This is a genomic window from Bacteroides intestinalis DSM 17393, assembly GCF_000172175.1.
Lineage (GTDB): Bacteria > Bacteroidota > Bacteroidia > Bacteroidales > Bacteroidaceae > Bacteroides > Bacteroides intestinalis.
Genome location: NZ_ABJL02000008.1, coordinates 979,010 through 1,094,352, shown reverse-complemented (window position 1 = coordinate 1,094,352; position 115,343 = coordinate 979,010). Strand labels below are relative to the sequence as shown.

At 42.5% G+C, this 115,343-nt stretch carries 93 protein-coding genes, 2 pseudogenes and 1 riboswitch (1 of these 96 cut by a window edge); of the genes and pseudogenes, 65 read left to right on the top strand and 30 right to left on the bottom strand.

All coding sequences use genetic code 11. The features are described 5' to 3' along the window. Positions 1–60 precede the first annotated feature (60 nt). The 4 genes from BACINT_RS13855 (at position 61) to metH (ending at position 4,765) form a co-directional block, all read left to right on the top strand. Complete coding sequence (locus BACINT_RS13855; protein ID WP_157448658.1) at positions 61–876, top strand: hypothetical protein; 816 nt, start codon at positions 61–63, stop codon at positions 874–876. Positions 877–912: 36 nt separating this feature from the next. Beyond that, a complete protein-coding gene (locus BACINT_RS13850; protein WP_007664144.1) occupies positions 913–1,458 on the top strand; it encodes a Yip1 family protein in 546 nt (181 codons plus the stop codon). A gap of 11 nt (positions 1,459–1,469) precedes the next feature. Then, entirely contained in the window at positions 1,470–1,922 is a 453-nt protein-coding gene (gene smpB, locus BACINT_RS13845) for an SsrA-binding protein (protein WP_007664142.1), read from the top strand. Between the two features lie 92 nt (positions 1,923–2,014). Beyond that, positions 2,015–4,765: a methionine synthase gene (metH, locus tag BACINT_RS13840; protein WP_007664140.1), complete on the top strand. Its 2,751-nt coding sequence runs from the start codon at positions 2,015–2,017 to the stop codon at positions 4,763–4,765. 77 nt (positions 4,766–4,842) lie between these two features. On the opposite strand, the gene BACINT_RS13835 is transcribed toward metH, so the two are convergent. Beyond that, entirely contained in the window at positions 4,843–6,150 is a 1,308-nt protein-coding gene (locus BACINT_RS13835) for an MltF family protein (RefSeq protein WP_007664138.1), read from the bottom strand. 116 nt (positions 6,151–6,266) lie between these two features. Beyond that, positions 6,267–6,872 carry a uridine kinase gene (gene udk, locus BACINT_RS13830; RefSeq protein ID WP_007664137.1) on the bottom strand — a complete coding sequence of 202 codons (606 nt, stop codon included), beginning with the start codon at positions 6,870–6,872 and terminating at the stop codon, positions 6,267–6,269. A 100-nt stretch (positions 6,873–6,972) separates the two neighbouring features. On the opposite strand from udk, the gene BACINT_RS13825 reads away from it, so the two are divergent. From BACINT_RS13825 to BACINT_RS13810, 4 genes are all read left to right on the top strand, one after another. Further along, positions 6,973–7,281 (top strand): Dabb family protein, encoded by a 309-nt coding sequence (locus tag BACINT_RS13825; protein WP_007664136.1) that lies wholly within the window; start codon positions 6,973–6,975, stop codon positions 7,279–7,281. Positions 7,282–7,320: 39 nt separating this feature from the next. After that, a complete protein-coding gene (locus BACINT_RS13820; protein ID WP_007664134.1) occupies positions 7,321–9,378 on the top strand; it encodes a protein-disulfide reductase DsbD family protein in 2,058 nt (685 codons plus the stop codon). 58 nt (positions 9,379–9,436) lie between these two features. Continuing rightward, a complete protein-coding gene (locus tag BACINT_RS13815; RefSeq protein ID WP_007664132.1) occupies positions 9,437–10,096 on the top strand; it encodes a chloramphenicol acetyltransferase in 660 nt (219 codons plus the stop codon). A gap of 142 nt (positions 10,097–10,238) precedes the next feature. Next, positions 10,239–10,898, top strand: a complete 660-nt coding sequence (locus BACINT_RS13810) for a DUF2490 domain-containing protein (RefSeq protein ID WP_007664125.1) — start codon at positions 10,239–10,241, stop codon at positions 10,896–10,898. Between the two features lie 75 nt (positions 10,899–10,973). On the opposite strand, the pseudogene BACINT_RS23730 reads toward BACINT_RS13810, so the two are convergent. Continuing rightward, positions 10,974–11,215, bottom strand: a pseudogene (locus BACINT_RS23730) (DUF418 domain-containing protein); the annotation flags it as partial. Between the two features lie 235 nt (positions 11,216–11,450). Between BACINT_RS23730 and BACINT_RS13805 the strand changes: the two are divergent. The 3 genes from BACINT_RS13805 (at position 11,451) to BACINT_RS13795 (ending at position 14,959) form a co-directional block, all read left to right on the top strand. Further along, entirely contained in the window at positions 11,451–12,071 is a 621-nt protein-coding gene (locus BACINT_RS13805; protein WP_007664121.1) for an RNA polymerase sigma factor, read from the top strand. Positions 12,072–12,082: 11 nt separating this feature from the next. Then, the gene (locus BACINT_RS13800; RefSeq protein ID WP_370807833.1) at positions 12,083–13,099 is read left to right on the top strand and encodes a FecR family protein; all 1,017 of its coding nucleotides are present in this window, start codon (positions 12,083–12,085) and stop codon (positions 13,097–13,099) included. 198 nt (positions 13,100–13,297) lie between these two features. Then, positions 13,298–14,959, top strand: coding sequence for an IS1182 family transposase (locus tag BACINT_RS13795; RefSeq protein ID WP_007664117.1), 1,662 nt, complete (start codon positions 13,298–13,300; stop codon positions 14,957–14,959). A 65-nt stretch (positions 14,960–15,024) separates the two neighbouring features. On the opposite strand, the gene BACINT_RS13790 is transcribed toward BACINT_RS13795, so the two are convergent. Then, positions 15,025–15,330 carry a helix-turn-helix domain-containing protein gene (locus BACINT_RS13790; RefSeq protein ID WP_007664115.1) on the bottom strand — a complete coding sequence of 102 codons (306 nt, stop codon included), beginning with the start codon at positions 15,328–15,330 and terminating at the stop codon, positions 15,025–15,027. Beyond that, the gene (locus BACINT_RS13785; protein WP_007664113.1) at positions 15,308–15,562 is read right to left on the bottom strand and encodes a type II toxin-antitoxin system RelE/ParE family toxin; all 255 of its coding nucleotides are present in this window, start codon (positions 15,560–15,562) and stop codon (positions 15,308–15,310) included. The genes BACINT_RS13790 and BACINT_RS13785 overlap by 23 nt, the downstream gene beginning before the upstream one ends. 439 nt (positions 15,563–16,001) lie before the next feature. On the opposite strand from BACINT_RS13785, the gene BACINT_RS13780 reads away from it, so the two are divergent. From BACINT_RS13780 to BACINT_RS13750, 8 genes and pseudogenes are all read left to right on the top strand, one after another. Further along, entirely contained in the window at positions 16,002–18,983 is a 2,982-nt protein-coding gene (locus tag BACINT_RS13780) for a TonB-dependent receptor (RefSeq protein WP_007664110.1), read from the top strand. Positions 18,984–19,172: 189 nt separating this feature from the next. After that, a complete protein-coding gene (locus tag BACINT_RS13775) occupies positions 19,173–20,522 on the top strand; it encodes a LamG-like jellyroll fold domain-containing protein (RefSeq protein WP_044155049.1) in 1,350 nt (449 codons plus the stop codon). A gap of 11 nt (positions 20,523–20,533) precedes the next feature. Further along, the gene (locus tag BACINT_RS13770) at positions 20,534–21,718 is read left to right on the top strand and encodes a hypothetical protein (protein WP_007664101.1); all 1,185 of its coding nucleotides are present in this window, start codon (positions 20,534–20,536) and stop codon (positions 21,716–21,718) included. 58 nt (positions 21,719–21,776) lie between these two features. Next, the gene (locus BACINT_RS13765) at positions 21,777–24,266 is read left to right on the top strand and encodes a sialate O-acetylesterase (RefSeq protein ID WP_007664099.1); all 2,490 of its coding nucleotides are present in this window, start codon (positions 21,777–21,779) and stop codon (positions 24,264–24,266) included. A 5-nt stretch (positions 24,267–24,271) separates the two neighbouring features. Next, on the top strand, positions 24,272–24,403 hold the full coding sequence (locus BACINT_RS24720) for a hypothetical protein (RefSeq protein WP_259297078.1): 132 nt from the start codon (positions 24,272–24,274) through the stop codon (positions 24,401–24,403). Further along, the gene (locus BACINT_RS13760) at positions 24,351–24,641 is read left to right on the top strand and encodes a hypothetical protein (RefSeq protein ID WP_007664095.1); all 291 of its coding nucleotides are present in this window, start codon (positions 24,351–24,353) and stop codon (positions 24,639–24,641) included. Before BACINT_RS24720 ends, BACINT_RS13760 begins: the two co-directional genes overlap by 53 nt. A 190-nt stretch (positions 24,642–24,831) precedes the next feature. After that, positions 24,832–29,496 carry a protein NO VEIN domain-containing protein gene (locus BACINT_RS13755; RefSeq protein ID WP_007664085.1) on the top strand — a complete coding sequence of 1,555 codons (4,665 nt, stop codon included), beginning with the start codon at positions 24,832–24,834 and terminating at the stop codon, positions 29,494–29,496. A gap of 30 nt (positions 29,497–29,526) precedes the next feature. Further along, positions 29,527–29,682, top strand: a pseudogene (locus BACINT_RS13750) (Fic family protein); the annotation flags it as partial. Between the two features lie 378 nt (positions 29,683–30,060). On the opposite strand, the gene BACINT_RS13745 reads toward BACINT_RS13750, so the two are convergent. From BACINT_RS13745 to BACINT_RS13730, 4 genes are all read right to left on the bottom strand, one after another. Continuing rightward, positions 30,061–30,447: a helix-turn-helix domain-containing protein gene (locus BACINT_RS13745; RefSeq protein WP_007664081.1), complete on the bottom strand. Its 387-nt coding sequence runs from the start codon at positions 30,445–30,447 to the stop codon at positions 30,061–30,063. 11 nt (positions 30,448–30,458) lie between these two features. Next, the gene (locus tag BACINT_RS13740) at positions 30,459–30,761 is read right to left on the bottom strand and encodes a type II toxin-antitoxin system HigB family toxin (RefSeq protein WP_007664079.1); all 303 of its coding nucleotides are present in this window, start codon (positions 30,759–30,761) and stop codon (positions 30,459–30,461) included. 131 nt (positions 30,762–30,892) lie between these two features. Beyond that, positions 30,893–33,004 carry a BT4734/BF3469 family protein gene (locus BACINT_RS13735; protein ID WP_007664077.1) on the bottom strand — a complete coding sequence of 704 codons (2,112 nt, stop codon included), beginning with the start codon at positions 33,002–33,004 and terminating at the stop codon, positions 30,893–30,895. A gap of 81 nt (positions 33,005–33,085) precedes the next feature. Then, positions 33,086–33,316, bottom strand: coding sequence for a DUF4248 domain-containing protein (locus BACINT_RS13730; protein WP_021968156.1), 231 nt, complete (start codon positions 33,314–33,316; stop codon positions 33,086–33,088). A 185-nt stretch (positions 33,317–33,501) separates the two neighbouring features. Here BACINT_RS13730 and BACINT_RS13725 point away from each other — a divergent pair, with 185 nt between their 5' ends. The 12 genes from BACINT_RS13725 (at position 33,502) to BACINT_RS13675 (ending at position 46,304) form a co-directional block, all read left to right on the top strand. After that, positions 33,502–33,987 (top strand): HU family DNA-binding protein, encoded by a 486-nt coding sequence (locus BACINT_RS13725; RefSeq protein ID WP_007664074.1) that lies wholly within the window; start codon positions 33,502–33,504, stop codon positions 33,985–33,987. A gap of 64 nt (positions 33,988–34,051) precedes the next feature. Then, positions 34,052–34,147 carry a smalltalk protein gene (locus BACINT_RS24210; protein WP_021968155.1) on the top strand — a complete coding sequence of 32 codons (96 nt, stop codon included), beginning with the start codon at positions 34,052–34,054 and terminating at the stop codon, positions 34,145–34,147. A 15-nt stretch (positions 34,148–34,162) separates the two neighbouring features. Next, a complete protein-coding gene (locus tag BACINT_RS13720) occupies positions 34,163–34,603 on the top strand; it encodes an N-acetylmuramoyl-L-alanine amidase (protein ID WP_021968154.1) in 441 nt (146 codons plus the stop codon). Between the two features lie 111 nt (positions 34,604–34,714). After that, a complete protein-coding gene (locus BACINT_RS13715) occupies positions 34,715–36,283 on the top strand; it encodes a hypothetical protein (protein WP_007664071.1) in 1,569 nt (522 codons plus the stop codon). 72 nt (positions 36,284–36,355) lie between these two features. Next, the gene (locus tag BACINT_RS13710) at positions 36,356–36,847 is read left to right on the top strand and encodes a PaaI family thioesterase (RefSeq protein ID WP_007214527.1); all 492 of its coding nucleotides are present in this window, start codon (positions 36,356–36,358) and stop codon (positions 36,845–36,847) included. A 376-nt stretch (positions 36,848–37,223) separates the two neighbouring features. Next, a complete protein-coding gene (gene hisG, locus BACINT_RS13705) occupies positions 37,224–38,078 on the top strand; it encodes an ATP phosphoribosyltransferase (protein WP_007664068.1) in 855 nt (284 codons plus the stop codon). 145 nt (positions 38,079–38,223) lie between these two features. Beyond that, a complete protein-coding gene (hisD, locus tag BACINT_RS13700; RefSeq protein ID WP_007664066.1) occupies positions 38,224–39,504 on the top strand; it encodes a histidinol dehydrogenase in 1,281 nt (426 codons plus the stop codon). A gap of 94 nt (positions 39,505–39,598) precedes the next feature. Further along, entirely contained in the window at positions 39,599–40,636 is a 1,038-nt protein-coding gene (gene hisC, locus BACINT_RS13695) for a histidinol-phosphate transaminase (RefSeq protein ID WP_007664064.1), read from the top strand. Further along, complete coding sequence (gene hisB / locus BACINT_RS13690; protein ID WP_007664062.1) at positions 40,629–41,780, top strand: bifunctional histidinol-phosphatase/imidazoleglycerol-phosphate dehydratase HisB; 1,152 nt, start codon at positions 40,629–40,631, stop codon at positions 41,778–41,780. The genes hisC and hisB overlap by 8 nt, the downstream gene beginning before the upstream one ends. A gap of 190 nt (positions 41,781–41,970) precedes the next feature. Next, the gene (locus tag BACINT_RS13685) at positions 41,971–43,464 is read left to right on the top strand and encodes a TolC family protein (RefSeq protein WP_007664060.1); all 1,494 of its coding nucleotides are present in this window, start codon (positions 41,971–41,973) and stop codon (positions 43,462–43,464) included. 134 nt (positions 43,465–43,598) lie between these two features. Next, positions 43,599–44,960 (top strand): sigma-54-dependent transcriptional regulator, encoded by a 1,362-nt coding sequence (locus BACINT_RS13680; RefSeq protein WP_007664058.1) that lies wholly within the window; start codon positions 43,599–43,601, stop codon positions 44,958–44,960. A 30-nt stretch (positions 44,961–44,990) separates the two neighbouring features. Further along, positions 44,991–46,304 carry a sensor histidine kinase gene (locus tag BACINT_RS13675; RefSeq protein ID WP_007664057.1) on the top strand — a complete coding sequence of 438 codons (1,314 nt, stop codon included), beginning with the start codon at positions 44,991–44,993 and terminating at the stop codon, positions 46,302–46,304. Here the strand turns inward: BACINT_RS13675 and aspD are convergent. Both aspD and aspT read right to left on the bottom strand, forming a co-directional pair. Continuing rightward, a complete protein-coding gene (aspD, locus tag BACINT_RS13670) occupies positions 46,291–47,913 on the bottom strand; it encodes an aspartate 4-decarboxylase (protein ID WP_007664056.1) in 1,623 nt (540 codons plus the stop codon). The genes BACINT_RS13675 and aspD overlap by 14 nt on opposite strands. A gap of 280 nt (positions 47,914–48,193) precedes the next feature. Beyond that, positions 48,194–49,888, bottom strand: a complete 1,695-nt coding sequence (gene aspT / locus BACINT_RS13665) for an aspartate-alanine antiporter (protein WP_007664055.1) — start codon at positions 49,886–49,888, stop codon at positions 48,194–48,196. A 278-nt stretch (positions 49,889–50,166) separates the two neighbouring features. Between aspT and BACINT_RS13660 the strand changes: the two genes are divergently transcribed. The 7 genes from BACINT_RS13660 to BACINT_RS13630 all read left to right on the top strand — a co-directional run bounded on the left by BACINT_RS13660 (position 50,167) and on the right by BACINT_RS13630 (position 57,957). Beyond that, the gene (locus BACINT_RS13660; RefSeq protein ID WP_044155046.1) at positions 50,167–52,713 is read left to right on the top strand and encodes a DUF5686 and carboxypeptidase-like regulatory domain-containing protein; all 2,547 of its coding nucleotides are present in this window, start codon (positions 50,167–50,169) and stop codon (positions 52,711–52,713) included. 107 nt (positions 52,714–52,820) lie between these two features. Continuing rightward, positions 52,821–54,110 carry an inositol-3-phosphate synthase gene (locus BACINT_RS13655; RefSeq protein ID WP_044155258.1) on the top strand — a complete coding sequence of 430 codons (1,290 nt, stop codon included), beginning with the start codon at positions 52,821–52,823 and terminating at the stop codon, positions 54,108–54,110. 107 nt (positions 54,111–54,217) lie between these two features. Continuing rightward, positions 54,218–54,691, top strand: a complete 474-nt coding sequence (locus BACINT_RS13650) for a phosphatidylglycerophosphatase A family protein (RefSeq protein WP_044155257.1) — start codon at positions 54,218–54,220, stop codon at positions 54,689–54,691. Then, positions 54,676–55,191: a GtrA family protein gene (locus tag BACINT_RS13645; RefSeq protein ID WP_007214503.1), complete on the top strand. Its 516-nt coding sequence runs from the start codon at positions 54,676–54,678 to the stop codon at positions 55,189–55,191. Before BACINT_RS13650 ends, BACINT_RS13645 begins: the two co-directional genes overlap by 16 nt. Positions 55,192–55,193: 2 nt before the next feature. Continuing rightward, positions 55,194–55,847, top strand: coding sequence for a CDP-alcohol phosphatidyltransferase family protein (locus BACINT_RS13640; RefSeq protein WP_044155256.1), 654 nt, complete (start codon positions 55,194–55,196; stop codon positions 55,845–55,847). Next, complete coding sequence (locus tag BACINT_RS13635; protein ID WP_007664048.1) at positions 55,844–56,776, top strand: phosphatase PAP2 family protein; 933 nt, start codon at positions 55,844–55,846, stop codon at positions 56,774–56,776. Before BACINT_RS13640 ends, BACINT_RS13635 begins: the two co-directional genes overlap by 4 nt. Further along, positions 56,776–57,957, top strand: coding sequence for an iron-containing alcohol dehydrogenase (locus tag BACINT_RS13630; protein ID WP_007664046.1), 1,182 nt, complete (start codon positions 56,776–56,778; stop codon positions 57,955–57,957). The genes BACINT_RS13635 and BACINT_RS13630 overlap by 1 nt, the downstream gene beginning before the upstream one ends. Before the next feature lie 120 nt (positions 57,958–58,077). Here BACINT_RS13630 and BACINT_RS13625 read toward each other — a convergent pair whose 3' ends face one another. Beyond that, positions 58,078–59,652 carry an Rne/Rng family ribonuclease gene (locus BACINT_RS13625; RefSeq protein WP_007214496.1) on the bottom strand — a complete coding sequence of 525 codons (1,575 nt, stop codon included), beginning with the start codon at positions 59,650–59,652 and terminating at the stop codon, positions 58,078–58,080. A 273-nt stretch (positions 59,653–59,925) separates the two neighbouring features. Next, positions 59,926–60,201: an HU family DNA-binding protein gene (locus BACINT_RS13620; RefSeq protein ID WP_007214495.1), complete on the bottom strand. Its 276-nt coding sequence runs from the start codon at positions 60,199–60,201 to the stop codon at positions 59,926–59,928. A 272-nt stretch (positions 60,202–60,473) separates the two neighbouring features. Between BACINT_RS13620 and mutY the strand changes: the two genes are divergently transcribed. The 6 genes from mutY (at position 60,474) to BACINT_RS13590 (ending at position 66,474) form a co-directional block, all read left to right on the top strand. Further along, the gene (gene mutY, locus BACINT_RS13615; protein ID WP_007664044.1) at positions 60,474–61,514 is read left to right on the top strand and encodes an A/G-specific adenine glycosylase; all 1,041 of its coding nucleotides are present in this window, start codon (positions 60,474–60,476) and stop codon (positions 61,512–61,514) included. A 78-nt stretch (positions 61,515–61,592) separates the two neighbouring features. Next, positions 61,593–62,051 (top strand): single-stranded DNA-binding protein, encoded by a 459-nt coding sequence (locus tag BACINT_RS13610; protein WP_007664042.1) that lies wholly within the window; start codon positions 61,593–61,595, stop codon positions 62,049–62,051. A gap of 23 nt (positions 62,052–62,074) precedes the next feature. Next, positions 62,075–63,421, top strand: coding sequence for a gliding motility-associated protein GldE (locus BACINT_RS13605; protein WP_044155045.1), 1,347 nt, complete (start codon positions 62,075–62,077; stop codon positions 63,419–63,421). A gap of 13 nt (positions 63,422–63,434) precedes the next feature. Then, positions 63,435–64,067 (top strand): 4'-phosphopantetheinyl transferase family protein, encoded by a 633-nt coding sequence (locus BACINT_RS13600; protein WP_007664036.1) that lies wholly within the window; start codon positions 63,435–63,437, stop codon positions 64,065–64,067. Between the two features lie 18 nt (positions 64,068–64,085). Then, on the top strand, positions 64,086–64,979 hold the full coding sequence (locus BACINT_RS13595; protein WP_007664033.1) for a M23 family metallopeptidase: 894 nt from the start codon (positions 64,086–64,088) through the stop codon (positions 64,977–64,979). 121 nt (positions 64,980–65,100) lie between these two features. Further along, positions 65,101–66,474 (top strand): tryptophanase, encoded by a 1,374-nt coding sequence (locus BACINT_RS13590; protein WP_007664030.1) that lies wholly within the window; start codon positions 65,101–65,103, stop codon positions 66,472–66,474. Positions 66,475–66,543: 69 nt separating this feature from the next. Here the strand turns inward: BACINT_RS13590 and BACINT_RS13585 are convergent, their stop codons facing one another. The 4 genes from BACINT_RS13585 to BACINT_RS13570 all read right to left on the bottom strand — a co-directional run bounded on the left by BACINT_RS13585 (position 66,544) and on the right by BACINT_RS13570 (position 69,997). Continuing rightward, positions 66,544–66,774, bottom strand: a complete 231-nt coding sequence (locus BACINT_RS13585; protein ID WP_007214486.1) for a (4Fe-4S)-binding protein — start codon at positions 66,772–66,774, stop codon at positions 66,544–66,546. A gap of 9 nt (positions 66,775–66,783) precedes the next feature. Further along, positions 66,784–67,086, bottom strand: a complete 303-nt coding sequence (locus tag BACINT_RS13580; RefSeq protein ID WP_007664027.1) for a GNAT family N-acetyltransferase — start codon at positions 67,084–67,086, stop codon at positions 66,784–66,786. Between the two features lie 229 nt (positions 67,087–67,315). Beyond that, a riboswitch (cobalamin riboswitch) is annotated at positions 67,316–67,520 on the bottom strand. A gap of 28 nt (positions 67,521–67,548) precedes the next feature. Continuing rightward, complete coding sequence (locus BACINT_RS13575) at positions 67,549–69,333, bottom strand: sensor histidine kinase (protein ID WP_044155044.1); 1,785 nt, start codon at positions 69,331–69,333, stop codon at positions 67,549–67,551. Continuing rightward, a complete protein-coding gene (locus BACINT_RS13570) occupies positions 69,308–69,997 on the bottom strand; it encodes a response regulator transcription factor (protein WP_007664025.1) in 690 nt (229 codons plus the stop codon). Before BACINT_RS13570 ends, BACINT_RS13575 begins: the two co-directional genes overlap by 26 nt. 269 nt (positions 69,998–70,266) lie before the next feature. On the opposite strand from BACINT_RS13570, the gene BACINT_RS13565 reads away from it, so the two are divergent. The 4 genes from BACINT_RS13565 to BACINT_RS13550 all read left to right on the top strand — a co-directional run bounded on the left by BACINT_RS13565 (position 70,267) and on the right by BACINT_RS13550 (position 75,343). After that, a complete protein-coding gene (locus tag BACINT_RS13565) occupies positions 70,267–71,469 on the top strand; it encodes a hypothetical protein (protein ID WP_007664024.1) in 1,203 nt (400 codons plus the stop codon). A 324-nt stretch (positions 71,470–71,793) separates the two neighbouring features. Further along, entirely contained in the window at positions 71,794–72,600 is an 807-nt protein-coding gene (locus BACINT_RS13560; RefSeq protein WP_007664022.1) for a DUF3805 domain-containing protein, read from the top strand. A gap of 23 nt (positions 72,601–72,623) precedes the next feature. Beyond that, a complete protein-coding gene (locus BACINT_RS13555; RefSeq protein ID WP_007664021.1) occupies positions 72,624–74,501 on the top strand; it encodes an ABC-F family ATP-binding cassette domain-containing protein in 1,878 nt (625 codons plus the stop codon). Beyond that, a complete protein-coding gene (locus BACINT_RS13550; protein WP_007664020.1) occupies positions 74,498–75,343 on the top strand; it encodes a histidinol-phosphatase in 846 nt (281 codons plus the stop codon). The genes BACINT_RS13555 and BACINT_RS13550 overlap by 4 nt, the downstream gene beginning before the upstream one ends. A 15-nt stretch (positions 75,344–75,358) precedes the next feature. Here BACINT_RS13550 and BACINT_RS13545 read toward each other — a convergent pair whose 3' ends face one another. From BACINT_RS13545 to BACINT_RS13525, 5 genes are all read right to left on the bottom strand, one after another. Further along, positions 75,359–75,835 carry a thioredoxin family protein gene (locus BACINT_RS13545; RefSeq protein WP_007664019.1) on the bottom strand — a complete coding sequence of 159 codons (477 nt, stop codon included), beginning with the start codon at positions 75,833–75,835 and terminating at the stop codon, positions 75,359–75,361. Positions 75,836–75,848: 13 nt separating this feature from the next. Next, positions 75,849–76,145: a thioredoxin gene (gene trxA / locus BACINT_RS13540; RefSeq protein WP_007664018.1), complete on the bottom strand. Its 297-nt coding sequence runs from the start codon at positions 76,143–76,145 to the stop codon at positions 75,849–75,851. Between the two features lie 272 nt (positions 76,146–76,417). Further along, positions 76,418–78,580 carry a S46 family peptidase gene (locus tag BACINT_RS13535; protein ID WP_007664017.1) on the bottom strand — a complete coding sequence of 721 codons (2,163 nt, stop codon included), beginning with the start codon at positions 78,578–78,580 and terminating at the stop codon, positions 76,418–76,420. 25 nt (positions 78,581–78,605) lie between these two features. Next, positions 78,606–80,765: a S46 family peptidase gene (locus BACINT_RS13530; protein ID WP_007664015.1), complete on the bottom strand. Its 2,160-nt coding sequence runs from the start codon at positions 80,763–80,765 to the stop codon at positions 78,606–78,608. 13 nt (positions 80,766–80,778) lie between these two features. Continuing rightward, positions 80,779–82,005: an anaerobic sulfatase-maturation protein gene (locus tag BACINT_RS13525; RefSeq protein ID WP_007664013.1), complete on the bottom strand. Its 1,227-nt coding sequence runs from the start codon at positions 82,003–82,005 to the stop codon at positions 80,779–80,781. 212 nt (positions 82,006–82,217) lie between these two features. Here BACINT_RS13525 and BACINT_RS13520 point away from each other — a divergent pair, with 212 nt between their 5' ends. Then, complete coding sequence (locus tag BACINT_RS13520) at positions 82,218–82,952, top strand: DUF4369 domain-containing protein (RefSeq protein WP_007664011.1); 735 nt, start codon at positions 82,218–82,220, stop codon at positions 82,950–82,952. On the opposite strand, the gene BACINT_RS13515 is transcribed toward BACINT_RS13520, so the two are convergent. Then, complete coding sequence (locus tag BACINT_RS13515; RefSeq protein ID WP_007664008.1) at positions 82,946–83,698, bottom strand: lysophospholipid acyltransferase family protein; 753 nt, start codon at positions 83,696–83,698, stop codon at positions 82,946–82,948. The two genes, BACINT_RS13520 and BACINT_RS13515, sit on opposite strands and share 7 nt — an antisense overlap. A 797-nt stretch (positions 83,699–84,495) precedes the next feature. On the opposite strand from BACINT_RS13515, the gene BACINT_RS13505 reads away from it, so the two are divergent. The 11 genes from BACINT_RS13505 to BACINT_RS13455 all read left to right on the top strand — a co-directional run bounded on the left by BACINT_RS13505 (position 84,496) and on the right by BACINT_RS13455 (position 95,969). After that, entirely contained in the window at positions 84,496–85,635 is a 1,140-nt protein-coding gene (locus tag BACINT_RS13505; RefSeq protein ID WP_044155255.1) for a hypothetical protein, read from the top strand. Positions 85,636–85,787: 152 nt separating this feature from the next. After that, complete coding sequence (locus BACINT_RS13500) at positions 85,788–86,027, top strand: NVEALA domain-containing protein (protein WP_007664002.1); 240 nt, start codon at positions 85,788–85,790, stop codon at positions 86,025–86,027. Beyond that, entirely contained in the window at positions 86,002–87,072 is a 1,071-nt protein-coding gene (locus BACINT_RS13495; protein WP_007664000.1) for a BF3164 family lipoprotein, read from the top strand. Before BACINT_RS13500 ends, BACINT_RS13495 begins: the two co-directional genes overlap by 26 nt. A gap of 704 nt (positions 87,073–87,776) precedes the next feature. Beyond that, positions 87,777–88,937 carry a DUF4221 family protein gene (locus BACINT_RS13490; RefSeq protein ID WP_007663998.1) on the top strand — a complete coding sequence of 387 codons (1,161 nt, stop codon included), beginning with the start codon at positions 87,777–87,779 and terminating at the stop codon, positions 88,935–88,937. After that, positions 88,927–89,373 (top strand): hypothetical protein, encoded by a 447-nt coding sequence (locus BACINT_RS13485; protein WP_007663996.1) that lies wholly within the window; start codon positions 88,927–88,929, stop codon positions 89,371–89,373. Before BACINT_RS13490 ends, BACINT_RS13485 begins: the two co-directional genes overlap by 11 nt. Before the next feature lie 78 nt (positions 89,374–89,451). Beyond that, positions 89,452–90,489: a phospholipase D-like domain-containing protein gene (locus tag BACINT_RS13480; RefSeq protein WP_044155043.1), complete on the top strand. Its 1,038-nt coding sequence runs from the start codon at positions 89,452–89,454 to the stop codon at positions 90,487–90,489. A gap of 82 nt (positions 90,490–90,571) precedes the next feature. Then, a complete protein-coding gene (locus tag BACINT_RS13475) occupies positions 90,572–90,913 on the top strand; it encodes a DUF1573 domain-containing protein (RefSeq protein WP_118422818.1) in 342 nt (113 codons plus the stop codon). 37 nt (positions 90,914–90,950) lie between these two features. Beyond that, entirely contained in the window at positions 90,951–91,859 is a 909-nt protein-coding gene (gene lepB, locus BACINT_RS13470; RefSeq protein WP_007663990.1) for a signal peptidase I, read from the top strand. After that, on the top strand, positions 91,856–93,538 hold the full coding sequence (locus BACINT_RS13465; RefSeq protein WP_007663988.1) for an O-antigen ligase family protein: 1,683 nt from the start codon (positions 91,856–91,858) through the stop codon (positions 93,536–93,538). Before lepB ends, BACINT_RS13465 begins: the two co-directional genes overlap by 4 nt. A gap of 8 nt (positions 93,539–93,546) precedes the next feature. Beyond that, the gene (locus BACINT_RS13460) at positions 93,547–93,984 is read left to right on the top strand and encodes a helix-turn-helix transcriptional regulator (RefSeq protein WP_021967994.1); all 438 of its coding nucleotides are present in this window, start codon (positions 93,547–93,549) and stop codon (positions 93,982–93,984) included. A gap of 104 nt (positions 93,985–94,088) precedes the next feature. Then, complete coding sequence (locus tag BACINT_RS13455; RefSeq protein WP_007663985.1) at positions 94,089–95,969, top strand: hypothetical protein; 1,881 nt, start codon at positions 94,089–94,091, stop codon at positions 95,967–95,969. A 15-nt stretch (positions 95,970–95,984) separates the two neighbouring features. Here the strand turns inward: BACINT_RS13455 and BACINT_RS13450 are convergent, their stop codons facing one another. Genes BACINT_RS13450 through BACINT_RS13425 form a run of 6 tightly spaced genes read right to left on the bottom strand, consistent with a single transcriptional unit; the run spans position 95,985 to position 101,289 of the window. After that, positions 95,985–97,148, bottom strand: a complete 1,164-nt coding sequence (locus BACINT_RS13450) for a metallophosphoesterase (RefSeq protein WP_007663984.1) — start codon at positions 97,146–97,148, stop codon at positions 95,985–95,987. Next, positions 97,136–97,762 carry a hypothetical protein gene (locus BACINT_RS13445; protein WP_007663983.1) on the bottom strand — a complete coding sequence of 209 codons (627 nt, stop codon included), beginning with the start codon at positions 97,760–97,762 and terminating at the stop codon, positions 97,136–97,138. The genes BACINT_RS13450 and BACINT_RS13445 overlap by 13 nt, the downstream gene beginning before the upstream one ends. A gap of 1 nt (position 97,763) precedes the next feature. Next, positions 97,764–98,249: an RNA polymerase sigma factor gene (locus BACINT_RS13440; RefSeq protein ID WP_007663982.1), complete on the bottom strand. Its 486-nt coding sequence runs from the start codon at positions 98,247–98,249 to the stop codon at positions 97,764–97,766. Between the two features lie 60 nt (positions 98,250–98,309). Continuing rightward, a complete protein-coding gene (locus BACINT_RS13435) occupies positions 98,310–99,146 on the bottom strand; it encodes a vitamin B12 dependent-methionine synthase activation domain-containing protein (protein WP_007663981.1) in 837 nt (278 codons plus the stop codon). Between the two features lie 15 nt (positions 99,147–99,161). Next, positions 99,162–100,508: a dihydroorotase gene (locus tag BACINT_RS13430; protein ID WP_007663980.1), complete on the bottom strand. Its 1,347-nt coding sequence runs from the start codon at positions 100,506–100,508 to the stop codon at positions 99,162–99,164. 28 nt (positions 100,509–100,536) lie between these two features. Continuing rightward, the gene (locus tag BACINT_RS13425) at positions 100,537–101,289 is read right to left on the bottom strand and encodes a polyprenol monophosphomannose synthase (protein WP_044155254.1); all 753 of its coding nucleotides are present in this window, start codon (positions 101,287–101,289) and stop codon (positions 100,537–100,539) included. 97 nt (positions 101,290–101,386) lie between these two features. On the opposite strand from BACINT_RS13425, the gene mfd reads away from it, so the two are divergent. Continuing rightward, a complete protein-coding gene (mfd, locus tag BACINT_RS13420) occupies positions 101,387–104,779 on the top strand; it encodes a transcription-repair coupling factor (RefSeq protein ID WP_044155253.1) in 3,393 nt (1,130 codons plus the stop codon). A gap of 4 nt (positions 104,780–104,783) precedes the next feature. Here mfd and BACINT_RS13415 read toward each other — a convergent pair whose 3' ends face one another. Continuing rightward, entirely contained in the window at positions 104,784–108,761 is a 3,978-nt protein-coding gene (locus tag BACINT_RS13415) for a hybrid sensor histidine kinase/response regulator transcription factor (RefSeq protein ID WP_007663975.1), read from the bottom strand. 255 nt (positions 108,762–109,016) lie between these two features. On the opposite strand from BACINT_RS13415, the gene BACINT_RS13410 reads away from it, so the two are divergent. The 4 genes in view from BACINT_RS13410 to BACINT_RS13395 are tightly spaced (at most 50 nt apart) and all read left to right on the top strand, a layout consistent with a single transcriptional unit that may run on beyond the window. Beyond that, positions 109,017–110,201 (top strand): DUF2264 domain-containing protein, encoded by a 1,185-nt coding sequence (locus tag BACINT_RS13410; RefSeq protein ID WP_052302196.1) that lies wholly within the window; start codon positions 109,017–109,019, stop codon positions 110,199–110,201. Positions 110,202–110,219: 18 nt separating this feature from the next. Continuing rightward, complete coding sequence (locus tag BACINT_RS13405; RefSeq protein ID WP_007663971.1) at positions 110,220–111,446, top strand: DUF2264 domain-containing protein; 1,227 nt, start codon at positions 110,220–110,222, stop codon at positions 111,444–111,446. Continuing rightward, positions 111,443–113,428, top strand: a complete 1,986-nt coding sequence (locus BACINT_RS13400) for a hypothetical protein (protein ID WP_007663970.1) — start codon at positions 111,443–111,445, stop codon at positions 113,426–113,428. The genes BACINT_RS13405 and BACINT_RS13400 overlap by 4 nt, the downstream gene beginning before the upstream one ends. A gap of 50 nt (positions 113,429–113,478) precedes the next feature. After that, positions 113,479–115,343 carry the 5' portion of a SusC/RagA family TonB-linked outer membrane protein gene (locus BACINT_RS13395; RefSeq protein ID WP_181982165.1) on the top strand. 814 nt of this gene lie beyond the right edge of the window, so 1,865 of the gene's 2,679 nt are visible here — the first part of the coding sequence; it begins with the start codon at positions 113,479–113,481; the stop codon falls past the right edge of the window.

Below are 115,343 nucleotides of genomic sequence, written 5' to 3'. Positions count from 1 at the left end.
CGGTGTTACTCGATTCTTTTATCTAAATTTGCAAACTCTAATATTTATAGAACAATGAAAATGGCTAAGTTTAAAATCTGGATGGTTGCCCTGACCTTAATAATGGGTGTTTCTTTATCTTCTTGCATGAATTCGGATAATGATACTACTAGATCTCGTGGTGCACTTGCAAAAGTATACTCTATGTATGGCATGAATTATTATTTTAAAACAGCAGATGGAATAACTATTACTCCTACTGCCACTTCTGTAGCAGAGTTGGAAGCTAGAGGATTTAAACTTTCTGAAGTAGAGGGTCAAGTAGTGCAAATTGCATATCAATGGGATTCTTCCGTATTAGAGATTCCAGATAATGCAACTAAGATAGAGGGGGTTACGCTTGCGGGTATTATAAGTTTGGACAGTCAAGTCGAAGTTGTTGATGAACCTGGCGCAGCAAATGACTCTATTAGCGATACACCTATTATTTCCTTGAAGAAGGAAGTTTCTAGTACTTTTGCTTATGAACCATATTACTTTGATACGAATACATTAATGCTTCCAATAAATTATTATATACAAACTAAACCTCACTCTTTTACTTTGGTATATTATCCCAACGAAGAAACGACTGATGGTACCATAAAGCTTTATTTGCGTCATAAAAAGAGTGGTGATAATATGACTACTGGCAGTCCGACATCTTTTGACTATGCATATAATGGTTCAACATATTTATATTATCGCTCATTCAATTTGCAGAAAATTGCATATTCTACAAGTGGATCACTTGATAAGGTTATTATTGTGGCAGAAGAAAATGCCAATTCAGTAGAATTGGATGATAATAATACTAAAACCAATGAATATACTGTAGAATACAAAGAAATTAAATAATATAATTTGGATTATAAAGCATTATTCCATATAGCAATGTTACTGATTTCCTCTCCGGCCAAGGCTTGGGAGGAAATTCGTTTGGAAGAGGATAGGCGAAAAGTATTTACTGCTTTTGTCTATCCTATGATTGGTTTATGCGGATTGTCCGTCTTTATCGGATCTTTGCTGGCGAAAGGGTGGGGCGGTCCCGAGAGTTTCCAATATGCCATGACGCAATGTTGCGCGGTGGCGGTATCCCTCTTTGGAGGGTATTTTCTGGCGGCGTATCTCATAAATGGGATGCGCGTGAAAATGTTTATGATGGACAATGACATGCCCTTGACGCAACAGTTTGCGGGCTATGCGCTGGTTGTTCTTTTCTTGCTCCGGATTATTATCGGCATATTGCCGGACTTTAATATCATCGGATTGCTGTTGCAGTTCTATATTGTGTATGTGGTGTGGGAGGGGGCTTCAACGTTGATGGAAGTAGAAGAAAAAGACCGGTTACGGTTTACGATCATTTCTTCCATCCTACTCATTGTCTGTCCTATGCTCATTCAGTTTATATTCAACAAGCTGACGATGGTGCTTAATTAACGTTTGAAATCATGAAACAAGCTCCTGTTAATATAAAAAATAAGCGCGCTACATTCGATTACGAATTGGTAGACACTTATACCGCGGGTATTGTGCTCACGGGTACGGAAATTAAATCGATCCGCATGGGTAAAGCAAGCCTTGTGGATACCTTCTGCTACTTTGCCAATGGCGAGCTGTGGGTGAAGAATATGCATATTTCTGAATATTTCTACGGTTCGTACAATAACCATTCAGCACGCAGGGAGCGTAAACTCTTACTTACCAAAAAAGAACTTGATAAACTGGCGCGTGGAGCGAAAGATCCCGGTTTTACAATGGTTCCTGTTCGTATGTTTATTAATGAAAAAGGACTTGCCAAAGTGGTGGTAGCCCTTGCCAAAGGTAAAAAGCAATACGACAAGCGCGAAGCGTTGAAAGAGAAAGATGACAAACGCGATATGGCGCGGATGTTTAAGAGATGATTGTTTAACGTGGTAATGTGATAACGTGATAATGTGATAGAGTAATATCACTTTACCACTTTATCACATTACCATTCTATCACTAAATACAAATGGTTTCTATTGAAAAGTTGGTGCGTGAGCGCATCCTTATTTTAGACGGTGCTATGGGCACCATGATACAACGGTACAACTTAACAGAGGAAGACTTCAGGGGAGAACGTTTTGCCGGTATCCCCGGGCAGATGAAAGGAAACAATGACCTGCTTTGTCTGACGCGCCCTGATGTGATACAGGATATACACCGTAAATATCTCATGGCAGGTGCCGATATCATTGAAACCAATACGTTTAGCTCTACCAGTGTCAGTATGGCCGATTATCATGTGCAGGAGTATGTACGTGAGATGAATCTGGCTGCCGTTAGACTGGCACGTGAAGTAGCTGATGAATTTTCCACACCTGATAAACCACGTTTTGTAGCCGGTTCCATCGGACCTACCAATAAGACTTGTTCCATGAGTCCCGATGTGAATAATCCGGCTATGCGTGCGCTGACTTACGATGAACTTGCCGATGCCTATCGGGAACAGATGGAAGCCTTGCTGGAAGGTGGAGTAGATGCTCTGCTGATAGAAACCATCTTCGATACATTGAACGCTAAAGCAGCTATCTTTGCCGCCGAAAAGGCGATGGAGGCTACAGGTATTCAAGTTCCTGTTATGCTGTCCGTTACTGTATCTGATACAGGTGGACGCACTCTGTCGGGACAGACTTTGGAGGCTTTTCTTGCCTCCGTTCAGCATGCCAATATCTTTTCGGTAGGTTTGAACTGTTCCTTTGGTGCTCGTCAGTTGAAACCTTTCCTAGAACAGCTTGCTGCCCGTGCTCCTTATTATATCAGTGCATACCCCAACGCGGGATTGCCCAACAGCCTGGGGCAATACGACCAGACGCCTGCCGATATGGCGCATGAAGTGAAAGAATATATCCAAGAAGGGCTGATAAACATCATTGGCGGTTGCTGTGGTACGACCGATGCGTACATTGCCGAATATCCTGCCCTGATAGCCGGTGCTGCTCCCCATGTTCCTGCTCCGAAACCCGAAAGTCTTTGGCTTTCCGGCTTGGAATTGCTGGAGGTGACTCCTGAGAAGAACTTTATCAATGTGGGAGAACGCTGCAATGTGGCCGGTTCCCGCAAGTTCCTGCGTCTGGTTAATGAAAAAAAATACGATGAAGCCCTCAGCATTGCCCGTCAGCAAGTAGAAGACGGGGCGCAGATTATCGACGTAAATATGGACGACGGTCTGCTGGATGCACAGGCTGAAATGACTACTTTCCTCAATCTGATTGCTTCCGAGCCGGAGATTGCCCGTGTTCCTGTGATGATTGACTCTTCCAAATGGGATGTAATTGTTGCCGGATTGAAGTGTTTGCAAGGAAAGTCCATTGTGAATTCAATCTCTCTGAAAGAGGGAGAGGAAAAGTTTCTGGAACATGCCCGTACAATCAGGCAATATGGTGCAGCTACTGTAGTAATGGCTTTTGATGAAAAAGGACAGGCGGATACGTACGAACGTAAGATCGAAGTGTGTGCACGTGCTTATCAGCTTTTGGTTGAGAAAGTGGGATTCAATCCTCATGATATAATTTTTGACCCCAACGTCCTTGCTGTGGCTACGGGTATGGACGAACATAATAATTATGCTGTAGACTTTATCCGGGCTACCGGTTGGATACGTAAGAACTTGCCGGGTGCTCATGTTAGTGGTGGCGTCAGCAATTTGTCATTCTCTTTCCGTGGCAACAATTATATCCGTGAAGCCATGCATGCGGTGTTCCTTTATCATGCCATCCGTGAAGGAATGGACATGGGGATCGTAAATCCGGCTACGGCTGTGCTTTATACTGATATTCCTGCCGATATACTGGAACGCATAGAGGATGTGGTTTTAAACCGTCGTCTCGATGCTGCCGAGCGTCTGATAGAAACTGCTGAACAACTGAAAGCTGCTGCCGAACAACAGAAAGGTAATGCCACTGATAAACAAGTTGCCCCTCTTTCATGGCGTAATGGAACTAGTGTGGAAGAACGCTTGAAACATGCTTTGACGAAAGGAATTGGTGACTATCTGGAGGAAGACTTGGCAGAAGCCCTGAAGCTCTATCCGAAAGCAGTGGATATCATCGAAGGTCCCTTAATGGCAGGTATGAACTATGTAGGTGAGCTCTTTGGTGCCGGAAAAATGTTTTTGCCCCAGGTGGTGAAAACTGCTCGTACCATGAAGAAAGCCGTTGCCATTCTTCAGCCTGTAATTGAAGCGGAAAAACAGGAAGGCTCCGCTTCTGCCGGAAAAGTCCTGCTTGCCACGGTGAAAGGTGATGTGCATGATATAGGTAAGAATATTGTTTCCGTGGTCATGGCCTGCAATGGTTATGAGATCATAGACCTTGGTGTGATGGTACCTGCTGAAACGATTGTTCAGCGTGCCTTGGAAGAAAAGGTGGATATGATTGGACTTAGTGGTCTGATAACTCCATCATTGGAAGAAATGGTACACGTGGCTATGGAATTGGAAAAGGCAGGTGCCGATATTCCTTTATTAATAGGTGGCGCCACTACTTCCCGACTGCATACAGCATTGAAAATAGCTCCCGTCTATCATGCTCCTGTGGTTCATCTGAAAGATGCCTCGCAGAATGCAACGGTAGCCGCCCGCTTGATGAATCCGAAAGCCAAAGAAGAATTAAAAGAAAAATTAAGTTCAGAATATCAGCAGTTGCGTGAAAAGAACGCTGCGCAAGCACCAAAGACAGTTCCGTTGGAGGAAGCGCAGAAGAATAAGCTGAATTTGTTTTAATGAAAAGGAAGATTAAGGTGGTAGAGTGATAAGGTGATAGATCTGCCATCCTATCGCTTTATCACCTTACCACCCTATCACTCTTTTATTTTCTTCTTATATGTCTCATACCTCCCCATAATATCCCTCACAAAGTTATATGTCTCTATTCCACGGAAGTATCCGTTTTTGCAGACAGGGTCGGTGAAGTATTCTTCATTACTTTTTAATAAAATGAAGTTCTCTACATTATCTTTCCAGACATATTTGTTCTTTCCATATTTTTCAGCCAGTGCCATTGCATCCAGCACATGCCCGATACCCGAATTGTAGGAAGCAAGTACAAAGTTGAGCCGTTCCTCTCTCGGTACTGAAGAGAAGCTCTTACTGGTAGCATTGATATATTTTACGGCAGCTTTCACACTCTCTTCCGGGTTCTGTTCTTTTCCTTCAGGGATTCCCATGGCGCGCGCTGTGGCAGGCATCAGTTGCATTAGTCCTTTGGCTCCGGCCCATGAAACGGCTGTTGTATCAAAGTTGGACTCTGTATAGGCCAGAGAGGCAAGCAACCGCCAATCCCAGTCTATTTCTGAAGCATACTTTTTGAACAATTCGTCGAAGTGTGAAATCTTTCCCTCACGAAGAGAAAGGATGGAAGTGTGTGGAGTTGCTTTGCTGATCTCAAAATATCTTTTCATACTGGCAGTGTAGGCGGGAGAAGTCATATTCTCTTCATGCCATTTATTAGCGGCTGCTGCCAGTTCCGGACTATCCTTGCGCACTGCCCAGGAAGCCCTTTGGTCGAAACTGATGGATAATTTAATATTCAGATTGGGGTAATACGTTGTGTTAAGCTTGGCTACGTCATTATCGGCTACCGTATAAGGAATCTTTCCCTGGGATACTTGTGTGATGAGATCTTCTACTGAAATGCTGTCATTAGTCACTTTGTGGATATGGATGCCGCCACCGAGTTCTTTATCCAGATTTACCAAACGGTCGTAATATTTCCCGGGCTTTACATATACATCCTTGCCTATCAGTTCCGTTACATCCGTCAGCGGTTTTGTTTTCCCGCCTGCGCGTTGCACAATAACTTGGTGTGTGATTACTTCTTCACCGCAATAGATCAGACTGTCTTTTAATTCCTTCGTGATGGGGACATTATAGGCAATGATGTCTCCTTCGCCTGCCAGTAACTTGTTTATAAGTCCCTGTACATTCCTTGCCACCACTACGCGCAGTTTTACCCCGAGACTTTTGGCAAACTGTTCACTCAACTCGTACTGGAAGCCCATTTCCTGACCACGATAGTTGAAGTAAGAAGTAGAACTGTATAGCGTCAGTACAACGAGTTCACCGCTATCTTTTATCTGTTGCAAATCGCCCACAGCTTCATCGGGCATGGAACCATGCCGTTTATTTCCGCACCCCGACAGGCAGCACAGACATAGCAAGAATATTAAGATACTTCTATTCATTCAAATATATAAATAACTGAGACGCCTCAGTTGTTCATTTATCAGAGATGCTTCTTTATATACATCGTCAGAATATCGATTGCCACCTGATTGTTTCCCCCTTCGGGTATGATCAGGTCCGCATATCGTTTGCACGGTTCGATGAATTGCAGGTGCATAGGCTTCAAGATACGGGTATAACGTTCCATAACAGCTTCTGCCGTACGTCCGCGCTCCACTACATCCCGTTGTATGACACGAATCAGACGTTCGTCCGGATCAGCATCCACAAAGATCTTAAGGTCCATCATGCTACGCAGTTTCTTGTCGCACAGGGCAAGAATCCCTTCAATAATCACTACTTCCCGCGGTTCGATATGAATCGTTTCGGGCTCTCGTGTACAGGTAAGATACGAGTAGGTAGGTTGTTCAATGCTTTTCCCTTCACGCAGCATGGCTACGTGTTTGGATAAAAGCCCCCAATCGAAGGCATCCGGGTGGTCAAAGTTGATGTTCTGTCGTTCTTCTACAGGTACATGGCTACTATCCTTATAGTAAGAGTCTTGCGGTAACAGTACCACTTCACCTGCCGGCAGGCTTTCAATGATTTTACGTACGACGGTGGTTTTTCCCGAGCCAGTTCCGCCTGCAATTCCTATTATTAACATCCGTTTAAGTGTATATTTAAAACAAAACGAGTATTTTTGCGGTTAATATTAATCGCTTCGGTTGACAAATATATAGATAAATCATTAAAATTGCAAAGTTATGGTCAAACACATTGTATTATTTAAATTAAAAGACGAAGCTCCGGCTGACAAAAAGCTGACAGCAATGAAAGAATTCAAGGCCGCTATCGAGGCTTTGCCTGCTAAAATATCTGTTATACGTAAGATAGAAGTTGGACTCAATATGAATCCTGGCGAAACTTGGAGCATTGCCCTCTACAGCGAATTTGATACGTTGGACGACGTGAAATTTTATGCTACTCATCCCGAACATGTGGCAGCAGGCAAGCTGATTGCTGATGTAAAGGAGAATCGCGCTTGTGTTGACTACGAAACAATTGACAATTGATAGTTGACAATTGACAATTAGTAATTAATCATTGATTATATGAAGAAAATATTATCCATTTGTCTGTTGCTGATTGCTGTCGTGGCACAAGCGCAGATACAGGAGCCCGTCAAGTTTAAGTCGGAACTGAAGACGCTTGCAGCGGGAGAGGCGGAAATTGTATTTACCGCTACTATCGATAAGGGTTGGCATGTATATTCTACCGACCTGGGCGACGGTGGTCCTATCTCGGCTACCTTCAATGTAGAGAAGATATCCGGTGCTACAGTTGTAGGAAAGTTGCAGCCGAAAGGAAAAGAAATAGCTTCTTATGATAAGTTGTTCGAGATGAACGTACGCTATTTTGAGTCTACGGCACAATTTGTTCAGAAACTAAAGCTCACAGGAGGAGATTATAAGATAGAAGGTTTTCTGGAATACGGTGCTTGTAATGATGAAAACTGTTTGCCTCCTACGCAGGTAGAGTTTGATTTCTCAGGTAAGGCAGAAGCCGCTAAAGGTACAGCAGTTGCAACTCCGGCTGAAAAGGTAACAGCTCCGGCAGAGGAAACGAAACCGGAAACTCAGCCTGCTTCACAAACTGAAACACCTGCTGATACAGCTTCTACTGGCATCATAGGTGGTGCAGATGGTCCGACGGATATAAATGTGGCAGGTAATATTGACTTGTGGAAACCTGTCATCAATGATCTGCAATCTTATGGTGAAACCACTTCACAGGACGACATGTCATGGTTCTATATCTTTATCACCGGTTTCCTCGGTGGACTGCTGGCATTGTTTACCCCTTGTGTGTGGCCTATTATCCCTATGACGGTAAGTTTCTTCCTGAAACGTTCCAAAGATAAAAAGAAGGGTATTCGTGATGCCTGGACGTATGGCGCTTCCATCGTGGTGATTTACGTAACTTTAGGTTTGGCCATTACGTTGATCTTCGGTGCCAGTGCATTGAATGCACTTTCCACGAATGCCGTGTTCAATATCCTTTTCTGTCTGATGCTGGTTGTGTTTGCAGCTTCTTTCTTCGGAGCTTTCGAACTGACGCTGCCCTCTAAATGGAGCAACGCAGTAGATAGTAAGGCAGAAGCAACAAGCGGTTTGCTCAGTATCTTCCTGATGGCATTTACGCTTTCACTGGTGTCTTTCTCTTGTACAGGTCCTATTATCGGTTTCTTGCTGGTACAGGTATCTACAACGGGTAGCGTGGTAGCTCCGGCTATCGGTATGCTCGGGTTTGCTATTGCTTTGGCATTGCCGTTCACACTGTTCGCCTTGTTCCCGTCCTGGCTGAAGTCTATGCCGAAATCAGGCGGTTGGATGAATGTCATTAAGGTTACTCTCGGTTTCCTGGAACTGGCTTTCGCTCTGAAGTTCCTCTCTGTAGCCGACTTGGCATACGGCTGGCGCATCCTCGACCGCGAAACGTTCCTGGCATTGTGGATTGTTCTGTTTGCTTTACTGGGCTTCTACCTGTTGGGCAAGATCAAGTTCCCACACGATGATGACGATATGAAAGTGGGAGTGGGCCGCTTCTTTATGGCACTTTTCTCGCTGGCATTTGCCGTATATATGGTTCCCGGTTTGTGGGGTGCTCCGTTGAAGGCAGTCAGTGCTTTTGCACCGCCTATGCAGACTCAGGACTTCAACCTCTATAATAATGAAGTGCATGCCAAGTTCGATGATTATGATCTGGGTATGGAATATGCCCGTCAGCATGGCAAACCTGTAATGCTCGACTTCACCGGTTATGGCTGTGTAAACTGCCGTAAGATGGAGCTTGCCGTATGGACAGACTCTAAGGTAAGTGATATTATCAACAACGACTACGTGCTTATTACACTTTATGTAGATAATAAAACCCTGCTGACCTCACCTGTTAAAGTGACAGAAAACGGACGAGAACGTACATTGCGTACAGTAGGTGATAAGTGGAGTTATCTCCAACGCGTTAAATTCGGTGCCAATGCACAGCCCTTCTATGTGCTGATAGATAATGAAGGTCGCCCTTTGAATAAATCTTATTCGTATGACGAGGACATTCCTAAGTATATCGAGTTCTTGCAAACAGGATTGGAAAACTATAAGAAAGGAAAATAAACGAACGAATGCCCGGCTGATATATGCGACCGGGCATTTTTCATTAATCAATAACTTTATGAGACATATTGTAGACATCGAGACCTGGGAGCGCCGGGACAATTACAATTTCTTCCGGGGCTTTGTAAATTCCTGGTATTCCATTACCACAGAGATTGATTGTACCGAAGCCAGTGCCGCAGCGAGAGCTTCGGGCCATTCCTTTTTTCTCTATTATCTGTATGCCGTAGTGCGTTCGGCGAATGAAGTTCCGGAACTTCGTTATCGTACCGACAAGAACGGACAAGTTATTTTTCATGATGAAGTGGATATCATTTCTCCGATAGCTATTCCTGGAAAGACTTTTTATACGGTTCGGATCCCTTACCACGAAGATTTCAAACGCTTTTATGCTGAAGCGTATGAGTTGATAACCAATATCCCCGAAGATGGCAATCCTTATGGTGCCGAAGAGGAGTTGGCAAAACAGGGAGATTATGATGTAGTGCATTTAAGCGCTGTCCCCAAAATGTATTTTACTGCTACTACTTATACGCTGGCCGAAGTCGGTAATGGTTGCAGTTACCCTTTGATGACTTCCGGTAAAGCGGTAACCCGTGAGGGACGTCTGGTATTTCCTTTATCCATTTATGTAAATCATGCCTTTGTAGATGGTTCGCATCTGGCGTCATTTTTTCAAAAGATAGAAGAACACCTGAAACGAATTTCACGGGAATAATTGTTATTGTCTGTTTGTTATCTGGAACTTTGTAAGTCGAAAATTTGATAATATTACATTCGTATTACAGATTTATTACAGAATCTTTCTTTAGCTTTGTATTTTCTAAGAAAATAAGTTGAAGTAAACCTTTGAGAATGATATGCTAAAGAAATATTCTGTATTGCGGGGATTTGTCGTTTTGTGTGTAGGACTGCTTGTCTTCAGTCTGCCTTCTTTGCAGGCACAGGACAGTGATTTCGTGACTTGGAACAAGATGAAAGCCCGGCACGATATATCCTCCAGAGTGGAACTTTACGGAGATGTCGAGATGCGTACCCGTGACGCATTGGATGAGATAGACCGTTGGGGCTTCGGCGTAGGTACTTCCGTTCTTCTTCTTCCGTTTTTAAAAGCTGAGGGCGGCTACGAATACCACTACCGCAACCGTGGTGAAGACGGCTGGAAATCCCGGCACCGTTATCATGCAGGTGTCTCTTTCACTCTCAAAAAACGACAATGGACGTTCACCCTACGCGAACGTTTTCAGCATACTTTCGACGGACGCGGAGCGGATGAATTCCGTCTCCGCACCCGCCTGAAAGCTGCTTATAAGGTAACTACATGGTCACCGTATATCTCTTTGGAGCAATATCACGGTCTGGGTAAAGATGAATGGTTTCATGCCTCCCGCTTCCGTGCCCGCGGTGGGGTGGAAGCTAAACTGTCGTCCTCCTGGTCGTCAGATGTTTTCTATTGCTATCAGCACGAGAGTGACTTGGACAGGCATATTCTGGGGTGGGAGTTGATTTACCGATTCTGATTGCCTTTGCTGACACTATTTCAGAGCATAGAGAGGAGCAAAAGAGATTGCGGAGATAATCAGTATCTTTATTCAGAAATGGAGATTCTTTTCTGTCGTAACGAAAAGTTGCTTTCTGCCCTAAAGTAACGTTCCCCCAGATGAAATCCCAAAAGTTGCCGGCTTGTGTGTACTCTGCCACTTCCGCATACATTTCGCCTACTTTCAGATCCGGTAACTGATGTGCAGGATTGATCAGATTGGCTATGTAATGATACCATTCAACAGGCTGTAACAATGAAGATAATGGAAGTGATGAGAATAGCTTTATCACTCCAATTCAACGATTCTTTGGCAGAGAGGGTTTCTATGAATCTCTCAAAATATCCACCATATGTTGTAATCCTGCGTTTCATATAGCAAAGATATGAATAGTTGCACAATTGTGCAACTATAACCTCTTCATTTCCATCTCCTCATCCATAAAAACCTCCCATCCATACCCCACCTTTATCAAAAATGAGTATATTTGCCCGCATCATTCTATCGTTTAACCTTAAAAACACAGTTTAAATGCAGCGTAGAGCCCCGCAAACATCTGATATTGACGATGAAACACTTTTTGCTAAAGTGGAGCGGGGAGATGTAGAGGCATTTACTGCGGTTTACAATAAATATCACAAACTGCTTTATGCATTGGCTTATCGCTATTTGATGAGTTCCGCGATGGCAGAAGACGCTGTGCAACACGTATTTACCCGTTTCTGGGAATTCCGTTCGGAGCTTCGGGTAGGCATCAGCCTGAGAAACTACCTGATAACAATGACTAAAAATCATATACTCAATGTGATACGCAATGAGAATACTGCCCTTACCAAGAATTATGAGATAGCCCAAGGCATCCCTACTTACGAAGATACCCTTGTTGACAGTCTGGAAAAGAAAGAACTGATGTCTATCTTTTATAAAGCTGTCGATATGTTGCCACCCCAAAAGCGGGAAATCTGTCTGATGAAAGTGTGTGAAGAACTCTCCAACCAGGAGATAGCCGACCGCCTGAAACTCTCTATCAATACAATCAAAACCCATTATTCCGATGCGCTGAAATTGTTGCGCGTCCATCTGGGAAAATTGCTAATTTTTGTTACGTACCTCACCTTGTTAAGGTATTTAAGTGTCTATTTAACAGTATGAGTACAGAGAATATGAATATACCTACAGAAAAACAGATACAGGAAGTGCTGACAGGTACATCTACTCCTGAAATTGCCCGGATCGTAGCGGCTTGGTTTGCTACCGATGAGGGTGCGGCCTATCTGGCTAAAAGTATGGATCGTGATGCCGTAGAGATCAAACAGGGATTCGAAGAACTCTATGTCGATCACGAAATCCCGTCCGAAGAGATGCTTGCCCATATCCGTCGCAATATCCGGCAGAAGCGCGTCCGCAGGATTGCTTTCCGTGTGGCTGCCGTACTCATTCCGTTTGTGCTGCTGATAGGACTGTTTGTTCAGGTGAATACCCGTGTCGATCTGCTGGGCGATTCTGGTTACGAAGAAATCTATGTACCCAAAGGTGAGCGTCTGCAAATGATGTTTCAGGATGGTACGCGTGCGTATATCAATTCGGATTCGCGTTTGAAGTATCCTAAAAAGTTTGCGCTGTCCAGTCGTGAAGTCTACTTGGAAGGTGAGGCTTATTTTGTAGTATCGAAAAATTCCCGTCGACCTTTCATTGTCAATCTTAACGGACCTGCCGTGCATGTTCTAGGAACTTCGTTCGATGTTCAGGCCTATCCGGAGAATAAGGATATCACGGTCTGTCTGGACGAAGGTCGTGTTAATCTGACACTTGCTTCAGATAAGAAATATCCGTTGAAGCCCGGTGAGAAACTTGTCTATAACAAGGAGAGTGAACATTGCACTATTATCCGGAACATGGATGCGCAGATTTCTTCTTTGTGGAAAAAGAACGTGATCGCTTTTAAAGATGCCCCGTTGTCCGAGGTTATCAAGGTGCTGAATCGCTGGTATGATGTAGGCTTCAAGATAGAAGACGCGGCAGTTGGAGATGTATACTTTACGATTACGTCAGAGAATACGCTTCTCGAAAAAGTTCTTCAGGATTTGGAGAAGATTGCGCCGCTACGGTTTGAATATAAGGAGGCTGAAAAGGAAGTGATAGTCACAAGAAAAAAAGAGGATTCCCGTCTAATGCATTGATTATGCGGATTTGAGTTGTAGGCAATATATAAAAAAGCCTCTAATTACGCTTATGCTAATTTGCGTTTTCAAACAAACGAAAGAGGTTGTGTCAAAACTCTGGCACAACCTTTTTTATGCACAAAGCCCAGACTTTCGCAAGCCCGGGCTTTGCTATTACCCAAAGTTTTTGTATCTTTAGGCATAAAGTATTTCGTTATGGCAAAGTTACATTTTCGTCCTTACATTCCCAACCAAACCGTTCTTTTTCCTCAAAGAATTGATGAAAACATTGCGTCGAACGACCCGGTTCGCATAGTCAACACAGTTGTTGATACTCTCCATCTTGAAGGTTTCAATAAACTTTATAAAGAAACCGGCCGCTGTCCTTATCATCCTAAAATGATGCTTAAGGTAATTATCTACGCCTACATGAATAATATCTATTCGTGCCGTAAAATAGAGAAGCTTCTCTTGCGTGACATTCATTATATCTGGCTTGCCGGTAATGAGCATCCGGATTTTATCACCATCAATCGTTTTCGTAACCGTGTAAAGGAGGAGATAAATAATGTATTCACCCAGTTAGTTCTTGTCCTTGCCGACAAAGGTTTCATCAGTCTTGAGGTGGAGTATATCGACGGCACTAAGATTGAATCCAAAGCCAACAAATATACTTTTGTCTGGCGCAAGAGTGTTGAAAAGCACCGCACGAAGTTGCTGGACAAGATTCGTATCCTTCTGGAACAGGTGGACGAAGCCATTGCACAAGAGAACTCCGTAAAAGACACACCCGCCCAATTCACTCCCGCCATGCTCTCTGACATAGTGGATGAACTTAAAGAAGTCCTAGAACACCAGCCTGCGACAAAGGATAAGGAACAAAAGAAAGCCCTGCGCGAAAAGAAGAAACAGCTCAAGGAACTTGAAGGGTATCGTGACAAGCTGACGGAATACGACAATCATCTTGACACTCTTGGAGAACGTAATTCCTATTCCAAGACTGATCCTGATGCCACATTCATGCGTATGAAAGAAGACGCCATGAAGAACGGGCAGACCAAGCCCGGATATAATTTGCAAATAGGTACTGAAAACCAATTTCTCATAGACTTCCGACAGTTTCCCAACCCTACCGATACACTGACGCTCATTCCTTTCTTCCACTCCTTCCAACATCGCTATAACCGCTTACCCGCTGTCGGGGTGGCAGACTCTGGTTACGGCTCAGAAGAAAATTACCGGTTCATGCAGGAGAACGGGATAGAAGCCTTTGTCAAGTATAACTTCTTCCATAAAGAACAGCGTCCCCGTTATACTCCCAATCCGTTCCATGCGGAAAGTCTCCATTACAATACAGAAGAGGATTATTACGTTTGCCCTATGGGGCAGCGCATGAACCGTATAGGGACCAGACGTGACAAAACAGCAAGCGGATACATCACCGAAAGTGCACGTTATAAAGCACAAAATTGCGAGGGTTGTCCTTTGCGTGGCAGTTGCTTTAAAGCCCAGGGAAATCGTATTATAGAAGTCAATCACCGGTTAAACCAATACAAACGGCAGGCACGGGAAAAATTGCTCTCAGAGGAAGGTATCAAGCATAGAGGCAGGAGGTGTATAGAACCGGAAGCTGTGTTTGGACAAATGAAATACAACATGGCATACCGCCGGTTCAGACATAAAGGAGAAGACAAGGTTACGATGGACTTTGCTTTCTTTGCTATAGCTTTTAATATCAAAAAAATGTGCGCTAAACTACTAAAAACAGGAAAGGGAGGGACTGCACGCATTATATGTATTCTTATCAGAACAATTATGACGCAATATACGAGGAATATAGCCGCGTATTACCAAATTAGTGAAAAAAGAGTCGCATAGAGAAAAAAAACATTTAAATATAAAAAAAGGAGATGTGCCTTAGTTTTGACACATCTCCTTTGTTTTTACGCAGGTCGTAACTCTACGGTTAGTCCCATAGCTGCTGCAATCCGATATAGAGTAGATACTGTTGGAACTGTAAGACCTCTCTCTATTCTTGAGATATAACCTTTGTCAGCCCCTATACGCTTGGCAAGTTCTGCCTGCGTAAGTCTTGCGTTTTTACGGGCATCCAATAGGATCTGGGCATTATACTCTTCCCATGCCTTTTCGCAGCTCTTTTCACGTTCGGGAGTCCCTTCCTTTCCCAATACTTCATCAAGCAATGCACTGACATCGTAAATGTCTTTACTGATTTCTTTTAGTTGCATAATATTCCTCCTTTAACTTTATCGCTTTCTTTATCTCGCTATCAGGCGTTTTCTGTGTCTTCTTTTTGAAGGCATTGAATAAGACAACGATAGTATTTCCATCATAAATGAAAAATACACGAAATTCTGTATTTCCATAATTAGAACGAAACTCATAAACCCCATCTCTAATGAATTTAATATAGTGATGTGGTATCTTATCCTCTGTCACAAGTAGGTCTAACGCACGCAAAATTTTTTCTTTCTCTCATATGTTCTCATGGTTGGGCGTACGTGGTTTTCTATTAAAATATTTTTATTCTATTCTCAAAGACAGCGATTTTTGCCGGTATCGGCAAGAAATAGCCGCCTTTTATCTTTTCTGCTTTCTATGAACGAAGTCTCTTTATCAAATAGAACAGTTTACATTATCCTCAGATTTCTTGCACGAATATAATAAAAGTCGTAGATTTGTACAAATCATCATAGATGATTGGACATTTATGTGCAGATACATAAAATACAAGATGACGAGCTACATTTTGGACCGCTAATGACGATTCTTTGCTTTTAAGGGTCTTTTTCCTCATTTATCGAAAAAAAATCTATTTTCTCTCACCCGCTCCAAAATCTTGTGTGTCTACTTAGTATAAAGCGAATTTTTATACTAATGTTAATCTAAAATTTAAGTTATGAAACACAAGATTTTACTTGTACTTCTTTTAGGCTTTATGACTTGTTTAACGGTCTCTGCTCAGAAAGTGACTTTGCAATTCCGGCAAGTTAAGTTAACAAAAGTCTTTGATGCCATTACGCAGCAAACCGGGCTCACTGTGGCATACAGTCGTCCTACGGTTGATCCGGACAGAATGGTTACCATTGAAGCAAAAGATGAAGATCTGTCCAATGTACTTAGTAAATTGTTCACTGGTACGAATGTGGCTTTTGAAATTGGTGAGAAGAAAATCTATCTGAAAGAGAAGAAGACTTCGGATTCTCTGCAGCAAACGAGGAAAACAAAGAAGATTTCAGGTACTGTTCTTGATGAAAAAGGCGAACCTGTAATTGGTGCCAGTATTTTAGTAGATGAAACGTCTAATGGTACGATAACTAATATAGATGGTGAATATTCTTTGACAGGTGTTCCTGAGAATTCTACTCTGACTATTTCGTATGTTGGTTATAAGACTATTAAACTGAAAGCATCCGATAAAAATCTCTCCAATATAATACTTCAGGAAGATAGTGAGTTGATTGATGAAGTCGTGGTAGTTGGTTATGGTGTGCAAAGAAAAAGGGATGTAACAGGTGCTATGACTTCCGTAGATGCAACAAAAATTGCTTCTGTACCTGTTACTTCTGCTTCTGAAGCTCTGCAAGGGCGTGCTTCCGGTGTGTTGGTTTCTCAAGATAATTGGGCACCAGGTACTTCTCCATCAGTTTTAATTCGCGGTAAGCGTTCAATCAATGCAAGTAATGAACCATTGTATGTGGTTGATGGCGTTCCTATTACAGGTGGTCTTCGTGAAATTAGTCCTTCAGATATTGCATCAATGGAGGTTTTGAAAGATGCTTCTGCTACAGCTATTTATGGTTCCAGAGGTGCTAATGGGGTTGTACTGATTACGACAAAACAAGGAAAGGACGGAAAAACGCAGGTTGACTATTCCGGATACTTTGGTGTTCAGACTATGCAGAATAAACTGGATTTAATGAACGGCGCCCAATATGCCGAATATGTGCGTGAAGCTTATCGTAATACAAATAGTTCGAATAAATATCCTATGGATCACCCCGACAAAGCGGCTGATATGGCAAATCCAATGTTTAAGCAAGATGCTTATGTACTTGAATCATTGATGATGGCTTATGATGAAAATGGAAATTACGATCCGTCAAGAATACGTTCTGATAATTGGTTTGATCATGTAACGCGCGATGGTATTATAACCGATCATCAGATAAGCGTCAACGGCGGAAATGCGAAGACGAACTTTTTGGCATCTGCCACTTATAATAAGAATGAAGGTATAATGAAAGATCAAAGTTACGAACGTTATTCCATACGTTTAAACTTAAATCATGAAATTAATAAATGGTTTAAGTTTGGTCTTCAAACACAATACTCGCACTCTGTAAAGGAACGTGGCAGTGGCATGGAAAGTGATGCCTATATGTACCGTATCAGCCCTTTGGGGGCGTTGCGTAATGAAGATGGCACTCCTACGCAACTGGTTGCTTCTGATGCTCAGATGTGGAATCCTTTAATGAACCTCGAAAAAGGAGCTGTATCCGCACCAGAAAAAGTTAGCCGATATTTGGGAAGTTATTATATTGAAGTGACTTTTCCGGTAGAAGGATTAAAATTTAAGAGTAACTTAGGTCTTGACGCTCGTACCAAACAGGATTATCAGTTTTACTCTTCCAATACCAGTACCCGGCAGTTAGGTACTTCCTATGCTTACAATGGTATGAGTAAATATACGATGATGACACTTGAGAATATGCTATTCTATAACCGTGATTTTGGTAAGGATCATACTGTAGGTGTAACCCTGTTGCAATCTATTCAAGAGGATAAAACAGAATCGAATAAGATAGGTGTACAAGATATAACTTCTGATAAGCTGCTGTATAATGATTTGGCTTCTTCTTCCATTATAGATAATATCGGCAGTAATCTGACAAAATGGACTATGGCATCTTTTATGGGACGTTTGAATTATAGTTATAAAGAAAGATATCTTTTTACAGGTTCCGTACGTTATGATGGCTCTTCCCGTTTGGCAGAAGGTCATAAGTGGGTTGCTTTTCCTTCTGTGGCTTTGGCATGGCGAGTTAGTGAAGAAGCGTTTATGAAGAGGCAGAATGTAATGTCGAACTTAAAATTGAGAGCTGGTTGGGGCAAAACAGGAAATTCGGCTATAGATCCTTATATGACAAGAGGAGGACTTAGTTTGTCTAAATATGTATGGGATAATGGCGCTTCCGAAGTATTAGGATATGCACCTAGTATTATGGCTAATAGTGAATTGACTTGGGAAACAACGAAACAGTGGAATGTCGGCATTGACTTCGGTTTTTTAAATAATAGATTGAGTGGAACTGTTGATTTGTATCTTCAACATACTTCTGATCTATTATTGGAACGTCAGATACCGGTCGTTTCAGGCTTCGGAAGTGTTCTTTCCAATGTAGGAGAAACAAAGAATAAGGGTATTGAAATATCTTTATCTACCTTAAATGTGAATACAAGAGCATTCCAATGGACTACAGATGTAATGTTCTACGCTAATAAAGAATCCATTGAATCTTTGTATAATGGAAAAGTTGATGATGTGGGTAATAAATGGTTCATCGGACATCCTATAAATGTGCATTATGATTATGAAAAAATAGGAATCTGGCAGAATACTTCGGAAGACTTGGCTGAAATGTCTGAGTTCAATAAAAATGGCGCAAGCTTTAAACCGGGAGATATAAAAATATGGGATAACGGTGATAAGAAGATAACAGAAGCTGATCGAAAAATATTGGGCTCTACCAGTCCGAAGTTTATTGCAAGTATGGTCAATAACATAACCTATAAAGGTTTTGATTTTTCTATTTTCTTGTATGCCAGTGCAGGGGCCATGCTCAATAATAATATTGAATACTTAAATAAGCCGAATTGATTCTCCCCGCTTCCATATAATGAATGGCTTTCTTACTCGTTCTCCACTGGCAAAGTTGGTTTTTGGTGATCCAAATCCTTCAACAACATTTACGATGCCAGAGGAAATAGGTATTTATGAGTTTAAGTATTCTGAATTACGTTCGACATTGAATAATGAATTTAGTAAGGATAATTAAAAGAGGTGCTTATGAGAAATATAATATTAATGATGACTTTGTGCTTTTCGTCTTGTTTATGTGCTCAGGAGATTCCATTACCGCAAAAATGTTTTCCTCTGAACGGAACTGATTCAGAAGATATTATGTCTGGTCAGACTGCGGATATTCATGGAGCTGTTCATGCACTTGCCGATAGGTTTGGGACAAATGGAAAAGCCATATCTTTTGATAAAGAAGATAGTTATTTGTCTTTTCCTCTTGTTACGTCTGGTGAACAGGGACAAAGGGAGCTGACTTTGACCTACTGGTTATATGTTAGTCAAGACTCCATTTCTCAGGCTTTTTGGACAAAAGATCAAGATGGAAATTTGTTGTTTGGAATGAAAAGAAAAGGTGTACGGGCTGTGTTGGATATTTATCACACGGATAATCAGAAGAATGTATTACCGGATCAGCAATGGATGTGGGATGATTCGAATTTTAATGAAGGAAAGGGATGGTATTTTGTGGCACTCACTTATTCTGACGATGGCACTCACTTTTATTTAGTTACGCCTAAAGGAAAAATGACGGAATGTTATTCTGCTTTTATACCGGACTGGAATTTGTTTACATCAATGTGTATTGGGGCGGTAGATCATATTCCCAGTACTGGAATAGATGATTTCAAAATTTATGATACTGCATTATCTGGTGAGCAAGTTTCAATATTATATCAATTCGAATCACAGTTCAGTATGGGAAGTGAATCATTGTTTAATGTAGAAACAGGCATTCCTCTTTATTCTTCTACCTGGTATTTTCATTGCGTAGGATTTCAAGGGGCATTACAGCATACTTTGCAAAATCAAAGTGATTTGTCTTTTCTTAGTGCAGATGCCGGATATGCTTTGTCAATGACATCTGATGTGGAATCTGATAATCAGAAGTGGTCTATTTATCCAATGAAAGATACGGCGAAAGGGAGATTGTACACTATTATCAATATTGCGACTGGGATGAGTTTGTCAGATACACGTGAAGGAGTGTTTCAGCAAGTGCCGGATAATGCTGATTCTCAAAGATGGTGTATTGGGCAATGGGAAGGTAAAAAGCAGATAAAAAGTGATATAGGAGAAAGCCACGATATTCCCCTTTTATTTGAAGAAATCTATTTTGATAAAGGTGCAGGAGTCATTCGAGTTCACATTCGTTTTCCTGAAGGGGAAAATGTTAGGATTCGTCTGACCGATTCTCAGGGAATGTTGTTGAAGGAATTACTTTTTAGTAATGTACAACTCTTGGAACGAGATATCCGATTACAAATTAATGGTGTATGTTTGGTTATTGTTGAATCGGATAATTATCGGATAAATAAAAAAGTTTTTGTTAATAGTTAAAGATAGGTGATATGAAAAAAGTTATTTTGATACTTACTGTTTTAATGTGTGGTTTTAATATTCATGCACAGTCTATATATAGAATGTATTCCAACGGATCAGGCGCTGGTGAGTATATTGATAATCTTAGAAATGCGCCATTGGCGCCTGACGATGTGTGGGGGATTCGTTTTAGTGCGGGAAGTATAACCAGAGGATTTATAAATAATTCGGGACAATGGGGACTTTTGAAACCAAGTAGTGCTTATCAAATATCTCCTGCAATGTTTAATAATATTCTAAAAACAATTAGCAATCTTACTATTGGTGTAGAGGGGTGGGTTTGCGCTGAGGGCTTTTCTGTCAGAGCCTTGGATCCTTCAAATAGTAATACTTTGGATTTGCTCACAACTGGTAGCAAATCTACTATTACATCAAATGGCGATAGTGAAGGTTTGCATGTAAGGTCTGCCATCGGACATAAGATTTATTTGTACGATAAGGTTTATTTTGATGATAAATATTGGACAAGTCTGGGGCCTGGTCGTAATAATGACCCAACTATAAATAATGCTAATAATAATAAGATGATGCGTATTGGGAGTAACGGAGGTTTGGGCTTTTGGGGAACTGCAGGTGTTGAAGCAAATGATAATCCACAACTTGCAGTAAAAGCTAATGAGGTGAGTACTACTGTTCCGATGTCTCTACTTTTTGATAATCATGTTAATTTGTTTTTAGGATATGCGGTGAATCATGATGATGGGTGGATAGGCACATACTCGAATCATGGGCTTCATCTTGGAACAAATAATGGTTCTGCATTATTTATTAGTGCTGATCGTAACCTGTATGTGGATTTGTCACACGATGATGTGTCAAAAATTCGTGCGGAATTAAAAAATAAGTATCGATTATTTGTAAAAAAGGGTATTCTCTCCGAAGATTACGCTATTGCTCCTAACTCCTCTTGGTCGGATTTTGTTTTCAGCAAAGACTATAGTCTGCCAACTATCTATGAGGTGGCTGATTTTATACAAGATAATAATCATTTATCCGATGTTCCTTCTGCAGAGCAAGTTGCTGAGGAAGGTTACTCTCAACATGATATGAATAAGATACTTCTGCAAAAAATCGAAGAACTAACTCTTTATACTATTCGGCAGCAGAAAGAAATAGATTCGTTAAAAGCACAATTGCAGGAATCAAAAAAGTAGTGAGTAGATGATTTATATCTGTAGAAAAATAGAATGTTGTTTTTAAGCTAAAATAAGTATGAAGAAAATATATATATTTTTATTTCTATTGATTACTACCTTGGTCGCTTCCCAAGCAAGTGCCCATAAGCGTTTGTTTATTCTGCTCGGACAATCTAATATGTCGGGCAGGGCACCAATAGAAGATGCGGACATGGCAGTTTGCCCAATGGTAAAACTGCTGAATGCGGATGGGCATTTTGAAGTGCTCCGAAACCCATTGAATCGTTTTTCGAATATCCGCAAGGATATCGCTATGCAGAAGTTGGGCCCCGGATATACTTTTGCTGAAACATTGTCCGAGCAATTACAGGATACTATATTTTTTGTGGTCAATGCACGTGGAGGAACCGCTTTAGAGCGTTTTATGAAAAACGATACTGCCGGATATTATGAGAAAACATTGTTCCGTATCAAACAAGCTTTGCGCGAGCGCCCTGACCTGAAACCGGCAACTATCATTTGGCATCAAGGGGAGTCTAACCGGGATGATTATCAGAGCTATCTGAATCATCTGAATACATTGGTTGCTGATTTGCGTAGTGATTTGGGGATTCCGGATTTGCCATTTATTGCAGGAGAAATAGGACGCTGGAATCCGGACTATTCGCATATCGTAGAAAAAATTGCTTTGATTCCCGATAGCATACCTTATGCTGGACTTGTTTCTTCCGAAGGGTTGACTAATATTGATGAATTCCACTTTGATACACGGTCGCAAAGAGAATTAGGAAAACGGTATGCGAAGAAATATTTGGAACTGTCAGGGGAAAAGGTTTCAAGATTGGTACAGATACGTTCTAAATTATTTGAATCGAATAGTAAGGAAGTACTTGTTGCCGCTCACCGTGGCGATTGGCGCAATGCCTGCGAAAATTCATTGGAAGCCATAGAGAATGCCATTCGGATGGGAGTGGATATTGTGGAGGTGGATCTTGCCCGTACCAAAGACGGGCATCTGATTTTACTGCACGACAATACCCTCGATCGTACTACTACTGGAAAAGGAAAACCTGAAGATCATACTTTAGCCGAAATTAAAGCGTTGCGTTTGCGGAATGGGTGTCATATTAAGACCATTTACAAGGTTCCCACCTTGGAAGAAGCGTTATTGGCAGCCAAAGGAAAAGTGATGTTGAATTTGGATAAGGCTTTTGATTACTTCGACCAGGTGTATGAATTATTAGAGAAGACGGGAACTACCAACCTGGTAATCATGAAAAGTAATGCTCCGGCGGAAGATGTGAAGCGTGATTACGGGAAATATCTGGATAAGGTGGTTTTCATGCCGAAAGTTAATTTGGATGAAGAAGATGCCATTCAGAAGTTAAATGATTATCTTCGGGTATTGAAACCGGTGGCTATTGAATTTAAGTTCGCCCATGATACCAATCCGTTACCTTACGAAGTGAAGAAGATAATGACCGGGAAATCCCATATTTGGTATAATACCTTGTGGGATACACATGCGGGCGGACATGATGATGATTGTTCACTGGCCAATCGGGATAAAGGTTACGGATATCTGATAGATAATCTGGGTGCAACGATCTTGCAGACAGACCGTCCGGCATACCTGATTGATTATTTGAAACATAAATCGAAAGTAATGGATTGTAAACGCGATTGGACATACCTACAGTCAGAAAATGAATATCAGGCTCCTTCTGTTCCTCACTTTATGGTTGAGGAGTGTTTTCTGAAAGGCAAGAAGAGTCCGCAGACCAATGAGGATGGCATTATTGTTACTCCCTACTTTGCGGCGGTGATTGATGGGGCTACGGCTAAATCTACCTTCACTTATGAGGGTAAGAAAACCGGTCGCCTGGCTATGGAACTTGCTTTGGAGGCTATACACGATTTTCCGAAGGATATTGATGCTGCTGGTGCCATTAGCCGCATAACAGAGAAAATACATGATTTTTATGTGGAGCATAATTTGCTTGATGAACTGAAGGCAAAGCCGAGGAAACGTTTTACGGCTAATGGCGTGATTTATAGCTATGCCCGGAATGAAGTTTGGCAGGTGGGTGATTGTCAGTGTATCATTGGTAATCTATATTCCTCTAATGAGAAAGAGATTGATGCTATCATGGCAAATGCACGTGCGGTAGTCAATGAAGTTGCTTTGCTGGATGGGGCTACGCTGAAAGATTTGGAATCTCACGATCTGGGACGGGAGTTTATCTATCCTTTTCTGCAAAAACAGGCTGTTTTGCAGAACTGTCCGGTAAAAGGGCAACGATTTGCATTTCCTGTATTCGATGGTTTTCCCGTGCAGATGAAGCAGGTGAATATTTTCCCTGTGGGCGATGCGGAGGAGGTGGTATTGTCTTCCGACGGTTATCCTCATCTGTATTCTACTTTGCATGAGTCGGAATGTTATCTTGCAGATATTTTGGAAAAAGATCCTCTGTGTATGCGGTTGTATAAGAGTACAAAAGGGATAAAGAAAGGAAACTGCTCTTTTGATGACCGTGCTTACCTGAGGATAAAAATTAAAAAATAATATTTATGGAATTAGAAGAATTGCGCGATGAACTGAAAATTATCAGTGAACGTGAGTACACACTCGTTGAAGAGCTGCTGGTTAGTGTCGAGAAAAAAAAGTCTGCTCCGGCAGCTTCGGCAGGTAGAAAAGCATGATACACCTGCAAGGTTAGAGTATTACGGCCATCCGAAGGAGATTGCCAAAGTCATTGTAAAGTTGATAGAGCAAGGGAAGTTGCGCTACAATGGAGTAGAAAATTATACACAGATTATCCGTTCGCTGACTTCGGTGATAGATGTGGTGAGTGTGGATACGGGAAAAATTGTGAGCAGAGAGACGTTGTTGACGTATGCAAAGTGGATACGGGCAGGAGAGTTACCGGAGGATGAGTGATGGAAGGCGGAGTAATCCGCCTTTTCCCCTCAATGTTTTGTGAGTCAGATTTTTAGTCATAATTGATGTGTTCTCTATCTTTTTTATCTCTTTATTGTTAAATTAGTTTTGCTTTTATTATCTTTGCCTCGTTAGTTAATCTTGTGGAATAGTCGTGAGGGGAAAATAAATCTTGAGACAAACTGGTTTTATGGGTATAAAGGAAAAAACATTATCATTGTTTGAAGATTCCTGTAGGAATTCTGAACGGGGACTGAAAACCATCTGTGAAGCAGAAAAATATCTTCAACAAGCGTATGAAGGTCGTTACTTCTTCGAATTAATACAAAATGTGAGAGACGCCAACAAGGAGGCATCACAAGAGGGGGATATTTATATTGAACTTAAAGACAATGTACTGTCAATAGCAAACACTGGTGCTCCTTTCAGTGAGGAGGGGATTGCATCGATCACTTCCATTGGGCAGAGTCCGAAACAAAGCCTAGACTTTATTGGATTCAAAGGTATTGGTTTTAAATCGACGCTGGAAGTTTCAGATACACCTCGTATCGTTACCACTGAAGGGGCTATATATTTTGATAGAAAGCTTACGATGGAAGTGCTGAGTCAGTATAATAGTAACCTTGTTGAAAATCAATTGCCATTATTCTTTTTCCCTCATTACCGTTCAAGAGCATTGACAAGCGAAGAGCGAGAGAAAGGTATTGTCACAAAGATTGAACTTCCTCTTAAAGAAAGTTTTGCAGAAGAAAAAATTTGTGCTGATTTCGGAGAAATTAAAGCCAAGCAACTTGTGTTGTTGGGTAACATACAGAAAGTAGATTTTACAACTCCAACTCAAAGGACGATATATAATATCCAGAAGGATATCCGGAAAAATCTTATAGTTGTTGATAATGGTAAGGAAATACTGAACCGATTCAGGTATTACGTCCCAAATGAAAAAAACTTTCTTCCTGACGATATTCTGAATAGTCTTGAAGGAAAAGAAAAGGAAATATACAGTAATAGCACATCTATTGATATTCATATTGTGCTTGAACTTGATGAGAATAATTTATTTGTATCTGATGCAAATGCAAAATTGTACTTGTTTTACCCTCTCAATATTCGTTCCGGCTTTCGCTTTATGATACATAGTTATTTTTTAGTTAATCCGGAACGAACACGGCTTCGCAAGTCACCTTTGAACCGATACCTGCTTCGTAAAATAGGTGAGTATATTGGGAGTGATATGCTGAAATTATTAAAGAGGGGAAAATACAATACAAACGAAATTCTTTGTTTTAAAAGGAATGAAGACGCCGGACTGGAAGAACTTTATGATGGACTGGTTGAGACATTGAAGGGGCAAAAATTCATTTATGATCAACACTCACGGAAATATTATAAAACATCAGAAGTGATTGTTGCAGATGGATTCGATAAAGGACTTTTTCCTGATGATCGGTTTGATGGTAAACCAATTATCTATATTGGGTCGGCCCCTGTCGTTGAATGGTTGATAGCAGAGTTTGATATATATTACTTAAGTTATGAAGATATTGCCAGTGGCATCGAACAAGAGGCTAAAAAACAGGCAAAATCTAAAAATCTTGACTTTTTTCAGAACCTTTACCGATATATTGATAGGCATAAAAATTTAAATGTCTCAGGCAAGAGGATATTGTTGACCAATCACTGGAAATTGATATCCGACGATGAGGATGTTTTTTATGGAGGTCGGAGGAATCCGGTTTCACTACCTGCCAGCATCCAGAAGTATGTGCACTTTATGCATAATGGTATAAAACTCGAAATTAGAGAGACACGTATTGCGGTGAAAGAGTTTAATACTAATGAGTTGATCCGAAGGTTGCTAAAATTATTCGATGAAAAGACTGTTCCTAATGTAGATATACTGAATGCTATCTATCATCTGAATCCACAAGATGCACGATCCGAGCTGGATATAAAAGAAAAGATACAGCTTCCTGTCAAAGGCCAAAAAGATTGGATATCACCTTTTAAGCATCCGGTCTATTTTGATAAAGAAGAATTGCGGGAATTATATCCTGAGGGCTATTTTGTTGATGAAACCGTATTTAAGCAAGAGGAACCGGGAAAGGAAGAAATAGAAGCGGAAACTTGTGTTGAAGATTTCCTTAAGTTGTGTGGAGTATGGGAGATACCGGCATTTTATATCAGCAGTGATGTGCAGACCGCATCCCGTGGAAATGGTAATATCCGGGTGAAGCACATCCAGCGTAACACGCACCTTAGTGATACGCCTTTTTATATTGAGAATGACCGTATGCTGGACAAACCCGTAAAGTATACAAAATGGTTTACTGATACAATTGTAGAAAATTGGGAACTTTATAAATCCCTTATGAGCGCTACGTGGTTGCCTAAAATGAAATATTCCAATGGTTTTAGCTATAAGCACGACGCCCAATCCTCTGTAATAATGAAATTTTCATCATTTTGCGAAGAATTGTCCAAGATACGGTGGATTGTCTTGGATGACGATGAAAAAGTGTATTCACTGGCGTATATTGTAGGAATGCGTTTAGCTGATATTTCAAAAGTTCATAATAAAGTTATATCTAAATATCTCAGGCTGTTTCCAATCGATTTTGAAAATAACCGTGATTTTATAGAGTCGGTGGGGTTATGTCATCTGGATGGAAATACTGTGGATAATTTTAATCGGCTTCTCAAACATATTTATAATAGATACCATAAATATATACCTGAAGGGAAGGACTTTACAGATTTCTATAATCGCATATTAAGTAAGGTTTTCGATTTCTATGACAAGAATGAGATTTCGGATAATGAGGTGAGGACAATTTGCAATACACCTATGTTGGCCATTAATGAAACCATTGGAAGGTCAAAATGGGAGTATCCGGAAAATATCTATTATATTGACGATAAACTTAACTATGACTTGTTACCTGAATCTGTCCGAGCAGAAATACAACCGCATTTCACCAATCGGGATAGGAATACATTTGGGAAAATTGCGGCAAAAATAGGGAGACGTTTTTCTAACTCAATAACTAAAAACTTAGTTGAATCTCCTGCCTTAAAGGAATTTTTTTTAATAGAGTTTTTTACTGACTTGCCGCCAGCAATTGCATTGCTGGAATATAATTTTGATATTTCTATGTCTTCATACCTTGAAGCGCTGAAGCTTGTAGAGGTCTGGAAAAAAGAAAAAGTAGAGACCGAAATATTTGTTGGCGAACTGTCTGGTTTGATTATTGAATCTGATTATTATATTGAGAAAACCAGAAGAAATTTTATTCTCCATATTAAGAACGACAGTTTAAGGCAACCGAAACTTATTGCTGCCTGTTTGACAGAATTGTTTATGAGTATGCTGGATCGTGATTTAAAAAGATTCAATATTGATTTGTGGAAATTTATAAAATCAAAAAATAAAGCAGATTACCTTGCAGACTATGACATATCAGTTACTCGGATAGAGGAAATCCGGCAAATACTGTATGCTCCAGATTTTACCCAGCTACAGAAGTTTTGGCAAGCTGTTTTTATCACAAAAAAAACACCCAATTTTGATCGGATTATTGTGAATGATACGGTCGATATAAAAGAAATAGCTTCATTGGCGGGATTGGAACTTGAGGCTGTAAGAAAGATAAATGAAGAAGTTAATTTTGATAATATCAATCGGTACGAAAATGTTCCGCTGTTATCTTCTTTATTTCACAAACTTGGCATATCAAGAGAGCAGATTAATTTGCATATATATCCGGAAGTAGATTTCTATCCTTATTATCAGAATCTACTTAATCAGGAAAAGAATAAATTTGAAAATAAGTTTATGTTTATTCTTTACCAAAGGTTGAGTAGATTATCGCTGGAGGAACAGTCAACTTATCAAGGATGGATATATCAATATACCAGTGCCTTTCATCCTGTAGTATCTCAAGATGTTATCTGGATAGATGTAAAAGCTCATTTTATAGAATGTCTTAATAACTTTTACCCTTATATGGATTTTACTTTGACTGATCTTAGTATAAAGATACTATTCGATCTTCAATCTCTTTATCGGAAAAATTTGGATAGGTTAATTTCTTTATTATCAGGTACAGATTATTCTCAAGAGGAATTAACTCTTTTCATTGAAGATAAAAGAAGGCAAAGTTTGCTTTATTTCAATCATATCAAACTCCTTTCAAAAGAAATGAAGCAATGGCTAATAGATCAGAGAGAAAATATATCTACTAAAGAATTACAGCTTCCTCCGGAACAGGTAGCTATGAAATATGCTAATCAATGCAAGCCAGTTATTGAGAATATCAAACCTAGTCGTGTACCGGAAAAAATGCAATTAACAGGCAAGCAATATGGAACAGGCGATGGCTCTTTCAAATATGATGGGCAAAAGAATAATAGGCAGAAGCTAATTATAGGGATGGTAGCTGAAATGATCGTTTATGAGAAATTGCAGGAAGATCAGAACATAGAAAATGTTAAATGGGTATCAAGATATGCTGCCCGTGTCGAACCTGCTTATTCTGGTTACAATCCGCATGGGACTGATGGATTGGGGTATGATATCGAATATACTGACAGAACTGGAAATAAAAATTTCGTTGAGGTTAAGGGAAAAGCAGATAATCAGAATTGTTTTGAAATAACGATACCGGAGATAGAAAAAGCCAAGCAGGAGAAGAAGTTTTACCATATTATTTTTGTGACTAACACGCTAAATGAAGAACTAAGAAGAATCAAATATCTTGGAAATCTTTTTATGTTTGAAGAAGGGGAGGACCTCTTGAATAATAAACGCTTTTCAGCAGTAACTAAAAGTTATGAGATAAGGTTTAAAGAATAGGAAATCTCTATGCTCGTATACTGTAACTGTATGTATTCTCTTATTACCCATTCAACAGTTATTGAAGGATCTACCGTCACTGAAATAGAAAATCAACTTCTGTTTGATGAAGGCATTAGTGCGAAAGGTCGTTCTGTGATTGAACAACTGATGAACTTAGATCTGAAAGCAGTATACGAACAATCCTGCCGCAGTTTTGGCATAACAGTTAAAGAATTATAGAGAAAATCTCATAAGGAGGTTATAGTAAAAAGTGGCGAAAGATTTGGAAAACATGGTGGTATTTTTCAAATTTTTCGCCGCTTTTTTGAGACTTTCCGCCAACTTTTTGAACTCTGTTTCTCAGGCTTTTATTTCATCATACTTTTTGTTTATGAATAATGGTAACGATGTCTTTTTTATTGGGATGGTTAGGTAGAGATAGGTTACTTTCTAAAACTTTCGTGAGGAAGATAAAAATAGAAAGTGATTACTTACTATAGTTAAACATATTCGGGAAGTTATAGAAATAACCCACTTCGACCTAACCATTCGATGCGTTTGAAAGTGTAGAATGATTTCACTTTATGAAATATTATCTAAGATGAAATCAGCCGGTATGCCTAAGTTATCACGTAACCTTTTCACGATATTAAGATTCAATGAACGACGACCATTCAGGATATCGCTGACTCTGGATTCTGATATTCCCAGACATTTAGCTGTTTCTTTCTGCTTTAAGTTATTCGCTTCCATTTTTGCCCGAATAGCATCAATAATCAAAGTTGAAACTCTTCCGGGTAGTGGATGATAGGCAGCCTCCCATTCGCTGATGGCTTGAGAGAGGGCTATGTATTTTGTTTTGTCTTCCTCACTCAATAATTCCATATCACCTAAAGATGTACCTTTAGTGATAATGCTTTCCATTTCTGCTTGATAAGCGCGGAATTCTTTTTCTGTCTTAATCTTCATATATATGCCTCCTATATAGTTTTTATTTTATTTGCATCAATTGCATCATAATCTGAATGGGTTCCAACAAAACGAATATCGATATTTCCTGCAAAAAATACAACCAAAACAATAAGGCGATATTTATTGCCTTTGACATTGAATACATAACGATTGTTCCCTACATAGTCCGCAGACAAATAATCGTTTTTCAATTCGTTATGATTCTTCCAAGAAGCTTTTGTTACCTCTTCAACCCACTTCTCTAAAGCAGTTTGTGCATCATTGTGCTTTTTGCAGAATTTCTCAAACTTTTCAGATCCTGTAATATTCATGTTTTCTTTATTTAAGTACAAATATAGTCAATAATTCCCGAAAAGAGAAGTTGTTCTTTCTTTTTCTTCTCTTTTTGGGAATTATTTAACGGTTCATCTATGGATGTACATATCCGGTTAATGGTATATCTTTATTGATACAACTGATTATTTCTCACACTTTCCGCCTCCAGAAGTATCACCTCGTAGCGCCTCATGTTCTTGCTTGTCACATACTGGAAACCATATTTGGTGAGGATCTTTCCTATCAGAATCTTTCCGGCATGGTTGTATTGATAGCCGGTTCTGTTCCGGATTTCCTCCGCCATTTCACTTACCGTCATGTACTTGAAACTCTCGAAGCGTTCCGGTTTGCGGAAGTGCGTCAGTACCATTTCCTCTTCGGGAGTCTGGAAGAGGAAAGGCTTGTTGTTGAGTTCTATCTCATCGTTCTCATAGGCTTCGAACCAGTAGCGGTAACCACTGTCCAGCAGATGCTTGATCTGGGCATAAAGCTGTGGATAGTCGATTTCGAGGCGGTCGATTTTTTCAATTTCGTAGCAGAGGAACCGGCGGTTGCCGGTTGGGTCGTACAACACTTGCGGATAGTTGCAGGTGCCGGCAAAGGAAGCCCAGTGCGGCAGGTTCTGGGTGTGGCGGGCATAAGGCAGGCGGATGCTGATGAACTTCCGGGTGATGAGGTCCTTCAGCAGACTTAGTTCATGCCCCGTCATGCCTTCGAATTCGTCGAAGTTGATAAGCATATATTCCGACATGCGGGAGAGGTCGTCCTTGTTTCCGGCGGAGATGATGCCGGTGCTGAGATAATCGGTTCGCAACTCACGCGGCAGAATGTTGTTGATGAAAGTGGTTTTTCCCAGGTTCTGCTTGCTGCATAGCAGGAGGCAAAGGTGGTTCACTACCTCTTCTTGCGTGGCGGCGGCTACCATACCTACCAGGAAATTCCTGAAACCTTTCAGCCAGAATTCTCTCTGGGCGGGGATGGTGTGGACGCTTTCGGCAAGGCAGCCTATGTGGTCGATGCCGTCCCATGGAGGCAGATGATTCATATATTCGCGGATGGGGTGGTAGGAGAAACTGAAATCGGAGTAGATCAGGTTCTCCATGTTCTTGACGCTGCAAGGATAACCGGCTTCGTTCAGTTCCATCCAGATGCTGTTACTTACCATGTCATCCAGCATGACGAAATCATCTTCACCCTTTTTGCGGCATTCCATGCGGTGCTTCATCTGGTTGTAGCGCGTTTCGTAATGACTGTTGATATACTGTCCGATGCGGAGGAAGTTCCATTGCGAGGTTCTCAACTTGCGTGTGTTAAATTCATCCGTATGCTGATAAGCGCTGTCTGTCAGGGAGTCTATCTCTTCGGGCGGCATATCGGTGAAGTTGAGGCGCAGGAAAGGGGCGACTTCTTCTTTTGGGATGCCGTAAGCGTTGTATGTGCAGGTCAGCCGGAACAGATAGTTGTTGCGGTTGCCTTCTTCGTACTTGTTTTTGTGATCGTGGTAGTAAAGGAGGAGAGCAAGCAGGGAGCGGCTTTCGCTTTGGGGATAAGAGATGTTGTCCGAAGGCTTTTTGCACCGGGTGGTATCTGTCGTTGCTGCGGCAGCCTTTTTTCGTCCGGGAGTTTTCTTTTTCTTCTCTCTGAGCGGACGGTTGAGGTCGACAATCAGAAACTGCGGGGCGGGATTCAAGTAGGCGTTTTCATCATGGGGCAGATAGCAGATGCGTGTCATGTCTTTGCCCGATTCGTCGATGTCCGTTTGGCAAAGCTCCTCGTAGAGTGCCGCAACCTGGTCGTAAGCGTGGGCATGGTAGTTGCGCACTTCTTCGGGAGACTGCGGCAGGGTGCCGTCGGGCAGGCTGGTTTGTACGGTTAGTTTATAGCCGTTGCCTTTCGGACTGGTGAAACTGATATGGGTGAACGGACTTCTCGTGACGGCTGCTGAAATGCGTGCCAGTTCTTCGGGAGTTTTCTTGTCGAGGTCGATGGGGATTTCTCCGTTGTACTCTATGAGTTTGTCATACCGGCGCCCACCTATGAAGCGGGCGGAGAAGGTGACGGAGGGGAGTTCTCCTTTTATGAAATCAGCGGTTGCGATGTCATTGGCAGTGAGGTGCTGTCGGATGTCAAGGGTCATGTGTGCCAGTTTTTCATCATGGCGGATGATGTTGACCACTTCTTCGTCGGTTACTTCGCCGACAGGCGGTTTTTTCTTGTTTTGATAATACGAATATTTCATTGTTTATAAAAAATTTGATGCAAATTAACGAATGTGTCCGATAACGGGGAGTAACTTTTTGCTTTTCACGTAAAGTTAAGTTTAAGGTTCGCCCAGATGGTCGACTATAACTTTTACCTGTCGGGGAGTGAGAATACGGTTCCGGTCCTGATAACCCAACAGAATCAGTTCAGCATGCAGTTCGGCGTTGTGGAGTATCCAGCGGCGAAGTACTTGGGTGGCATTTTTAAGGGTCAGTTGTGGATTGTAGAGATGAGCGAGTTCCGATTTAGTGTAACTGCGCACTGTGAAAGTGCCTTTTTCTTCTTTCATTTTTTGGTATTTATTGATTGTTTATATGATGTAAATTTACTGAAAATAAACGGTCTGTAAAAGTTTTGGGATGTGTTTATTTCAATAATATTCGTAAAACTTCATTGGCGATTGAGGGGTACCTTCGATCCGGTATATTTGCAGTGTAAATAGATGGTTTACACTCACTTTAAAATTTAATCGATATGGCAACATCCATGAATTATTCGGTGGTGGCTCGTAAAAATCCTTCTAAGAAGGATGAGCCGAGTAAGTATTATGCCTTGGCGCAAGCTTCGGGCGAGTTGGACTTCGACGAAATGTGCGAGGCGATAACGGGACGTACCACGTGTACGGAAACTGATGTACGTGCTGCATTGGCGGGCATCATTTACGAAGCGAAACGTGCACTGAAAGCGGGACGCATCGTGAGGTTGGGAGATTTGGGTTCCTTGCAGATGGGACTCAGCAGTAAGGGGGTGGAAAAAGCGGAAGACTTTACTGCGTCTATGATCAAGAAGTCACGAGTGAACTTTCGCCCGGGCAAGGGATTGACGGATATTGCCAAGACGATGGCGTATACCCGTGTGCTGACCCGGAGTTTGCAGGGTTCGGCTTCGGGCGGCAATGGTTCGGAGGGAGGAGGCTCCGGCAGTGGGGACGGAGGAATTGAAGATGATCCGTTGGGATAGATTCTAACGCCAGAGGTGTTAGAAATTAAAGAATAAAAAATTCAATCACTAAAAACTGATCGTTATGAAGAAGATTACTTGGGATACGGTATTGAAAATTGTAATTGCGATGGCTTCTGCTTTGTTGGGTGCGCTGAGTGCACATGCTATGACGATATAAATGGACATACCGGTTATGAGAAAGATCGATCTGATTATTATTCACTGTTCCGCCACAAGGGCGGACAGTGATTTCAGTGCGCAGGACGTGGATACGGCACACCGTTACAGGGGCTTTTCATCGTGGGGATATCACTATTATATCCGAAAGTCGGGACAGGTGGAGTTGATGAGACCGGAAGATGTGCCCGGAGCGCATGCCCGCGGATACAATGCAAACAGTCTGGGAGTGTGTTATGAGGGCGGTTTGGATGTGAACGGACGTCCCGCCGACACGCGGACTTTGCGGCAGAAAGAGGCGATGCACAGACTGGTGGCGGACCTTTTGCAGAGTTATCCGGAGGCTCGGGTGGTGGGGCACCGGGATCTGAGCCCTGATAGAAACTACAACGGTATTGTAGATCCTTGGGAAAGGATGAAAGAGTGCCCTTGTTTTGACGTAAATGCGGAATTTTAGGTTTAGGCAACGTTTGAATGAAGGCGGGTGAGTAAAAAACTCCCCGTCTTTTTTTGTGCGTGCCGAAGTATTGTTACATTTGTGGCAACATATTGAAAAACACTATTGAATATGAGATACCGATTTATTTCTGAGAGATGTAAAATATTGGGTTTGCTTCTTCTGCTGGCAGCCGGTTCGGCTGTACTTCGCGCCCAGGATCAGCCGGGGATTAAAAACATACGTACGGTGGTGTATGAGCCGCTACTGAAGGATACTACGTGGGTGACCGGTAAGGTGGTGGATTATATCACATTCGTGAAGTATGACAGCAAAGGCCGTACGATGGTAGAGAACAGGCTGAAGCCGGATGGCAGTCCGCATGGCAAGCTGGTGTATGTGTATAACTCTGCCGGACAGGTGTCGCGCGAGATTTATGCGACTGCGGACAGGGGAGTCAGCGATTGCTGGAATTATACGTATGATGAAAAGGGGCGTTTGAATAGCATTGTCTCTATGAACGGGCAGGAAGATACGCTTCAGATTGTTTCTGCGCTGTACGATGAAGCGGGAAAGGTGTTGAAAAAGTACTCCAAAGACTATGTGAAAAATAGGTCATGGGGCAGACAAGTGCTGTACAATGCGGAGGGAATGCCGGAGAAAGTAATCCTGATAGATGGTCCGGATGGGAATATGGAACGTGTGGGAGAATACCGGGTTGAAAGTTGGGATACACTGACTCTGAAAAGAAAGGGGGTACTGCGGCTTGGGAAGATGCGGGTGGTAAAAGATAATAATCAGAAGAATCCGATTCGGAAGATAGATGAAGCGGGTAACTGGACAGAGCGTTTTGAAGGTTGCAATGAGTCTGGAGAACCGAATTTCATTATCCGCAGGGATATAGAGTATGCAGGCGGTGGAAATGACCGGGAGAAAATACCCGTGCGCGGTAAAGTGAAGAAGGTACAGCAAAGGTCGTACATTGCTATTGCCAAAGGTCCGCAGGCGGTGGATAAGGGAGAGAAGAAAGGACAGTTCTTCGTTTACGAGTTTGGTGAAAACGGACGGAAAATAAAAGAGGAACGGTTTACGGAAGCGGGAGTATGCCGGGAAAAGATTCAGTATGAATATGATGAGACTGGGAATTTGTTGAAAGAAAGCCATTATACACCGGCGGGGGTGCTGACGGTAAACAAGAATTATGGATATGACAAAGAGGGGCGTCTCAAACACTGTTCGATACTGGATGATAAGGGTGAAATTATACAACGGGATATATTTCGCTACGACATAGAAGGTAATATGGTACAGGAAGCCGGTTACTTGACGAATGGAACAAAATGTAGTGAATTCCGTTATATATATGATTCCTATGGGCAGCAAATAGAGCGGAAAGTGTTATTGCAACCCGAAGGATCTGATCCGGTTGGCTCTGTCCGGAGAGGCTATAATTTTCAGGGGCGTGTAGTGTTTGAGGAATATTTTTCACCGGATGGTACACCTCAAAGCCAGCATACGTACCGATACAATACCAAAGGGGAACTGATTTCCGGAACAGAGTGTCCGGAAGGGCAAACCGAAGAAGTGAAATATGTCTATAAATTCCATAATGACGATCAGGGGAACTGGAAAATCAGAATCAAGTATATAGACGATGTGCCTGTGGTGTACGAAGAGCGTGAATATACATATTATAATTGATAGATAAAAATCCGCGTTCGTCCGTCTTATCCGCGTCGTCCGCATACCCATTTATAATAAAAACGAAATTGTATGAAGAAGATTATTAACCCATGGAAAGATTTGGAAGGATACAATTGTTTCGGTTGTGCTCCCAATAATGAGTCCGGTGTGAAAATGGAGTTTTATGAGGATGGCGACGAGGTGGTGAGCATCTGGAAGCCGCGTCCTGAGTATCAGGGTTGGCTGAATACGTTGCATGGTGGCATTCAGTCGGTGCTGCTGGATGAAATTTGCGGATGGGTGGTAGTGCGTAAGTTGCAGACAAGCGGGGTGACTTCGAAGATGGAAACTCGTTTTCGTAAACCGGTGTCGACTACAGACTCACATGTAGTGTTGCGGGCTTCCATACGCGAGCAGAAGCGGAATATCGTGATTATCGACGCGAAACTTTATAATGAGGCGGGAGAGGTGTGCTCGGAGGCGGTATGTACTTACTTCACTTTCCCGAAGGAGAAGGCAGAGCAGGAAATGCACTTTCATCACTGCGATGTGGAGAAAGAGGAGATTTTGCCGCTGATTTAAGTTTGCTCACTCTTTTTCCTCCTTTCTTTCTCATAATAAATTGTTCTGTGCAAATCAGTGTAACTTGTAACGTAAACTAAGAAAATGATAGGAAAACGAAACTTTTTGTGATAAATCTTTGGAAGTTTCAAACGGATAGTTTACTTTTGTCGCATCAAAACAAAAGAATTGTATGAAAAATATTGTTGCACATCATCACCATCATCATTACCTGACGAATAATCGGTAGGCGTATGATTGTATGTGCATAATGAATAAACATATAAACGACGAGGCTTGCCGGATAATGGCAAGCCTCGTTTTTTGTTTTCAAGAGTTTAGTTAAGTCTAGTTTAGTTTTTGTGAGTAGTTAAATCGTAAAATTATAAATAAGATTATGTTATTAAGAATTGCAGTACAAGCTAAAGGTCGTCTTTATGACGAGACGATGTCATTTCTGGGAGAGTCGGATATCAAATTGAATGCGGTGAAACGTTCACTGCTGGTACAATCGTCTAATTTTCCTGTAGAGGTATTATTTTTGCGTGATGATGATATTCCGCAGTCAGTGGCAACAGGCGTGGCGGATATAGGTATCGTAGGCGAGAATGAATATGTGGAGAAGAATGAAAATGCGGAGATTGTAAAGCGTCTCGGATTCAGTAAGTGCCGTTTGTCACTGGCTATTCCGAAGGATGTTGAATATCCGGGTGTGCAGTGGTTTGAAGGGCGAAAGATTGCGACGTCGTATCCGGGCATCCTCAGCACATTCTTGAAAACGCAGAATGTGAATGCGGAGATACACGTGATTACAGGTTCGGTAGAGGTGGCACCGGGCATCGGGCTGGCGGATGCGATTTTTGATATTGTTAGTTCGGGTTCTACGCTGGTGAGCAACCGGTTGAAAGAAGTGGAAGTGGTGATGAAATCGGAGGCGCTGTTGATTGGTAACCGGAATCTGTGTGACGAGAAAAAGGAGATCCTGAAAGAGTTGCTTTTCCGTATGAATGCTGTGAAGACAGCGGAAGATAAGAAGTATGTGCTGATGAATGCACCGAAGGAACGTTTGGAAGAGATTATCCAGGTGCTTCCGGGTATGAAGAGCCCGACGGTGATGCCGTTGGCACAGGAGGGCTGGTGTTCGGTACATACGGTGCTGGATGAAAAGTGCTTCTGGGAGATTATCGGAAAGTTGAAGTCGCTGGGGGCAGAGGGGATTTTGGTGCTGCCGATTGAGAAAATGATATTGTGATGTACTTTTCTTTTGTCTTGAGACAAAAGAAAAGATACCAAAAGAAAAACTCAAGGCTGCACTTCCGGAGTTTGACGCTCCTACAGTGAGGCCGGGAACCATTCGGGGTGATGGTGTAGAATGAATATAAAAAATGGAATAGGGTATGAAATTAATTAATAATCCGGATAGATCACAGTGGGCGGAGATATTGAAACGTCCGGTGATGAATACTGAGAATCTGTTCGATACAGTACGGGAGATTATAGACCGCGTGAAGTCGGACGGTGACCGTGCGGTGCTGGAGATGGAGGCAAAGTTTGATAAGGCGGAGCTGACATCGCTGGCGGTGACAGAGGCGGAACTGAAAGAGGCGGAGACGCTGGTGGATGAAAAACTGAAGGCGGCTATCCGTCTGGCTAAACAGAATATAGAGACTTTTCATGCCGCACAGCGCTTTGAGGGCAAGAAGGTGGAAACCATGCCGGGCGTGACGTGTTGGCAAAAGGCGGTGGCTATTGAAAAGGTGGGATTGTATATTCCCGGAGGAACAGCTCCTCTGTTCTCTACGGTGCTGATGCTGGCTGTGCCTGCAAAGATTGCGGGTTGTAAGGAGATTGTGCTTTGTACACCGCCGGATAAAGAAGGACGGGTGCATCCAGCTATTCTTTTTGCTGCACAGGTGGCAGGGGTGAATAGGATATTCAAGGCAGGTGGCGTGCAAGCTATTGCTTCGATGGCTTACGGGACGGAAAGCGTGCCGAAGGTTTACAAGATATTCGGTCCGGGAAACCAGTATGTGACGGCAGCGAAACAGTTGGTCAGTCTGCGTGATGTGGCGATTGATATGCCTGCCGGTCCGTCGGAAGTGGAAGTGTTGGCGGATGAAACGGCGAATCCGGTATTTGTAGCTGCGGACCTGCTGAGCCAGGCTGAACACGGTGTGGATAGTCAGGCAATGCTGATTACCACTTCGGAGGCTTTGCAACAGGCTGTGAAAGAGGAGGTGGGACGTCAGCTGGAACTTCTGCCACGTAAGGAAATTGCGGAGAAATCTCTTGCCAACAGTAAGCTTATTGTGGTGAAGGATATGGAAGAGGCCATCGAACTGACGAACGAATATGCGCCCGAACACTTGATTGTGGAAACTGCGGACTATATGCAGGTGGCAGAACGTGTGGTGAATGCGGGCTCGGTTTTCTTGGGATCGCTCTCTCCGGAAAGTGCGGGAGACTATGCTTCGGGAACGAATCATACCTTGCCGACGAACGGATATGCGAAAGCTTATAGCGGTGTGAGCCTGGATAGTTTTATCCGCAAGATTACGTTCCAGGAAATCCGTCAGGAAGGAATGAAGAATATCGGCCCTGCCATTGAAGAGATGGCGGCGAACGAACATCTGGATGCGCACAAAAATGCGGTAACAGTGAGATTAAAAACAATATAGAATACAAATTACAGGGATTACACGAATAAGGGTAAAGATGAAATTTGTGTAATTCGCGTAATTAGTGTTCAATACTTTATCATATTTATAGATCATGAAAACATTGCAAGAATTGACCCGTCCGAATATCTGGAAGCTGAAACCTTACTCTTCGGCGCGTGATGAATATAAAGGTGTAACGGCATCGGTATTTCTCGATGCGAACGAGAACCCGTACAACTTGCCGCACAACCGCTATCCCGACCCGATGCAGTGGGAACTGAAAGCGGAACTTTCCAAGATAAAGAAAGTGTCTCCCGAGCATATTTTCCTGGGCAATGGTAGCGACGAAGCTATTGATCTTGTTTTCCGTGCTTTCTGTGAGCCGGGATTGGACAATGTGGTGGCTATCGATCCTACTTACGGCATGTATCAGGTGTGTGCTGATGTGAATAATGTGGAGTATCGCAAAGTCCTGCTCGACGGGCATTTTCAGTTCTCGGCAGACAAGTTGCTGGCAGCTGCGGATGAACGGACGAAACTGATATTCCTGTGTTCGCCCAATAATCCTACGGGAAACGATCTGTTGCGCAGTGAGATAGAGAAGTTGCTGCGTGAGTTTGAAGGGCTGGTGATACTGGATGAGGCGTACAGTGACTTTTCTGAATCTCCGTCGTTCTTGCTGGATTTAGATAAATATCCGAATCTTGTTGTGTTCCAGACTTTCTCTAAAGCATGGGGCTGTGCGGCTATCCGCCTGGGAATGGCGTTCGCTTCTACGGAAATCATCGGTATCCTGAGCAAGATAAAGTACCCTTACAATGTGAACCAACTGACTCAGAAACAGGCAATAGAGATGTTGCATAAGTACTATGAGATAGAGCGTTGGGTGAAGAGGCTGAAAGAGGAACGCGAGGATTTGGAGAAACGTTTTTCCGAACTGCCGTTGACGGTGGAAGTATTTCCGTCTGATGCCAATTTCTTCCTTGCACGGGTGACGGATGCGGTGAAAATTTATAATTATCTGGTAGGAGAGGGGATCATCGTCCGCAACCGTAATTCTATATCGCTTTGCGGAAACTGCTTGCGTGTGACGGTAGGAACGAGGATGGAGAATGATAAACTGATAGAAGCGTTGAAAAGCTATGAGTAAGAAAGTATTATTTATAGACCGTGACGGGACTTTGGTGATTGAACCGCCCGTAGATTACCAGTTGGATTCACTGGAAAAGTTGGAGTTTTATCCCAAAGTGATGCGTAACCTGGGCTTTATCCGTAGCAAATTGGATTTCGAATTTGCGATGGTGACCAATCAGGATGGGTTGGGCACGGCATCTTTCCCGGAAGAAACTTTCTGGCCTGCGCATAACCTGATGATGAAGACGCTGGAAGGTGAAGGGATTGCGTTTGATGAAATCTTCATCGACCGTAGTATGCCGGAAGATATGGCACCTACCCGGAAGCCACGTACAGGAATGCTGACGAAGTATCTGAATAATCCGGAGTACGATCTTGCTGGAAGTTTCGTTATCGGTGACCGTCCGACGGATGTGGAACTGGCTAAGAACTTGGGTTGCCGGGCTATTTTTTTGCAGAATGATACTGCATTGCTGAAACCGGAATCCAAAGGTGGAACTGCTGCCTGCGAAGGTCTGGAAGAGGTATGTGCCCTTGTCACGAAAGATTGGGATAAAATTGCCGAATTCCTTTTTGCCGGAGAACGGAAAGCGGAAGTACGCCGTACAACAAAGGAAACGGACATTTTCGTGTCTCTGAATCTGGATGGTAACGGTGCCTGCGACATCCATACCGGACTGGGTTTCTTCGATCACATGCTGGAACAAATAGGCAAGCATGGCGGTTTGGACCTGACGATCCATGTGAAAGGTGATTTGGAAGTGGATGAGCATCACACCATAGAAGACACTGCGATTGCATTAGGCGATTGCATCTATCAGGCATTGGGAAATAAGCGTGGTATCGAGCGTTATGGCTATGCCCTGACGATGGATGACTGCCTTTGCCAGGTTTGCCTGGACTTCGGCGGACGTCCCTGGCTGGTATGGGATGCAGAGTTCATTCGTGAAAAGATTGGTGAAATGCCGACAGAAATGTTCCTGCATTTCTTCAAATCCCTGAGCGATGCTGCCAAGATGAATCTGAATGTAAAAGCGGAAGGCCAGAACGAGCACCATAAGATAGAAGGCATTTTCAAAGCGCTGGCCCGCGCTATAAAGATGGCGGTGAAGAGGGATATCTATCACTTTGAATTGCCGAGTTCGAAGGGAGTGCTTTAATCTAAATATTAAGTATTAAGTATAGCTATGCAGAGTCACAGCGTAGCTATACTTAATACTTCATATTTCTCTCATCGTTCAGAAATGGACATCCCCACTGTCCGATAATGAACACCTATCCCTGCCCAGAAGCATCCTGGCGCTTTGGCACGCTCTTTGCTTTTCTGTTTACAACTATTTTTTGATAAACATGAAAAGGAATATTTTACTCGCAGCTTGGATGCTATTTCCGTTCGCCGCTTTTGCACAGAACGATACATTGACAAACGAACGTGAACGTCTCATCACTTTAAATGAAGCGATAGCTTTGGCACGTACCCAGTCAGTGGATGCCGCCGTAGCGCTGAATGAATTGAAGACTTCATACTGGGAATATCGTACTTTCCGTGCCGACCTGTTACCGGAAGTGAATCTGAACGGTACTTTACCCAATTACAATAAATCTTACAGTAGATATCAAAATTCGGATGGTTCCTACTCATTCGTGCGTAACAATACGCTGGGACTTTCCGGAACGCTCTCCATAGACCAGAACTTATGGTTTACGGGCGGTAAACTGTCACTGGCCTCTTCTCTTGAATATATCAAGCAATTAGGCTCCGGAGGAGATAAACGGTTTATGTCCGTCCCCGTAAGCCTGGAATTGACGCAACCTATCTTTGGAGTGAATAACTTGAAGTGGAACCGCCGTATCGAACCGGTGAGATATGCAGAAGCAAAAGCCGCTTTTATCACGGCTACGGAACAGGTGACGATGAAGACAATCACTTATTTCTTCAATCTGCTGCTGGCTAAAGAAAATCTGAAAACTGCTCACCAGAATAAAGTGAATGCCGACCGCCTCTATGAAGTGGCGATGGCAAAGCGCAAGATGGGGCAGATTTCAGAAAATGACTTGTTACAGTTGAAGTTAAATGCTTTGCAGGGCAAGGCGGACGTGACGGAAGCGGAGAGTAACCTGAATGCGAAGATGTTCCAGTTGCGTTCCTTCCTCGGTTTGTCGGAGGACGAGAATCTGAATCCGATATTGCCGAGCTCGGCACCGGATATGAAGATGGAATATAATCTTGTATTGAACAAGGCTTTGGATCGGAACTCGTTTGCACAGAATATCCGTCGCCGCCAGTTGGAAGCAGATTATGAAGTGGCTACGGCCCGTGGAAATCTGCGCAGCATAGACTTGTTTGCCAGCGTGGGGTATACGGGGCAGAATCGTGATTTTACTTCCGCTTACAAAGATCTGCTCGATAACCAGATTGTACAGGTAGGTGTGAAAGTTCCTATTTTGGACTGGGGAAAACGCCGAGGAAAAGTGCGTGTGGCAAAGAGTAACCGTGAAGTGGTGCTTTCCAGAATCCGGCAAGAACAGATGGACTTCAATCAGGATATCTTCCTGCTCGTAGCGAACTTCAATAATCAGGCACAACAATTGGGTATTGCACAGGAAGCTGACGGCATTGCCGAGAAACGTTATAAAACCAGTGTGGAAACCTTTATGATCGGACAAATCAGTACGCTGGACCTGAACGACGCACAGAAATCAAAAGATGAAGCAAGACAGAAACATATTTCCGAGCTCTATTATTATTGGTACTATTTCTATCAAATCCGCAGTCTGACACTTTGGGATTTTGAACGGAATTGCGAACTGGAGGCGGACTTTGAAGAAATTGTGAGAGACTGAGTTTGAGTTATGAGTTATGAATAATAACTTATAACTCATAACCGTTTTTCGCTTGTTATTGAAAAAAACAGTGTTATTCTGTGCTTTCTGTGTGAAATCGTTTATTTTTGCAAACCATAAAACAACGAAATCTTATGATACTGATAATCGATGATGATAGTGCCGTACGTTCTTCCCTCAGTTTTATGCTGAAACGTGCAGGATATGAGGCGCAAACTGTTCCCGGACCGCGCGAAGCAATGGATGTGGTGCGTGCCGAGGCACCTGCCCTCATTTTGATGGACATGAACTTCACCCTTTCCACAACGGGAGAAGAGGGATTGACTTTGCTGAAGCAAGTGAAAATATTCCGCCCTGATGTACCCGTTATCCTGATGACAGCATGGGGTAGTATACAACTTGCCGTGCAGGGTATGCAGGCAGGCGCGTTCGACTTTATCACGAAGCCGTGGAACAATGCTGCTTTGCTGCAACGCATCGAGACAGCCCTTGAACTGACTGCCGTCCCGAAAGATGCACCGGAAGAACAGAGTGAGACGTTGAACCGCAGCCATATCATCGGAAAATCTCAGGGATTGATGGAAGTGTTGAATACGGTGGCACGCATTGCGCGTACCAATGCTTCGGTGCTGATTACCGGTGAGAGTGGAACAGGTAAGGAATTGATTGCCGAAGCCATCCACATCAACAGCCAGCGGGTGAAACAGCCGTTTGTAAAAGTCAACCTGGGTGGTATCTCGCAGAGTCTTTTTGAAAGTGAAATGTTCGGTCATAAGAAAGGTGCTTTTACGGATGCGACAACAGACCGTGTAGGGCGCTTTGAACTTGCCAACAAGGGTACTATCTTCTTGGATGAAATTGGTGACCTTGATCCTTCCTGCCAGGTGAAACTGCTTCGTGTATTGCAGGATCAGACGTTTGAAGTGCTGGGTGACAGCCGTCCCCGCAAGACGGATATCCGTGTGGTATCCGCCACCAATGCCGACCTCCGCAAGATGGTATCGGAACGTACATTCCGCGAAGATTTGTTCTATCGTATCAATCTGATAACCGTTAAGCTGCCTGCCCTTCGCGAACGCCGTGAAGATATTCCTTTGCTGGCACGTCACTTTGCCGACCGTCAGGCAGAGATCAACGGACTACCCCGCACGGAATTTTCGGCGGATGCCTTGAACTTCCTTTCCCGTTTGCCTTATCCGGGAAATATCCGTGAATTGAAGAACCTTGTGGAGCGTACGATTCTCGTCAGCGGGAAGCCGACACTGGATGCTTCGGATTTCGATGCACAATATCTGCGTCATGATGAACCGGTGAAGGCCTCGGAATCATCGTCTCTGGCAGGCATGACGCTGGATGAAATAGAGCGTCAGACTATTTTGCAGGCACTCGATCGCCATAAGGGAAATCTCAGTCAGGTAGCTATGACACTCGGCATCAGTCGTGCCGCGCTCTATCGCCGACTGGAAAAGTTTAATATAACGGTTAATGAAAAGTGATTTAATCATTAACTCCTAATCACTACTATCGTGAGAATAAAGTTCTATTTCTCCATACTTGTCCTCTTCCTCTTGGGGTTAGGTGGTGCTCTTCTCTACTTGGCGAAGGGGATGCAGATATTGCATCTTTACATTGTAGAGGGGATCATTGCGTGTATCTTGGTGTTTCTGGTTGTCTTTTACCGTAAAATCGTGAAGCCGATGAATATTATCGGCAGCGGCATGGAATTGCTGCGCGAACAGGATTTCAGCAGCAGGCTCAGCAAAGTAGGGCAATACGAGTCGGACCGCATTGTAAATGTGTTCAACCGTATGATGGAGCAATTGAAGAACGAACGTTTGCGTCTGCGCGAGCAAAACCATTTTCTGGACTTGCTAATCCAGGCTTCGCCGATGGGAGTTGTCATTACCACACTGAACGGTGAAATATCCCAGCTTAATCCGATGGGATTGAAGATGATGGGAGTACGTCTGGAAGAGATTATGGGAAAGAAAATAGAGAATATAGACTCTCCTTTGGCTGAAGAACTGGCGAATATCTCAAAAGATCAGACGGCAGTAGTGCGTCTGAATGACTCGAATATCTATAAATGTACCCATTCCTCCTTTATCGACAGAGGTTTTCATCATCCTTTCTATCTGATAGAGAAGATGACGGACGAGGTGATGCGTGCTGAAAAGAAAGCGTATGAGAAGGTGATCCGCATGATTGCGCACGAAGTGAACAATACGACGGCGGGTATTACATCTACCCTTGATACTGTGGAACAAGCCCTTTCCACCGAAGAGGATATGGAGGATATCTGCGATGTGATGCGCATTTGTACCGAACGTTGTTTCTCCATGAGCCGCTTTATCACCCGTTTTGCCGATGTTGTGAAAATTCCTGAGCCCACCTTGGTTACGGGCAAACTGAATGAACTGGCTTCCACGTGTAAACGCTTTATGGAGGGTATGTGCAACGACCGGAATATTCTTCTCTGGCTGGAATGTGATCCGAAGCTGGAACCGGTACGCTTTGATGCGGCATTGCTGGAACAGGTATTGGTGAATATTATCAAGAATGCTGCGGAAAGTATCGAACATGCGCCCGAAGGAACGATCCAGCAGGGTAGGGTTGTAGTCCGTACAATCGCTCCTACCACGATTGAAGTGGTAGATAATGGCCCCGGTATAACAAAAGAGACTGAAGCAAAGCTCTTCAGTCCCTTCTTTTCCACTAAACCGAACGGGCAGGGAATCGGTCTGGTGTTTATTCGCGAGGTGCTTACCCGTCATGGGTGTACGTTCTCTCTACGCACGTATAGTGATGGGTTGACACGGTTCCGCATTATTTTTCCGTAGTCTTTTTCCATGCCTTTGCGTATTCGTCAAGAATCCGCTTGATGCCCTGGCCGATGACCACATAGTCCTTTTCGTTCAGGTTGGCAAGCGAGGCGCGTATGCTCCATTCCGGACCATCGAAACCACCGCCGTTCAGCAGGACGAGAGACGTTTCTTTCGCTAGGCGGAATACGACGTTCAGCGGGCTGTAGGTACGTTTCAGGTATTCTACGAAATCATCTCCATAGAATTTCTTTGCCCATACCAGCATGTCGATCTCTGTATAATACCCTACACGGAGTGGGTCTTTTATCAACGTGAATCCCGTATTATCCCACAAGGCATGCAGACGTTTTTCAATGATTTCCATCATCTTCAGTTTATATTTATTTTCCTTATCCAGCAGGGCGAAGGAAGCGAATAAACTCATTTGCATCTGTTGGGGTAATGACAGGCCGGCGGTATGGTTTAGTGCAACCTGTCGGCTGTCGGCTACCATGCGGTCGATAAACTTCATTTTTTCGGGATGCAGAGTCAGACTTGAGTAACGGCGGTTCAGCGCATTGCGTTTATCTTCCGGCAGGTGGGCGATTTGCTTGTCGTAGATGTTGTCTTCGTGCAGGGCGATGACGGCATCACGCCAACCGGTAGCTCCGAAATATTTGGAGAAGGAATAGACACAAAGCGTATTGTGCGGAAGTTCAGCCATGAATGAGCGGAAGTGCGGGCTGAATGTGCCGTATACATCATCCGTGATAACCATCAGGTTGGGGTTATCATTCTTCACGATATCGACAATGCGTGCCATCGTTTCCGGACTGAGGGCGTAACTAGGCGGATTGCTGGGATTGGTCACAAAGAGCGCTTTGATGGAGGGATCTTTCAGGCGGTCGATGTCCTTGTCATTGTATTGCCAAAGGTGGAACCCGTCGTCCGTCATACGGTCGGCATGCAGTTCTATCATGTTGAACTGGTAGCGGCTCAGTTGCGGAATTTCAATGTAGGGGGTGAAAGCGGGCACCATCAGGGCGATACCGTCACCTTTATCCAGCAGGAAGTTCTCCTGGAGGGAATCGAAGAGGTAACACATGGCGGCGGTTCCGCCTTCGGTGGCAAAGAGGTCGAATGTGCCGCGTGGAGGGCGGTTATCGCACATTTCTTGCGACAGATAATCTTGCACCAGTATTTCAGTGAAGTGCAGGATGCGGTCGGGCACAGGGTACTGGTCGCCGATGACGGCTTCTGCCCATTCATGTACCAGGGAGTCGGGGTCGGCGGCATGTTGCATTAACAGGTAGTTATAGGTTTGCTCCAGGAGTTTGGTACCGTGGGCGGCGTTGTTCTTTTTGAGGAAGGCTTCAAAACGGGAGGCAATGCCTTCTTTTTGAGGGATGCCGGCGATGCCTTCGGGGAGGTTCATGACGCGGCGACATTCCTCCAGTCCGAACTGTCCCAAGAGGAAGAAGGCTTCGCGAGGAGTGGTAGCTATCCAGTTAGGGTTACCGCGTCCGGCATTCAGCATCGTGCGGGCAGTTTTCTTCAGGCTTTCATCGGCCATATCGATCAATTGGTTTTTCAGCTCGAATGGGCTGATGGTCTCCATTTTCTTTTCAAAATTCTTAGTATCCATATTGTTAAGTTTAAGTTTGTATCTTATAAATTCTTCGGGTGCGGTAAACTGATCTTGCGGCTGCAGGAAACTAATCTCTGCGTTGCAAGAAATTATTCATACTATAATTATTATTGTTTCTTACAATAGCTGTTATACTATCTTACAATAGTTATAATACTTTCTTGCAACAATTGTTGTATGAATAATTATATGCATCTCCGGGATTAGTTTCATGCATCGCAGACATTAGTTCTCCATATCGCAGATATTAGCTCTTCATCTGATGAAGATTTATCGTTTAAACCATGAGCACAATGGCAACACCCCATATTATCAATAAGGTATTTCCTACGGCATACGTCACCGTATAACCCAGCGCAGGCGTCTCACTCTCCACTGCATCTTGTATCGCTCCCAGTGCGGCTGTTGTAGTACGTGCTCCGGCGCAGCACCCCAGGGCAATGGCGGGATGGAACTTGAAGACGTACTTTGCAAGCAACAAACCGATAATCAACGGCAGGGTAGTGGCTATGGCACCTACAATGAACAAACTGAGTCCGACATCCCGGAAGCCTTGTACGAAACTCGGTCCGGCGGCTATTCCCACTACAGCGATGAACATATTCAGCCCTACATTATTCAGTACCCACAGGGAAGCTTCGGGGATACGTCCGAACGTAGGATGCTTGCTGCGTAGCCAACCGAAGAATAATCCGGCTATCAATGCGCCTCCACTCGTACTCAGACTGATGGGAACACCACCGATGTGGATGGATAATGCACCGAACAAACCACCTATCAGAATTCCTAATCCAACGAATATCATATCCGTTTGGTGGGTAGGTCGATCCACATATCCTATTTGTACAGCGGCACTTTCCACTTCTTGCTTGGTGCCTACTACTTCGATGACGTCGCCGGCATCCAATTTGGTCTGTGCCAATACGGGTATTTCAATTCCCGCACGCTTGATGCTGCGGATGCTGACGCCATGCATGAATTTGTGCCGGCGGATATTCGCCACTGTTTTTCCGGCGAACGTTTTCTTTGTGACCGTGACAGGTAACGTCTCTGCCGGGAAATCGAGCAATTGTGCGTCCTGTATTTCATTGCCTATCCAGTCCTCTTCGCCGATAACGAATTCACGGCGTCCGCTGAGAACGACTTCGTCTCCTATATTCAATACGGTATTCGGGGATACATCTCGAACGACTCCTTGCTTGCGCAGGCGCTCTACGAACAGGCGTTTGCCATCTTTCTGGAAGTACATTTCCAAGTCTATCACCCGACGGCCTTGCTTGAACCATTCGTTTTCTATCTTGTAGGCGCGGAAGGTTACGGGACGTGCGGCGTGCATGAAGCCTGGTTCGTCTGCCTCGGAACTACCCATTTTGGCTTCCAACTCTTTGCAGGCAGCTTTAACTTTCTCCAGTCCGCCCAATAGTTTGGGACCGAGGGAGGAGAGCACCCAGGCTGAACCTGCCGTACCGAAAACGTAAGTCACAGCGTATGATACGGGGATGATATTGATATAACTTTGGCGTTGCGCTTCGTCCAGTCCCATGTTTGCCATGGTGTCTTCGGCTACTCCGATGACGGCGGAGATGGTTTGCGAACCTGCCAGTAATCCGGCGGCTTCGCCGGGATTGTAGCCCATTACGAGGGCGAGAAGCCAGGTCACTACCAATACGGATACACACATCAGTACGGCAAAGCCTACCTGGGGGAGTCCGTCTTTTTTCAGTCCGCGGAAGAATTGCGGCCCTACTTTATACCCGACGGCGAACAGAAAGAGAAGAAAGAACACGGATTTGATGGGGCCTGGCACGTCGATCTTCAACTGTCCTACCAATACGCCTACAAGCAATACGCTTGTGACCGTCCCCAAGCTGAACTTCCCGATGCGTAGCTTGCCAAGCCAGAACCCCAGGAACAGGGTGAGGAATATGGCAAGTTCGGGGCGCTCCCTGAGCTGGTTTATTATCCATTCCATAATTAAGTTGTTTAGGTTATTAATTGGTTTTCGATGCTTTTGGCGTCGTTTAAGACATATACAACAGCCTGCAATGGGAAGTGTTTCGTGCAAAAGTGGTTTTTTAGAACATTTATTCAGTAAAACTGAACTTTCTGAAAAAGTTTTCTTGCGTACCTTTGCGGGCACAAAAGAAGGATAAATGATAATTTAGCGGCGTGATTTCTGATAGTCCGTATATCAATAGGCTATATAGCCCGCTAAACTATCATTTATCTTTCAACATTATATGAATAGGTATGAGGTTTACTTTTTCAAGGATTTTATTGTTCATCAGCCTTTGCTGGATGAGCTTCCCCCTGCAAGCACAATATGTGGTACAAGGTGTTGTTACAGACTCGTTAACCCGTGAGCCTCTCCCATATACATCTGTGTATCTGAAAGGTACTACCGAAGGAGGTATGACCGATGACAAAGGACAGTTTTCTTTCAAGACCTACCGCCCCCAAGCCGTGCTGGTTATTTCTGCCATTGGATATAATGAATATACCCGTCTTATTCATCCGGCACAAGGTATCCGTCTTACCATCGCCCTTTCGCCGGTAACGTATGCCCTGAATGAAGTGGTGGTAAAGCCCAAACGGGAGCGATATAAGAAAAAAGATAATCCCGCCGTGGAATTTGTGCGACAAATGATAGAACATCGGGATGACTATTCGCCCAAAGAGTTGGACTTCTGGCAACGGGATCGTTATGAGAAGATGACCTTTGCCATTAACAACTTCGACAGCGTAAAGCAGCAGAAGTGGCTTTATCGTAAATTCAAGTTCCTGACGGACTATGTGGATACTTCCGCCGTTACGGGAAAGCCCGTGCTTGCCGTTTCTAACCGTGAGCTGCTGGCTACGGACTATTACCGCAAATCTCCCAAAAGTCAGAAACAGCGCGTACATGCCCGCCGACAGGCCGGTGTGGATGAAATGCTTTCGCAGCAAGGCATGGAGCAAGCCATCAGTGTGACGATGACGGATGTAGATATTTATGAGAACAACATCACGCTGTTCACCAATAAGTTCGTAAGTCCGCTCTCTTCCCTGGGCCCTTCATTCTATAAATATTATCTGATGGACACGCTTACGATAGCGGGCCAGCCTTGTGTGGACCTGACGTTCGTACCCTTCAATTCCGAGTCATTCGGTTTTACGGGACACTTGTACGTTACTTTGGATAGTACCTATTTCGTGCGTCGTGCCATCATGAACTTTCCACAGAAAATCAATCTGAATTTTGTGGATTATATGTCTCTTGAACAGAACTTTACCCGTGAGGCAGACGGTACGCGCCAGTTGGTTGACGAACATATCACCACCGAATTCAAGCTGGTGGACAACAGTGACGGTATCTATGCCAAGCGGGATGTATATTACAGGAACTATGTGTATGAACCTTCTGCGGATGCCCTTTCGGCCTTTAAGAAGCCGGAAAAAGTGATTGAGCCGGCCGAAGCAACGCATCGCACGGAAGCTTACTGGGACGATAACCGTCAGGTGGAAGTCAGCAAGAAGGAAACTTCCGTTGATAAAATGATGGCGCAGCTTCGCACGTATCCTGTCTATTACTGGACGGAGAAGACCTTGAAAGTGCTGTTTACCGGATATATACCCGCGCCTAAAGAGAAAGAACCCCTGTTCTATATAGGTATGATGAATACCACCATAAGCGGCAACACCCTGGAAGGTGTGCGTCTGCGTGCGGGAGGTATGACTACGGCGTGGCTCAATCCGCACCTATTCTATAAAGGATACATGGCTTACGGTTTCAAAGACCATCGGATGAAGGGAATGGCGGAAGTGGAATATTCTTTCCATAAGAAGAAGGAGTATGCCAACGAATTTCCTATCCACTCTTTGAAAGCACGATATACCTCGGATGTAAACCAATACGGACAGCATTACCTCTATACCAGTCAGGACAACGTATTTCTGAGCTTAAAGCGCCAGAAGGACGACCGGATAGGCTATCAGCGCAAGGCGGAACTGACTTATACCAATGAGTTCCATTCCGGTTTCTCCTTTCAGCTCACTTCCCGCTTCCGGCAGGATGAGTCTTCGTATCTTATCCCTTTCCTGAAGCAGGATGAGATGGCAACGCCCGTGAAGAAAATATCGAATGCCGAGTTTGAAGTAAAATTGCGTTATGCGCCGAATGAAAAATTCTTTCAGACGCAATGGAACCGTTTTCCGGTATCGCTGGATGCTCCGGTCTTCTCGCTTTCGCATACGATGGCTGCAAAAGGAGTGTTGGGTGGTGATTATACCTATCAATATACAGAGGCAGGTTTTCAGAAACGTTTCTGGTTTTCGGCCTTCGGCTATACCGACGTTATCCTGAAAGCCGGGAAAGTTTGGAATAAAGTACCTTTCCCGTTACTGATTATCCCGAACGCCAACCTCTCCTATACCATTCAGCCGGAGTCTTACTCCTTGATGAATGCCATGGAGTTTATGAACGATGAATATGCTTCGTGGGACGTTACTTATTATCTAAATGGCTTTCTGTTCAACCGCGTGCCTTTGCTGAAAAAGTTGAAATGGCGTGAAGTCCTTTCATTCCGGGGATTGTACGGGAATTTGAGCGACAAGAATAACCCGACGGTCAGCAATAATCTTTTTCGTTTTCCCGCCACAACCTCTTATATGGGGGATACTCCTTATATGGAAGTGGGTGTCGGTGTGGAGAATATTTTGAAGGTGCTCCGCTTCGATTATGTCTGGCGATTAACTTACAGAAATCTGCCCGGAATTGATAAATCCGGCCTTAGAATCAGTTTGCATATGACCTTTTAACTTAAATCTTACTAACAGAACATTAAATCGGATAAAAAGACGAGTCTCAATTGAACAAAATAGCCTAAATTTGAGCAATTTTTTAAACTTTAAAAGATACAATGGCAATGAAAGAAAACATTAAGCCGGCAACTGGTCGTTTGGGTGTACTGGTAGTCGGAGTGGGTGGCGCGGTCTCAACCACCATGATAACGGGTACATTGGCTGCTCGTAAGGGACTGGCAAAACCTATTGGGTCTATTACACAGATGGCCACAATACGCATGGAGAACAACGACGAAAAGCTGATTAAGGACGTAGTGCCTTTGGCAGACTTGAACGACATTGTTTTCGGCGGATGGGATATCTTCCCTGATAATGCATACGAAGCCGCGATGTATGCGGAAGTCCTGAAAGAAAAAGACTTAAATCTGGTAAAAGAGGAATTGCAAGCTATCAAACCGATGCCTGCTGCCTTCGACCACAACTTTGCAAAACGTCTGAATGGTACGTATATCAAGCAGGCTGCCACCCGTTGGGAAATGGTAGAGCAATTGCGTGAGGATATCCGTAACTTCAAGGCTGCCAACAACTGCGAGCGTATTGCCGTGCTGTGGGCTGCAAGTACTGAAATCTACGTTCCGTTGTGTAAAGAACATGAGTCGCTTGCTGCTTTGGAAGAAGCAATGAAGGCTAATAACACGGAAGTGGTTTCTCCGAGTATGTGCTACGCTTATGCTGCAATTGCAGAAGGTGCTCCGTTCATCATGGGTGCTCCTAACCTGTGCGTAGATACTCCGGCCATGTGGGAATTCTCTAAGAAGATGAATGTGCCCATCTCAGGTAAGGACTTCAAGAGCGGACAGACATTGATGAAAACAGTGCTTGCTCCGATGTTCAAGACTCGTATGCTGGGTGTAAGCGGTTGGTTCTCTACCAACATCCTGGGTAACCGTGATGGCGAAGTGCTCGATCAACCCGAAAACTTCAAAACAAAAGAAGTTAGCAAGTTGTCTGTTATCGATAACATCTTCGAACCTGAAAAATTCCCCGATCTCTATGGCGATGTTTACCACAAGGTTCGTATCAACTACTATCCTCCCCGTAAAGATAATAAGGAAGCATGGGATAACATCGACATCTTCGGATGGATGGGGTACCCGATGGAAATCAAAGTAAACTTCCTGTGCCGTGACTCTATCCTTGCAGCTCCTATTGCACTCGACCTCGTTATTTTCAGTGACCTGGCATTGCGTGCAGGTATGTCTGGAATCCAGACTTGGCTGTCATTCTTCTGCAAGAGCCCGATGCACGACTTTGAGCATGAACCGATTCATGATCTGTTCACTCAATGGAGAATGGTGAAAGAAACAATCCGTACGATGGTGGGTGAAAAATCACCGAGCTATCTGGACTAATCATAAAATAAGATGATAGGATGGTAAAATGATAGGATGGTGAGATTGTATTGAGCTATCTTATCATTTACCGTCTTATCATCTTATCATTTTTTATATCTTTTTCTATGAGGAAACCTTCCTTCTTCCCTGTCCTGATAGGCACGGGCTTCGGCTCAGGCTTTTCTCCCTTGGCTCCGGGCACGGCGGGCGCTTTACTCGCTACGCTAATCTGGTTCGGACTTTCTTTACTCATATCAGATACTTGTCTGTTGTGGACGACTGTCGCACTGATATCCCTGTTCACCGTAGCCGGTATTTGGGCTACCGACCGTCTGGAACCCTACTGGGGTGAAGATCCGTCGCGCGTGGTGGTGGATGAGATGGTAGGTGTGTGGATCACGCTCCTGGCAGCTCCGGCAGGTCATATCTGGTATGGACTGGCAGCATTTGTTTTGTTCCGCTTCTTTGATATTCTGAAGCCGCTGGGTATCCGGCGGATGGAAAAACTGCCGGGTGGAGTGGGAGTGATGATGGACGACGTATTGGCAGGAGTGTATGGTTTCATTGTTTTAATTGTGGCGAGATGGTTGATGGAGTAGAAGAACAGAGTCGGTTTGCAGGTTGGCGCAGGGAAGTGTGGCTTTTTATGAAGGCGCAGCTTTCTGCACAAATAGCTACTGTAATCGATTTTCTGATAACTATTCTTTTGGTGAAATTATTTGGTATATATTATTTGTATGCCACATTTATAGGTTCCGTGGTTGGCGGTATTGTTAATTGTGTAATCAACTATGAATGGGTATTTAAGGCGGAAGACTGCAAGAAGATACATGTGGGGCTGAAGTATTTCATAGTCTGGGGGGGGAGCATCCTGATCAATACATGGGGTACTTTTGCTTTGACGGAATGGCTGGCAGGAATGAAATGGGTGAACGGGTTGCTGGGATACTACGTCTATGATGTGTTTATCTTGTCTAAAATAACGGTTGCCCTGTTGGTTGCCTTTTTCTGGAACTACTATTTGCAACGGGTCTTCGTCTACCGGAACCACAACTTAAAAAGATTTCTGAAACAACGTTTGGAGAAAAAAATAGAATGAACATGAATTACAGAGATTGGCTGCAACAGGTGATATACAAGATTATCAATCCCGTTGTGCGCGGCATGATTAAAATTGGCATTACGCCTAACTTTATTACTACTACCGGGTTGATACTTAACATTGTGGCTGCCGGTATATTTATTTATGCAGGGTTAGTGACAGATTCGGAAGAGGATCTTTCTTTGGTGGGATGGACAGGCGGACTGATACTCTTCGCCGGGTTGTTTGACATGATGGATGGCCGTGTGGCGCGTCTTGGCAATATGTCTTCCACTTTCGGGGCATTGTACGATTCGGTGCTCGACCGTTACAGTGAACTGTTTACCTTGTTCGGTATATCCTATTATCTCATATTACAAGGTTATTTCTGGGGTTCCATTATCACTTTTCTTGCTTTGATCGGTTCGCTGATGGTAAGTTACGTACGCGCACGTGCCGAAGGGCTGGGACTGGAATGTAAAGTAGGTATTATGCAGCGTCCTGAGCGAGTAGTGCTGACCAGTCTGGGAGCTTTGTTCTGTGGCATCTTCTCCGATTGCACACTCTTCGATCCGATGTTAATCTTGATAGTTCCTCTGGCAATCATTGCCGTATTGGCTAATCTGACAGCTTTTGTCCGTCTGGCACATTGCTATAAACTTTTGAATAAATGATAAAAAGATATTTTCCTCCGGTGAGAGAAACGATGTTGGTAGTGGTTATAACGGTGGTTTTCCTGTTGCTGACGGCTACTTGTATCGGGCTCCGTCCGGAGCATTTCCTGATGGCGGGTTTGTTTTTCGTTTTGTTTTTTGCTGGGAAGACAACCCGTAAACTGGCAGTAGCGTTACTGCCTTTTATTATTTTTGGCGTTTCCTACGATTGGATGCGGGTGTATCCCAATTATCAGGTGAATCCTATTGATGTGCAGGGTTTGTATGAAGCGGAGAAATCCCTTTTCGGTATATCTGTGAATGGGACGATACTTATTCCTTGCGAATACTTTGCCATACATCACTGGTCGATTGCTGACTTCTTTGCAGGCGTGTTCTATCTTTGTTGGGTGCCTGTGCCTATTGTTTTCGGTTTGTGGCTTTATCTGAAGGGAGACCGCCGGATGTATCTGCGCTTTGCAATGGTCTTTTTGCTTGTGAATCTGATTGGTTTTGCGGGATATTACATTCATCCTGCGGCACCACCTTGGTATGCCATGAATTATGGTTTTGAGGCTATGCTTGATACTCCCGGAAATGTAGCAGGGCTGGGACGCTTCGATGAATTGATGGGATGCACTATTTTCAATTCAATCTATGGGCGTAATGCCAATGTATTTGCTGCCGTACCTTCATTGCATGCAGCGTATATGGTTGTGGCATTGGCTTATGCTATTATGAACCGCTGTAAAGGCTGGCTGATAGCATTGTTCGCGTTTATCATGGTGGGTATCTGGTGTACGGCCGTTTATTCGGGGCATCATTATCTGATTGATGTCTTATTGGGAATATTCTGTGCTCTCCTGGGTATCTTTGCCTTTGAAAAAGGATTGATGAAATGGGGAGCGTTCAAGCGCTTTTTCGAACGTTATAGTAAATATATCCGTTAATGAATAATTTCGTCTTTTACAGTCCTACCGAATTTGTATTCGGTAAAGCTACGGAAATGCAAGTCGGTGCACTGGCACGGAAGCATGGTGCGCGGAAAGTGATGATCGTGTACGGCGGCGGCTCTGTTGTACGGAGTGGCTTGTTGGATAGGGTGAAACAGTCTTTGCGGGAAGCAGGAATTGAATATTGCCTGATGGGGGGCGTGCAGCCCAATCCGGTAGATACGAAAGTGTATGAAGGCATTGAATTCTGCCGCCGTGAACAGGCTGATATGCTGTTGCCTGTGGGTGGTGGTTCTGTCATTGATACAGCCAAAGCCATAGCGGCAGGTGTGCTTTATGAAGGTGACTTCTGGGATTTCTATATCGGAAAGGCTAAAGTGACTAAAGCGCTGAAAGTAGCTGTTGTGCTGACTATTCCTGCTGCCGGAAGTGAAGGCTCCGGTAATACGGTTATAACGAAACTGGATGGTTTGCAGAAACTCAGCCTGCGTGTACCGGAAGTTTTGCGTCCGGTATTCTCTATTATGAATCCGGAACTTACTTATACTTTGCCGCCCTTTCAGACTGCCTGCGGTGTGGCCGATATGATGGCTCATATCATGGAGCGTTATTTTACGAACACTCAGGAGGTGGAAATTGGAGATCGCCTTTGTGAAGGCACTTTGATGGCTATCATCAATGAGGCTCCCAAGGCAATGAGAAATCCTGAAGATTACGGTGCGCGTGCCAACTTGATGTGGGCGGGCATGATTGCGCATAATGGTACTTGTGGTGTAGGTTGTGAAGAAGATTGGGCTTCGCACTTCCTGGAGCATGAAATCAGTGCTATTTATGGTGTTACCCACGGTGCGGGGTTATCTGTTATCTTCCCTGCTTGGATGACGTGGATGGTAGAACATAATGTGGGAAAGATAGCTCAATATGCCGTTCGTGTATGGGGTGTTCCTGAATCAGAAGATAAGAAAGCGGTTGCTTTGGAGGGTATTGGTAAGCTGAAAGCTTTCTTTAGCTCTCTTGCTCTGCCTGTGACATTTAAAGAACTGGGTATTGAAGACCCTGATATTGACCGTCTGGCAGATAGTCTGCACCGCAATAAAGGAGAGTTGGTAGGGAATTATGTGAAGCTGACGAAGCAGGATAGCAAAGAGATTTATCGCCTTGCATGTGCAGGGGAGTGAGTGATGGTTCGCTTCTATATAAAGGGTGAGTTTCTTTAAAGTATCGGCCAATGATTTTGAAAAGTTGGCGATAAAAATAAAAAATACGGCGAAGTTTCTGATTTACTTCGCCGTATTTTCTTATTTAATTTCGAATTCTTCCTTCATGTCAATCTCTTCCCCTTGCGGGTCGTAGAATACATATTCCAGGAACGCGAGTTTCTGGCTTGGAATAATCTTGATACCAAATCCGTATTTCATCTGCCATTTCCGTTTCAGGGAAACGAGTCCCTGATTGATGTAAGCAGCAATATACGGGTGGATGTGTAACGAGAATTTCTTAATCTTCAGTTTGTTGACTAAGTAATCAATTTTACTCTCTAAAGTGTCCGTAAAGAGGATAGAGGACTTGATGGTGCCTTTTCCGAAACAGGTGGGACAGATTTCTGTGGTATTGACATCCATTGCCGGGCGCACACGCTGGCGGGTAATCTGCATCAGTCCGAATTTGCTGAGCGGTAGGATGTTATGTCTTGCCCTGTCTTTCTGCATGTTGGCACACATACGTTCGTAAAGCTTTTGTCTGTTTTCGGCTTCGTTCATATCAATGAAGTCCACCACAATGATACCACCCATATCTCTCAGTCGTAGCTGGCGAGCCAGTTCGTCGGCAGCTCCCAGATTCACTTCGAGTGCGTTGGCCTCCTGCCCGTTGGCATTCTTGGTGCGGTTACCGCTGTTCACGTCTACTACGTGAAGCGCCTCAGTATGCTCAATAATCAGGTAGGCACCACTCTTGTATGAAACCGTCTTGCCAAACGAAGACTTGATCTGCTTGGTGATACCAAAATTGTCATAAATGGGGAGTTGTCCTTTATACAGTTTTACGATTCCTGCCCGGTCAGGGGCGATAAGAGTTACGTAGTCCTTGATTTCGTGGAACACGGCTTCGTCGTTGACGTGGATGTTCTCAAAAGAAGGATTGAACAAGTCGCGCAATAAGCCTACGGCACGGCTGGTTTCTTCGTAAATCAATGTCGGGAATTTGGTAGCTTTCTGTATTTTGGTGACAGCATCTTCCCAGTGTTTTAATAAAACTTTAAGCTCTCCGTCGAGCTCGGCTACGCGTTTTCCTTCGGCAACAGTGCGGACGATCACTCCGAAATTCTTCGGCTTGATACTCATCAGCAATTGTTTGAGGCGGGCGCGTTCTTCGCTCGATTTAATTTTTTGTGATACGGAAACCTTGTCGTTGAAAGGTATCAGCACCAGATATCTTCCGGCAAATGAGATTTCGGAAGTCAGGCGCGGACCTTTGGTAGAGATAGGCTCCTTGACAATTTGCACCACTACTTCTTGTCCCACCTTGAGTGTATTGGCAACGGTACCATCTTTTTCAAGATCGGGAAGTATGGTTGCTTTGGTGATTTGCGGTAGTTTCTTTTTATCGCTTAAAGTCTGCTTTACGTATTTCTCTAACGAGTTAAATTGAGGACCTAAGTCCAGATAATGAAGAAAAGCATCTTTCTCGTAACCCACGTCCACGAAGCAGGCATTCAGGCCGGGCATCAATTTCTTGATTCGTCCTAAATACATGTTGCCCACTGAGAAAGAAAGATTTCTTCCTTCGCTTTGAAGTTCCACCAGGCTCTTGTCTTCAAGAAGGGCGATGGAGACCTCTTTGGGCTGTACGTCTACAACGAGTTCGCTTGTCACAATTTTTTCTTGCTTTTAGGTTCTAAAGTCAACGAGGTTATAAGTAACCTTGTTGACTACAAATTACTACTTAAACAAAGAACAAACCCGCGAGACAAATAGCTTCACAAGTTTGTTCTTTATTTCTGTCCTCCAGACTAAAAATTACTTTTTGCTTTTATGTCTGTTCTTTCTTAGTCTTTTTTTACGCTTGTGCGTAGACATTTTATGTCTTTTTTTCTTCTTTCCGCTAGGCATAGCTTCAATAATTTAATAGGTTAATACTCTTGTTTATTATTTCTTCACGGAGATGGTGAATGTTTTTGCAGGCTTAAATGCCGGAATGTTGTGTTCCGGAATGATAATCGTAGTATTCTTGGAGATGTTACGAGCAGTTTTCTGTGCTCTTTTCTTCACTACGAAGCTACCAAACCCGCGGAGGTAAACATTTTCATCTTTCGATAAAGATGCCTTTACTGTGTCCATGAACGCTTCAACCGTAGTAAGCACTGTTACTTTGTCAATCCCGGTGTTCTTTGTAATTTCGTTTACAATATCAGCTTTAGTCATTTTTCTTTAAAAAAAATATTATTACTATAGTTTCCTAATTTTTTGGACTGCAAATATATAGCTTTTTACGCTCTCTAAAAAATATATTCTGGACAATTTTCTAAAAAAGTCTTTTGATTAAGGTTTGTTAGGGGGAAAAAGAGCTAATTTTGTGTCGTTGAAAGGGCTACACCCTTTTGTACAAAGGGTGTAGCCCTGAATGGCAAAGGGTGTAGTCATCCGGGGCGAAAGGTGTAGCCCTTTTTGTGTTTTTATAACTATCTGTAATAGAGATGAATATATTCAGTGAGAAATTGATAGTCTGGTATGCCGGAAACAAGCGTGAATTGCCTTGGAGGGATACCACCGACCCTTATATTATATGGATTTCGGAGATTATCCTGCAACAGACCCGGGTCGTGCAAGGTTATGATTATTTTTTGCGTTTTATCCATCGTTTTCCTGATGTGACAGCTTTGGCCGAAGCATCGGAAGACGAGGTGATGAAATGCTGGCAAGGACTGGGGTATTACTCCCGTGCGCGCAATCTGCATGCGGCGGCAAAAAGCATGAATGGTGTTTTTCCGACTACTTATGAAGGGGTGCGTGCGCTGAAGGGGGTAGGGGACTATACTGCTGCGGCTATCTGTTCATTTGCCTACGGTATGCCTTATGCTGTGGTGGATGGGAATGTCTATCGTGTGCTTTCGCGCTATTTCGGCATCGATACGCCGGTGGACAGTACGGAAGGTAAGAAGCTGTTTGCTGCTTTGGCAGACGAGATGATGGATAAATCGCAGCCTGCCGTTTACAATCAGGCGATAATGGATTTCGGTGCCATACAGTGTACACCGCAATCGCCGAATTGCCTGTTTTGCCCTTTGGCGGACAGTTGTTCCGCCCTGAAGGAGGGTACGATAACGAAGTTGCCCGTAAAACAGCATAAGACGAAAACCACCAATCGTTATTTTAACTATATATATGTACGTGTGGGCGCGTGTACCTATTTACATAAGCGGACAGGGGATGATATCTGGAAAAATCTTTTCGAATTTCCGCTGATAGAAACAGAAGCGCCTGTGACGGAAGAAGAGTTTCGTGAATTGCCGCAGGTACGTGCGCTTTTTACAGATGGGGAGGTTTCGGGACTGCGTTTAATCAGTGGAAATGTGAAGCATGTGCTCTCTCACAGGGTGATTTATGCCAATTTCTATGAAGTTGTTTTACCGGAAAATTCCACTTCTTTTTCTGCCTTCCAGCGGGTGAAAACAGAGGATTTGGAGCAATATGCAGTCTCTCGCCTGGTGCATGCCTTTCTGGAGAAATATCTATAAAAGTTGCGCTAACTCTTGCATTGTGTGATTATTCTGTTTAATTTTGGCAGCAAATTCAAATAAAAAGAAAAAAGGCTTATGTCAGTAAATAAAGTAATATTGATTGGAAATGTAGGTAGAGACCCTGAAGTAAGATACCTGGATTCCGGTATCGCTGTGGCTTCTTTGCCTTTGGCTACTACAGACCGTGCATACACATTGGCTAACGGTACGCAGGTACCCGAACGGACGGAATGGCACAATCTGGTACTTTGGCGCGGACTGGCAGAAACAGCCGAAAAATATGTGCATAAAGGGGATAAACTTTATGTGGAAGGCAAAATCCGTACCCGTTCATACGATGACCAGACTGGTGCAAAGCGCTATGTTACAGAAATCTTTGTGGACTCTATGGAGATGCTGAGCCCCAGAGGAACTGTTGCACCGGGTGCTGCCGCTCCGCAACCGGGGATGTCACAAGGTGCTCCCGCACAACCCATGGCACAATCGCAGGCAACCCCTGCACAAGATAATACAACGGACGATTTACCGTTCTAATTGTTTAACTAAAACCAAGATCTTTGGACCCAGACGCTTATTTATGCCAATTGGCAGATGTTTTTAATGGTATATCCGTACATAGCCCTACTATTTCGGCAATTATCGCCATTGTGTTGGCAGGTTTGCTGTTGCTCGTATCAGGCTTTGCCTCAGCTTCAGAAATAGCCTTTTTCTCTCTTTCTCCATCCGACCTGAGTGCCATTGATGAGAAGAAACACCCATCGGATGAGAAAATTAGTAAACTTTTGGAGGATACGGAAAGGTTGCTGGCAACCATTCTGATAACAAACAATTTTGTGAATGTGACTATCATCATGCTCTGCAACTTCTTCTTCATGAGTGTGTTTGAGTTTCATTCTCCTATTGCGGAATTTCTGATACTGACCGTCATCCTGACTTTCCTTCTGCTTCTTTTCGGCGAAATCATGCCGAAGATTTATTCAGCACAGAAGACGTTGGCTTTCTGTCGTTTTTCCGCTCCGGGTATATGGATGTTTCGTTCCCTCTTTTATCCGGTAGCTTCTATGCTGGTACGTTCCACTTCGTTCCTGAATAAGCATTTTGCCCGTAAAAACCATAATATTTCGGTAGACGAACTTTCCCATGCCCTTGAATTGACGGATAAGGAGGAACTGAAAGAAGAGAATAATATTCTGGAAGGTATCATTCGTTTTGGCGGTGAAACGGCGAAGGAGGTGATGACTTCCCGTCTGGACGTAGTCGATCTGGATATTCGTACGCCTTTCAAGGATGTATTGCAATGTATTATAGAAAATGCTTATTCCCGCATCCCTATTTATTCCGAGAACCGGGATAATATCAAAGGTATCTTATATATCAAGGACTTGTTGCCCCATTTGAATAAGGTAGACTTCCGTTGGCAATCGCTGATACGTCCGGCCTATTTTGTTCCGGAAACTAAGATGATTGACGATTTGCTGCGTGATTTTCAGGCCAATAAGATTCATATAGCTATTGTGGTTGATGAATTTGGCGGTACGTCGGGAATTGTGACGATGGAGGATATCATCGAGGAGATAGTCGGGGAGATTCATGACGAATATGATGACGAAGAACGTACGTATGCAGTGTTGAACGATCATACGTGGGTGTTTGAAGCCAAAACGCAGTTGACGGACTTTTATAAGATTACGAAGGTGGATGAGGAAGTCTTTGATGAGGTGGCGGGTGATTCCGATACGCTTGCAGGATTATTGCTGGAGCTGAAAGGCGAGTTTCCGGCCCTGCATGAAAAGGTTACTTACGACCACTATGAGTTTGAAGTCTTGGAGATGGATAACCGCCGTATTCTTAAAGTGAAGTTCACCATCAATACTCCTCCGTCGGATTCCGATAAGAAAGATTGATTTATAAAATAATATGCCTCTTTTCATACAACATACGTATCCTTCCTATAAGTGGGGAGTCTGGAAGATGGACGAAACGCTGGATGAACTGCTGAATATGCTTCCGCAACAGGAAACATACCTGGAAGGGTTGCAGCGTTTCTCTGCTGAACATCGCCGTTTGGAGTGGCTGTCGGTTCGTGTGTTGCTGTTCACTCTATTGGGAGAGGAAAAGGAAATTGCTTACTATCCCAGCGGGAAGCCGTATCTGGCAGATAAATCTGCATCTATCAGTATTTCTCATACGCGTGGATATGTATCGGTGATTATCGGTGAAGCCGGTAAGGAAGTGGGCATTGATATAGAGCAATACGGTGAACGGGTGCATAAGGTGGCGCATAAGTATATGCGTGCTGATGAACCTCTATCTTTATATCAGGGGACGGATACCTGGGCGTTGTTGCTCCATTGGTCGGCCAAAGAAGTGGTGTTCAAGTGTATGAATACGGCGGAGGTTGATTTCCGTGAACATCTCCGTATTTTCCCTTTTACGGTTGCTGAAAAAGGAGCTTTCTCAGCTGAAGAGTACAGAACGCCGGAGCAGCGTAAATTTGAGATCCGATATCTCCTGCATCCGGACTTTGTGCTGACCTGGCAAGTCGATTAATTTTAAAAACATGATACTATGAAACTACAACGCTATTTCTGTCTTCTTCTTTTTGGCTTGCCTCTGTTGGTTTATGCACAGTCGAATAAGACTGTTACGGTAAGTTATGAACGGTCTGCCAAGGGGGAAGTGACTTTCTATTCCGAAACTCAGTCGCATACGCCTTATACGGTATCTATGACTTTTTCCCGGTTGAGTAATACGACTTCCACCGAGGGGGAGATTTATGATGCCGTCATTCATTATGGCAAAACACGGCTGTTGACTTTGCGTCCGTCTACGGAAAATGTTCCGATTGGATTCTCCTATCGCTATACCTATAGAAAAGGAAATAACCGTTTGAAGGCAGATACTAATTTTGTATACCTTTTCCCTTTAGCGCCTGGCAAGGTGGTTCGGGTTAACCGGATGGTGTCTTTAGAGAAATTCTTTGGGAAGGAAGGAGAGAAACGCATTACGGGACTTGGTTTTTCTACTACTGCCGGTGATACCATTTTTGCTTCCCGTGGCGGACTTGTGACCGAGGTTGTTGATAATGCCGCTTCCACTTCTGAAAATACATCGTTTCATGCTACGGAAAATTATCTGGAAGTTTTCCATAAGGACGGAACTTTTGCCCGTTATAAATTATTCCAGAATGGAGGGATCTTTGTTTCTCCGGGTGAAGAGGTGATTCCGGGACAGCCGCTTGGCATCATTGGCGGAGAGAACTACAAGCAGGGTTCCCATTTGCGTTTCAGTATTTATTGTCCCGATCAGCCGGATTACTCGTATGTACCTGATTTTTGTCTTTCTCAGGAGGAAGTAGGCAAGCCTGAACCTCGTGTGATGTATAAGTCCTGGCATCCTGTCGCGATTGTTGTGCGGGAGATGAGTAAGAAGGAGAAGAAGAAATTTCTGTCAAAGGAATGAACTGTTGACAAAAAGATAGTAAAACTTTTGTTTAATCCTGTATAAATGCTTATATTCGACCCGTGGAAGATTTTCTACGGGTCTTTTTGTTAACTAAATGTCAAAATAATAAGCAAGCACTATGGAATTACCTTTTGCAGAGTCTTGGAAAATTAAAATGGTGGAACCCATTCGGAAGAGTACCCGCCAGGAACGTGAGCAGTGGCTGAAAGAAGCCCATTACAATGTGTTCCAGCTGAAATCCGAGCAAGTATATATCGATTTGATAACCGACTCCGGTACGGGAGCAATGAGCGATCGCCAATGGGCAGCGATGATGTTGGGCGACGAAAGTTATGCAGGTGCTTCCTCCTTCTTCAACCTGAAAGAAGTGATCACCCGTCTGACTGGTTTTGAATATGTCATTCCCACCCATCAGGGACGTGCAGCCGAGAATGTGCTTTTCTCTTACCTGGTACATGAGGGAGATATTGTTCCGGGTAACTCTCACTTTGATACCACCAAGGGGCATATCGAGGGCCGGAAGGCCATTGCTTTGGATTGCACCATCGATGAAGCGAAAAATACTCAGTTGGAAATACCTTTTAAAGGCAATGTCGATCCTGTGAAATTGGAAAAAGCATTGCAGGAGCATGCTGACCGTATACCGTTTATCATCGTTACCATTACGAACAACACGGCCGGCGGACAGCCCGTATCCATGCAGAACCTTCGTGAAGTCCGTGCTCTTGCGGATAAGTATCATAAACCTGTATTATTTGACTCCGCACGTTTTGCGGAAAATGCTTACTTCATCAAAATGCGTGAAGATGGCTATAGCGGTAAAACAATCAAGGAAATTACGAAAGAGATGTTCGAACTGGCAGATGGTATGACTATGAGTGCCAAGAAGGATGGTATCGTCAATATGGGAGGCTTCATTGCTACACGAAAAAAAGATTGGTACGAAGGTGCCAAAGGCTTTTGCGTGCAATATGAAGGGTATCTTACTTACGGTGGTATGAATGGTCGTGACATGAATGCACTTGCCACAGGACTGGATGAGAATACGGAATTTGATAATCTGGAAACCCGCATCCGTCAGGTAGAATATCTGGCAAAGAAGTTGGATGAATACGGTATTCCTTATCAGCGTCCAGCAGGCGGACATGCCATTTTTGTGGATGCAACGAAGGTACTGACGCATGTACCGAAGAATGAATTCCCGGCACAGACTCTAACGGTTGAATTGTATCTTGAAGCCGGTATCAGAGGATGTGAAATCGGTTATATTCTGGCAGACCGTGATCCGGTTACTCGTGAGAACCGTTTTACCGGATTGGATTTATTGCGTCTTGCTATTCCCCGCCGCGTATATACGGATAATCACATGAACGTGATAGCAGTAGCGTTGAAGAATGTTTTCGACCGTCGTGAAAGTATTACTAATGGAGTCCGTATTACTTGGGAGGCTCCCCTGATGCGTCATTTCACTGTTCAATTGGAACGTACATAACTACTTTCTTTTTCATAATACAAATGAGGTTACCCGAATTCATATATTGAAGGGGTAACCTCATTTCTTTTATTTATCTTCTTTCTCGTTATTCATTCTGTAACTTAATGCTCCTGACGGGCATTTCTTGATTTGAGCGATCAATTCTTCCGTCGTTGCATTTTCAGCCGTTATCCACGGTTTTTCTTTCGGATGATACACATTCGGAAGGGTCTTGGTACAAATGCCTGCATGTTGGCACAGGCCGGGTTGCCAGATGATGGTCACTTCCCCGTTCGTATATTCTTTCTTTATATTCATAACTATTTATTATTGAATGTGAATACCTTTCATTACAATTCTTTTCCATTCGGGATGTTTGTGAATGTATCCCGCTACAAACGGGCAGAGAGGTACTAATCTAAGTCCTTGTTTTTCTATATCTTTTAATGCTTTTTCTACTAACTGGCTGCCGATGCCTTTACCACCCAGTTGAGTGGGTACTTCGGTGTGTGTCAGGTAAATCTCCCCATTCGTTGATTTTATATACTCAATCTTTGGAGTATATTGATCGACATGGAACTCATATTGGTGACGTTCTTCATTGTCGATCAGTTTATAATCTGCTTCCATAACTCTTCGTATTGATTGTTTACTGTATGTATAACACGCGGATGATGAAATTTGTTTTGGGAAAGTTACAGAATAAAATGTCCGGGCGAAATCCCTTCGACCGGACACCATTCAAATAAACTTGGCAGAGTTTATTGTTCCTTACTTTCTTTGAAGCAGAGTGGATGAATGAAATGAGGGGACGATTTGCCCGTTTCATTTAGACTCAACGCTTTTTCCTCGAAAGCAGTGATAAAAACAGTGCATGGCAGGTCTTCTGACTTGTTTCTGTTGCCAGGCGCCTTCCCGGAAGCGGACTTCCAGTGGCTATTGGTAGTTTGCCTGCAACCTATCATGAAACTTACAGCAGCGGGACTGTTCAGGACTTGCACCTGATTCCCTTTTAATTACCGTCTCCGAACAAAGACAGTAAACCAATGCATCGCAAAGATAAGGAAAAAAGTGGTTAGTGCAAACCGTTTCTTACTTTTCCTTTGCCAGGGTGAATACGAATTCTAATCCGCCCCCTTGGTTGTTCTTGGCCGAAATGGTACCTCCATGGATGATTACCGAGTTCTTTACGATAGCCAATCCCAATCCTGTACCGCCCAGTTTGCGTGAGCGTCCTTTATCCACCCGGTAGAAGCGTTCGAATAAGCGGTTCAGATGTTCGGGAGAGACGCCCACGCCGGTATCGGCAAAACTAAAGTAGTAGAAGTTCTCGTCCTCGCGGAAACAGCTGATGTTGATGCGTATATCCGTGCCTGCATAAGCAATGGCATTGTCCATCAGGTTGCGGAAAATGGAGTATAGCAGGGAGTAATTTCCCCGTAGTTGTATCTTCGGTTTTAGGGAGTTGACTACGGTGATATGCTTTTCTTCCAGTTCCAAGGATACCTCGTTTACGATATTGCCTACCAACAGGCTGATGTCTACTTTCTCCATGTCGATCATGTTGGCGGCTTCGTCCATACGCGTTAATACGGAGATGTCGCGTAGCAGTCGGCTTAACCGGTTGCTTTGGGCATAACATCGCTCTATGAATGTCTGCATCTTCTCCCGGGAAATGTTTTCATTGTTGACGATGGTTTCCAAATATCCCTGTATGCTACTGACCGGAGTCTTCAGTTCATGTGCGATGTTTTGCGTCAACTGGCGTTTCAGGCGGATCTGCTCTTCTTCCTGAGTGATGTCATTGATGGATATCTCGAAGCTTAAATCCTGGAATATAATACATTCCACAATAAACATACGTCCATTCTTATTGATGCTGATAGACATACGCTTTTCTTCCTTGCCCGGACGCTTGGGAGCTTTGTTGATGAAATCCGTGATTTTCTGGAACTCACTGATGGAGAATATTTCCTCTGTTGTTTGCAGGTTGGAGTCTGAAATCAGATTGCTGTACTGTGTGAACAGGTTGTTGACCAGGATTTCTTTCTTGTCCTTATTGAATACGCCCAATCCTTCATGCGAGGTTTGTAAGTGGGTGATCAATTTCTCCCGTTCAATGTATAGCGCCTCTTTGGTTTCCCGCAGTCGCTTGTATATCTGGATGATATGCTGTGAAATCTCTCCCAGTTCGTTGTGCGGGAAGGCGGATTGCATATCTGTTTCCACAGGCTCATTCTTGTCAGCACGTTTGGCAAACTCACGTAGCTGATTGATGGCTGTCCCCAGTTTAGAGGTGAATTTGTAGAAGATGAAAATTAATAGTAATGATACGATGAGGGTAAACCAGATGTAGTGCTGGTCTGCTGCAAGGTGTCTTACAAGGTTCAGGTCGTAGGGGAGGGCGGAACGTATGATGTAGCCCTCATAGAGTGTGGCGGAATAGAAGTAGGGCACTCCCGTTGTTTCGGAAGTACGGCGTACATCATACCCTTTTCCTTCTGCCAGTGCTTTTTGCACTTCCGGGCGGTTGATATGATTGCCTAATTTCTGATTTTCGTAGCTGTCATATAATACGTCACCCTGTACATTAACTACCGTAATACGTAAATCCTGTTTGATGTATTTTTGTAGGTATCGTTCCAGTGTGGTGTTCCATAAGCTGTCCGGAATGCGGGCAAGCTCCTGGTGCAACCGTTCATTATAGTCCTGTAGCTGTATATCCAGCAGATCTACCTTGTATTCTTTTTCACGTTGGTATTGATACGCCAGGAAGCATCCGGCAAATACCAGAAACAGTGAAATGACCGAAAGAAATAACCTTCGGCTGAACGACAGGAAATGTGTGGTATTATTCAGCTTCGAAGCAGTATCCATATCCTAAGCGAGTTACGATGCATTTTCCATAAATACCTATTTTCTTACGCAAACGGGTGATGTTCACATCGATGGTGCGGTCCAGTACATAGACCTCGTCGCTCCATATCCGTGCCAGTATATCTTCGCGGGAGAATACGCGTCCTTTGCTCTGGAGGAGTAAAAGTAATATCTCAAATTCTTTTTTGGTGAGAGGGGCTTCCTCCCCATCGATACTAACTTTCTTTTTCACAATATCAATGACTAATGTTTTGTAGCTGATTTGCTCCGGTGCCCGTTCTTGTTCTCCTTGTTGGGTGCGGCGCAATACAGCTTTGACGCGTGCGATGACTTCACGCAGAGAGAAAGGTTTGGAGATGTAATCATCAGCTCCCAGATTGAAGCCGGTTACCGTATCATTTTCCGTATCCTTGGCAGTGATGAATATAATAGGTACCTGAGCGGTTTTCTTATCTTTCTTTAGTAGGCTGGCCATTTTGAAACCGGATATTTCTCCCATCATCACGTCCAGTAGCAACAAGCTGTAGCTACCGATATCCATTTTCAATGCCTCTTCGGCAGAGTGGGCCGTGTCCACTTCATACCCTTCATTTTCAAGGTTGAATTTCAGGATCTCGCAAAGGTCCTCTTCATCGTCTACAACTAAAATACGATAATCGTTCATTGCTTTTTCTAATTAATATGAGGTATTCAAAACAAATTCTCCTACCACAAAGTTATACTTTATTTCTTTTCAGCGACAAAGGTGCGGTGTTTTTGTTACGGGAAAGTGAAACACGTGTTACAATTCGGTTACATTTTAGTATGCGCTGAAGGTAATTCGGTAAGGCTTTGATACAGTTTTGGTAAGGTGAAGAACTGTAAACTATTACTTTTGCATTCCAGTTTTTCAGTTTTTATACTTACCTTTGTCTTAATATAAATAACATTGGTATGAAAGAGTTGACTAGTATAGATTTTCGGCGATATAAATGGCGTTTGCCTGCTCTGATAGCTTTATTGGTGGTGGTTGTGGCAGGTTCCTTTTGGCTGAATACCGCTCCGTTCCGTTCCGGTTTTGAGATAACGGATGAGTTGGGAGGCAACATCTTTCCTTCCAGTATTCTTTCTGTAGCGACGACGGATGCTCAAGTCATTGTTCCGGCTGATTCTTTATATGTGGGGAACTCTAAATCCTGCATTTCTGTTCGGATTCGTTCAGGAAAGGCGTACAGCAGGGTACGTATTGAAGTTGCCGAGACTCCGTTCTTTTCCCGTTCCGTATCTGAGTTTGTGTTGGCTAAACCACGGACGGAATATACGATTTATCCCGATATTATCTGGAATTACGAAGCGCTGAAGAATAATAATCAGGCGGAACCGGTTAGTGTGGCTGTTAAGGTAGAAATGAATGATAAGGATTTGGGACAGCGGGTTCGTACTTTTTCAGTTCGCAGCATCAATGAGTGTCTGTTGGGGTATGTCACGAACGGGACTAAGTTTCATGATACAGGAATTTTCTTTGCGGCATACGTTAATGAGGAGAATCCGATGATTGACAAATTGTTGCGTGAAGCACTGAATACCCGTATTGTCAATCGTTTCTTGGGCTATCAGGGTGGCAATGCAGAAGTGGTGGACAAGCAAGTCTATGCTCTATGGAACGTGCTTCAAAAGCGTAATTTCCGTTACAGTTCTGTTTCCAATACCAGTTTGTCCAGTAATGTGGTCTTTTCCCAGCGTGTTCGCACGTTTGATGATGCACTGGAGTCTTCGCAGATTAACTGTGTGGATGGTAGCGTGCTGTTTGCTTCCTTGCTTCGTGCCATTAATATAGAGCCCATATTGGTTCGTACTCCGGGGCACATGTTTGTGGGGTATTATACAGATGCCGGTCGTAAGAATATGAACTTCCTTGAAACTACTATGATTGGAGATGTGGATCTGGATGATTTCTTTCCGGATGAGAAGCTGGATTCAACGATGGTAGGTAAATCACAGAATCAAATGTCACGGCTAACATTCGATAAGTCTAAACAATACGCTAATAATAAGTATAAGCAAAATGAAGAAGGAATACATTCCGGGAAATTGAATTACATGTTTCTGGAGATTTCTAAGGATGTGAGAAGGAAGATACAGCCGATAGGGAAGTAGAACAGTAAAAAGCATGTGGCCTGTTCGTCTATAAAATTCCTTTGTTTATAGAATGTTATTTTAAATATCTTAAAATATTGGGAACTGATGTATTTCATTGATTATCTTTGCGCTCAAAAACAAGAATATGATTTTCATTGAAGTTTGATAAAGATTTAATAAGATATTGAAGACTATAATGGTCTTCATTCATAGATGATGATTGGGACAGTCGGTTCGTGAGAATCGGCTGTTTTTTGTTTCTGTTTGTTTGCATATCAACGGCGGTAGTGTTACTTTTGCCGGACGAGGTCAGGTGGCCTCGTTTTTAACCTCTGAATAACAATGGCACAAAGCAAGAAATTTATCTCTCCGGGGGCATGGTTTTCCATGATGTATCCCGCAGACTGGAATGAATTTGAAGATGGAGAAGGCTCTTTTCTCTTCTATAATCCTAATGAATGGACCGGAAATTTCCGTATCTCTGCATACAAAGGCAGTGCGACGTATGCCAGGGAAGTAATCCGGCAGGAACTGAAAGACAATCCTTCGGCTGTTTCCGTAAGGATAGGAAATATGGAATGTGCTTACAGTAAAGAGATGTTTGAGGAAGATGGAGCTTATTATACTTCCCACCTTTGGATTACTGGTATGGGCGATGTTGCTTTCGAATGTTCTTTTACTGTCAGTAAGGGTTCATCTGCGGCAGAAGCCGAGGCGGTTATTGCTTCATTGGAAATACGCAAAGAGGGAGTGAAATATCCGGAAGAGATTATTCCTGTCCGTTTGTCCGAAATCTATCAGATTAATGAAGCTTTTGAGTGGGTGACAACCACTGTGAAGGAGCAACTGAAAAAAGACTTCCAGGGAATGGAAGAAGATTTGGACAGCATGCAGCAGATCATCGATGGTGGAACTATCGGCCCGAAGAAGAAAGAAGCGTGGCTCTCTTTCGGTATTGCCATCTGTGTGATTCTTGCCAATGAGGTAGATGGCCTGGAGTGGATGACCCTGATAGATGGTAATCGAGAAGCTCCTGTACTGCAGAATCTTACTACCGGAGAATGGATTGACCCCATGAAATTAGTGTGGAGCAAAGTGAAGGCAGGGGAACCTTGCAATCTGTCAGAGACCTACAAAATCCTTCTTTAATTTTTAATTTATAATTTTTAATTGTGATTAGTTATCTTCAGATAGAGAATTTGACCAAATCGTTTGGTGATTTGGTATTGCTTGAGAATGTTGCTCTCGGTGTAGCAGAAGGACAACGTATCGGATTGATTGCCAAGAATGGTAGCGGTAAAACTACCTTACTGAATATCATTGCCGGAAAAGAGGGATATGACAGTGGGAATATATCTTTCCGCCGTGACCTCCGGGTGGGGTATTTGGAGCAAGACCCGCAATATCCGGAAAACCTGACTGTATTGGAAGCCTGTTTTCATCATGGCAACAGTACTGTAGAACTGATTAAGGAATACGAACGTTGCATGGAGACGGAAGGGCATCCGGGACTCGATGAAATCCTGATACGCATGGACCATGAAAAAGCATGGGACTATGAGCAGAAGGCCAAGCAAATTCTGTCTCAATTGAAGATACGTAATTTCGACCAGCAAGTAAAGTACCTTTCCGGTGGTCAACTGAAGCGTGTGGCACTTGCCAATACCCTTATCACTGAACCGGATTTTCTGATCCTGGATGAGCCTACCAACCACCTCGATCTTGATATGACTGAATGGCTGGAAGATTATTTGCGCCGCACCAACCTCAGCCTGCTTATGGTGACGCACGACCGCTATTTTCTGGATCGTGTCTGCACCGAAATCATTGAAATAGACAATCGTCAGATTTATCAATACAAAGGAAACTATAGTTATTATCTGGAGAAACGGCAGGAACGCATTGATGCAACGAATGTCGAGATCACCCGCGCCAACAACCTGTATCGTACAGAACTGGAATGGATGCGCCGTATGCCGCAAGCTCGCGGGCATAAAGCCCGCTATCGTGAAGAGGCTTTCTACGAATTGGAGAAAGTAGCCAAGCAGCGTTTCAATAACGACAATGTGAAGCTGGATGTGAAAGCGTCCTATATCGGCAGTAAGATATTCGAAGCGGACCATGTGTACAAATCATTCGGTGACCTGAAGATATTGGAAGACTTCTCTTACATCTTTGCCCGTTATGAAAAGATGGGTATTGTGGGAAATAATGGTACCGGTAAATCTACTTTTATCAAAATCCTGATGGGAGAAGTAAAGGCAGACAGTGGGACAATCGATATTGGTGAGACGGTGCGTTTCGGTTATTACTCGCAGGATGGCTTGCAGTTTGATGAACAGATGAAAGTCATTGATGTGGTGCAGGATATTGCCGAAGTCATAGAACTGGGGAATGGCAAGAAACTGACTGCTTCCCAATTCTTGCAGCATTTCCTTTTCACCCCCGAAACTCAACATAGCTATGTTTATAAATTGAGTGGTGGAGAACGCCGCCGCCTGTACTTGTGTACGGTACTGATGCGCAATCCTAACTTCCTTGTATTGGATGAGCCTACCAACGACTTGGATATTATCACTCTGAATGTGCTGGAAGAGTATTTGCAGAATTTCAAAGGCTGTGTGATTGTGGTTAGCCATGACCGTTACTTTATGGATAAAGTCGTAGACCACTTGTTGGTGTTCAATGGGCAGGCGGACATTCGTGATTTCCCCGGAAACTATACGCAGTATCGTAGCTGGAAAGAAGAAAAGGCTCGCCAAGAGAAAGAAAAAGAGAAAGAGGCTGCCAAACCGCAGGAAGACAAAACTTCTAAAGTACGTCTGAATGAAAAGCGACGGATGTCCTTTAAGGAGAAGAGAGAGTTCGAACAACTGGAACAGGAAATTGCTGCCTTGGAAGAAGAAAAGGCCAGTATTGAAACTGCTTTATGCAGTGGTACCCTGTCTGTAGACGAGCTGACAGAGAAATCCAAACGTCTGCCTGAGGTAACCGATCTGATTGATGAGAAGACCATGCGTTGGCTGGAACTTAGTGAGATAGAAGAATGAATTTAACTAACTATCATAGTCATAGTTTGTATTGTGACGGACGTGCTAATATGGAAGACTTCATCCGCTTTGCCCTGAGTGAAGGATTTACGTCTTACGGCTTTTCATCTCATGCCCCGTTGCCGTTTCCTACTGCTTGGACCATGGAGTGGGATTGCATGGATGATTACCTGGCAGAATTTCGTCGGCTGAAAGCTAAATATGCCGGACAGATAGAATTGTATATAGGTTTGGAGATCGACTATCTGAATGAAGAAAGTAATCCTTCTGTTGCTCGTTTCCGGGAATTGCCATTGGATTATCGCATTGGCTCGGTACACCTGCTTTACAATGATAAAGGAGAGGTTGTGGATGTAGATGTTACAGCGGACAAATTCCGTAAACTGGTGGACGAAGAGTTCGGAGGTGATTTGGTACGAGTGGTACATCTCTATTACGAACGCCTGATGCGTATGGTAGAATTAGGTGGATTTGACGTTGTGGGGCATGCCGATAAAATGCATTATAATGCTGCTGCTTACCGTCCCGGTCTGCTGGATGAGCCTTGGTACGATGATTTGATACAAGAATATTTGGATGCCATTGCCCGTAGGGGGTATATTGTAGAGGTCAATACGAAATCATATCTTGAATTGGGTACTTTCTATCCCAATGAACGCTACTTCCCTGTATTGCTGGAGAAGGGGATCCGCGTGCAGGTGAACAGTGATTCCCATTATCCGGAGCGTATAAACAACGGACGCTTGCAAGCCTTGGCGGCCCTGCAAACGTCCGGTTATCACACTGTCACAGAGATGTACAATAATGAGTGGAAAGATATGCCCCTCATCATTCATACATGACTCCTGTGACTTTTACTATTTCTTTTTCAATAAAAAATCTTCAATGGCTTTTTGATAGGTAGCTTTATCTGCTGCACCGCGGAAAAGCTGCGGTTCTCCTTCCATCGGAATGAAGACAAAGAGAGGAATACTGCTTGCATTGAATAATGCGGCAAGTTCGCGTTCCTTATCCACATTTACCTTGTAAATCACGATCTTGCCGGCGTATTCTTTTGCCAGTTCCTTCATGATCGGTGCTGTCATACGGCAGGGACCACACCAGTCAGCATACAAGTCAATGATGGCAGGTTTATCACCTTTATATTTCCAATCCTGAGATTTCCCATAGTCGAATACATCCTTAATGAACATATCCTTGTTCATTACGATGACCTCCCCGCTCTTAGCTTCCTTTTTTTCCGGTTCTTTTTGCTGTGCCTGAGCCTTGTCTGTGCAGGCATACGTCAGTACACTTGCAAATAGCAGAATGGCAACTGTTAAGATTTTCTTCATGTTTTTTTATTTCTTATGAATTTTGTTCGATGACAGTTTTCAGTTCGCTGCCTTTGATTACTCCGGAATGGCGCCAAACAGCTTCCCCTTTCTTGAATATAATAAAAGTAGGTACTGCCTGTATGCGATACTTGGCAGCCAGTTCTTCGTGCTGGTCAACATCGATTTTTACGATGCGGGCAGCTTCACCAATTTGACCTTTCAACTCTTCCAATACAGGATGCATAGCCTTGCATGGACCACACCAGGTAGCAAAGAAATCTACTAAAACGGGTTTTTCTGACTGTATAAGTTCTTCAAATTTTTCCATAATCTTTTCCTTTCTGTTAGTACTACAAGTTTTTTTATTACTACAAAATTAGTGTTATTGTCTGTAGTTAGAAACAGTTTCGGATATGTATTGTTCACGCCCTTTTATCCTTTATGGCCGTTTTGAGCATATTTTGGCTATTTTTTAGAATACTTGTTATAATGAAACATTTTCCTATGGAAATGATTTCTTAAAAGAAACACCCCTACAGGTACTATACAGATACTTGTAGGGGTGAATTATCGGAAGTCCGTAGGGACTTTTAGTTGCTTTTATTCCGCAATCGTCAATTCCTTAATGATGTGTGAAGCTCCGGCATACTTCTCTATGATGAATAAAGTATAGCGGATATCTACACAGGCGGCACGTTGTGATGAGGGGCGGAAAGCGATGTCTCCTGTAAGCCCTTCATAATTACGGTCGAAACCTGTACCGATCAGTTCACCTTTGGCATTGAATACCGGACTGCCGGAGTTACCACCGGTATTATCCGTGTTCACGATGAAACAGATAGGCATTTCACCGTTCGGCATGGCATAGCGACCGAAGTCTTTTGCTTGATACAACTGTTTTAGTTTTGCAGGAATCACGAATTCCCAGTTATTGGGATCTTCCTTTTCCATGGCACCTTTGAGTGTGGTGTAATAGCCATATTCCACTCCGTCCGCAGGTTCATACGGTAACACTTGTCCGTAAGTGAGACGCAGGGTAGAGTTGGCGTCCGGATAGATCGGAGTGCCTGCACTGCGTTTCATATCCATCATTCCCTTTACCCACACTTTATGTGCGGCATTATAGTTCTTGTTGGCCTCTGCCATGGCGATGGCGGTCTGCAACAAGCCATCGGTGATGGAGTGCTTGAACAACACCATCCAGTCGAAGCCCAGTTTATAAGAACCCGGCTTGCGGATAAACTTCTCGAAGTTCTCTTTATTTCCAAAAATAGAGTGGTCGAAGCAAGCGTCCACAAAAGCATCACTATTCCCCTTGAAACGCTTATCGATCACTTCAAAGATACTGATACGTTGTTCTGCGGGGATATATTGCATGTAAGTCTGCAGCATTTTTTTGGCAACAATACGTTCCACTTCGGGGAAAGGTACGGAGGCAAAATACTTGTCTGCGGCAATCTTCAAGCTATCTGTGGCAGTTTTAATCTGCGCTTTGTCTTTGTTCTTCAAAGCAGCCAGCATGGCAGAAGTATTGGGAATGCGCATGAAGTCCAATCCCGTTATCAATGCTTCCTGAATGGCTTGCTGGTGATAAAGGGCAGGGCGGCGATGCGCGACGATGTCCCGTATCTGGTTGAATGCTTTCTGATAAGAGTCGTCACCCTGTTCGCGTCCGCGGGCGAGGAGTTGCTCCTGTTGTGCCCGTTTAGTATCCAGCACTTTCAGGCGGACAAGTCCTTCGTTCATACCGATGGCATTCTTCCAATAGTTGGCAGATGAAGCATACTTGCTGGCGTAGTGAATACGTACGGCGGGGTCTTTCTGCATCTGTTCCATTAATGCTTCTTGGCGCACACCGCGTACATGATGGCGCATGAAATTCGTAGTTTCCATACGTTCTTCCACTTCGTCGGAGATCATATAACGCCAGTTGCGTCCGGGGAATCCCATAACGAACGTGAAGTCACCTTCCTTGTAGCCGGCAAGGCTGATCGTAAGGTGTTTCTTCACCTTCAAGGGTACATTATCTTTGGAGTATTCCGCAGGTTTTCCATCCTTATCGGCATAAATGCGGAACAGGGAGAAGTCACCTGTATGGCGCGGCCACATCCAGTTGTCGGTATCTGCACCAAACTTACCTATGGAAGAAGGAGGTGCACCTACCATGCGGATATCACTATACGTAGTCTTGATGAACAGATAGTAACGGTTTCCGCCATAGAAAGCTTTCAGCTCCAGTTTGCGTCCCGGAGTCAGGGCAATGCCTTGTTCGGAAGAAAAACGTTCGGCTACTTCTTTCAGGTACTTGGGAGAGAGATAATTGGTACCATTCGGGTCCGGATCTATCTTCAACTGTTCGTTGACGTAATCAGTCACATCCAGTATCTCATCAATATAAGTGATGGTAAGTCCCTTGCAGGGAAGTTCTTCTTCACGGCTCATGGCCCAGAAACCATCCGTCAGATAGTCGTGTTCCACCGTACTGTGTTGTTGGATAGCACCATAGCCACAGTGGTGGTTGGTCAATACCAATCCTTCGGCAGAGATGACTTCACCTGTACACCCCCCACCGAAGTGGATCACTGCGTCTTTCAGTGCAATGCCGTCGGGGTTATAAATCTGGTTAGCCGGGATTAGTAATCCCAGTTCTGTCATAGCCACTTCGTTCTGCTTCTGCAGGTCGGTCAGCATCCACATACCTTCGTCGGCAATACTCGGAAGGGTGAGAGCCAAAGCCAGTGTTGTTATTAGAGCTTTCTTCATATTGTAATAGGGGGAGATAGATCAGTTATTCAACAATTGTCATTTCATTGATCAGATGCTCGCATCCTCCCAGTTTTTCGAGGATGAACAGTACATAACGGATATCCAGATTGATGCAACGTTGCAAGTTGTTATCGAAATTGATGTCACCACTCAGAGACTCCCAGTTACCGTCGAAAGCACATCCGATCAATTCACCGTTTGCATTCAGTACCGGGCTACCGGAGTTACCACCGGTAATATCGTTCGTGCTCAGGAAGCAAACCGGCATGTCACCGTTCGGCAACGCATAGCGTCCAAAATCCTTTTTCTGAATCAGTTCCTTCAATTTGGCAGGAACTACGAATTCACGGTCTTCGGGATTTTCTTTTTCCAGAATACCGTCTGTAGTGGTATAGTATTTATAGTGTACGGCATCACGCGGATTGTAAGATTTTACATTTCCGTAGGTCAGACGGATTGTAAAGTTGGCATCCGGATAAGATGGAACAGGCTCTTTCATTTCGCCCAGACCACGGATATATGCTTTGTGCAGCAAGGTCAGTTCTTTGGAAGTGCTGTTCAAATCTTTTGCCAATGCCATCATCTTTTCAATCTTGGCATGTGAATATTGGGTTGCAATATCTTTTTCGATAGCTTTTACCGTAGGTTTCTTTAAGAACTTGTCGAAGTTAGCCTGATTGGCCAGGATGGAGTTGTCATACATAGCATCGATGTATGCATTGTAATCACCTTTGAATTCCTTTTCGATAGTCTGATAGAAAGCCGGACGCTGTTCTGCCGGAATGATTTCAGCATATACCGGGAAGATAGCTTTAGCCACTTTACGGTCTACTTCATGATCGTAGTCTTTGTTGTGGATATCAGCAAAAACTTCTTTCAACTGTTCTATGGATTTATTGATCAGAGAGTCATTCTTTTCTTCCAGACCTTTTTTCAGGTTGTCCATAACCATGTACGGGCTACCGAATTCAATGGCGCCGCTGAATGCTTCCATCAGATAATAATACTGAGTGGTTAATGGCATCGTTTGGTTTACAATGGCATCGATCTTCTCTACTACACCTTCGTATTCCGGCTTGCCTTTGGCAAATTCTGCGAATCTTTTCTCTTGTTCTGCTTTCGTACCCAGCACATCATTATCAATGATCGCTTTGTTCATGCCGATAGAATTTTTCCAGTAGTTGCTGCTGCCGGCATATTTGTTGGCATATTGTATGCGAGTCTTATCACTGGCAGCCATCACTTCTTTCAGTACGGCAAGACGTGCGCCACGGATGGTGATACGGGGTTGGTTCTGTGCTTCCATACGTTCTTTTACTTCCGATACGGTGAGGTAGCGGCTTGTGCTTCCGGGGAAACCCATAATCATGGCATAATCACCTTCCTCCAGCCCCTTGATTGAGATGGGCAGGTATTTCGGAGTTTTCAGGGGCACGTTTGATGCTGAATATTCTGCGGGATCACCATTAGCGTCAGCATAAATGCGGAATATGGAGAAGTCTCCCGTGTGGCGTGGCCACATCCAGTTGTCCGTCTCTCCACCGAATTTACCGATAGAGGAGGGGGGAGCAGCTACCATGCGTACGTCTGTGTATACTTTCTTGTAGAACAGGTAATATTTGTTACCGGCATAGAATGGCAATGCTTGTACTTCGATGCCCTTCTTGTCCTTCAGATCGCTTTTTTCGAATAATTCCTTAGCCAGTTTGTTGAGGAACGGGCGGGTCATTGCATTCACTTCCGTCACTTCGCCGGCAGCGATTTTCTGGTTTACGATGTCCGTGATATCTTCAATACGGTCCACGAACTGGAACTTCAATCCCGGAGTAGGCAATTCCTCGCTACGGTTTTTAGCCCAGAAACCATCTGTCAGATAGTCATGTTCCACACTACTGTGTTGTTGGATAGAAGCATAGCCACAGTGGTGGTTAGTCAGGATCAGACCTTCCGGTGAGATAATCTCACCCGTACAGCCTCCTCCGAAGATACCTACCGCATCTTTCAGTGAGACTCCGCCCGGATTGTACAAGTCGTCTGCTTCCAGTTTCAGCCCTTGCTTTTTCATTAACTCAATGGAGTTCTGCTGTTTCATCAACTGCAACAACCACATTCCTTCGTCGGCACGCATTGCAGAACCGAACGCCAGCGCAGAGAGCGCCACTAAATAGGTCTTAATTTTCATTCTTACTTGATTATTATGATTTTGTTTTTATGAAATCCATCACATTGGCAGGCGGGCGCTGATTCATCAGCTCGTTCTTCATGAAGTCCATATACGGAGCCACATGACTGAAGAAACGGTGATACCCTTTACATAGATAGTTTAATCCCGGTTCTCCGCTTGCCGTCCGTGCAAAACGGTTCTTGGGACATTCGCCGTTGCAGGCAAACAGCCACTCACATTCACGGCACTGAGTGGGTAATGATTGCTGTTTCATCTGTCCGAAAGCCTGTTGCTTTTCACTGTACATCATTTCCACCAGTGTCTTCTGGTAAATGTTTCCCAACTTATATTCGGGGAATACAAAATGGTCGCAGGAATATACATCTCCGTTGAATTCCATTACTCCGGCATGCCCGCAGGTCTTTGCCATGGTGCATACCCCCGGCTGTTCGCCTATCCAGTTGGCTAGGGTAGAGTCGAACAACTGAATGTAATATGTGCCTACATCCTTTTTCACCCATTCGTCGAAGAGAGTACAGAGGAAATTGCCCCATTGTTCCGGGCTGACGGAGAAGTCCGCCAGTTCAGCCACCTCTTCCCGGTCGGCGAGTGAGGCGAGGTGTCGTCCGTCCTGATGTCCGAATACTCGCTCTACGATGGGGGCAAACTGTATGTAGTGGCAGCCTATTTCCTTGAAGAAGTTGTAAAATTCCAGCGGATAATCGGCATTGTAGTCATTCACTACCGCCATTCCGTTCCATTCTACACCATGCTTCTTCAATAAATTGATGCCTTGCATCACCTTTACGAAAGAGGGCTTTCCCTGCTTGTTTTTTCGATATTCGTCATGAAACTCCTGCGGCCCGTCGATAGAAACTCCCACCAGCCAGTTGTTTTCACGGAAGAATTCACACCATTCATCCGTCAGCATGGTTCCGTTGGTTTGTATGCTGTTGTCTATGGTGCGTCCGCGTGCATATTTCTTTTGCAGCTCCATCGCCTTTTTGTAGAAAGACAACGGGCGCATCAGGGTTTCCCCGCCATGCCAGGTGAACATTACCTGCGGCATGGTTTGCGAATTAATATACTCTTCAATAAATTTTTCCAGCAACTCTTCGCTCATTACATGCTTGGGGTTGTTCTGGTATAGTTTGCTCTTTTCCAGGTAGTAACAGTAGTCGCATGCAAGGTTGCAAACGGCCCCTACCGGTTTCAGCATGACGTAGAGTGGCTTGGCAAAAGGAGCATAAGTTGACATAGGAGACTATCTTGTTTCAGTAATAGGGTTTACATTTTGTTACTTATCACTGCAAAAATAAGTAAACTAAATGAAATATCCTTTCTTTTCTCCCTCCTTATAAGGATTATTAATGGAAAAAAGAGAGCAAAATTTAAATATTGATAAAAAGTTTCTTTACAGCGCGAATAGGTTGTACCTTTGTATCGTATTTCTTAAAAATCGTTTCCTGCATGATTAGAATGAATGTGAACCGTATTTTGCCCTTAATGCTTTTGCTCGTGCTTTTTGCTTCGTGCAGTCGCAAGTATAAAGTGGAGGGTGTGTCATCGGTGACCAGTCTCGACGGTAAGATGTTATACCTGAAAACGCTCCGCGACGGGCAATGGATAACAATTGACTCTGCCGAAGTGGTGCACGGTTTGTTCTCAACGAGTGGCCCGTCAGACTCTGTAATGATGGTGACGCTCTACATGAATGATGAGGCTATCATGCCTCTTGTACTTGAGAACGGCAAAGTTGAAGTCTCCATATCCAACTCTCAACTCACCGCTAAAGGTACACCGCTAAACAATGCTTTGTATGAATTCATCGAAAAGCGCAATGCGCTTGAGCTGAAGATTGAAGAACTGGAAAAGAAAGAGGCACGTATGGTTCTGGATGGCGCCGCATTGGATGACATCCATGAGCAACTGACTCAGGAGGGAGAGGCCTTGATAAAAGAAATGAATGACTATATAAAGGAGTTTATTTCTGCCAATTATGAGAATGTCCTTGGTCCCAGTGTATTCATGATGATGTGCAGCACGCTGCCTTATCCCATCATGACCCCACAGATAGAGGATATCATCCGTACGGCTCCCCAGTCTTTCAAGAGTACTCCTTTGGTGAGGGAATTCCTCGATAAAGCCAAAGAGAATATGAAATTAATAGAGGAACATCAACGCATGGAGGAGAGCAATCACTGATCCTCGTTTTTCACCATTCCCTTGTATTCTTCCGGTAAAGCACTTTCTACGGCGGCGTAGGCTTCGGCCATCGTCGCCTTGATGTTTTCTATACCTTGCCCTTTGGGTGGGATAGGGTCGTGAATGGTCAGTATCATGCGATGGCGATGTATCCACTTACCGGTGCGGGGTAGGATTTGGAATGAGCCGTCGATAGTGACAGGTACTACTTCCAATTGCAATTCGTCTGCCAACTGGAAAGCGCCTTTCTTGAAGTATCCCATGTGTCCTGTAAAAGTACGTGCTCCTTCCGGGAATACCACCAATGATACGCCATCTTTCAGTGACGCCTTTGCCTGACGAATGGTTTCCAGTACTTTCTTAGGTCCAGAACGGTCTACAAAGATGTGTCCTGCGCTTTCACAGGCTTTCCCTACGAAAGGTAATTTCCGCAGGCTCTTCTTCATCATCCACTTGAAGTTGCGTCCCAGGAATCCGTAGATCAGGAAGATGTCGAATGCACCCTGATGGTTGGGCACGAATACGTACGATGTATGTTTATGTATCTTTTCCCGACCGCGCACCTTAACAGGGATCAGCAGGAAAACACAAATTAGTTGTGACCATATTTTTCCGGGATAATATCCCCAGATGTGTGCACCGCCTATCAGTGAGCCGACAATCGTGACCAAAGCCGTAAGAATAGTCAATACCAGCAGAATTGGCAATGCAAAACATATTTGGTAGATATAATAGAATATCTTCATAAGTGTTGGATTTTTGTTGCTGCAAAGATATATAATTTGATTTAGATATGCTACCCGGCAATGGCACTTTTAATGGTACATACAATGAACTAAATGCAATAGCTAACTCCGTTCTTAGGCATTCCTATGCTTTTTCCCTTCCAACGGTTAGCCTTTTCCATCCGAACGTTTATTCTTTCCACCGTGGAGTTTCTTTCTTTCCACCATGGTGGAAAGAAAGTTTCCCCGTGATGGAAAGCAACTTTCTCCATGGTGGAAAGAATAAGTACCTACTACAATTTTCCTTAACCGTCGCAGCGAAAAGGGATAAAAGTGGCGATGCAGCGGCTTAATCTCTGAAACTTAATATTATTTATGCGGATCAGGAGTTGGATTGTGTTCATATCCGCATTATCTATTGCTTTTGAATGCTATTTTTCTTGACATGGAATAGAAGCACTCCCTTCATTTGGCTAAAATACGGGGCTATAAGTGACCCTGACCCTAAATTGGCCTCTTAGTTTTTTTATTTGTAAATTTTCAATGTATTGATAATCAGTGGGTAATAGCTGTTTAAAACTCCTGTTTATTAAATAAAATGATGTATGTCTTTCAGGAAATATTAGAGTGTATTCTTTATATTTGCTGGCTGAAAAAACTTTATAATTGTAGTCTAAAAGGGGATTTTTTGAGCGCACATAAATGATGCCTGGCTATATTCAGAAGATGTTTTTAAATCTGTAGTGACTTTACGGTATAATTGCTTGATGATGGGCTTCTTTTTATGTACTTTTGTGGCATACACATTTATAAATGCCATGAAATACTATAAACAAACATTATACATATTGTGCGGATTGCTGCTGATAACCGTAGGGGTACTTGTACATTCGCTATATCTGAGCGGTGTGGAGAATCAAGAGAAAGATAAACAGACTGCCAAAATGTTATTGAAAGATGCAGCGGTGGGATGGGTTAGTCAGGAATTTGATAATTTGGGAGTACCATATTCAGCAAGTGGTGATAAAAATGAGGTAAAGAATCCTCAGCGTCGTATGATAACGGCTACAGGTACATTGGTTGTGAATGTGGATTCTGTAAAAGAGCAGAAGCGTTTGCTCTCTTCTGATTTATTGGCTTCTATGGTTTGTTACTTATTTAAACATAAAGGTTCTTCAATTGGTGGATTGAATGAGCAGTGGCAAAAAAAGTTGGATGCAAGTTTACCTCATTATTATTCTGCTCTTGAATTTATGTCTCAAATGCCCAATACTGAAAAGAGCTTTCAACGAACTATTGCTGGAAATCCTACCCTTTGTCTGCCTGAAAATAAACTCGGAGATTATTATTTGGATAATATGTATTTTCTTTCAGTGAAAGCCTATTTATCTGCACCGTCTGTGTGGTGGTGTGCAGACTGGAGGCGTATGGATATTGTCTTATATATTGGAGTGTTAATATTAGGAATATGCATCTTGGTATTTCTACTTATATATAATAGGAATAGAGTTCCAAATGATAAAGTGAATGTTCTGTCATCCGATGTTCTTGTCCGTCATGATGAATTTTTATTATCTGATACAATTTTATCATCTGATACGATTGTATCAGATGATGAGATAGTTTGTAGCCTTGGTAATGCTAAATACCAACTACGTGAGATTCTTTTTGATGAAAGGGAAATGACCATAACTTATAAAGGGCAGGTGAAACAATGTTCTAAGCAGCCGTATAAGTTGTTATGTGCTTTTATCCATGCTAAAGACCATTTTTTGTCGAATGATAGAATAACTGAAATTTGTTGTTGGAATTTGGATGATATTGGTTTGGAAAGTAAAAGAAAAACTGCATTATCCCAGCTTCGGGGATTGCTTGAAAGTGATAATTCGCGCGTGAATATTGTCCGTATGCGAAATGAAAAAGATGAAGTTGGTTTTGTTTTGTTGGTCACAAAATAAATAAATCCTTAATTTTTAATTAAAAAAGGCGTTTTAAGGGGGTAAGAATTTTCTTACCCCCTTAAGGCGTTATAAAATCAATGAAACATATATGAAATATTTGTGTAATCTTTATATTTGCCACATTGAAAAAACAATAAAAAGTATGATTTATGAAAAACAGAATTAAAAAAAATCTGGTAATTGTATTAATAGTAGTTGCTATTGTAAGTGGATATATTGTAAAAAGTCAGCCATCATTGGAGGTGTCTCCTTTATTTTTAGAAAATGTGGAAGCTTTGGCGAGAGGAGAGTCTGAAGGGGGATATTGTTTTGGTATTGGAACTGTCGATTGCCCGTTTAATCATACTAAAGTAGATACTTATTATGCTCCGTATAGCTTACTTTATTAGTATCCTCTTTTTTCTTCTTTCCTGTACTTCCCAATCAACTGTCTCTATAAATAATGGATATGTTGATTTCCCTGAAGTCCGGGAACTAAAAGCAAAGACAATACAATTGGATACAGCCTTATTCCGCTACCCCTTCCGGGTGCATGCTTGGGACAATAAAGCTGTAGTGCTGGATTTGCATGGAACGGATCATTATTTTCATGCATTCAGTTATCCGGAATTTCATTATTTGTCTTCTTTTGGAAAAAGGGGAGATGCACCCGAAGAGATGCTTTCGGCTGAAAACTTCCGATGGGGTGAAAAATGCTTGTGGACATTGGATGCAAATAAGTCGGAATTAACAGAGTTAGGGTTTGCTTTATCCGGCGACACATTACTTCGCCAAGAAGTGGTGAAGCTGGATAAAGATATCCTCCGGGCTTTAGATTTTATAATATATGAGGACTCCACTTTTATCATTCCTGACTATACAGGCGATAACCGTTTCTGTCAAGTCAGTTCAGAAGGAAAGTTGTTACGGAAGTTCGGGGCAATCCCTTCTGCCAACGAAGAAGCTTTGGCGAACTCCCGTCCTGCATTGGCACAGGCTTGGCGTAGTTTTATTGACTACAACCCTCGTAAGGGTGTGTTGGTTGCTGCTACCCAGTTGGGTGAGGTTCTGGAAATCTATAATTTGAAGGATAGCACGCATGTTGTCTGCACCGGTCCGCATGGCGAACCGGAGTTTCAGGTCGCAGAGGGCTATGGTATACCGACAGGGATTATGGGTTTTGGCGATGTACAAGTGACGGATAATGCTATTTATGCTGTTTTCCAAGGGAAAAGCTTTAAGGATATTATGGAGAGCGCCAAGCAGGGAAACAAATTACCGGATGGCGGACAATCTATTTATGTGTTTAGTCTGAGAGGGGAACCGCTTCGGAAATATGTGCTGGACCATTATGTTCATGGCATTTTTGTTGATGAACAGAGAGGGGCTATCATAGCTTTGGATGTGAATATGGATGAGCCGATATTGGAATACAGTATTAACTGTATGTTTTAATTGTGAATTGGTATGTTTTTGATTCTGTGCTAAATATAATTTTATCGGTGTATTAATGTCTGTAATCTATATTGTAGGAAAATGAATATTATGCGTAAAATGAAGCTGTTATTTACTGTAAGATAAACTCTATATCGGAATTGGTCTGAGTAGAGAATGTTTAATTTTAATATTTTATAATTATAAGAAGATTTTTTAAGTTTTTTGTGGTGGTAGTTGTTGTAGCTGTTAGTGCAAGTTTAGGTGTTTCAAAGAATGATGTTCAACATCCTGTTCTTCCATCACCTCTTGTTGAAGTAGAAGCAAGTGCAGCTTGTGAAACAAGTTCTAGTAGTTCGTTGAATTATGGACATTGTGTTTCAGACGTTAACAACAAACAAGAGTATTGTGCATCAGGGAAGGGTACGCCTGAGTGTAATGCGACGATTTAATCGTCCGATGAGAACTTTAAAGAAAGTGGTTGACATATATTTTCTTTAAAGTTCTTGTTTGGATGCAGAAACATGTAAGTTACTGAAGATTCTAAACCATTAATTTGTTTTTAGAATTTTTGCTCAGAGTCAGTCATTAGAAAATTAGAATCCTCTTTTAGCATATATTGCCAAAAGTAAGAATATGTGATATATATTGCAACTGACTTATAAAGGTTTTGTTATGGAGGACTCTAATGGCTGATTTACATTAACGGTTAATTGAATTAGAATATGCTAAAGTGTATAGTATTATGTTTAGGGTTGGGATTGTTGTATTCCTGCTCTTCTGGGAATAAGAAGCAGTTCTTAGTTCCCGATATTAATATTGAAGAAGCCGATGACATTGTTTTCGCATTGGATGATTCTACGGTGCAGAATATGGAATATTTACAATTATTCCAACGTAATGATTCTGACATATTAGCTTTTACAAATGAATATGACAATGCAATAGTCTTTTATGATTATAAGACAAGAAAATATCTAGGACGAACAGAGTTTGCTAAAGAAGGGAATAATGGGATTGGAACTATTTTTTCTTTTTATTATTTAAATCAGGATTCTATATATCTGTATAATTTTACTACTTATTCTTTATTCCTAGCGAATGCAAGGGGTGAGGTTGTGATGAAGAAGGATTTACATACAATCCCTAATTTGTCGAAGGACTCCTTATTTTTCGCTCCACAATTATTTCCGCGAACGAATTCACCATTAAGAAAAATAGGAGATGAACTACTGATTGCAGGCTTTTTTATGAATGAACAGGCTGGTGAAAATTCTGTAAACCGTCCTGTTATGGCGCATTATGATTTATCCAGAAATACTTTGAGATTTTCTGATAGTTATCCTTCCATGTATCATAAAGGAAACTGGGGAGGCGATTTTACTTATCGAAATCCCTTTTATACGTTGTCTCCAAAGAATGAGATTGTATTGGGATTTGCTGCCGACCATAACATCCGGGTACATGGGAAGGATGAAATGGAGTATCATGAATATTATGCAGGGGTAGGTGGAGACTTCGAAATTACTCCAATAGCAAAGGATATTGCGATGAATACAATAGCACGAGAAATTGTTAATCGACATTATACCAGAACTTTGAGTTATCAGGCTATAGTGTATGATAAATACCGAAAAGTTTATTATAGGTTAGCTCTTCTTCCTGATCCGGATATAGATATTAAAGTTGGACCTATCAGGAAACCTATTGAAATTGTAGTCTTAAATGAGCATTTTGAATTAATAGGGAAAAGCGCTATAAAGAGGGAGCGTTATTGGATAAATCAATGCTTTGTAAGTCCAGATGGATTTCATATTCAAATAGAGGCTGATAATGATGATGAATTACGGTTTAAAACCTTTGTTTTGGGAGATTATGAAAAATAGAATTTTTGTGTGTTTATTATTTATAATGAGTATAATACTATGCAATTGCTCTACAGAAGAGAAAGAATATGCGGAAACCGTTGTTACAACTTTGAAAAAGAATGATGTGAATCTTACAGAATATTCTCATGTAGTTGTTATTCCAAATGTAGGATGTGGAGGCTGTATTTCGGAAGCAGAACATTTTTTTCGTGAGAATAAAGCGCAAGATATATTATTTGTCTTTACTAAAATATCTTCAGAGAAAAGTCTGCGATTAAGATTGGGTAATATGATAAACCAAAAAAACGTTCTGATAGATTCAGAATGCATATATGCTTCTCAAAAGGAGGAAATAAATGTATATCCGGTTATTATTGATATAAGAAATGAGAATAAATATACATGGCGTTTTTTGGACCCTGGTGTTAGTTATGAGACAATTTTAACTTATTAATTACATGGAAAGGAGATAAATGTAATATTTGTATGATATAATGTACTCATCTCTCCCATTTATAGTTAAACTACTGTCATGAGAAAAAGTATCAATTTGATTCTACTGTTTTTATTCGTTTGTTCTTGTTCTAATCGACATAGCAAGAACATTGATGTCCTATTAATGGCATCGGTTGAGTTGAAAACCAAAAGAGTTAACCAGTCAGAAATAATAGCAAGGGGAGCTTTTCCGTTTGTTATGGTCGATTCTATGTTTTTCCTGTTTAATGGAGACCCGTCTTCCGGTGCAGTTGTTTTAAGGGAGTCGGATGCATCAGAAATTGCGCAGTTTCTGACGAAAGGAAATGGATTTGGAGAGTGTATAAATGCTGGCTATATGGGGCGCAGCAAAGATACTCTTTTCATCTACGAAGCATCAACTGTGAGGAAGATGACTTATTTGTTTTCCCTTTCAGGTGATAGCCTGAAATATGAATGTATAGAAGATGTTCGTCCCCAAAATGGTTCTGAATTTTGTTATGCTGTGCATCGTTTAGATAACGGTTTATCTGTGGGAGGCCGATTAATAGGAAAAGATCATCTGTTTGTATTGTTAGATGAAAATTTAGATACAATTACTACTTTTGGGAAAATACCTGTCGAATATACAGGCTCTAATATTACAACATTTACAGGTGATTTGCTGGTAGATGGTAATACGGTTTATTATGCGAGTAATAATTTTACTTATATGGCGGCTTATGAAATATCTAATAGAAAACCTATAGTGAAGTTTGAAAAGATGTTCGTCCCTCCCGTTCTTCTGAATTCAGGAGATAGAATATCTTTTAATAAAAACAAACATTTGGATGGTTTCCTTGCTCTAAAATCTTATAAAGATTATCTGTTTGCAACTTATTCAGGGAAACCAAAAGCAGAGTTAGATTTGAATGGATCTTCTGCTTTAGTCCCTACCACGATATTGGCATTTGATAAATCGGGCAATCCTTTAGCTAAGTTTACAACTCCATATAAAATCAGGAGTATTGCTTTTACGGATGAAAAGATGTATTTATTGGATTTGGATTGCAATATTGAATCCATTAATATGGATGAAGTGTTGAAATATTTATAGATGAAAAGTATATGTTGCATTTGCTTGATATTGAAATTCATTGCTGATAATAAACGCTGAAATTGCAAATCGTTTTAGGATTATGAAAATTTCTTTTAGTGCATACATGGTTATTCTTATTCTATTTTATCTGAAGATTAAAACCACCATGTTTTTTGATCATTTTGATTGGCATAAGGAACAGCATGCAAAGTTTATACTGACGAATACAGGAAAGGATCTTTTGATGATATATGATGTAACGACTTCATGTGGCTGTACTGAAGTGGCTTATTCAAAGGAACCTACGCGTCCGGGCACTTCTGTATCATTGAATGTCACTTATAAAGCAGAGCATCCCGAACGGTTTGATAAATCCATTACCGTATATTGTAATGCAACATCTTCACCGTTGCAACTGAGGGTAAAGGGAGAAGCTGAATAATCTTTTTTGCAAGAACCGGTAAACGAACAGAGTGAAAATGACGAAGAATAAATCCCATAAGAAAAAAAGCTTAGGTTGGTACCTGGATCTGGCACTGAATCTGATACTGCTATTCTTCGGATTAGTACTGGTCTGGATATTGCTTCAAGTGACCTGTATTGCTACATTCAAGATTCCTTCTGACTCGATGGAGCCTGCCCTACTTGACGGAGACAATATTCTGGTGAATAAATGCGTGATGGGAGGGCGTCTGTTCAATGTGTGGGATGCTTTAGGAGACAAGGAAGTAGACATATACCGTTTACCCGGATTGGGCAAGGTAAAAAGAAATGATGTATTGGTTTTTAATTTCCCCTACTTGGAGCAACGTTGGGACAGTATCGCATTCAGGGTAATGAAATATTATGTGAAGCGTTGTGTTGCTTTGCCCGGTGATACATTTGAAATAAGTAGGGGGCATTATAAGGTACATGGCTATACCTCAGAATTGGGCAATGTGGAGTCACAGGATAATTTGATGCGGATTGTTGAGCGTGGTCGGGAAGTGGACTATGGAATTGTGATGAGGGGTTATCCTTATAGTGATATTGTGGATTGGGATATAATGAATTTTGGTCCTTTATATCTCCCGGCAAAAGGCGATGTGATAGAGATGACTTCCAAACATGTTGCTTTGTATCGGAATGCAATAGAATGGGAACAGAAAAAGAAACTTTTGTTACGTGGAGATACGGTTTTGTTGAACGATAGTGTAATACACACATACCGTTTCAAGGAGAATTATTATTTTGTGGCAGGTGATAAGGTGATGAACTCTCAGGATTCCCGCTATTGGGGCTTGTTGCCCGAACCTTTTATTGTAGGGAAAGCTGTCAGGATATGGAAGTCTGTAGATAGGAATACGGATAAAATAAGGTGGAACAGGATATTTAAAAAGATAGAATGATAAAGTTGCAGATACATACAGTAAAGGATACCGTGACTGCTTGCCTGCTTTTTGTGGCAGTCTGTGCTCCATTAGGGGTAGTGCGGATTATTACACCTGAACTGCCAGCCGAGGAAGCTATAGGGCAGTGGGTATGGTTCGGAAAAGCTCTCTTACTTTCAAGTATTTGTATTCTCATTGCAAGTTTATTGCAACTGATGGGGAAAGATACCCGGAAGCATGTATTGCGTTTCTCCTATTTCTCTGTTTGCGTGTCGTGGGGATTCATGTTGTGTGGTGCTCTTGAGGCTATTGGAGGATTACGTCAGCTGTATGGTTTTGCCGCTTCCGGTCATTCGCGTTATGCGCTTACAGGCTCTTTCTTCAATCCGGGACCGTATGCGGGGTATCTGGCAATGGTATTGCCTGTTTGTCTGCATTTGTATTTATGTATTTCTAAAGATAAAACAGTTATTCATTATTTGGAAAAGGGGATGATTGCCCTAACCGGTATTCTTATCCTCTGCGTATTGCCCGCTACCATGAGCCGTTCTGCATGGATTGCTGCCGCTGTGGGATGTGGCTGGGTAACATATATGCATCGTGATAAACGCAGGTGGTATGTTTTGTGGGAAAGATATAAGAGGCGCTATGTATTATGGGGAACAGGAATTTTCTTTGTTCTGATACTGGGAGGTGTCGGGGCTTTTGTTCTGAAACCGGATTCTGCGTTAGGGCGTCTGTTTATGTGGAAAGTAACCTGTAAGGCGATAGCCAATCATCCTTGGGGGTGTGAAAAAGGTTTTGCCTTTGCTTATGGTGAGGCGCAGGAATCTTATTTTGAGCAAGGGAATTATGCTGTATGGGAAGAGCGTGTAGCGGGTAGTCCGGAGTATGCATTTAATGAATATCTGTCGCTTGCCTTGACAGAGGGGATTGCAGTTTGTGTAGTGGTTGTGGTGGTGATTGGAATGTGTCTGAGAATGGGCATGAAACGTGGCCGCTATGGCATTTGTGGTGCAATCCTGTCTTTGCTTGTTTTTTCTTTCTCCTCTTATCCCATGCATTTTCCGGCATTTGTGGTAGCCGGTGTATGCTTGCTTCTTGCTTGTGGAATAGGTGATGTCATTGGTAAACCTTTCATTCTTTGTGTATGCCTCACTTTATGGGCAGGTGGATATATGGAAAAGTGGCAACAGGAAAAGGATGCTTGTGGGAAATGGATGTATGCACGTATGCTGTATCACTCAGGCGGCTATAAGGCAGCCAATGAGGCTTACGAGAAACTTTATCCGGTATTGAGAGGTAGAGGGGCATTTCTGTTTGAGTATGGACACAGTCTGCATAAGTCCTTCCTGTATGGTGATTCCAATAAATATCTGGAAGAGGCTTGCCGATACAGTTCCGACCCGATGGTATTGAATGTCATGGGCAAAAATTATCAGGAACAACATTGTTATGAACAGGCTGAGAAGTTCTTCTATAGGGCTATCCACCGTTTGCCCGGCAGGATTTACCCCTACTATCTGTTAGCCAACCTTTATGCGGAACCGGATTTTTATAAACCCGACAAGTTGAAGGAAGCGGCAGACAGTGTACTGACTAAAGAACCTAAAGTACACTCAACTGCCATAGATGAAATGCGTAGTGAGGTCAGGGAGATATTAAAACGAAAAGACAAATGTGAAATAAAAAAATGAAATAAGCTATGGATACATATAACGATAATTGGTGTTCTTGCTTGTTGTTCAGGAATAAACAACTGACTAAAGAATTGAAGCGGTTTGAAGACTTTTCTACTCTGTCCGGTTCTTCTTCGCGTATGTTGGCTTTGAGTCAACTACTCAAGCTACATCTGACTCCTGCCTATGGAATTATAAGGAATGAATACGAATGGCAGAATTTATTTGCAGTGATTGATTTGCTTTATGGTGATGATTGGCTACCGGCTGATCTGGAGATTACCCATTTGAGCTTGCAAGAATTGAAGTTGTGCTATCTGGTGCGTGCCCGGTTAACCAATAAGGCTATTTCTCTTCTTTTCAATATTACTCCAAAGTCTGTACTGAAAGCAAAGCAGCGTATCAAGATGAAGCTGTCTTTATCGGGTACAGATAGTTTTGATGAATATATACAGCGGCATTGAGACTTTTATATCGATTGAAATCTCTATATTATTATCTAAATAATGACAGAATTATGCATAGGAACTTTTTTCTGATAGTTGTATTTTTATCTCTTTTTTCATGTATGGGTACTGTAGACCGTTTGGAATGGGCTTTGACCTTGGCCGGTGAAAATAGAACAGAGTTGGAAAAGGTACTTCAATACTATAAAGATGATAGTCTTAAGTATAAGGCAGCATGCTTTCTGATTGAGAATATGCCTTACCATTATGGTTATGAGGATGCGCGGCTGGATAGTGTGAAGGCTGTACTGGCTACTGCTCCGTTGGGAGATGGGTATATTCCGGATAGTGAGAGGAAAAGAAAGTGGAAGTCTTTTAATTATAAATCATTGCCCATATTACAGGATGTGCAGCGAATGACAGCTGCTCTTTTGATAGAGAATATAGACGTAGCCTTCGAAACTTGGAATAGGGTGTCTTGGGCTAAATACTATTCGTTTGATGATTTTTGTGAATGGATATTACCATATCGTGTGGGTGATGAACCTTTGGAAAGTTGGCGGAAGGCTTATTATGATCATTACCATCCTATACTGGATTCTCTTTATCAGGGTGAGAATATCCTCGAAGCTGCCGATGCTTTGAATAAATTCTTGAAGTATGAAACCCCTTTTTCTCCTAATTCAGATTTTGATTTACCGCATTTGGGGGCTAAATATCTGTTGAAATACAGGTTGGGCACTTGTAAGGAGACGACGGATCATACAGTATATATATTCCGGTCGTTGGGTTTTCCTGTGGGGATAGACGAATATCTGTATTCTCCTTCCAATCAGAATTCACATGTCTGGAATATACTTAAAAACACGGATGGAAAACCCCTTTCCTTTTGGTACATGGATTCCCGTGATCTGGCAGTCGGAATGACTGATGGACGTAAAAAGGGGAAGGTTTATCGTATGCAGTATGGAATTCAAGAGGAGAAATATCAGGGAGTATATAAGGATAATAGTACTCCTTCAGTGGTTCGGAATCCTTTGTTGAAAGACGTGACAGAAGAATATTTCGGGAGCAATGAGTATCCAGTTAGGATAGATGGGAAGGTTAAAAGTAAATTTGTGGCTTTAGGAATTTTTACACCTTTCGGTTATGTTCCGGTGGACGTAGCTTTGCGGGATGGTGATCAGGCTATTGTGAGGAATATTGAGCCGGGAGTCATCTACCAGCCTTTGTGCAATGAGAAAGGGCTTTTCCAGCCATGTGGTTATCCGTTTATGATAAAGGATGATACGGTACGGACTTTTGTCCCGGATATGGACAAGAATGTTTCTCTGTCTATTAAACGAAAGTATCCATTGCAGAATCATATTCTTGAGTATATGTCGTGGATGACCGGTTCTAAAATAGAAGGAAGCAATGATATAAATTTCCGCAATAAGGAAATTTTGTATTGTATTGCGGATACACCTCGGGTGAATGTAAACTTTTATCCATCCCATCCTTCACGCCCTTACCGTTATGTACGTTTTGTTCCCCGTGATGGTTGGCGTGCGGAGGTTGCAGAGTTGGCTTTTTATGAGAATATTCATGATGATGTGGCAATTTCTTCAAAGGCTATATTAGGTTGTCCTCCTGTTGATGGCAATCCTGCACATGCTATGGATAAAGCGAATGATGGTGACTGGCTTACATTTTTCTTTTCTGAGGAAGCAAATGGCACAGTAACGTTTGATTTACAAAATCCTACTTGGATCAGGAAAATATTGTTTGTTCCCCGTAATGACGATAATTTTATTACGCCCGGTAATAGCTATGAACTTTTCTATCAAGATGGTGTGATGGGCTGGAGATCACTTGGCAAACAGATAGCTACTACCTATGAATTGATTCATACGAATATACCGGAGGGAGCTTTATTGTGGTTGCGTAATCTTACTCGGGGCAAAGAAGAACAAATCTTCTATATTGAAGAAGGTAAGCAACGTTTTGTTGGGTATGAATGAAAATCTTATTACGTATTAGTTACGCAACGTCAGCACCGTAATTTCGGGCCATGCTCCAAAGCGAAATGGCAATCCGACATAGCCGATGCCTATATTGACATATAATCCCCGGTCTCCTTCTGTGTACATTCCTCTCCATTCGGGATAAATCAGTGAAGCGAGTGAATGACCGAACATAATGGCTTGCATTGCATGAGTATGTCCGGCAAGCATCAGCTCAATGTCTGTGTCTGGCAATACTTCCCGCCGCCAATGGGTAGGATTGTGGCTCAACAAAACACGAAACATGCCGTCTGTTCCTTCAGAAGCCTTCTTTAAGTCGGCAAATTGGGAAAAGGGTGGTTCTCCATCATTTTCCACACCAATAAGGGCTATACTATCTCCCTGATGGTATAATGTAGTATGTTCATTATTCAGTAGTTCCCATCCCATTGCCTTTTCCATACGCACCAGGTTGTCAATGTTATTCACCTGTTCTTTCAGGTCTTTCCAACGGTAGTAACTTCCGTAATCATGGTTACCCAAAATAGAATATACTCCATCTTTGGCATGCAGTTGTGACAGAATATTTTGAAAACCTTCCAGCTCACAGCTGCGTTGATTCACCAAGTCACCGGTGAACACAATTAAATCAGGTTTTTGCTCATTGACCAATTTTACCAATTCATGGATAGGCTTTTCATTTTCTATCCAGCTGCCGATATGTATATCAGATAACTGTACGATGCGGTATCCGTCGAATGCTTTAGGTAGGTTCGGGTGATGGAATTCTATTTCTTTTACTTCAAACTTACTGATGCCTACCAGTGTGCCATAAAGAATATTGAAGAAACTGGCTACTCCCAGCACCAATCCTACGGCTGTAAATGGCGAACGGGGCCAGCGCAGTAGATAATGGAAAGGTAATCCCACCAGTGAGCATATCATAAATATCGTTTTGGGGATGGCAAACAGGAAAATGGCAATTGCCAGTCTTCCAATGGCCTGGGCATGGTGTGCCATTGCATTTTCACCTATGCCTTGCATCAACAGAAAGTAACCTGAAATTAATAAGAGGGTAGGTATCCAGTGGATAATACGTAACCAGATGTTTTTGGTTTTCCGGATAATGTACATAAAATAGATGTACGCATCAGGGATCAGTAGAAAAAGGATAAGGAGTAAGGTTATTCTGTGCATATATCTTCTAATTCTTCTATATTCTTCTTGATATCGTTAAGATGTTTATAAGCTACTTTCTTGTATAACAGGTAAATGATGGCAACATCGCAGAGCACAAAGAATGCGATTAGGGTAGCCTGGACGCCAAAGGATGCCTTATAATATCCCATCACCCAATAATTAAGAACATTGAATATAATTACCCATACGGTAATGGCGATAATCTCATACCTTGTCCATCGGCGGAAACTGGCCATGCGCTTACTGACAATAGCTACGGGCATTTCGTCAATCCTTGTGTTCCTTATCCAGCGATAGTTTTTATGATCCCACCAGATACCTATCAGAATACTGATTCCAACAAAGATTACGAGTGTATTAATCTTAGGTTGCCATTCTTCGGTGATTTGAAAAATGGATGGCAATAACCAAATAACCAGAAGGAGAGCAAGCCCTACTACTCCGATGCCTATGGAGAAGCGCTGCCAACCCGTAAGACGCCCTATGCTTTTGCGTGCATTTGCCTTATATTCGGCAATCATGCCCGCAATCTGCTTTTCGTCGGCAATCGGCTCTTTCTTCAATTGCTCGTCCAGCGCGTTCCAAGATTTCTTCAGTTCATCCAGTTCCATATTATTCCTCCTTGTTCATTTTTCTAAGTTTGTCCTTAATCCGGCTGATTTTGGTAGCGACGTTTGTTATTGTCAGACCGGTAATTTCAGCAATTTCTTCGTAGCTTTTTTCTTCCAGGTAAAGCAGAATTATGGATTTTTCCAGTTGTCCCAATCGGTTGATCATCCGATAGAGTTGCTTTAACATGTTTTGTGTCTCGTCCAATTCTTCCATCCGGTCGGAATCTTGACTCAAGGTCACGATTTCGGGGATGTTCTTTTCTTTACGGATAAAGCTGATACAAGTATTTAAAGCGATGCGGTAAATCCATGTGGAGACTTTACACTCCCGTCGGAACTTGGGATAGGCCCTCCACAGATTGAGTACAACGTCCTGATATAAATCGTTCAGGGTAGCATTCGGCGTAGTATACAAATAGCACACTTTGTATATGACGCGTTCATACTCCCGTATTACGGACAGGAACTCTTGTTCTACATTCTCCATCGTCTTTTTCTTGCTTCTTGAATTGCTTTTGTACTGTTAGTCGCAAAGGAAGTCGGATAATCACAGGTTTGCAGCCAAAAATTTTCTGATTTCCTTTACGGACATCTTCCTGCGTCGTGCATAATCTTCCAGTTGGTCATTACCTATCTTGCCAACAGCGAAATAGCGTGCAGCCGGATGTGCCAATATCAGTCCACAGACTGTGGCATGCGGACGCATAGCTCCATTCTCAGTCAGAGTAATACCTATTTGCTCCATATGAAGCAAGTCGTTCAATAGGAAATTAACAGACTGGTCGGGCAGGGAGGGGTAGCCTACGGCAGGTCGTATGCCCTGGAACTTTTCTCTCAACAAATCCGGAATAGAAAGGTTCTCATCTTTAGCATACCCCCAGGCAACCTTGCGTACGTATTCATGCATCTTCTCTGTTGCTGCTTCGGCAAGCCGGTCGGCAAGTGTCTGCACCAACATGCGTTTGTAGGTATCGTTTTCATATAGAAGTTCCACTTCTCCGTCACACGATGCAGCAAAAATACCTACCGTATCAGGAATACCTGAAGATAGCGGACGTACAAAGTCGCTAAGACAAAGAAAGGGACTGCCATCCGGATGTGGGATCTGCTGGCGGAGTAAAGGAAAAAGCTTTCCATCCAGTATCAGATTATCTCCATCGGCATTGGCTTCACATAGACGGAAAATAATGTGGACATGATAATTTTTATCCAGTTGGTTGAGCATCTGGTTTGCTTCCTTAAACAGCTGCATGGCTTCAGCCGCTTTGGCACGTTCTTTTTCCTTGGGTTGGAAACCCCATGCATGAAAGAAATATATCCAGTTGATATATGGAGCAACCTCGTGAATGGTATACGTCAATACCTTATCCACTGAATTATTCATCGCTAAATTTTAGTATTAATAATCGAATCTCAGTTCTTCACCGCGGTAAGTATCATCTACTTGACCGTCACTATATATCAGATGTCCGTTCGCAAATGTCTTTTCTACTTTCCAACGGAAAGAATTACCTTCGAGCGGACTCCATCCGCATTTGCTGAGTATATTCTCAGTATTGACTTCCCAACGTTCGCCATGACTGACAAGTACGAGGTCGGCCTGATAGCCTTCGCGAATATAACCGCGATTGCAGATACCATATATCTGGGCAGGGGCATGACACATTTTCTCAACAATGGTTTCGATAGAAAAAATGCCTTTTTCCGCCAGTTCAAGCATACTGACCAAGGAGAATTGAATCATTGGCATACCCGACATTGCTTTCAAGGCACCACCTTCTTTCTCGCTGAGCAGGTGAGGTGCATGGTCGGTAGCAATGACATCGATAACTCCGGTGTTGACTGCATTCCGTAAGGCATCGCGGTCAGCTTGTTTCTTAATGGAAGGATTACATTTGATGCGGGTTCCCAGTTCTTTATAATCCTGTTGGCGGTATAGCAGATGTGCAATGCAGGCTTCGGCTGTAATATGTTTATCTTCCAATGGAGCATCACTGAACAGTTGCAATTCTTTTGCAGTAGAAACATGCAGCACATGCAAGCGTGCACCGGCTAGGCTTGCCATACGTATAGCAAGTTGTGATGAGGAATAACACGCTGCTACAGAACGTATGTTGGGATGTTTGCTGATTGGGATTTCCGGTGCGTTACGGAACATTTCCTTGTAATATTCAGTATTCTTTTTGATAATCTCCTGGCTCTCGCAATGAGTTGCAATCAGCATATCTGTTCCGTTGAAAATGTTCAGCAGACTGTTACTTTTGTCTACCAACATATTACCGGTGCTGGAACCCATAAAGAGTTTGATGCCGCATACACGATGTTTGTCCAGCTTACTGAACTCTGTGTAATTATTATTGGTGGCACCGAAGTAGCAGGAATGGTTGACAATACACTTCTCATTCAAAAGATCGAATTTCTGTTCAAGTGCATCAAGAGTGGTAGTCAATGGCTGTGTATTCGGCATGTCCATGATGGAAGTGACACCACCGGCGGCGGCGGCACGGCTTTCGGTAAAGATATCCGCTTTATGGGTCAGTCCCGGATCACGGAAATGTACATGGTCGTCAATGATACCCGGAAGCAGACAGCAGCCGGTAGCATCTATTGTTTCATCACAAGGGGCGGACAGTTCTTTGCCATAAGTCAACACCTCGGCAATCTTTCCGTTTTCAATTACTATGGAACCTTGCACAGAATGTCCCTCGTTAACTATTGTAGCGTTATGTATCAGAGTTCTTTTCATCTTCTGCTAAATCATTTATCGTTAATCACTAACCATTTTTCACAGCTTTCGGGTACTTGTGAAACCAACTATGTACTTTCAATTTGATAACCCCGAAGACAGCTTCTCCAAAGATACTACTGTTCATTTTTGAAGTGCCCAGTTCACGGTTGATAAAAATAACCGGGACTTCTACTATCTTGAAGCCGCATTTATAGGCAGTGAATTTCATTTCAATCTGGAAAGCATAACCTTTGAAACGGATACCATCGAGGTCGATTGTTTCCAGTACCCTACGACGGTAGCATTTGAACCCGGCTGTTGTATCTTGTACAGGGATACCCGTAATAAGACGCACATACTTGGAGGCAAAATAGGACATCAATACACGTCCCATGGGCCAATTTACCACATTGACTCCGCTGATATACCGCGAACCGATGGCAACATCGGCACCTTCTTCGGCACAAGCTTTATATAGACGGGGAAGGTCAGCCGGATTGTGGCTGAAATCAGCATCCATTTCGAAGATGTATTCATAATCATGTTCCAGAGACCATTTGAACCCGGCAATGTAGGCAGTACCTAACCCTAATTTTCCTTTCCGCTCTATCATGAATAAGCGTTCGGGAAACTCTTGCTGCAACGTTTTGACGATGCTGGCAGTGCCGTCAGGCGAGCCATCTTCAATGATAAGGATATGGAATACTTTTTCCAAGGCGAAAACGGCGCGGATAATATTCTCGATGTTTTCCCGTTCGTTGTATGTGGGAATGATAACGATGCTGTCCGATGTCTGCATATTCATAAAAGGGGGTTCTAATTGGGAACAAAGTTAAGTGTTTTCTGTCACATACGAATAAATCTAAGGATTATTTAGTAATTTCGCGCCCGTTATGATGACAATTACCGAGCTACAACAACGATATGCCACTCACTCCAATGTGGAAGCTATAAGTGGCCTGCTGAAGGATCCGTCTGTCCGCACCCTTTTTTGCGGGGGGCTGTGTGCCTCTGCCGCTTCATTGTTTTCATCCGTGCTGGTGCAACGCGGAGAGTTTCCTTTTGTTTTTATTCTGGGCGATCTGGAAGAGGCAGGATATTTTTACCATGATTTAACACAAATACTGGGAACTGAGAAAGTTTTGTTCTTTCCTTCTTCGTTTCGTAGGGCAATAAAATACGGGCAGAAAGATGCGGCCAATGAAATTCTGCGTACAGAAGTGTTGAGCCGCTTACAAAAAGGAGAGGAAGGACTTTGTGTTGTGACTTATCCCGATGCTTTGGCAGAAAAGGTGGTTTCCCGGAAGGAACTGGGAGATAAAACTCTGAAATTGCATACAGGGGAAAATGTGGATACGAATTTTATTACGGAAGTCTTGCGTAGCTATGGTTTTGAGTATGTGGACTATGTCTATGAACCGGGGCAGTATGCTGTACGTGGTAGTATCATTGATGTATTTTCTTTCTCTTCCGAATTTCCATATCGTATAGACTTTTTTGGTGATGAAGTAGAAAGTATTCGTACGTTTGAAGTAGAAACGCAACTTTCTAAAGAAAGGAAAGACAGTATTGTTATCGTGCCGGATTTGAGCCGTAGTTTGGAACAGGGGGATGCAAGCGGTATGGTTTCCTTCCTGGATTTTCTGTCGGCGAATACTGTATTGGCAATGCGTGATCTGCTTTGGCTGCGTGAACGTATTCAGACTGTACACGATGAAACACTTACCCCACAAGCGATTGCTGCCCGCGAAGCGGAAGAAAGTGGTTGTATTACTTTGGATGGAAAGCTGATTGATGGAAGTGAGTTTACGCTTCGTGCGTTGGACTTTTGCCGTATGGAGTTCGGTAACAAACCAACCGGGACACCGGATGCTACAGTGACATTCGATACGTCTGCTCAACCTATATTCCATAAAAACTTTGATATGGTGGCCGAAAGCTTCAAAGAGTATATGGAGAAAGGGTATACGCTTTACATCTGTAGTGATAGTATGAAGCAGACTGACCGTATTCGTGCCATTTTTGAAGACAGGGGAGAAGAGATTGCTTTTACAGCTGTAGAGCGCACGTTGCATGAAGGTTTTGCCGATAATGCCTTGCGGCTTTGCATTTTTACGGATCATCAGTTATTCGACCGTTTTCATAAATATAATCTCAAAAGTGATAAGGCACGTAGTGGCAAGGTCGCTCTGAGTCTGAAAGAGTTGAATCAGTTTACACCGGGAGATTATGTGGTACATACCGATCATGGTGTGGGACGCTTTTCCGGATTGGTGCGTATTCCTAACGGTGATACAACGCAGGAAGTGATGAAACTGGTTTATCAGAATGAAGATGTAGTTTTTGTTTCTATCCATTCATTACATAAAGTTTCAAAGTATAAAGGAAAAGATGGTGAGGCTCCCCGTTTGAATAAATTGGGTACGGGAGCTTGGGAGAAACTTAAAGAGCGTACTAAGACCAAAATTAAGGATATTGCCCGTGACCTCATAAAATTGTATTCTCAGCGTCGTGAGGAAAAAGGTTTTCAGTTCAGTGTGGATAGTTTCTTGCAACGGGAACTGGAAGCATCTTTTATTTACGAAGATACACCAGACCAAAGTAAAGCAACGGCGGATGTAAAAGCGGATATGGAAAGTAACCGTCCTATGGATCGTCTGGTTTGTGGAGACGTGGGGTTTGGTAAAACAGAAGTGGCAGTTCGTGCTGCTTTTAAAGCTGTGGCGGACAATAAACAGGTAGCGGTTCTGGTACCTACCACCGTGTTGGCTTACCAACATTTCCAGACGTTTAAAGAGCGTTTGAAAGATTTGCCTTGTAGGGTGGAGTACCTGAGTCGTGCCCGTACGGCAGCTCAGGCAAAAGCGGTCGTAAAAGGATTGGCGGCAGGTGATGTGAATATACTTATCGGTACACATCGGATTTTAGGTAAGGACATACAATTCAAGGACTTGGGGTTGCTGATTATTGATGAAGAACAGAAGTTCGGTGTATCCGTTAAGGAGAAGTTGCGCCAGTTGAAGGTCAATGTAGACACCTTGACCATGACGGCCACGCCTATTCCGCGTACATTGCAGTTCTCATTAATGGGGGCACGTGACCTGAGCGTTATTCAAACGCCTCCTCCAAACCGTTATCCTATTCAGACTGAGGTGCATACCTTTAATGAGGAAGTTATAGTGGATGCTATCAACTTTGAGATGAGCCGGAACGGACAGGTATTTCTTGTAAATAACCGCATTTCTAATTTGCCTGAATTAAAAGCGATGATTGAACGGCATATTCCGGATTGCCGTATAGCCATCGGGCATGGACAAATGGAGCCGACCGAATTGGAAAAGATTATTTTCGGCTTTGTCAATTATGATTATGATGTGCTGATAGCCACTACAATTATAGAGAGCGGCATTGATATTCCGAATGCCAATACCATTATCATCAATCAGGCACAGAATTTCGGACTGAGCGACTTGCATCAGATGCGTGGTCGTGTAGGACGAAGCAATAAGAAAGCATTCTGCTATTTGTTGGCTCCTCCGCTTTCTTCCCTGACTCCTGAAGCAAGGCGTCGTCTGCAAGCTATTGAGAATTTCAGTGACCTGGGTAGTGGAATTCATATAGCCATGCAGGATCTCGATATTCGTGGTGCAGGCAATATGCTTGGTGCGGAACAGAGTGGCTTTATTGCCGATCTGGGTTATGAAACCTATCAGAAGATACTATCAGAAGCTGTACATGAACTGAAGACGGATGAATTTGCAGATCTTTATGCCGAAGAACTGAAAGCAGAGGGGGGCGTCATCAGTGGAGAGCAATTTGTAGATGAATGTCAGGTAGAGAGTGATTTGGAATTGTTGCTTCCTGCCACTTATGTTACGGGTAGTAGTGAGCGTATGTTGCTTTACCGCGAATTAGATAGTTTGACGTTGGATAAAGATGTGGAGGACTTCCGTACTCGTCTTATAGACCGGTTTGGTCCTATCCCGTCAGAAACGGAAGAACTACTACGGATTGTACCTTTACGCCGCCTTGCTGCACGTCTTGGTGCAGAGAAAGTTTTTCTCAAGGGAGGACGTATGTCATTGTTCTTTGTTTCTAATCCGGATAGCCCGTATTATCAGAGCCAGGCGTTCGGTAAAGTCATTGCTTATATGATGAAATATACCCGCCGTTGCGATCTGCGTGAGCAGAATACCCGTCGTAGTATGTTGGTAAAAGATGTGAAGAATGTAGAAACGGCTGTTAGCGTTTTGCAGGAGATTGTGGCGATGCAGGTGGAGGAAGGATAATTTGCTATGATGTGCCATTCTCATTTATCTTTTGTTTATACTGATTAGGTGTCATTCCGGAAAATTCTTTAAATCGTTTTATGAAATAGCTGGTAGAACTGAATCCCAATTGCATGGCGAGTTCTGTAATAGAGATATCCGGTTGTTGTTCAATTCTTCGGTAAGCTAATTTAAGTTTAATGTTTATAATAAATTCGTTAGGTGTCATACCTGTTATTGCTTTTATTTTCGTGAAGTATTTGGTACGTCCTATACAAAGTTCTTGTGCCAGGAAATCAACACTGAATACAGGATTTTCTAGGTTATTTTCAATTAGCTCGATAGATTTATCTAATAAAACTTGATCTAATGTAGATGTGGCAATTAATTCACTGCTGGAATTGCTTTCTTTAGCATATTTTTGTTGTAATGTTCTGCGTAGATTGATTAAGTTATTACATCTGACAATCAATTGTTTAATGCTGAAAGGTTTGCATATATAGTCGTCTGCTCCAATTTTCAGACCTTCAATAATGTATTCAGAAGCTGTTTGTGATGTTAATAAAATGATGGGAATGTGAGAGGTCTTTATATTGTTTTTTAATTTCTGACATAACTCTGTTCCGGACATCTCCGGCATAACAACATCACTGATAATGATGTCGGGTATAACAGAGAGAGCTTTTTCATATCCTTTTTTACCATTTTCTGCTGTTTCGACATTGTAGAGGTCAGAAAAGACTTCTGTGAGTAGTTGCCTGAGTTCCTGGTTATCTTCTATAATTAATAGCTTATAATGCTTTTCACTATTTTCCTTTCTTTCTTCTGTTGCTCCTCCTTCCTGTGTATCTGTGGAGATGAAACCAGCTACATTAAGCTTGTAATCTTCTATGATAGGCAAATTTTCCTGAATATTGCTGGGAGGATATTGGATATCAGTAGGCAGTTGTATAGTGAAACAACTACCTTTTCCTTTAATACTTTTAACTGTGATTACTCCTTTATGGGCCTCTACTATATTTTTTGTGTAAGCCAAGCCGATTCCAGTTCCGATATTATTAGTGAAACAAGTATTATCTGTTTGGTAAAACCGGATGAATATATTTTCTAACTCTTTGGCATTAATGCCTACACCTGTATCTGAGATTTCCAATGAAACTTTCATGCTTTCATATTTTAATCGTACGAAGATATTGCCATTTTCTGGAGTAAATTTGAAAGCATTGGATAACAAATTAAATAGTGCTTTTTCAATTAACTGCTTATCAAAATAGAAAGAAATATCATCTTGTCCGGCAAGTAAAGTTAGGTTTATTTTTCTTGTTTGTGCATACTCTTTGAAAGAGTCTACCACATTATTCACTATGTCTATTAAATTATAATAGTTTACCTTTAAAGGAGTGAAACCCTGTTCTTGTTTTCTGAATTCCATCAGTTCTATGATGAGTTGATTTAATCTGGTGATGTTTCTCCAAATATTCAGTAATTTAGTATTTAGCTTTGGAGGTATATTTTTACTCTGTAATAATAGTTCGACTTGATTGGATATAAGTGTTAAAGGTGTTTTGAATTCATGAGATATGTTAGTGAAGAAACGTAGTTTGCTTTGATTGAGTTGCTCCATATTTCGCTTCTGTTCCTTTTCTATTTTTAGAGATGAACGTAAGATGATTACTTGGTATGCTTCGTATAGTAATAGAATAGTTAATAGAACATATAATATGTAGGCTAGAGGGGTTTGATAAAAAGGAGGATTTATTATGATATCGAGTTTGCGCTCCGGAAATTCTCCATTGGCCAAGGCTACATCTCCTTGAATATATAAGATGTATTTATCTGGTGATAAATTGGTATAGTTTATTTCATTTAAACTATTGGTGCGTTTCCATTCTTTGTCAAAAGGTTCCAGTTTATATTTAATGCCACAGGTAAAAGAGGCGGCATAGTTATTGGTATATGCTCTGATTCCTATGGCATGCTGATCATAAGGCAATTCAATCCTGTTAGTGTAAAGAATGGATTGCTTAAGTGTTTTTCCGCTTGAGTCTACCTCCAAGGGAGTATCATTGACGGAGAATTCAGATATACCTACTTGATAATGCTCTGGTTTGTTGAAAATTTGCTTTAAAGGGAATGAACAGAACATATTGATTCCTCCTAAATAGACATTATTGTTTCGGTCCAGAAATAAGCAGTTGCTATTTACCTGGAAAGTAGATAAGAATCGGTTTTTATCAATATTAGTAATTTCTTCTTCATTATTTATATAAATGAGTCCTTCATTGGTAACAATAAGAATACCACCATACTTATCTTCACACATATCTATAATGTCTTTCATTAAGATGGCATCTGTGGCAAAGGGTTCTAATTCTGCTTCTCCTTTTCTTTTCCGGAATATTCCATGTCTGGAGGTTCCTATTAAGATATCCCCATTCCGATTCTCAATAATCTTGTTGACTATACAGTTCTCCGATTTGCGAATACAAATATGCTGCCATGATTTATTGAGCAGGTTGTAGCAAAGTAATTGATTCTGAACAGCAATCCATAGTTGTTTTTGGGAGTCTAATAGGATGGTTGTCACAGACATTCTCTGTAAATCTATCTGTTCTGAAGAGAGGATGGTACTTTTATTTGTATGAGTATCAAATATACTGATGCCGTTATGCGTAGCTATGATAAGGGAATCATTATAAGGGATAATTTCTCTGATGCTATTGTTGTGTAATACGTTTCTGAGAAATACCTGAGTGGATTGAGTTTGCAGATCATATTTTTTTAGTCCGCCAAGTAATGTTCCGATCCATAGGATGTTTTTGGGTTTATCCAGATATAAGGTTTGCACGTTGTCTGTGAATGGTAGCTTTTTCAAAGCTTTGGTGTGTGTATTGAAAAAATATAATCCGTCTCGTTCTGTTGCCATCCATAAATTCCCTTCATTATCTTCTACTGTTTTTCCGAAGATTGCATGTTTAGATGGGGAGGATGGCATTATATCTTTAGTGACAAAATGATAGGAGAATGTACTGTGCTCCGGGTGAAAGCAATTTATTTCACCATAAAACGAACCGCTCCAAATAGTTCCTTGTTGATCTTTCATTAAGCAATAGATAGATGCATCATTTAGGGTATAGGCATTTTCGTTAATAAACTCATATTGGAGGAACTTTCTTTCTTTTTTATCATATTTATTTAATCCATTGAAAGTGGCAATCCATAAGTTACCTGCATTGTCTTCGCATATAGATCGTACAATGTCACTTGATATGCAATTATTGCTGTTTTCTGAATAATTATAATTTTTGATATTTTCATCACTATCTATGAGGAATAATCCGTTCCTTCGGGTAGCGACCCATATCTTTTGTTCTGAATCAATGTATAATTGGCGTATCTGGTTGATATTCGCTAACATCTGTTTTGTGTCTTTATTCCTTCTGATAAGGAATATACCGTCGTCTCTGGTGCCTATGTACAGATTTCCTTTGGATGTTTCAGTGATGCAATCTATAATGCAAGATTCCTTTGGTAACTGTAAATGTAGTTTTAATATATTGTTCTTCCATTGGTAGATTGTATTTTTATACCCTATCCATAAGCAAGAGTCCGAATAGTACATGCATTGTGAATAAGGGGTTATTTTACGGAAATGATCTTGTTTTATGTTATACTCTATAATGCCTGAACGTGTCTCTATATAAATATTGCCATTTTGATCCCCCGTAATGGAACGTACCAACTCTTCTGCATCGGGAATGTCATTATAAAGTTTTTGTATGAATTTCATTTGAGTTCCATCATATCTTACTAATCCTCTTTTGGTACCAAACCATATCATTCCGAACTCATCCTGATACATGGCATGAATTGTCGACTGATGCATTCCTTTATTAATGGATATGTGCGATGCATGTAATTTTATGCTGTTATCTGCATAAAGAGATGTACTGAATATATTTCCTATTAGTATGTAAAATGTTAACAGTATGACGTTTCTCATAGTATTTTTATTACTGATTGTGGTACAAAAATAATGCTTAGCTTTTAGATTCGATAATACAATCGTTCAAATAATAGCAATATTGTCCTTTTTAGTGGAAGAGGGATTTTGTGGATGAAATGAATATATATTAGAATTTCTGTCTTATTTGAAATCTGTTTTTTTCCATAGTTTTGCAACCACAAGTTATAATCTAAAAATAAAGCTATGACACATCAACTGATTAAATTAGTATCGGCTTTTTTCTTTTCTGTTATGGCAATTTCTGCTGTACAAGGGCAAAATGCTTCCCAGAGTGATAGAGAATATTGGGTACATACGCTATTAAAGATAGCAGATCCGGTTTTGAGTAATTTGAGTAAGGACCAGTTAAGAAAGAATATTCCAGTTGGACGTTCTTCATCTGCGAAAGCTAGTAGCAGGGAGTTTGTTACACATATGGAGTCGGTGGGACGAACAATAGCAGGAATAGCACCATGGTTAGAATTGGGGCCAGATAAAACTGCAGAAGGAAAGTTGCGTGATAAATATATTAAAATGGTCTGTAAGGGGTTGAAGAATTCTGTAGATCCTCATGCTGATGATTATTTTAATAGTACAGCCACACGGCAGATCTTGGTGAATAGTGCCTTTTTGATACAAGGATTGTTACAGGCACCCACTCAGTTATGGGGAAATCTTGATGATAAGACTCAACAACGTTTAATAGAACAATGGAAATCGACACGTACAATGAAGCCGGGAAATAATAATTGGCTATTGTTTTCTGCGATGGTGGAATGTGGGTTGAAAAGTTTCGGTAATGAATGGAATTTTGAAGTAATAGAGAAGGCTATTTCATCACATGAACAATGGTATAAAGGAGACGGAGTTTATGGAGATGGGGAGAATTTTCATTTGGATTATTACAATAGTTATGTCATTCATCCTATGTTGTTACAGGTTTTAAAGGTTGTAGTGAAATATGATTCATCTTATCAGATACTTTTAGACAAAGAGTGGAAACGTTTCGTCAGATATGCGGAAATTCAGGAACGCATGATTGCACCGGATGGAAGTTATCCGGTATTGGGACGTTCAGTAAGTTATCGTTCGGCAGCTTTTCAAGTTTTGGGAGCCAGTGCATTATTCCATCAACTTCCATCAAGTTTAAAAGCAGGTCAAGTACGGGGGGCAATGACTGCTATGCTGAAGCGTTTATTTGAACAGCCGGGTACCTTTGATAAAAATGGTTGGTTAACGATTGGAGTGTGTGGTGAACAGCCGGAATTAGGGGATTCTTATTTATCAACTCCTTGTGTCTATCTCTGTTCTTTAGGTTTCCTACCTTTAGGTTTACCGGCAGATGATGTTTTCTGGACAGCTCCTCTTTCCCCGTGGACCAGCATTAAAGCCTTTTCCGGGGAAGAATTTCCCATTGATAAATTTATGAAACCATAATCAATATACTATAGAATCATGAAAAAGAATATTTTTACCTGTACATTGTTCTTATTAATAAGTTTATGTGGTTATTCACAAAATCCATCAGGTTTGGAGGATCGTACTTATTGGATTACTGTATTGACAAAAATAGCGGACCCGGTATTAGAAAATATGAGTAAGGGGGAACTGAAGAAGAATATGCCGGTAGAAACTATATCCGGTGCATTGAATCCTCCCAATACGCGTACTACTCATTTAGAAGCTTTGGGACGTTTGTTAGTTGGTATGGCTCCCTGGCTGGAACTTGGCCCTGATGAAACAGAAGAGGGAAGATTGAGAAGTAAATATATACGTCTGATGCTTCTCTCCATAGATAATGGTTTCAATCCCGAGTCTCCTGATTATTTAAATTTTGTGGTGACACGACAACCGTTGGTGGACGCTGCTTTCTTCTGTCAGGGGATATTACGTGCTCCCAAACAAATTTGGGGGAATCTTTCGGACAAGACTCGACAGAATGTATTGAATGCATTGCAGCAGATACGTAAGATAAAACCGATAGAGAGCAATTGGTTATTATTTTCAGCCATGGTAGAAGCTACTTTACTGGAATTGACAGGAGAATGTAATATGGAACCTGTTAACTATGCCATTATGCGTTTCAAGGACTGGTATAAAGGTGATGGATGGTATGGAGATGGGGTAGATTTACATATGGATTATTATAATAGCTATGTGATCCATCCTATGTTATTGGATGTGCTGGAAGTAATGCAAAAGTATGCAAAAGGTGAAGATGAATTTTATCAGTTGGAGAAAAAGCGCTTTTCCAGATATGCAGAACAACAAGAAAGAATGATTTCTCCGGATGGAGCTTATCCGGTGATAGGCCGGTCAATAGCTTATAGGTTCGGGACGTTTCATGTACTATCCCAAGCTGCATTGAAAGATTTGTTGCCGGTATCGGTTACAAAGGCACAGGTTAGATGTGCTCTGACAGCTGTTATAAAGAAACACATGTCGGTTAAAGGGAATTTTGATGCAGATGGATGGCTGACATTAGGATTTGCAGGTCATCAACCACAAATAGCTGAAAGATATATATCTACGGGAAGTCTCTATCTGTGTACAGCAGCTTTTGCGGCATTGGGGCTTTCTACTATTGATGAATTTTGGAATACTTCGTATGCCGAATGGACTGGAAAGAAGATATGGTGTGGAAATCCAGATGTGAAACTCGATAAAGCTATAAAACCATGAAAACGGAGCTTGTACATAAAGTCATTTGGGTCAGTTTATGTCTTTTGATATTCGTGTCGAAGGTGGATGCTGGTTCATTAAGAGATATAAATAATATATTATTGGCTGAACAAAATATTCGGGAAGATAATCCTCAATTAGGGCAGTTGGTAGAAACTTTTTTGAAGAACCAGAAGCGAGTAGTTGATTTTCAATCATCAGGATTAGATAATAATGAATATTTGAGATTGATAGAATGTCAGGTTCGTGCATTTGCGTCTTGTCAGGATAAAGTGACGGGAGCAATTATTGATCCGGTCTATAAAATCGAATGGCAATACTCGACTCCTTGCTATGCTCTGTCTATAGGTTTACTGGCTCAAACGGGATACTTGAAAGATGATGCTTTGGTAAAGAGTGGAATAAAGGCTTTGGATTGTTCAGTGAGTGAGATGCATGAGAACAGGTGTGCCCATCACCATGGTGAATTCTTTATTCAGCCTATTATGCTGGCGATGGATCTTTATAAAGGATTGGTTTCTGAAGCACAAATGATTGTCTGGCACGAAAAAATGGCTGAAATTGATCCGTATGTGCTATATCGGGATAACTTGAAGCGTAAGAAAATCTGTTATAATCACAATGTTGTAGCTTTAGCCGGTGAATATTTACGGTTAAAAAAAGGGATTAACGATCACAAAGATTTCTTTCATATTCATCTGGAACACCAGCAGCAATATATGTCTGAGTTTGGCTTGTATATAGATAATAAGACTAATCCGCCAATGGTGTATGATGAGTTTACGAGGCAGTTTATGGCTTCTATTTTGGCGGAAGGATATAACGGAACATTTTTTGATTTTTATTCCCGCAAATTATGTTTGGGAGCATGGACTTCTCTTTTCATGCAATCGCCTTATGGAGAGGTGCCGACAGGCGGTAGAAGTGCTCAACATATCTGGAATGAAGCAGCGGCAGCTGTGACTTATGAGATTTACGCTTCACAATATGCAGCTTTAGGAAAAAAGCAGGAAGCAGGCGCCTTTAAACGAGCTGCGCATTTAGCACTTAGGAGCATCGGAAGATGGATAAGAGAAGATGGAAGTGGATTTATTGTGAAAAACCGTTTTCCTATCGAAGTGATGCATGGATATGAAAGTTATTCAGCGCAATCACAGTATAATCTGTTGGCATGCTGGCTAATGTGCGTTGCCTATTTATATGCTGATAATTCTATTAAAGAATCTCCGTCTCCGTCTGATATCGGTGGATATGTTTTGGTTATGAAAGACGTGTTCCATAAGGTTTTTGCTAATTCTGGTGGAAACTATGTTGAGTATGAGCTCAGTGGAGATCCTCGTTATAATGCAACAGGACTCATCAGGATACATCTGAAGAATTCAAATCCACAGTTAGGTCCTTCGGATGGAATTCCCCATAAATGGGATAACAAGAAGAAGCAGGATTTAGGTGGAGAACTGTATGCAGTTGGACCTGAATGGCATGATGCTGCGGGTGGAGTATATCGCTTAGCGGAATATACTAACATATTATTTCCGGATACATCTTACTTTTCTGCATACAAAGGCAGTAAGCTTCCTGAAATAGATGTGAGGAATGTTAGACAATCTGTAGACGGAGTTGCATTTGAAGTCGTTTATACTGGTAGATTTGATGGAGTTACTCAGATTTCGCAACGTGTTTATATTGATCATACCGGAATTACTGTGCGTGATATTCTGAAGGGGAATGTGAAAAAGGTGCGGGCATGTTACCCCATGTTAATAGATGATGGTATGGAAGAAACTAAAATTGATTTTCAAGATGGGAAAGTGATATTGCAGTCTCGTGATGGTCAAATTTGCTTTCAGGCCATATCACCTCCAAATGCTACTATACAGAGGAAGCGAAAACGAATTCCCTATAGAAATGGATATGCGGATATTGCATATTTTGAATCTGACAAGAATGTGATACAGTATAAAATAACCACAGAGTTTTAGTATTAACCATTTAAATATTAATAACTATGCATGAGAAACATAAAATATTTATGAAATTGTGCCTGTTTTTTAGCTTAATCAGCTGGTCAACAGGTGTCTATGCACAAGGTTTTGTAGTTACCGGAAAAGTAACGTCCAGTGGCGAAAGCGTCATAGGAGCAACTGTGCAAGTGAAAGGGAAAATAACTGGTACTATCACTGATATTGATGGTAATTATCGGTTAACATTGGAAAATTCCAAAGAGACTCTCGTTTTTTCATTTATTGGTTATCAGTCTAAAGAGGTTACGGTTAATGGAAAGAATGTGATTAACGTGGAACTGGAAGAAGATGTCGCTCAATTGGAAGAGGTTGTTGTTGTTGGTTATGGAACGATGAGAAAAAAAGATCTCACTGGAGCAATAACCCGTATCTCTACAGAAAATACGACGCAGTCGGTAACTAGTGTAGCTGAAATGCTGCGTGGTACGGTGGCAGGATTTTCTGCAGGGTTCGGAACTTCTGCCAAAGGGGGTGGTTCTATGCTGATTCGTGGTGAGAAATCCATTAATGCCAGTAATTCTCCTCTGATTGTATTGGACGGAGTTATCTTTAATGGCGATTTGGTGGATATCAATCCCAGTGATATTGAAACGATTGATATTTTGAAAGATGGTAGTTCTGCAGCTGTTTACGGATCACGTGCGGCTTCGGGGGTGGTCGTCATATCAACAAAACAGGGTAATGAAGGAAAGTCGGTCATCAATTTTGATATGAAGATAGGTATGCAGAATTTGACTCGTAATCAGCGTCCTTTTAATGGGCAGGAATATATGGTTATGAGAAGGGATGAAAAAATCCGGAGCAATCCATCTCGTCCTTTGGGATACTTCCACAATCCGGACAATTTGCCGCAAGGAATTGATCTGAATACCTGGTTATCGTATACAGGGGCTTCGGCAGATTCAAATCTGGCAGAGATTTGGTTGAATCGTTTGGCCTTTTCTACTACAGAAATAGATAATTATCTGGCAGGTAGAGAGACGGATTGGTATGATGCTTCTTTTCAAAACGCTTTGCGTCAGGATTACAATGTAAGTATTTCTGGAAAGAATGACAGAGTTTCTTACTATTGGTCATTAGGAAGCATTAATAATCAAGGTATTGTAGTAGGAGACCAATATAAGACTATCCGTTCGCGTTTAAATTTGAAAGTAAATGTTACAGATTGGCTTCAGGTCGGCTTGCAAGCACATTATGCCACTCGTAATGAAAGTGTAGATGAAGTTGATTGGGAAGAAGCTATTCAAGCTAGTCCTTGGGGCAGCAAATATGAAGAGAATGGTTCTTTGAAGTTCTATCCTAATGACGATAACATGAGTACGAATCCTTTCGCTAATTATGAACAGCGTGATCGTTTCAATGTGACTCAGACATTCAATGCTACATTGAATGCAAAGATTACATTGCCATGGGGATTTGTTTATGAAATGAGCTATTCGGACTATAACAATTGGCAAAAGAATCATTATTTTGATCCATCTACCAGTATGGCTGGTGAAAAGTATAAGGGGCATGCCGTACGGCGTAATAATAGCGCACATTCCTGGATGCTTGACAATATTTTGAGGTGGAACCATACATTCAATAAAATTCATAAGCTTGATTTGACTCTATTGTTTAATCTTGAAAAAAATGAAACTTGGTCTGATAAAGCAGAAAATTCCAATCTTACTCCTTCTGAGGTGCTGGGCTGGCATGCTGTTGCAAATGGTACGAATCCGGTTGTAGGGAGTGATGATACAGTGGATACGGGAAATGCTATGATGGCAAGACTGAACTATAATTTAATGGATCGCTATTTGTTTACTGCTTCTTTCCGACGTGATGGTTATTCGGCTTTTGGTTCTAATAATCCATATGCTAATTTTCCTGC

Excerpts from the sequence above, each read along its gene's own strand:
- smpB (WP_007664142.1), top strand. The coding sequence starts at position 1,470 with ATGAAACAAGCTCCTGTTAATATAAAAAATAAGCGCGCTACATTCGAT.
- BACINT_RS13445 (WP_007663983.1), bottom strand. The coding sequence starts at position 97,762 with ATGGAACTGGATGAACTGAAGAAATCTTGGAACGCGCTGGACGAGCAA.
- BACINT_RS13580 (WP_007664027.1), bottom strand. The coding sequence starts at position 67,086 with ATGGAAGCAGATTATAAACTGATCGACAATGAAGAACGTCACCAATAT.
- aspT (WP_007664055.1), bottom strand. The coding sequence starts at position 49,888 with ATGGAATGGATAATAAACCAGCTCAGGGAGCGCCCCGAACTTGCCATA.
- BACINT_RS13795 (WP_007664117.1), top strand. The coding sequence starts at position 13,298 with ATGGCAAAGTTACATTTTCGTCCTTACATTCCCAACCAAACCGTTCTT.
- BACINT_RS13535 (WP_007664017.1), bottom strand. The coding sequence starts at position 78,580 with ATGAAGAAAGCTCTAATAACAACACTGGCTTTGGCTCTCACCCTTCCG.
- BACINT_RS13545 (WP_007664019.1), bottom strand. The coding sequence starts at position 75,835 with ATGAAGAAAATCTTAACAGTTGCCATTCTGCTATTTGCAAGTGTACTG.
- BACINT_RS13730 (WP_021968156.1), bottom strand. The coding sequence starts at position 33,316 with ATGAAAGAAGAAAAAGGCACTTTCACAGTGCGCAGTTACACTAAATCG.
- BACINT_RS13770 (WP_007664101.1), top strand. The coding sequence starts at position 20,534 with ATGAAAAAAGTTATTTTGATACTTACTGTTTTAATGTGTGGTTTTAAT.
- BACINT_RS13790 (WP_007664115.1), bottom strand. The coding sequence starts at position 15,330 with ATGCAACTAAAAGAAATCAGTAAAGACATTTACGATGTCAGTGCATTG.
- mfd (WP_044155253.1), top strand. The coding sequence starts at position 101,387 with ATGACAATTACCGAGCTACAACAACGATATGCCACTCACTCCAATGTG.
- BACINT_RS13715 (WP_007664071.1), top strand. The coding sequence starts at position 34,715 with ATGAGATACCGATTTATTTCTGAGAGATGTAAAATATTGGGTTTGCTT.
- aspD (WP_007664056.1), bottom strand. The coding sequence starts at position 47,913 with ATGGATACTAAGAATTTTGAAAAGAAAATGGAGACCATCAGCCCATTC.
- BACINT_RS13720 (WP_021968154.1), top strand. The coding sequence starts at position 34,163 with ATGAGAAAGATCGATCTGATTATTATTCACTGTTCCGCCACAAGGGCG.
- hisG (WP_007664068.1), top strand. The coding sequence starts at position 37,224 with ATGTTATTAAGAATTGCAGTACAAGCTAAAGGTCGTCTTTATGACGAG.
- BACINT_RS13655 (WP_044155258.1), top strand. The coding sequence starts at position 52,821 with ATGAAAGAAAACATTAAGCCGGCAACTGGTCGTTTGGGTGTACTGGTA.
- BACINT_RS13650 (WP_044155257.1), top strand. The coding sequence starts at position 54,218 with ATGAGGAAACCTTCCTTCTTCCCTGTCCTGATAGGCACGGGCTTCGGC.
- BACINT_RS13505 (WP_044155255.1), top strand. The coding sequence starts at position 84,496 with ATGAAATACTATAAACAAACATTATACATATTGTGCGGATTGCTGCTG.
- BACINT_RS13570 (WP_007664025.1), bottom strand. The coding sequence starts at position 69,997 with ATGAACGATTATCGTATTTTAGTTGTAGACGATGAAGAGGACCTTTGC.
- BACINT_RS13425 (WP_044155254.1), bottom strand. The coding sequence starts at position 101,289 with ATGCAGACATCGGACAGCATCGTTATCATTCCCACATACAACGAACGG.
- lepB (WP_007663990.1), top strand. The coding sequence starts at position 90,951 with ATGACGAAGAATAAATCCCATAAGAAAAAAAGCTTAGGTTGGTACCTG.
- BACINT_RS13800 (WP_370807833.1), top strand. The coding sequence starts at position 12,083 with ATGAATATACCTACAGAAAAACAGATACAGGAAGTGCTGACAGGTACA.
- BACINT_RS13850 (WP_007664144.1), top strand. The coding sequence starts at position 913 with ATGTTACTGATTTCCTCTCCGGCCAAGGCTTGGGAGGAAATTCGTTTG.
- BACINT_RS13725 (WP_007664074.1), top strand. The coding sequence starts at position 33,502 with ATGGCAACATCCATGAATTATTCGGTGGTGGCTCGTAAAAATCCTTCT.
- BACINT_RS13530 (WP_007664015.1), bottom strand. The coding sequence starts at position 80,765 with ATGAAAATTAAGACCTATTTAGTGGCGCTCTCTGCGCTGGCGTTCGGT.
- BACINT_RS13560 (WP_007664022.1), top strand. The coding sequence starts at position 71,794 with ATGGCACAAAGCAAGAAATTTATCTCTCCGGGGGCATGGTTTTCCATG.
- BACINT_RS13550 (WP_007664020.1), top strand. The coding sequence starts at position 74,498 with ATGAATTTAACTAACTATCATAGTCATAGTTTGTATTGTGACGGACGT.
- trxA (WP_007664018.1), bottom strand. The coding sequence starts at position 76,145 with ATGGAAAAATTTGAAGAACTTATACAGTCAGAAAAACCCGTTTTAGTA.
- mutY (WP_007664044.1), top strand. The coding sequence starts at position 60,474 with ATGAATATATTCAGTGAGAAATTGATAGTCTGGTATGCCGGAAACAAG.
- BACINT_RS13645 (WP_007214503.1), top strand. The coding sequence starts at position 54,676 with ATGGTTGATGGAGTAGAAGAACAGAGTCGGTTTGCAGGTTGGCGCAGG.
- BACINT_RS13405 (WP_007663971.1), top strand. The coding sequence starts at position 110,220 with ATGAAAAAGAATATTTTTACCTGTACATTGTTCTTATTAATAAGTTTA.
- BACINT_RS13515 (WP_007664008.1), bottom strand. The coding sequence starts at position 83,698 with ATGAAGATATTCTATTATATCTACCAAATATGTTTTGCATTGCCAATT.
- BACINT_RS13590 (WP_007664030.1), top strand. The coding sequence starts at position 65,101 with ATGGAATTACCTTTTGCAGAGTCTTGGAAAATTAAAATGGTGGAACCC.
- BACINT_RS13520 (WP_007664011.1), top strand. The coding sequence starts at position 82,218 with ATGATTAGAATGAATGTGAACCGTATTTTGCCCTTAATGCTTTTGCTC.
- BACINT_RS13825 (WP_007664136.1), top strand. The coding sequence starts at position 6,973 with ATGGTCAAACACATTGTATTATTTAAATTAAAAGACGAAGCTCCGGCT.
- BACINT_RS13660 (WP_044155046.1), top strand. The coding sequence starts at position 50,167 with ATGAGGTTTACTTTTTCAAGGATTTTATTGTTCATCAGCCTTTGCTGG.
- BACINT_RS13740 (WP_007664079.1), bottom strand. The coding sequence starts at position 30,761 with ATGAATATTACAGGATCTGAAAAGTTTGAGAAATTCTGCAAAAAGCAC.
- BACINT_RS13630 (WP_007664046.1), top strand. The coding sequence starts at position 56,776 with ATGAATAATTTCGTCTTTTACAGTCCTACCGAATTTGTATTCGGTAAA.
- BACINT_RS13635 (WP_007664048.1), top strand. The coding sequence starts at position 55,844 with ATGATAAAAAGATATTTTCCTCCGGTGAGAGAAACGATGTTGGTAGTG.
- BACINT_RS13565 (WP_007664024.1), top strand. The coding sequence starts at position 70,267 with ATGAAAGAGTTGACTAGTATAGATTTTCGGCGATATAAATGGCGTTTG.
- BACINT_RS13805 (WP_007664121.1), top strand. The coding sequence starts at position 11,451 with ATGCAGCGTAGAGCCCCGCAAACATCTGATATTGACGATGAAACACTT.
- hisD (WP_007664066.1), top strand. The coding sequence starts at position 38,224 with ATGAAATTAATTAATAATCCGGATAGATCACAGTGGGCGGAGATATTG.
- BACINT_RS13780 (WP_007664110.1), top strand. The coding sequence starts at position 16,002 with ATGAAACACAAGATTTTACTTGTACTTCTTTTAGGCTTTATGACTTGT.
- BACINT_RS13400 (WP_007663970.1), top strand. The coding sequence starts at position 111,443 with ATGAAAACGGAGCTTGTACATAAAGTCATTTGGGTCAGTTTATGTCTT.
- BACINT_RS13710 (WP_007214527.1), top strand. The coding sequence starts at position 36,356 with ATGAAGAAGATTATTAACCCATGGAAAGATTTGGAAGGATACAATTGT.
- BACINT_RS13575 (WP_044155044.1), bottom strand. The coding sequence starts at position 69,333 with ATGGATACTGCTTCGAAGCTGAATAATACCACACATTTCCTGTCGTTC.
- BACINT_RS13460 (WP_021967994.1), top strand. The coding sequence starts at position 93,547 with ATGGATACATATAACGATAATTGGTGTTCTTGCTTGTTGTTCAGGAAT.
- BACINT_RS13680 (WP_007664058.1), top strand. The coding sequence starts at position 43,599 with ATGATACTGATAATCGATGATGATAGTGCCGTACGTTCTTCCCTCAGT.
- BACINT_RS13855 (WP_157448658.1), top strand. The coding sequence starts at position 61 with ATGGCTAAGTTTAAAATCTGGATGGTTGCCCTGACCTTAATAATGGGT.
- BACINT_RS13745 (WP_007664081.1), bottom strand. The coding sequence starts at position 30,447 with ATGAAGATTAAGACAGAAAAAGAATTCCGCGCTTATCAAGCAGAAATG.
- udk (WP_007664137.1), bottom strand. The coding sequence starts at position 6,872 with ATGTTAATAATAGGAATTGCAGGCGGAACTGGCTCGGGAAAAACCACC.
- BACINT_RS13755 (WP_007664085.1), top strand. The coding sequence starts at position 24,832 with ATGGGTATAAAGGAAAAAACATTATCATTGTTTGAAGATTCCTGTAGG.
- hisC (WP_007664064.1), top strand. The coding sequence starts at position 39,599 with ATGAAAACATTGCAAGAATTGACCCGTCCGAATATCTGGAAGCTGAAA.
- BACINT_RS13430 (WP_007663980.1), bottom strand. The coding sequence starts at position 100,508 with ATGAAAAGAACTCTGATACATAACGCTACAATAGTTAACGAGGGACAT.
- BACINT_RS13610 (WP_007664042.1), top strand. The coding sequence starts at position 61,593 with ATGTCAGTAAATAAAGTAATATTGATTGGAAATGTAGGTAGAGACCCT.
- BACINT_RS13415 (WP_007663975.1), bottom strand. The coding sequence starts at position 108,761 with ATGAGAAACGTCATACTGTTAACATTTTACATACTAATAGGAAATATA.
- BACINT_RS13435 (WP_007663981.1), bottom strand. The coding sequence starts at position 99,146 with ATGAATAATTCAGTGGATAAGGTATTGACGTATACCATTCACGAGGTT.
- BACINT_RS13475 (WP_118422818.1), top strand. The coding sequence starts at position 90,572 with ATGAAAATTTCTTTTAGTGCATACATGGTTATTCTTATTCTATTTTAT.
- BACINT_RS13440 (WP_007663982.1), bottom strand. The coding sequence starts at position 98,249 with ATGGAGAATGTAGAACAAGAGTTCCTGTCCGTAATACGGGAGTATGAA.
- BACINT_RS13595 (WP_007664033.1), top strand. The coding sequence starts at position 64,086 with ATGAAACTACAACGCTATTTCTGTCTTCTTCTTTTTGGCTTGCCTCTG.
- metH (WP_007664140.1), top strand. The coding sequence starts at position 2,015 with ATGGTTTCTATTGAAAAGTTGGTGCGTGAGCGCATCCTTATTTTAGAC.
- BACINT_RS13585 (WP_007214486.1), bottom strand. The coding sequence starts at position 66,774 with ATGAATATAAAGAAAGAATATACGAACGGGGAAGTGACCATCATCTGG.
- BACINT_RS13735 (WP_007664077.1), bottom strand. The coding sequence starts at position 33,004 with ATGAAATATTCGTATTATCAAAACAAGAAAAAACCGCCTGTCGGCGAA.
- BACINT_RS13485 (WP_007663996.1), top strand. The coding sequence starts at position 88,927 with ATGAAAAATAGAATTTTTGTGTGTTTATTATTTATAATGAGTATAATA.
- BACINT_RS13480 (WP_044155043.1), top strand. The coding sequence starts at position 89,452 with ATGAGAAAAAGTATCAATTTGATTCTACTGTTTTTATTCGTTTGTTCT.
- BACINT_RS24210 (WP_021968155.1), top strand. The coding sequence starts at position 34,052 with ATGAAGAAGATTACTTGGGATACGGTATTGAAAATTGTAATTGCGATG.
- hisB (WP_007664062.1), top strand. The coding sequence starts at position 40,629 with ATGAGTAAGAAAGTATTATTTATAGACCGTGACGGGACTTTGGTGATT.
- BACINT_RS13490 (WP_007663998.1), top strand. The coding sequence starts at position 87,777 with ATGCTAAAGTGTATAGTATTATGTTTAGGGTTGGGATTGTTGTATTCC.
- BACINT_RS13685 (WP_007664060.1), top strand. The coding sequence starts at position 41,971 with ATGAAAAGGAATATTTTACTCGCAGCTTGGATGCTATTTCCGTTCGCC.
- BACINT_RS13640 (WP_044155256.1), top strand. The coding sequence starts at position 55,194 with ATGAATTACAGAGATTGGCTGCAACAGGTGATATACAAGATTATCAAT.
- BACINT_RS13810 (WP_007664125.1), top strand. The coding sequence starts at position 10,239 with ATGCTAAAGAAATATTCTGTATTGCGGGGATTTGTCGTTTTGTGTGTA.
- BACINT_RS24720 (WP_259297078.1), top strand. The coding sequence starts at position 24,272 with ATGGAATTAGAAGAATTGCGCGATGAACTGAAAATTATCAGTGAACGT.
- BACINT_RS13835 (WP_007664138.1), bottom strand. The coding sequence starts at position 6,150 with ATGCCCGATGAAGCTGTGGGCGATTTGCAACAGATAAAAGATAGCGGT.
- BACINT_RS13450 (WP_007663984.1), bottom strand. The coding sequence starts at position 97,148 with ATGCACAGAATAACCTTACTCCTTATCCTTTTTCTACTGATCCCTGAT.
- BACINT_RS13600 (WP_007664036.1), top strand. The coding sequence starts at position 63,435 with ATGCCTCTTTTCATACAACATACGTATCCTTCCTATAAGTGGGGAGTC.
- BACINT_RS13775 (WP_044155049.1), top strand. The coding sequence starts at position 19,173 with ATGAGAAATATAATATTAATGATGACTTTGTGCTTTTCGTCTTGTTTA.
- BACINT_RS13465 (WP_007663988.1), top strand. The coding sequence starts at position 91,856 with ATGATAAAGTTGCAGATACATACAGTAAAGGATACCGTGACTGCTTGC.
- BACINT_RS13455 (WP_007663985.1), top strand. The coding sequence starts at position 94,089 with ATGGGTACTGTAGACCGTTTGGAATGGGCTTTGACCTTGGCCGGTGAA.
- BACINT_RS13495 (WP_007664000.1), top strand. The coding sequence starts at position 86,002 with ATGCTCCGTATAGCTTACTTTATTAGTATCCTCTTTTTTCTTCTTTCC.
- BACINT_RS13410 (WP_052302196.1), top strand. The coding sequence starts at position 109,017 with ATGGCAATTTCTGCTGTACAAGGGCAAAATGCTTCCCAGAGTGATAGA.
- BACINT_RS13765 (WP_007664099.1), top strand. The coding sequence starts at position 21,777 with ATGAAGAAAATATATATATTTTTATTTCTATTGATTACTACCTTGGTC.
- BACINT_RS13815 (WP_007664132.1), top strand. The coding sequence starts at position 9,437 with ATGAGACATATTGTAGACATCGAGACCTGGGAGCGCCGGGACAATTAC.
- BACINT_RS13820 (WP_007664134.1), top strand. The coding sequence starts at position 7,321 with ATGAAGAAAATATTATCCATTTGTCTGTTGCTGATTGCTGTCGTGGCA.
- BACINT_RS13500 (WP_007664002.1), top strand. The coding sequence starts at position 85,788 with ATGAAAAACAGAATTAAAAAAAATCTGGTAATTGTATTAATAGTAGTT.
- BACINT_RS13525 (WP_007664013.1), bottom strand. The coding sequence starts at position 82,005 with ATGTCAACTTATGCTCCTTTTGCCAAGCCACTCTACGTCATGCTGAAA.
- BACINT_RS13620 (WP_007214495.1), bottom strand. The coding sequence starts at position 60,201 with ATGACTAAAGCTGATATTGTAAACGAAATTACAAAGAACACCGGGATT.